A 115,343-nucleotide genomic window follows, 5' to 3' on the forward strand; every position below is an offset into this window, starting at 1 on the left:
TGGGGAGCTGGTTGGGAGTAGAAAGCTCATGGATTCAAGCCTATATGTTACCGATTAAGGCGATAGTAGCCGGAATTGTATTACATGTGTCCACTACCCTGATTCTTGAGGCCAGTGAAGCACACCAATTCAATTTGGCCAAAGTACTGGTTATGTTGCTGGGAGCCGCCCTTGCTTTTTTGATATAATCAGCCCAGGACCAACCAAACCATAGCCGCATGGCTCAGACTACCTCCCAAGACAAATAGATGCCAGATCACATGATTAAAATACATGCGGTTCCAAGCGTAAAAAACAATTCCTACCGTAAAAAAGAGTCCGCCGCTGATCAAAAGGTTCATTTGGAGATCGGTAAATGCGGCACTCAGGGTCGAAAGATCAAAAACGATCAACCAACCCATAACTAAATATAAAGCACTGGAAAAAGCTTCATATTTCCCAGTAAAAAAAAGCTTCCAGATCGTCCCAAACAAAGCGATGCCCCAAACCGCAGCCAAAATATACCATCCATTGCCTTGTTCCAGGGTTACCAAGCAAATGGGGGTGTAAGTTCCTGCTATAGACCCGTAAATTGAAATATGGTCCAGTTTACGTAACCTGAACTTTGTCAATCCAGGAGGTACACGGTGATAGGTAGTAGAAGCGGTATACAAAAAGAGTTGTGCAAATATGTATATAGTAACTGCAGGCCAGAAATAAGTTAAGTTGGTATTCCCTTTAAGGATCAGCCAAATTCCAATACCTATGAAGAGTAATAACCCGAAGGCATGGGTGATTACATTCCATCGCTCTTCCAGCGCAGTTTGGGTTCTAGACATCAATGGTCATATTAAGTAGCGCTTGTCGGGCTTGTTCATATTCTGACACCATATCTGCCACTACTTGTGCTGCGGGAACGATACTATCGATCAACCCTGAAATCTGGCCAATTTCGAGTTCGCCCTCATTCATATCTCCCTCAAACATTCCTTTTTTTGCCCTGGCTCTTCCCAATAAGCTCTTGAGATCATCGGTAGTCGGAGATTTGGTGTATAAATCCTGAACATCCTGCCAGAATTTATTGCGCAAAAGTCTCACCGGTGCCAGTTCTTTTAAGGTTAGGTGAGTCGCTCCCTCCCCTGCTTCTACAATAGCATTTTTAAAATTAATATGGCTACTTGCCTCTGGTGTGGCTACGAATCTGCTCCCGACTTGAACCCCATCTGCGCCCAATGCCATCGCAGCTAGCATACCTCTTCCCGTGGCTATTCCTCCAGCAGCCATAAGTGGTAGCTCGATAGCTTTGGCCACCTGAGGAATTAAGGTAAATGTGGTGGACTCCTCTCTTCCGTTATGTCCGCCTGCTTCAAACCCCTCAGCAACTACAGCATCTACTCCTGCCTCTTGCGCTTTTAAGGCAAATTTCACCGAACTCACCACATGAACCACCTTGATACCTGCTTCTTTCAGGGTCTGGGTATATGTTTTCGGATTTCCTGCACTGGTAAATACAATGGGGACTTGCTCGGCTATAATGATTTCCATTAATTCCTCCAGATCTGAGTAGAGCAAAGGAACGTTCACCCCATAAGGCTTGTCGGTTCCAGCTTTTGTTTGTTGAATGTGATGACGCAATACATCTGGATACATGGATCCCGCACCCAATAGGCCAAGACCACCGGCATTGCTGACTGCTGTTGCGAGCTTATGACCACTGGCCCAGATCATTCCTCCCTGGACAATGGGATATTTTATATTGAAAAGTTCGCTGATCCGATTATTGCTCATATACCTTAGTTTGAGAAAGGCCAAAAATAAGAAGAAGGCATGGATTTGCAGGGAATCGAAAATTTAATATCCCCATTGCTCAGCGCATAATTTCACCCATCATTGATTAGCAACCGTTAGCAGGTGAAATATTAATTGCGTTATTTCGCTATCGGAACAAAATTTTCCAGGTCTTTTGCAATTGAGGAATACGGCACAAATAAATCCCTGCGCTCAGAGCCGGCAGATCAATCTGGCCTTTGTTGTCTAGCTTTTTTTGAAGTATTTGTTGACCTTGAAGGTTATACAATAGAAGATCATAGGCATTTTCGCCTTGAGCGAAATCATAAAACAACCGGTTCTCCAGCACGTAAATATGATCAGATATACTCGTACTATTTTCTGAAAGAGTTATAAAAGCATTTCCAAAGTCTGGTATGCCATATCCTAATTGTTGATCTGGAGTGAGAAATTGATCCGCGCTTTCCCTTACGGCTTGTCTGATCTGATCTGGAATTAAAGATGGGTAGGCTTGCATGAGGCAAGCTATAGACCCACTGATGAGCGGAGCACTGAAAGAGGTACCACTTGAACTAACGAGGTTACCGCTTTCATCAATACTAGCTGTTCCACCGCCCTGAGCCATGACTTCAGGACGCAAACGGTTATCTGCCGTCGGGCCTATACTGGAAAAGGAAGACCTACTGCTATTGGAATTAACAGATCCGATGGCTATTGCTCCTAGAGCATCTGCTGGAGCCGCAACGTAAGGATGCGAACTGCTATTTCCAGAGTTTCCGGCACTTACCACCACCATCATACCTTTTTCAGAGGCTGTATTGGCTCCTAAGGAAATAAAGGCCGTTTGACCGTTCATATCTTGGTAATTCAGGCTTTCTGCGTTATTGTCAAAATTCAAATATCCCAAAGAAACATTGATAACATCTACTCCCAAGGAATCAGCTCGCTCGGCGGCTTGCACCCAATAAGACATTTCGGCTGGTGTCTCTTGAGCTGCTTCTTCGGTTCTGTATAAAAGATATTGCGCATCTGGGGCTGAACCTTCAAAGTTGCCAGGGTCATTTCCTGCCATCACACTCAGCACCCTGGACCCGTGAAAATGATCATCATAAATTTGATTGTTTTTATCCACAAAATCCCAGCCGCCAGCCAATCCATTGTTATTCCGTAATTGGGCAAAACCTGGATTCTGATCCACGTTAGGAAAGCCAGAGTCTGTAACGGCAATCAACATACCACTACCTGTATGACCGAGGTTGTGTAGATGATCCAGTCCGAGCATCTCGATTTGATTACGGGCGGTACCATAGGACAGTGGAGTAGTTACCGTTCTGTGTAATTTATCTACCTGTTGCATTTGGACAGCTTTTGTCGGGTCGAAATATTGAATACCCGACACAAAAGTCAACTGAGCCAGTGCATCAATATCCAGCGGATTCCCGCTTACATGTACACAGTTGAACCATTTGGACTGCGCTTTATAAGCTATTCCAGGCTGAATTTTCACCTGATTGACATAAGACTGATTCATCGGTACATCTCTAAAGTCAATAGGTATACCATGCCTGTTTTTACGGTCCAAAGCACGTTGTGTCATGATTTGCAGTGGCTGTGCGAGCAATGAGGCCACATTGGGTTTATCATTGAAATAAACCAAGGCATGAAAATCCTGAGCCATAAGGGAGTGACTTACACACAAGATCATAAACATTCCTAATAGTCTCATGAATTGCAATTTAAGCAATTACGCCAGATCCCAAACATTCCTCATGTAGATACCAAGCGACAAATTGACCTGGAGAAATAGCACTTTGCTCTTGTTCAAAAATGACATATAATCCAGTTTCAACCCTATGAATTACAGCTGATACGAGTTGCTGACGGTACCTAATCCTGGCCTGTACTTTCATTTCATTTCCCACCGCTAAGGCCAAATCTTCTCTGATCCAATGCACTTCGCTCTCATCCACAAACAAGCCCCTGCGATACAGTCCAGGGTGGCTTTTGCCCTGTCCTACATAAATAGTATTCGTGTCGACATCGGTCTCTATGACGAATAAAGGTTCAGGCGTACCTCCTACGGCCAAGCCTTTGCGTTGTCCTCTGGTAAAATAATGAGCACCTTGATGCGTACCTACTTTTTTTCCTTCAGAAGCTTGGTAAGTTCGCTTTCGCGAAAGCGAAGATAACTCGCCAGTCAAAGTCCTACCCTGAAGGCTAACCGGCTCCCGTAACTTTTCAAGGCTCACTTCCGGACTGATTTCTATAATGTCCCCGATTTTAGGCTTCAGTTGCTGCTGTAAAAAATCAGGTAGTCTTACTTTCCCGATAAAACATAAACCTTGTGAGTCTTTTTTTCCAGCAGTGATCAAACCTTGTTCAGCCGCGATTTCCCTTACCTCGGGTTTTTGAAGGTGGCCGATGGGAAAAAGTGTCTTGGCCAGTTGATCTTGAGAGACCTGACAAAGAAAGTAACTCTGGTCTTTATTGGGATCTGCGCCAGAAATTAAATGGTGAACCTCCTGTCCTTCAATAATACTTGTAGATTTCTGGCAATAGTGTCCAGTAGCCACAAAGTCAGCTCCCAGGTCTAAGGCGATGTCCATAAATACATCAAACTTAATTTCACGGTTACAGAGCACATCAGGGTTGGGTGTTCGTCCTTTGGCATATTCGTCAAACATATAATCGACGATTCGGTCCTTATATTGGGCACTAAGATCAACGGTTTGGAAGGGAATACCCAATTTGTCGGCCACCAACATAGCGTCATTGGAGTCCTCCAGCCACGGACATTCATCACTAATGGTCACCGAATCATCGTGCCAATTCTTCATAAAAAGACCGATCACTTCGTGTCCCTGCGTTTTGAGCAGGTATGCAGCTACGCTGGAATCAACGCCTCCAGAAAGCCCTACCACAACTTTTGCCATGGTGCAAAAATACGATTTCGCCAGTTGAATTATAATTTGGTGCAATTCGATTTTATCTATGGGACCACCTTTTCCGACTATCATGATTTGGACGAGATAAGCATACTAAGCCCGCGGATTTTTTCGTTTATTTGTAGGGCTATAAAGAAAAAGAAAGCTTATCCATGAAAAAATTCCTATTAATATTTTCCTGTCTTGTTGTTACGCTGTGTTTATTCTCTTGTGAAGATGCAGATGACAACGGCAATTTGCTGCCCAGCGACAACATGGCTTATGATATTATAGCCGAGGATCCCAACTTGAGTGTGCTGAAGGAAGTATTGGATTTGACGGGACTAGACGCTACCCTGGACAACCCGAATCAGTTAACGGTTTTTGCGCCTACCAATGCTGCTTTCAATCAATTCTTGACGGCAAATGGTTATGCCACAATACAGGAAGTCCCGATTGGAATGTTACGAGACATATTAAGGTATCACCAATTGAATGGTGTTTTTACCACTGAACTTCTCACTACTGGATTCGTTAAAACCTTGGGCACGGATGGACAGGGCGAACTCATGGATTTGTATTTTGCCTCTGACGCAGGTATAACTCTTAATGGCTATGCTACTGTAGATCCACAAAACAATGACATAACCGTAGATAACGGAGTGATTCACTTGTTAGATGCAGTGTTAGAACTTCCTACGCTGGATCAGTTTGTAGCAGCCAATGCTACAGAGTTTTCCAATTTGAATACGGCTTTAGTACAACAAGGGCTAGATAATAGCCTGGCCACCACGGATGGAAGCATGCAGGGGCCATTTACCCTCTTTGCTCCTACAAATGATGCTTTTCAGGCATTGATAGACGAGGATCCGATGGACGGATTAAACAGTATTCAAGATGTACTTGACCTCACCACACTTACCGATATATTACTATACCATGTCAAACCTAGTCCAAGACTGCGCTCTTCTGACATTACCGATGGAATTATTATTGATCCCATCGCTCCGGGTACGTTTCTAATAAATACTTCAACCGGGACTGTAATAACAGATGCCAGCGGTAGGGCCATTAATATCACCTCAACTGACGTGACTGCCAGTAATGGAATATTACACTATATTGATTTGGTGATGCTTCCCTAATCAAAGAATCATTTCTATACGCGACCTGGTTGACCATGATACATTTCACGCTCCAATTCACAGGCCGCTTTCAATCGAATCATTACGGGTTTTAAGTTCATCAAAAATCCAACAGACAGGATATGTTATTTATTTAACTCCCTCAGCGCCAGTTGCTAAATAAAGGTTAAATTTAACAGATGTTCATTTCATTTAACTTAAAGTTAGACAGGTAAAGCTTATTCATTTTGTTTATTTACATCAATAAAAAAAATAACCGTTATGAAAAAGTTAATCAAATTTCCCCTATTTATCCTGCTCCTCACTCTGAGCGGAAGTATTTTGTCATGTGACAGTGATGATGATTTTACATCTCCAGATCCAGGAAACTCTGCCTATGATCTAACCCAAACCAATGCCAATTTTTCAATACTAGGTCAAGCCATTGATGCAGCTGGATTGCGTACAACATTAGACGGTAGTGGAAACTTTACAGTTTTTGCTCCTACAAATGCAGCTTTTCAGGCGTTTTTAAGTGACAATAACTTTGCCAGTTTAAATGACGTTCCAGTAGATGTGTTGAGAAACACTCTATTAAATCATGTGTTGGATACTGAAGTTCGCAGCACGATGTTGACACAAGGATACGTAAAAACTTCTGCTACGGATGCTGACGGAAACAATCTTGATGCCTTTATCAACCTTCAAAATGGAGTCACCGTGAATTCATCTGAGGTAGATACCAATCAGGTTGATATTGATGTAGACAATGGTGTAGTCCATGTTGTAAATGATGTAATTGCCCTGCCTACAGTAGTTGATCTTGCTGTTGCAAATCCTAATTTTGGGAACTTGGTTACCGCAGTAACCCAAGAAAATTTAGCCGGTGCATTAGCAGAAACAAGTACAAGTGCTGCTATCCCAGCTCCTTTTACTGTTTTTGCGCCAACTAACGCTTCATTTCAAAATTTAATTGCTGCAGATCCTAACGATGGACTCAACAATATCAATGATGTATTGGCATTGCCTAACTTGTCTGATATTCTATTGTATCATGTCGTAAGTGGTGCTGCAGTTAGAGCAGAAGATATCATGGATGGACAAACTGTTGATCCTATTACTCAAGGAACCTTTACCATTTCAACCAGTAACGGAGTAGTCATTACTGATGGAACTGGAACTGAAACTACTGTTGTGGCTACTAATGTAACCGCCATCAATGGTGTAATTCACGCTATTGACTTTGTCCTTAGACCCTAACATTGGATAAATTTCATTTTAATTTTACAGTCCCGTCATTGACGGGACTGTTGTTTTTATGCCCTATCTTCATCCTTTACAATCAAACCTGTCAATGGATACCATGTCTGAGCTTAAAAACAAGATTCATTTACATTGCCTGCAGTTGCTCGATGAGCGGTTATCTCAGATCAAGAATAGCTTGAACGAATTAATGAAGGCCAAAACCAATGAGACAAAAAGTAGTGCAGGTGACAAGTACGAGACTGGGCGTGCAATGATCCATCAGGAAGAAGAAATGCTGTTGAGGCAACAAGCGTCGGCAAAAGCAGAATTGGCCAGGTTTCAGCAACTGAAGCCCTTGGCAAAGAACGATCGTGTCGTTGATGGCGCATTAGTCCATTTATCCAAGGGATATTTTTATATCAGCGCTGGATGGGGGAAATTACAAATTCCTGAGATGAATTGTTTTGCCATTTCTATTCAGTCCCCTTTGGGCCAACTCATTGCTCATAAATCAGCCCAAGAAACTTTCAATTGGAATGGGCAAGAAGAAAAAATACTTGAAATCTGCTAACCGATGATGATGTCCACACCCTTGCAACGAGAATTAAAAGATTTAAAAAATGAAGTACTGGAAGGAAACCTAAAGGTGGAGCAGGTATCCCAGCAGGACATTTACTGGCATATCCAACATAGCCTAAAAGTTTTGGAAGGAATTATTCAGATGATGACCGAATCTCAACCAATTGATTATGCACCGCGTCGCAGTATCTTAAAATGGATCATCATGACTACCGGTTGGATTCCTAGAGGAAAAGGTAGAGCCCCAAAACCAACTGTGCCTAAGAAATTAATGAGTAAAGAAGAACTTCTTAAGCTTTGGAATGCAGTAGATGATTCAGTGTCCAGTCTTTCTCATTTACCAGATGACGCCCATTTTAAGCATCCCTTGTTTGGCTCCATGAAAAAGCTAAAGGCCATTAAATTTATGGGTATTCACACCCATCATCATTTAAAAATCATAAGAGACATCCGAAAGGCTTCTCTATAATTGTTTCCTGCCAATCCAATCAAGAGTATTTCAAATGTCCTTTAATCAGCTAGGATCAATAATTTTGTCTGGGAGGTAATTGACCAAACTGCTCCTTGACATGTGGCTTGTTCAAGTCAATTAAAGTAAAAATCCCCAGCAAAATTCCTAAGATTCCGGTCAGGCAGCTAACAATCGCCATGGCAAATATGAAGGTATAATGGCTGCGTTCTTTGATATACTTGCGCACCATGAAATGTAGGATGGCTAGTGTGACACAAACAACAATTCCAACCACTCCGATGGTGACAAAAATCATCCCAAAGTCCGTAGGCATTCCTGAACCTTCAACATGAGGGAAACTTGTAACCATAGTTCCCATTGCTGCGTAAATCAAGAAAAAGAACGAAACTAACAAAGTCAAAATTCCCTTTACTAAAAAGAGCGTGCCTAACGTATCCAGATTATCGGTTGGCGGATAATAATAGGACTTTGGCGCTGAATCTGGAGTAGTTTCATTCATGGTAATACAATTTTATAAGTTGATTGATAACACTTGATGTGTAGCACAAAAATAGTTTTTGTTACAAGATTTGACTGTGAATTGGAGTTTGAAAACAAATTGGATCATCATTGACTTTTTCAAAAACTGGATAACTTCAAGATTCTAGGCAATCCTGCTACCTTTGCAACATGGAAAATCAGGGAATACGCATCAACAAATATCTAAGTGAACAAGGGTTTTGTTCAAGACGCGCTGCCGATAAGTTGATTGAACAAGAACGGGTAACCATCAACGGAAAAGTACCTGAAATGGGCACCAAGGTAATGCCTAATGATGAAGTGGCCGTCGATGGCGAAACCATCAGTAAAAAAAAGGAAAAGCCGGTCTATTTAGCCTTTAACAAACCTGTAGGTATCGTTTGTACTACTGATACCCGAGTAGAAAAAGACAATATCATTGACTACATTAATTATCCAACCCGAATTTTTCCTATTGGTAGATTAGATAAAATGAGTGAGGGCTTGATCTTTTTAACCAATGACGGTGATATCGTCAATAAAATCCTGCGGGCCAGAAACAACCATGAAAAAGAGTATATAGTAACGGTAGATCGCAGTATTACCGCACGCTTTATACAACGCATGTCTAGCGGAATACCTATTTTGGACACCGTCACCAGAGAATGCGAGGTAGAACAGATCGGTCGTAAAACTTTTAGGATAGTGTTGACGCAAGGATTAAATCGACAGATACGACGTATGTGTGAATACCTGGATTATAGAGTGACCAAACTCAAACGCATCAGAATTATGAATGTGAGTTTGGATATCCCCCATGGGACCTACAGGGAGCTAACCACTGAAGAATTAAATGAGTTGCGCAGACTTACCGACGACAGTGCCAAAACCTATGACTAAAACAAAGGAGTAGAATGCGCTAATGGCTAATCCAAATTCTCAGGGACTGTTGCCAGGCTGTTGAAAAGCGCCACTTTCGCTCCAAAGAGCTTCATCATGACCTCTAGTTGTTTTAAGCTGTTTTCGATCAGTTTAGATTCCCTGGAATTAATAAGAAACAGAGAGCTGTCCCCCAATTCAAATTTACGTTCTTCGGCGATGAGCATCAATTGAGAATCATCAACTATTTCGTCTGAAATCTCCAGCTGTACTTGATAAGAATCAATCTCATTGAAGACGGCTTTGATTTTGTTTTCAATCGCCAGGGAAGTAGCCAGAATATCGTATTCAGCGTCTCGCAATTTTATTTTGGCCAATTGAAGATCTCCTCTTTCCTTTCTCAAAAATAAGGGCATAGAAAAATTAAGTCCAGCCTTGTAATTGTCCAAATTAAAGGAATTGCTTTGGTCCCATTCAGGTGAAATAGCATCATATCTCGCTTCAATTTTAGGCAGTAATTTATTGGCCTTAAGTTGGCGATCCACCTCCAATTGGTCCATTTTTAATTGGAGTGCCAGAATTTTAGGATGGTTCTCCACATTAAAAAGATCCAGGGATTGTCCCATAATTTCTAAAGCCGCGTCTATTTCATCTGCAAGGTTTTCCTGCGGATAAACCTGACTGGCCAATTCCACAGGTACACCATCGAGCCATAAGTAATTGGCTAGTTCAAGTTTTTTCTTAACAAACATAATTCTCGCCTGCTCAGCACCCAATAACCTTGATTTAACCGCTATCCTCGCTTCTACACTATCTATGACAGCCTTGTCTCCAGTTTCTACTCCCAATTTCACTCCTCTCAATCGTTCCCTGGCATTTTCAAGAATATCTGTATACAACACCTGCTCCTGAGCCGCCCGCCACCATTCAAAATAGACCTGGGTGGCATCGGTGAGTATGGCATTGACCAATAGATCACGTTCAGATTGGGTTTGTTGACGGAAAAATTTTGCTTTACGCAAGGTCGCCATACGCTCGTTAATCCACAGTCCTTGCCCTAGTTGGACACCGACTCCAACACTGTAAAGTCCGTCTTCAGGAACGGTGAGTGATGGATCTAGAAATTCACCTTCATTGCGTTCTGCACCCGCTTTGAATTCGACACCGTACCAAGTCGGTATCTTAAAAGCCCCTCTAAGTTCGTCATAATATTCAGTTCCTTTAAAATCCTTTCGGTCATAATCCACCTCAATTTTTGGATCAAAACCTCCCCTTGCTTTTAGCAATTGCGCCTGACCTTCTTCTAGGATTAATCCAGCCTGTTTGACAATGGGATGGTGCTTTTTGACATACCCCAAATATTCTTTGAGACTTAAAATTGTGGTATCTATCGGTTGTTGAAGCGCAGAATTCTGAACATTTAGTTTTCGCTTAAAGCGAAATTCGACAGATACCGCACTCTTATCTACCACCGTATATGCAGAAACAGCTGTCCATGGACAAACACAAAGGAAAAGAAAACATAATATGTTATTTCTTGTTGGCATCTGAAGACTGATTTTGATTATCTGGCTGATAATAATTGGGAGGGAATCCATTTAGTTTACGCCATAATTCGTACCATACGGGCACATCCTCCAACAGTGCTATCGTACGTGCACCAGATCCAGGTCGAAGAGCATCAGGCCATGGTTCCAGTTGCTCATTAGGCGCCAGTAGAATTCGGTATTTCCCATTGTTACTGATGAAGGTTTCCACCGCTACAACCTTGGCTCCATAAGTACCGTAGGAAGCGTTAGGCCACCCGGAAAAAACAATAGCAGGCCATCCATCAAATCGTACCCGCACATCTTCTCCTACATGCATCAGAGGTAGATCTAGTGGCTCTACAAAGGTTTCTACGGCAAGGTCATAATTCACTGGCATAATATTGACCAATGGTTCTCCATCTTTAAAAGTTTCTCCAATCCCAGCCTTGATCGCTTTATTGATAAAACCATCTTGGGGAGCCGTAACAAAATACATGTCATTACGGATCTGATAATTGGTTCTATCTGATTGTAATTTGCTGACTGCTGCTTCTGTTTCCAATTGTCCTGACTCAGCGCTGAGCTGGTCGCTACGGGCTTTAGACATCTTTTCAGCATATTCCTGTCTGATTCGATTGAGCTCTATCTCGGCATTGATCACTTCATTTTTGGCTTGTAGCAACTTTTGCTCTTGAGAAATCACTTTGGCTTGCGCATTTCTGGCGTTTAGCTTTTTTTCTTCCACTTCGGTAGTCGATTTAAAACCTTCGGCTTCCAAGGTGCTAAAACGTGTCAATCTGGTTTGAGCAATGTCATAGTCTGTTCTTGCCGCTTCTAAATCTATACTGTCGCTTTTGACCTTGAGTCTGGATTGGATCAATTTATTTCTGGCCTGCTCCAACTTTAATTGTTGCTCCTGAGACAATGCAGCAATCTGGCTGCCCAAAGCTTGGACCTTTTGCTCATAAGACTGTACACTGCGGGATTTGGCCTCGATTTGCTGATCTGTCCTAGCCACCAGGTTGGGATCAAAATACTCACTCTTGACCTCGCTGATCCTGAGTACCGTATCTCCTCGCTTTACCTGATCACCTTCACGAACATACCATTGCTCAATTCTACCAGCAATAGGAGATTGAAGCGTTAGCGGTCGCTGCGCTGGGGTAAGGGTGGTTACATTTCCATTGGATATCACGGTTTGGGTCCATGGAAAAAACATCAATACGATACTAAAGATGGCAAAACCTCCTAAAAACCTATTGAAAAGCCTATAATGGCGTCTTTTCATGACGCGACGACCAGCATCAAAGTTCATGATGTCGAGCTGCTCAGAAAGTGTATTTTTAGAAATATTCAACATAATGTTACTGGTCTATAATTATTTTTCCATTTTCCAAGGTAACCAATCGGCCACATCTTTCTTTCCAGGCATCGTTCTGGCTCACTACCACTAGAGACCATCCGTTGACTGGATCGGTAAGAAAATCCATGATGCGCACAGATTCTGATTCATCAAACTGATCCAGCGGATCCTTTAGGATCAACATTTTGGGATACCTGACAATACTACGGGCCAAAACAATCTTTTTACCTACGGTATAGCTCAGCTGTTTACCTTCTGGGAAAATGATGGTTTCCAATCCATTGGGTAATCGCTTGAGGAAATTGTTTAGACCTACCTTTTCAAGTGCCCAGTAAATACGCTCATCATCCACTTCTGGATCGCCAAAGGTGATATTGTCTCTCAATGTTCCTTCAAAGGGTGATTCTTCTGTCAGGGATTGACCCAAATTGGCACGATAGTAATTGAGATCAAGTCCGCGTAGGTCCGAATTGTTGATATAGATATTCCCTCTTGTAGGCTCGATGATTCCCGCAATCAATCGCAGTAGCGTGGCCTTCCCACTACCGTTTGATCCATTGACTAAAATGCTACAGGTTTCTGATATACGTAGGGAAATATTGTCTAGAATGGGTTGGGTACGATTAGGGACTGAAAAGCTGACTTGATCCAATTCCACACTGAAGTTTTCATCACGTTGGAACGGATGCTCTCCAGATTGTGGTTCCAATTCCTTATCAACAACTTGCCCCAATTTTTCAAGCGAGGTCAACATATCATAAAATGCTTCCAAGCCTGAAATTACTTTCTCCACCGCGCCAATAATTATCAAAATGATCAATTCTGCCGCGACAAACTGTCCGATATTCATTTCCTGACTCAATACCAATAAACCACCGATTATTAACAGCCCCCCGGTGATCAATACCTTAAAACTAATCAATTGAATCGCCTGCCTGATCAGGACTTTGAAATGCTGTTCCCTGTAATCTAAATATTCCAGCGTCAGACGGTCATTCTTCTCTGTGGCATGATTGGTTATTCCCGATAACTTAAAGCTAACAAGTGATCTAGCTACTTCTTGTAGCCAGTGTGCCACTTTATACTTGCTCTTGGACTCCAATAAACTGGTCTTTAAACCTTTTTCTGCAGTGTACTTAAAAAATATATAAGCAATAATCAATAGTACGATACCATACACGATAAAAAATGGATGATAAAACGCGAGCAACATCAGGCCTAAGATGATTTGTAATAGAGCCGTTGGATAATCTACCAGCAGTTTGGAAAGACTCTTTTGAATCGTGAGCGTATCAAAGAATCTGTTGGCCAGCTCAGGCGGGTAGGTTGATCTTAACTCGCTCATCTTGATTTTGGGAAATCTAAAGGCAAAATCAAAGGAGGATCTGGTAAAAATCTTTTGCTGGATGTTTTCTGTGATACGTATCTGCATAATCTGAAGGACACCACCAAAAGCAACTCCCAGTGTAACCAATGCGACCAACAGAATCCATGAAGTGCTGATTTGTGCCCCCTGGATCAGATTGATAATGGCCTGGATACCCAACGGAAGAGAAAGCCCAACTACACCAGCAAATATCGCGTAGTAGAAAATCTGTCGGATATCTGATTTATCCAATTCCAACATGCGCATCAATCGTTGCCATGCGGTTAATATGTTTTGGTTCTTATCTTTCATAGGTAAGCAGTAGTTGGTCAATCAGGTTGAGAAAATAAGTCGTGGGTGTCGTGGTAAGATCACAATCCGTAATGGCCGTAAAATGTTCTTTTAAGAAATGCTGGTGCAAGGCTCCTTCAATGATCATACTACTTAAGGAGGCTGGATACAGGTAATCTTTGTTGACTTCGACAATCATATCTCTGATACGCAGCACCAATCGCTTATACACTGCAAAATAGCCTTGTTTATTCTCCAAATCCACCTCTTTGGTCAAGTAGGATTTAGAATATTCGGCTACAACAATTTTATTTAAAACAGATTCATTGATATGGTCAAAACTGGAGTCTTGGGATATCTCGTCTGTAACTATAATGATAGCCTTTTTTAATCTGGCTTCTGGATCCGACAAAGGCAGCGTTCCCAGAACAAGGTGATATTCCAACCAGCTCCAATACCAAGACGTGAGGTAAAGCAATAGTTTGTGTTTATTTTCAAAGTATCGGTAGATCGAACTCTCATTCGAATGAATGGCTTTACCCAACTTTTTAAAGGTAAATTGCTCAAAACCCATCTCATGGATCATCAAAATACTGTGACCTACGATCCGCTTTCCCAGCTCTGTCGTTTCAGGATCCTTAAGAAATAACTTATCGTTAATTTCTACTTTTAAATTCTTGAGTAATGTATCCATAGCGATGGGATGAAGATCAAATATAATAGTATTACTATCATTAAATAAATGTATTAGTATTATTTAACGCATATTTTAGTTTTAAGGGGATATTGTTAAGTTCTTTTAAATGAAAAGAGAAGAAAGTCAAGACAAAATGAGCCCTAGATTTAAGGCTTGTTATGAATAAAGCATTGTAATTTTGTTTTATGCAGGATCAATTAAAGGCCTTACTCTCGGCCGAAGAAAAGGCCGCTGAGCTTTTTAGGGTAATTCAGAGCCGTGGTCTTATTAGACCAGGTTTGACCGAAAAAGAGATCAACACCAGCGTGTTTGATCTCGCCAAAGAATTGTTTGGTATAGAGAAGTATTGGCATAAACGCATTGTCAGAGCTGGAAGCAATACTCTCCATCCTTATGATGTCAATCCGCCTAACCTCACCCTGAAGCAGGATGATATCGTTTTCTTGGATTTTGGACCCATTTTTGACCATTGGGAAGCTGACTTCGGCAGAACATATGTATTGGGAGATGATCCGATTAAAATTAAATTGGCTCATGACAGTGAGCGTTTATGGCATGAAGCCAATCAATATTTCTTGAAAAATCCTACTATTACTGGCGCTCAATTATATGCCTTCTGCACTGAACTTGCCCAAAACAATGGTTGGGAATTTGGCGGTCCGATTGCTGGACATTTGATCGGTTCATTTCCGCATGAGAAATTGGATAAAGAGGACAAGACCAACTATATCCATCCAGAAAATCATATTTCTATGAATCAGCTGGATACCTCGGGCAATCAGCGTTTTTGGATTATTGAAATTCATTTGGTCGATCGTGAGCTGAAGGTGGGCTCCTTTTTTGAGCAATTGGCAGTAAAACATTAGGCAAAAAAAATGCCCAGTTTAACGGGCATCTTAAGTTAATATTCCGAAGAATATAAGGGAAAGCAAAAGCGTTATTCGATCTCGGCCGTAAGTCCAGCTTCCAAAAGAGCGGTGCATCTTGGCTTAAGGTCGTCGTACTCCCCTGATTTCACATTGCATTTACCTTTGTAATGCACAATAAGCATGCATTGCTCTGCCTGAATGGGAGTGTGGTCGCAAGTGGCAACCAACATATCAATGACGTGGTCAAAAGTATTCACCTCATCATTATAGAGTACAATCTTATTTTCTTTTTTTTCCAGGGTTTCCAGATCAAGTTCTGGCAATACCTGTTCCTGTACGTTCATCTTCATGGCTCTAAAAGTAATTTAATTGAATAAAAAAACATAAATACAAGACGTTAAAATTATCCTTTCATCGCCTTGGGCGCCACCCAGTTATCTTTTGTCAGGTGCATCACGTATTCCATACCATGTGCTCTACAGCAATCCATAATTTGCTGTAAATCTTCCGTGTAAAAGCCGCTAAAAAGGATCAAACCGCCACTTTTCAAGCTATTGGCATAAGTTGGAATATCCTGCAACAAAATATTGCGATTGATATTAGCAATGATCATATCATAACTACGACCTTCTAACTGTTCTGCTCCACCGAGTATAACTTCAATCTGATCGACCTTATTGCGTTCAACATTTTCTAAGGCATTTTCATAACACCAAGTATCTATGTCAATGGCATCTACTCTGGTGGCACCACGCATCCTTGCCAATATGGCCAATACACCAGTTCCGCTACCCATGTCCAATACTTCTAAACCACTCAGGTCTTCCTTAAGTAGGTGTTGGATCATCATGTGTGTGGTCTGGTGATGACCGGTACCAAAGCTCATTTTAGGCTCAATAACGATATCATATTCTACCTCTTTCGCTTGATGGAAAGGTGCACGTACCTGACAGCGGTCGTCCACGGTGATAGGGTCAAAATTCTTTTCCCATTCGGCATTCCAATTGGTGGCTGGTACATCCGCTTTCGCGAAAGCGACATCACACCAACCATTGTGCATTAACTCCACCTGATCCAGCAAGTTCTTATGATCCTTAGATTGCAAAATGTAGGCTTTGCAACCTTGATCAGTTTCCATAAAGCTCTCAAATCCAACCTCTCCCAGTTGAGCCATAAGCACATCATTCCAGGGGTCTTTGGGTGTCAATTCAAACGTGTACTCAACGTATTTTAAATCCGTACTATGGGTTTGCATATCTGTAATGTCCGGTTATTTGGTAAGAAAATAAAACATCCTCCATCACCTGTCCAGCTCCAATATTATGGACCATGAGGTAGTTTTCTGACTGCGAAGAACGTGTGTGAGAAACGATACCTATATGAGTAAGACCGTTGGACAGCACCCAACTCACTACATCTCCAGGTTGATAATCAGACGCCGACTGACTTGGTGCCAACGAAGTTCCTTTCCGCTCAAAAAAACGTCTCAGGTTGGGAACTCTCCTGTGGTCAATATTGGTATCGGTTTGACGCAGGCCCCATAGCTGAGGATAAGCAGAAAAATGTTGTTTCATGTCTTGGTGCACTAGTTTTTGTAGATCAACGCCCATAGTTCTATAGGCGCGTATCACCACATCCGTACAAACGCCAAAAGGTTTTGGTACATCTCCGTTGGGATAGGGTATATTGAAATAAGCGCCGTTGTACACCACATGAACCTCGGTCAATGACTCGGCAGCACGGGCAAGTTTTGAACCAAAATCCGTTTGGCCAAACCCCAATGCCGGTAAAGCCAGGCATATTAGAACAAGAAACTGTTTAAAAGGCATCTGCAATTTGTAGAAAAGACTGGGCGTCCAATGAGGCTCCCCCTACTAAACCACCGTCCACATCGGGTTGAGTGAAAATCTCAGCCGCATTGGCAGGTTTAACACTTCCTCCATACAGAATGCTGGTATGTTGTGCGACCTCATCTCCAAATTGGGACCTTAAGGCTGCTCTGATTTCTGCGTGCATATCCTGTGCTTGTTCTGGACTTGCAGTTTCTCCAGTCCCAATAGCCCAAACGGGTTCATAGGCGATCACTACTTGCTCCATTTCATCTTTATTCAAGTTAAACAAAGCTTTTTTGATCTGTTCAGTTACTGTAGCCACGTGCTCGCCTGACTTCCGTTGTTCCAGGTGCTCACCACAACAAAAGATGACTCTCAATCCGTTATCCAGCGCCGCCTTGGTTTTGCTAGCCAGCAATTCATCGGTCTCTCCATAGGTATCCCGGCGTTCGGAATGGCCTATAATCACTGTTTTGATACCGACGCTTTGCAACATGGGGATCGAGACTTCGCCCGTATAAGCTCCTTTTTCAGCTTCACACACATTTTGGGCCACCACTTCGATGGGAGTTTCCAACGTGTCATTAAAAGCCTGATATAGGAAAGGAAAAGATGGCGCAATCATTAATTCGCAATTAAATTCTTTTACCAAACCGGTCTTGAGTTCGCTGATCAATTGTTGGGTTTGTGACAGGTCACAATTCATCTTCCAGTTTCCAGCGACGATATTTTTTCTCATCATTCAATTTTTTTAGGTTGATATCTTAGTAGGCGCTGCAAAGATAAATTTTAAAAATGACCTTTGTCCTTTCAACGGTGAAAGAGTTTAATGCCGGTTATCACACAGGATAGGAACATTGGGTTCTCTGCGGTCCAAGACTTTTACAGCGGGACATCCAAAACTATAACTTATCAAACCGAAGAGAATTGGTCCTTTTTCCTTAAATAATCGGCCTGTAAACTGATTAGAACTAATCTGTGATACTTTCTCTGTGTTCAAAGCGATCAGATAGGCGCTCTCTGACTCTCTTTGGTATTCTACATGTAGCAGTTTACCGTCTTGCTCAAATGCCAAAATCAACCGGCCAGCAAAGCTCTCCTTCAATTGGAACTCTTGGACATAACAAATATATTCCCCTGCCTCATGTTTCCATAAATTCGCTTGATCGAGCGACCTTAGACCTGGAAACCAATTATTTTCTGATAGCCAATTATTTATTTTTTGAATATCCGTGCTTGACGAAGTCATTTCCCAAACCATTGGTTGCAGTCCTTTTTCCACAAACGGATTTTTGGAAGCAATGGCTACCAGGTTTTCGCCTATCTGATAATGTTTACCCAGATCAAATCCGAATTGATAATCATACTCCTCAAATGGTCCGTCTCCACTGGTGTAAATACTTAGACAGGCAATCATAGGAAATTCGGTAAGTGGATGTTGGCTCACCTGACCTGTTTGAAGCTCGTAAATAAATATGTTGTGTTGATCGCTAAATCCGCTGCGTTGTAAAAATTCCTTACGCTGACTTTGATGAAGTATGATCGTGTCATTGCTCATTTGTTCTTCGGATAGCAAGGGGTCAAACAACTGATCATAGTTGTTTCGCGCTTCAAAGTAAGGTGCTTCAGAAATATTTAAGAAAGCGGTGCGATATTCACCTTGACTGGAAACATAGGGAGCGGACAGGTAATAAAGAGCAAGGTCTGAAGGCACAGGATTTTCTTGAAGAAAGGCGTCAAAAACATAGACGATTTCGGTTCCGATTTCAACACCTACCCAATTTCCTACCAAGAATTGATTCCCATCTTTAATGGTATCAGGCAAAACATTTTGGCGCACAATTTTAAGCTGCCTGTTCAGATCAAATTTGCCTAATATTTTACCCTGAGGAGCTACTCGATAGTTTAATCCAGATCTGGCAGAAACATAGCGGTAAGTGGTTTCTTGATCTGCGACTGATATTTCATTAGCCACTCCATCATCATATCGCTCTACAATAGATGTTTGATCAGTATCAGCAAGATACGAATCACACCTGATCACCTTAAAAGCGCTGATCAAGGTTAGCAAAAGCCCCATCGATAAGATCAAAAGCTTGTTCATACAACTCAGTATTTGTGCACTACCATTTAAGGTTGATAGCTATTGGTGATACCCTTAATTGACCAGCCTCACCCTGGGGTCCAACCAGGAATAGATCAAGTCAACCATAATATTGATCAAGATAAATAAGAATGCAATAACCAACACGGCTCCAGTAATAACAGGTAGATCCTGGGTGTTAAGTGCTTCAACAATTTCTTTGCCCATACCGTTCCAGTTAAAAATATATTCCACAAAAACAGCTCCAGCCAGCAGACTGGCAAACCAACCACTCACGGCCGTGATCACTGGATTAAGGGCGTTCTTAAAAGCATGACGCCTGATCACCTGCATGGTGGTTAAACCCTTGGCATAAGCGGTGGTGATATATTCTTGTCCCATGACTTCCAACAGACTATTTCTCATCAATTGACTAATTACTGCCAGTGGTCTGATGCCCAATACCAAAGCAGGTAAAATGAGGTTACGCCATTGAATGCGCATCTGTTCACCGTAGTCATCCAGCTCGTATAAACTACCACTCATGCGCAGTCCAGTCCAATCATGCCAAAGATACCCAAACAGATAAGCAAAAATAATAGCGCTAAAAAAACTGGGGACACTCATTCCAAGTGTACTGGTCACCTGGATCATTTTATCCAACCATCCATCCTTGTGTTGGGCTGAGACCACTCCCAATAAACACCCTAAAAGCAAAGCCAAACTGATGGCTGCCACCGCCAATAACATAGTATTAGGGAGTGTTTCCCTGATAATTTCGCTGACCGGTTTACCAGTTCGCTGAAAAGACTCTCTGAGGTAAGGGACTTTAAATAATAAATCTAGTTCATCACCCTCCCAAATCGTCCAGCCTTGATAACGACCATCATTATGGGTAAAATCGGCTGAATCAGTGCTATGAAAAGATAGCGGAGATAAATCGTTAAGAAAATAGACATATTGCTGCGAGATAGGTTGGTCCAAGCCATATTTTGCTTTAACCGCAGCAATTTGTTCTGGGCGTTCATTTTGTCCCAACATCATTTGGGCGGGATCACCAGGTAATAAATAGAAAAGAAAGAAGATCACTGTGACTACTCCGTAGAGTGTCAACACGGCATAACCTAATTTCTTCAATAGATAGGAAATCATAAGTTGAGATCCTCAAAATCGTTCCAATGTGCTTTGCCAGTAACCACTCCTCTTTTAAGCGTCATTACCGCTGGTGTTGACCTGACGGCCGTTTTGAGTTGTGTGCCATCGGTGGTATAAAACGGAATGTTGATACCATAGGTTTTCTTCATTGGTGCCAATTGTTCCTCACTATTGGCGCTCAAACCGATCACTTCATAGCCCACCTTTTTTGCTCTGGCGGTAAAGTCGGCTATTTTCTCTAGGCCATCATCCTCAGCTTTTGTCATGTCATAAATCAGGATCAGAGCCAACTTTTCCTTATCCAACATTTCCTGTGTGTAATCAGCGCCTTCTCTTTCGATAGCAAAATCGTGAATAGCTGGCAATTCCGCTTCTTGAATGATACGGGTTTGAACTTTATCGTATTTGGGATAGCCTTCTGGTTGCTGCCCATCGGTTGTAACGATTTCTTCTTCACCATCGATCGTGTAATACCAATCATAAGCATATACCTCTTGCTGATCCGGATCTTCTTTCATGGCCTCTTCAATATCTGTCCCAATATTATAAGCTCTGAAATCAAGAATAGGCAAATGCATTAGGACGTAATAGGCAATGGTAAAACAGATCAAGGTAGACACCAGGATTAAGATAGAAGATGTCGCTTTCGCGAAAGCGGGCTTGATGTATTGTTGGTTAAAGAAAACCAACAGGATCATGAGCGATAACAGAACATCCTTGGCAAAAGATTCATAGGGCGTAAGCGGGATAGCATCCCCAAAACAGCCACAGTCTGTGACTTTATTGAAATAGGCACTGTAGAAAGTAAGGAAGGTAAAGAAAACAATCATGAGGAGGAGCGACCAAAGTGTAAACTTCTTTTGGAAGCCAATCAGTAGCATGATCCCTAAAATCACCTCAAAAATGACCAAAAATATAGCCATAGGCAATGCTATGGGTTGAAGGAACTCCAGTCCCAATACCGCAGCACTAAAATATTCATCCAATTTATAAGAAAAACCGAGTGGGTCATTTAGCTTAACCAACCCACTGAATATAAATAAAATACCAACGAACCACCTGCAAATTGTTATGAGTACTTTCATGTCTTTTCTTTGATGCCCAAATATAGGGGAAACGCAAGAGAAGCAGAAAATGGGAATGAGAGATAAAAGCTATGCATCAAAAATCTTTAATTCAGAATTATGACCGCAGATTTTGTTTCAGCTATTTAAGTGGTTTTCTGAAATAAAAAAGCCCTGCTGAACAACAAGGCTTTTCCTTTAATTATGTGGACGTCCTTATTTAACGGCCATAAGCTCTACGTCAAAAATAAGTGTGGCATTAGGCGGAATCACACCACCGGCACCTGCAGAACCGTAAGCGATATGTGGAGGGATGACCAGGCGAGCCTTGTCTCCTACCTTCAACAATTGGATACCTTCATCCCAACCTGAGATGACTTGCCCAGCTCCCAACATAAAATCGATGGGTTGGTTACGGCTGTAACTGGAGTCAAAAACTTTACCGCTAGGCAACATTCCTTTATAGTGAACGCTGACCATTTTGCCTTTTTCTGCTGGCGTACCGCTTCCTTGATTGATGATTTTGTAGCGCAATCCACTGTCTGTTTTATCAAATCCCGCAGCGATTTCATCCAGGGCTTGTTCTGCCTGTTGCTTGGCTTTTGCCTCACGTTCTTTGGCAGCACCTTCAAATTGTCTGAACGATTCAACCGCGTTAAATTCTTTGGCAGCTGAACCCTCGCGGATGATTTCTACAGTATTGATCTGGTCACCTTGGGCGATGGCATCTACCACATCTTGTCCTTTGACGACTTTACCAAAAACTGTGTGCTTGTCATCCAACCAGGCAGTTTCTACATGCGTAATAAAGAATTGGGATCCATTGGTAGCTGGTCCGGCATTGGCCATACTCAATACACCAGGTCCATCATGACGCAACTCAGGATGAAATTCGTCGTCAAACTTATATCCTGGTCCGCCGGCACCTGTTCCTTGAGGATCACCCCCCTGAATCATAAAATCAGGAATTACCCGGTGAAATTTCAAACCGTCATAATAAGGAGTTCCTTGTGGTTTGGCATCGTTTTCCAAATTTCCTTCGGCCAGGGCAACAAAGTTCCCAACCGTTCCTGGGGTTTTATCGTGATGTAATTGCACCAGAATCTCCCCTTTACTCGTATCAAATTTTGCGTATAAACCGTCTTGCATCGTTGTAAATTTATAACTGCAAAGATAATTCATTAGCCACAGCCGTATGTGCCAAAAGCTGTCAAAAAGATTTCCTATTATTGTGGTTCAACCTTAATACCAACCCAATGACCAGAGCAGAACAACTCGCCTTTTGTAACCAATGCTGCAACAGAAAAATGGATCTCCAACAAGGGATGATTTGTAATCTAACGGATCAAAAAGCCACGTTTAACAACACATGTACAGATTTTATTCAAGATGAGGACAAAAGATTAAGTGCCTCGCATAGGGTTCAAACAGACATCACCATTGACGATTTGAGCCCAAAATTACTTGAAAAATTCCAACAGGAGCAAAACCTACCCGTTGCGGTTATTTTTGGATTTGTCGCTGGTATTCTTGGTGCCGTTCTATGGGCCATGATTACTGTTGCTACCGGATGGCAAATTGGATATATGGCCATAGCGATAGGATTTATGGTAGGTCATGCTGTGCGAATAGGCGGTAAAGGTATTGCACCTACCTTTGGTTTTATCGGTGCTGGCATAGCTGTATTGAGTTGCTTTATAGGAAACTTTTTCAGTGTCATTGCCCAAATTGCCGATTACTCCTCTCTGGGCTATTTTGAAACGCTCTACATGTTTGATTATGGCCAATTTTTTCCTGTCATGGCAGAGACTTTCGGAATTATAGACTTGCTGTTTTACGGTTTTGCGGCCTTTGAAGGATGGAAGTTTGCTTTCAGACAAGTTTCTCAGGAAGACCTTCAATAATCTTTTCCCTGCATTGTAGTATAAAAAAACCCTCCATTCAGCAAGGCTGAACGGAGGGTTAGAGTTTTGCTTACGCAACTATTTGATCTACTTTATTTTTCGTTTAAAGTATACGCCATTATCCCAATCTTGACGATCATCAAATTGCTGATCATTGTGGAAATGTCCAAAATCATGGTCATTACAATCGTGTCCGTGACCATAAAAATCACGTACCAACACATGTCCACGGGCAGCTGTAATCTGACCTCTTCTATTGTATAACACTTTGAGTCCGCCGACTCCAGACAATACACCTCGTCGATAATTAACTTTCAATCTTCCGATTTTAGCAACATTACCTCTACCATTATAAAAGATCCGAGTCGGTCCGATTTTAACAACCTGACCTATATGGTTATAACGCACCAGGCCGTTTTGTCGATTACGAATATTACTTCTGTTCACATGATATCGTCGATTGACACTACTGCGTTGATTGTTCCATCGATGATTGGGTAATTCAAAATCTACCCTACCATCTGGAAAAATAGCATAATCCACATTATTGTAGGTGAAAAGTACGGGTTGTACATTTCGATACCTGTGGTTTCTTGGTGGGAAATCATTTGTTTCATTCAGGTGATTTTCTGCGGCCTGAGCTGTAGTCATGGTCATCAATCCTACAGCGATAAATAGTAACATTTTTTTCATGATTCCGTTGTTTAAATAGCGCCTACTCGATTATAGGTTTTCGGCTTCCCCTTATTGAATGACTTTCAATAGCCGTGCCATTTACTACAACGTTTTCGTAAAATATAGGTAAGTCATTTAAAATGAGATAAATAAAATTTTTATTCTCGGATTCAACACTGATCAGAAGCCAAGAAAAGTAGCTTGTTATTGTTGACCAATTCAAGGTTCAATCATGATCGCTCTACAAGCGAACACTAGCTGGTTGTTTGAGAATGACAAAGATAAAGTTGCGTTAAAGTGATTTTTAAAATTTTAAACCAATCAGCATTAGGGTAATTTAGAATTCTTATTAAAAATCGTTCATTTTGAAAACAACTCACCTTTTACCCTTAGCGCTTCTCCTGGTTTTCAGTTTCAGTTGCAAAGATTCAAATCCATCATCGTCAACCGATTCATCAACAGCAGGATCTGATCAGAAAACTGTAGATTTTTCAAGAGAACAGCAATTGCTGCTTCAAGGGACCTGGAAACGACAAAGCTATCCGCATGGTACCATTGAGGTGATGAATGACCAAATAAAATTTAATGTTGGAGAGGGACTCGCAGAACCACCAGTCTTTCAAAAATATCAAATCAAAAAAAATTGTGGAACAAATACCTCAATAACTGAGGACCAATACGACTTTGTTCTCAACACCAGTGATGCTGATTGCAACTTTATTAAATGGACAGAAAAAGGTTTTGACATGTATTTGGATGGTGGTGCTTCTAAGGTAAGATACCACAAGCTAGAGGAAAATAATGCGAGTCAAAGCGATCCAATGGATGACTTATCTGACAATAATCCTGGTATTCAACAGATCAAAAGTGACTACCAAGCGATTAGACAAAAAATAGACAACAATGCATTAACTAAAAATAAGGAGTCTTTTACTTGTACTAAAAAAGATGGTAATGGCTACCTCACCACTTATCGTGATGGTGAGCAAATTGTTCTATTAGAATACCAGGAAGGCATAGGTCACACCTACACAACCAAAAGAATTTACCTCAAGGACCAACAGGCCTTTTTTGTGTTTGAAACAACAGAGACCTGGTCATCAAGCGGTCAAAAAGAGGATGGTACCATTATAACGAATTCCGAAATAACGGAGCAGCGCTACTATCTTGAGGATGGAAAAATATTGAAAAAACTGATCAAGTCTTACAATAAAGATTCAGCAGACAGCGACTTTTCTAGTGATCAGATACCCAATGAAGTTGTTGAAAACGCCGCCGATACCACTTATCCCGAAATGAAGGAGATTGAACAATTGCTAGAAGGGAATATTCCTTGTATCTAATCTAAAAAAAATCCCGTCGCAACATGGCCGACGGGATTTTTATTTTGCTGATCTATAGATTAGTCTCTTGTCAGTTTCTTGTATCTTATACGCTTAGGAGTAACATCTCCCAATCGCTTTTTCTTGTTTTCTTCATACTCCGTAAAACTTCCCTCGAAGGAATAGACTTGAGAATCACCTTCAAAGGCTATAATATGGGTACAAACCCTATCCAGGAACCATCGGTCGTGAGAAATGATTACGGCACATCCAGCAAAGTTTTCCAAACCTTCTTCCAAGGCTCTTAGGGTATTTACATCCAGATCATTTGTAGGTTCATCCAGCAATAATACGTTTCCTTCTTCCTTTAATGTCATGGCCAGGTGAAGTCGGTTGCGTTCACCACCAGAAAGGGTAGACACTTTCTTATTTTGTTCAGAACCAGAGAAATTAAAGCGGCTCAAATAAGCACGCGAATTCACCATTTTCCCACCCATCATGATCATGTCCTGACCATCAGCAAAGTTCTCCCAAATAGATTTCTCAGGATCGATATCGGAATGAGATTGATCTACATAGGCCAGTTTCACGGTATCTCCGACATGGAAGCTGCCTTTGTCTGGCTCAACCTCTCCCATGATCATTTTAAAAATAGTGGTTTTACCCGCGCCATTAGGACCAATAATACCTACAATACCGTTTTGTGGTAAAACAAAATTCAGATCTTCATAAAGCAGTTTGTCGCCAAATGCCTTACTCACACCTTGGGCTTCAATAACGTTAGTACCTAACCTCGGACCATTGGGAATATAGATTTCCAATTTTTCTTCCTTGGCTTTTTGGTCCTCGTTCAGTAGCTTGTCGTAATTATTCAAACGTGCCTTTTGTTTAGTTTGCCGGCCTTTGGCTCCCTGTCTTACCCAATCTAACTCTCGCTGAAGGGTCTTTTGGCGTTTGGATTCAGTTTTTTCTTCCTTTTTCAGTCGCTCACCTTTTTGTTCCAGCCAGCTCGAGTAATTCCCTTTCCAAGGAATCCCCTCACCGCGATCCAATTCTAAGATCCAGCCAGCCACATTATCCAAAAAGTAACGGTCGTGGGTCACCGCAATCACAGTTCCTTTATATTGGGCCAAGTGTTGCTCCAACCACAGAACAGATTCGGCATCCAGGTGGTTGGTAGGTTCATCCAACAGAAGTATCTCAGGTTGCTGCAATAGCAATCTACACAAGGCTACCCGACGTCGTTCTCCACCAGATAGATTTACAATCTGAGCGTCTCCAGGTGGCGTGCGCAGCGCGTCCATGGCGATTTCCAGTTTGGTGTCCAGTTCCCAAGCGTTGAGTGCGTCGATTTTATCCTGCAACTCGGCCTGGCGATTCATTAATTTCTCCATTTTATCGGCATCCTCATAGTTTTCAGGAAGCCCAAAAAGATCATTGATTTTGTTGTACTCATCAAGTACTTGAACGGTTTCTGCCACTCCTTCTCTCACGATTTCCATCACGGTTTTGGAATCGTCCAGTTCTGGTTCCTGTTCTAAGTAACCGACCTGATATCCAGGTAGAAAATGTATATCTCCCTGATAATTTTTTTCCTTACCGGCGATAATTCGCAAGAGGGTAGATTTACCAGAACCATTGAGTCCCAGGATACCAATTTTGGCACCGTAGAAAAAGCTCAGGTGAATATTTTTTAGCACTTGTTTTCCAGTGCTTTGATAGGTCTTTGATAGACCAGACATGGAAAAAATGACTTGTTTATCGTCGCTCATAGGATGCTTTTTTTTCTTTTAGAATCTTGTATAATTTTTCCAGGGATTGATCCGCATAACGCTTTCTCGAAAGCTTTACTTCCTCTTGTCCCTTTACTTTTAAATATAATCCCTTTTCAGATAAATCCAGTTGCTTTAGCTCGTTAAAGAGAAAGCCAAAAGTTTTTCTTCCCAAAAGGCTGATGGTAATGGATTTATGGCTGTAAGATACCGAGTTACGGGTGGTGAAACTGTCAAATCCGTTCTTGTAGAATAAGAATATGGATAGGAGTGCAGCAAGCGAGCTGTACAAAGTAAGGTCGAGAAAAAATAGGACTACAGCGGCAACTAGGCTGGTCAATGCCAGTCCCAACACCCACTGAAAAGAGGGTGAACCCATATCCTTAAAATGGATACTTTCTTTCATTTATACCCGTCCCTTCAAGGCGTTGAATACCCAAGCGATTGCAAAAAAACCAACACCTACTGAGGCAAACCCATAACCAGCAACTTCCTGATATTTAAATGCGCCCAAGGCAATCAATCCTACGCCAACAATAATCATGATCAAAGTCGCCCAACCCAATACTCCATTTTTATTCAATGCCATAGTTCAATATTTGATCTGCAAATATAAAACCTTATTTACACGAAATTTCTTTCAAGGCAAGGAATGCAAGTTACAGCTAACATAAATGTTGAATATCTTTTCCTGAGGCCACAAATCGATAATTTAGCCCACATCGAACGGTTGATCACCCGAAAAATGAAGTCGAATTGAACCTGAGCGTGCTTGTCGATCACCAGCTCCCGCCGGCTCCACCACCACCAAAGCTACCTCCACCAAAGCCACCTGAGAAACCTCCTCCTGAGAAACCACCCCCAGAGGAATTACTATATCCGCCACGCCCCATATTACTCAGAATAATTACATCCAACAGAGATCCACCACCAGTGCCTCCACCTTTACCTCTATTTTTAATATTGAGAAAAATAATGAATAAGAAGAAAGCAAAGGCAAACAATGTGATATAGGGAAAAGGTTGTTGACGACCAGAACCATCAAATTCTCCGTTTAAGGCTTGAAAAATGGCATCTGCAGTCTGGTCTAAACCTTGATAATATGCCTGCTTCTTAAAATTGGGAATCAAAATACGATTGACCATGCGTTCTGCATCGCGATCTGATATGATAGGTTCAATACCTCTTCCTAAATTGATGTCCACCTTACGGTCCTGCACCGCCATGATCAGAATAATACCATTGTCTTCTTTTTCCTGACCGATGCCCCACTGTTCTCCCCAGCGGGCACCTAATAAATCTAATTCCTCTCCATTGGAAGAATTGATGATGACATAAACAATCTGGGTCGAAGTGGAGTCAGCATAGCGCTGTAATTTATTGCTCAATACTTTGCGCTGAGTATCGGAGAATAAATTGGCGTAATCATACACTGCTTTCTGATTGTTGACCGAAGGCTTTTTTGGAATTTGGAATTGCGCCCAAGCCAATTGAGCACCCAGCAGTAGAAATAAAGAAAGAATCAGGGATTTATACATCAGCCGACAGAGATTTCGTTGGGCAATTCATTGATATCGTTCACGTCCCAGGGAAAATACTGCGCCAATTCTCGACCTACCAGATCAATTCCGTCAATGAGTCCCTGTTGAAATGCGCTTTCGCGAAAGCGAACCGCCATCACGTCCCTGACCGAATTCCAAAATTCAACCCCCACCTTTTTGTGGATACCTTTATCGCCGATGACGGCAAATTGATGATCAGCTACTGCAACATAGAAAAGAATACCGTTTTCTTCTTTGGTATTGTCCATTTTAATTAAATGGAAGAGCACTTGGGCCCTCTGCATTACGTCCTTACAATGGTGTTCCAGGTGCACGCGAACTTCACCACTGGTTTTCAGTTCAGCTCTTCTGCGGCGCTCAAAAATCCTCTACTTTGCTGGCCATCTTAGTTTTCGAAAAGGTCCCCTACATCCGGTGCTTGGTCTGCGCCTTCATCAGCTTCATAATAAGCTGCTTTTTCAAAACCAAAAGCTGGGGCGAGAAAGACACCAGGAAATTTTCCGATTTTAGCGTTGTAGACCTCTACAGTCTCATTGTATCTGTTGCGTTCAGTATTGATACGTTCCTCTGTGCGCTCCAGCTCATTGATCAACTCTTTGAGTTGCTCGTTGGACTTGAGCTCAGGATAGTTCTCATAGGTAGCCAATAACCTATCCAGCCCAAAGTTTACGGCGCTTTGTGCTTTTGAATAAGCGGCAATGTTTTCAGCCGTCAGATTGGAGGCATCCACGTTGATCGAAGTCGCTTTAGATCGTGCCTCAATCATGCCGATCAAGGTTTCTTGCTCAAACTCGGCATATTTTTTTGCGGTGGAAACAATGTTTGGAATCAAATTATTGCGAAGTTGATAGCTGTTTTCAACATTGGCCCATCGCCCTTGTACACCTTCGTTCAAACTGATGGTATTATTGTACCAGAGTACCCCCATCAATAATAGCACTAGAGAAATTCCACCCAGAATAATACCTATAATGCTTCCTTTAGATAAATTACTCATTCGTTACGAATTTAATATTAGATTGGTCTATATATCATTTCTAAAGCTACAAGAATTGATATGTTTACAATAACCCTTGTTGTAACCTTATAAAATAATCAGGAGCTTTAAGTAATCGACTGCCATACCAACTGAACATTTCGCCATCTACGATTTTAAATTCGGGTACTAGATTGGGTTGAACAGGATGTTGGGAAGGTGCTTTGAGGAAAGCTTCTCTGAGTTCGCCAGCATCAGATTCGGTAAATGGATAAGGCTCAGAAGACAGCAGCACTACTTCTGGCTGAAGAGCGATGATATCCTCAATTTGCAAGCTGGGATAACGGCTTAACTTTGAGGTTAGGTTTTCAAATCCTGCTTTTTGAAGCATATCGTTGATAAAAGTGCTTTGACCAATCGACATATAAGGATCTTTCCAAATCAAATAGACTGCTTTTTTGGGCCTATCAAATACGGGCATTCTATTAAACGCACTGCGTATTTTCCTAGCCACAGATTTGGCTTTGAAACTAGATCCTGTGAGTGTCCCCAAGTCCTTTATCATATCCAATGCCTGCTCCAGATCGTCAATATCGGATACATAGGTAGGGGCTATCTGATCACAAAATGAGACAGTTTCTGCCGTATTTTCCTCTTTGTTGGCTATAATAAGGTCTGGTTGTAGATCGAGTATACGTGAATTCACCGTTTTCTTTGTTCCCCCCACTACCGTTATTTCCTCCGTCAGGTTGTTGGGATGTACACAATATCTGGTAATTCCCACCAAACGGTCGCGGAGTCCTAGATCGATCAGCAATTCTGTTTGAGAAGGAACGAGAGAAATGATGCGCTGGGGCATCTTGTCAAGGGCTATGATACGGCCCATTTGGTCGGGAATCTTACAGAACATTAATCTAAAGCATTTTTTGTAACCCACAGTTTGTAACCGAAGATTGCCATTTGAAGCTTATTGGCTTTGGCCAAATCCAGTTGTTGTTTCGTAAAACTCGGCAACAAGGCTTTATTAATTTTGGACAAGGTTTTGAAAAAACTCTTTTTCATACCACAAAGGTATGTTTTTGCCTGCGGTTTGGGTATTAATAAAAAGCAAAACCCAAGTTCTTTCGAACCTGGGTTGTTGGGCAATTCAAATATGGAGCTTTTATTTGTTGGGCACCATAGTGATCAGTGGAGCCTCGCTATCTTTGGGATATATAATACGTATAGAAGCGATTCCTTTTTCAGTGACATAAGTATGTTCAACGCCGTCGATTTCAATTTTCAGTTTGCGCAATATGTCTCCGCTCATGCGATGGGTTTTGATTTCCATCTTGTGACCTTTGGCCTGCATTTTTTCGGCTAGGCGTTGAAGCCCTGCTTTGGTCATGTTATTGGTCATAAAGGATTTTTCCATATCCGAGACCGGGTAGCCGTTTTTAATTCGGTAAAAAGATTCTGCTAAAAATCGATGGCTATTTTTTATGCTATCAGCAGTCACTGCACTTAATTCGACATATGCTTTTTGTCTGGCACGATTGACTTCGTTGCGCTGATCCATTTGCTGGTGTTTTAGTCTTGTCAAAGAATCCTTACGCAAAACAAGTACTTCATGTCTTGCTTCCATCGCCTTACGGCGTTCCTTCATCATTCCTTCCCTTTCTTTCTGGCTGATCTTTCCTAAAATCTTGATCTCGGCATCCGGATGGGTTTCAATCAGGATAACGCCATTGGCTCCTTCAGGTCCATACATCTTGATTTCCTTAGCGTCTTTCAAAACCGACACACTTTTAATATGCTGGGGAGATACGGACTGTACGGATTCAGAATCCATGGGCTCACCATTCAGTATAAACAAAGGAGAATGGGTGGTAGAAAGAGTCCTTTGTTTAACAATTGGCAAGCTAAGTATTGTTAGGCTATCTTTTTCTGTATCCTTGAATCTGATCATCATTTGAGAGCGGCTTAAGGAGTCTAGAAGCTTGGTAGGAAATCTGGACACCAATGCTTGTAAGCTGTCACCCGCATATCTAGTTTCCATTTCTCTAGCCATAGCTATCACACTATCCAAATCCATGTTGATATCACCAGAGATATGAAATCCAGGAAACTTAGGTGCAGGTGTTGAAATCACATAGGCTTCATTACCTAGTCGTTCTCCACATTTTCCCATTGTCCAGCTTTTGGCGCTATCAGATATAATGCCCTTTACACAAATGTCAGGAATACCTTTTTCCCTACTATAGGATTGGGAACCTCTATAGCCACGATTATCATCAAGGGTCAATTTAATGCGTACAATACGGCCATCTACAATTTTGAGTCGGCCATAATTAAAGTCCACATCGTATTTATCTTTTAGAAACTCCTTTTTTTCCTTAAGATATTGCTCATTGTCTTCGGCGTCAATACTGAAGGTAATTGTTTGGGTAGTCGCTAAATTTAAAGTTCGCAGGTTATTTTGGTCATACGGCAGAGGTGATTGAGCCTGGGTAGGTTTTCTGCTGGTATGATCCGGCAAATTCTGAGACTGATCTGAATCCTGGACAAACTCTGGAACACTGGTTGGTGTTGGAGTTGGATAGGTGCTATTTGTTTTCGCGGCAGCGATATATTCGATCTCCTCCACGACATTAAAACTATAGAGAAAAATGACGATGACGGGTAGAATAAGCGCATACTTATAGGCATTCCATCGGGCAGAGGCCTCTTGTTGCAACATCATAATACGCTTTTTAATAAACGGCGTAAAAAAATTGTTGGCCAGAGCTGGCTGCATATGTCCGGCTGCTGCACTGAGCAAGGTGCGCTCATAGCTCATCCCTTGATTATTCTCTCGTTTTGCCTTGGCATCGGCAAGAAACTCCAGATTCTCCCCTATCTGTCGTTTTAATATCCATGCCAGCGGATTTACCCAAAACAAGGCTCGGTAGAGGTGGGCTAGCAAAAGATCAATAGAATGCCATTGTCTAGCATGTGCTTTCTCATGATCCAGAATGGCATCACTTCCTGGGGTTCCCAAATCTGACTCATGGAAACAGATAAAGTTGAAAAAACTGAAAGGAGCCAGCTTTCGCGAAAGCGAGACCAAAATAAATTGACCGTCTTTCTCCTTTTTTCCAGCCCGTAAAATCTTGATTAGCGAACTAAGTTCGACTACAATTTTGCCCAAAAAGAAAATGCTAACTGCCAGGTAAAAATATAGACCCAATTCCCAAAAGTCAATGCTTGGTTCTGGCATGGGCTGTTCCAACACTCCCGCCATAGGCGTGATCCATTGCCCTGGAATGTTAAGGGTCTCAGGTTGCTCTACATATACGGTCTGCGTGATCTCAATCAATGGAAAAAAGATCGAGGCCAATAAACCAAACAGAAGAAATAATCGGTTGGCTTTAAAGAAGGTCAGTTTGCGCAACAACAATTGGTAAACAAGTACAAAGATGCTGAGTACGCCGGCGCTTTTGAGTAAGTATTCCAATAGTTCCATCTTATTTTTCTTTTGATTCGATCATTTCCAATATTTCTCTGAGTTCAGAGGCACTAATTTTTTCTTCCTTGGCAAAAAATGATACCATGTTTTTATAGGAGTTATTGAAATAACTGGTCATGGCATTATTGACAAATTTGTTCCTGTAGGCTTCTTTGTCAATCAAAGGGAAGTATCGGTGAGTTTTTCCAAAAGCCTCATAACCAACATATTTTTTATCCTCCAGTTTACGTACAATGGTAGATACCGTATTATAGTGGTTTTTTCCTTCCAACTCTGGAACAATCTCTTTAACAAAGGCATTCTCGAGCTTCCAGAGTGCCATCATCACTTCTTCTTCTTTTTGGGTGAGTTTTTCCATAATATTTATAACAATTTATTTTACAATAGTTTAAAAAATCTGCCTTTGCATTTTTACCTGTTGGATATCCATCGTGCCGGCTTGTGGATTCAAACTTATAACTATTTTTTTAGTTTACCAACTATTATTATAGTTTTTAAACTAAAAAAATAGTTTAATCTGCCCTATTTCCTCTATTGATCGTATCTCCCAACTTCAGATTCAGTTAACGTGTACTAACATTCATATGTGAACAACAACAATTGCTTTATTTTTGTCAGCAAATCATCACCAGTGCGCATCGACATCATTACTTTATTACCTGAATTGATCAAAAGTCCTTTTGAAGCCTCCATTTTAAAGCGCGGCATTGAAAAAGGCCTGGTGGAGGTGCATATGCATGATTTGCGCAAATACGGCCTGAACAGATATAACCAAGTGGATGATTACCAATACGGCGGTGGAGCAGGCATGGTCATGATGATTGAACCGCTGGACAAATTGATTCATGAGCTCAAGGCGGAAAGGGAGTATGAAGAAGTCATTTATATGACACCAGATGGTGAAACCTTGCACCAAGGCATGGCCAATCACCTGTCCACCAAAAAAAATCTACTGATTATCTGCGGACATTATAAAGGTGTGGACCAAAGAGTGCGTGATTTATATGTCACCAAAGAAATTTCCATCGGCGATTATGTCTTGTCCGGCGGGGAATTGGGCGCTGCAGTACTCTGTGATGCTCTGATCCGATTAATTCCTGGCGTGATTTCTGATGAGACTAGTGCATTGACCGATAGTTTCCAGGACGGATTGCTGGCTCCACCAGTTTATACACGTCCAGCCGACTATAAAGGGCATAAGGTTCCTGAAATTCTGTTGAGTGGAAATCTACCAGCCATCGAGCAATGGCGGGAGGATCAAGCTTATGAGCGAACGAAAAACAGGCGTCCCGACCTTTTAAAAGAAGATTAACATGAACTATTGAGCAAAAAAATGTAACTTTGAATTAGAACGAGAAGATGAAAACAAAACTACTATTTCTTTTATTCGGATTTTTTATGCTGTCCAGTGGGGTCTTTGCAATGCAGGATCAACCTGATATCGTACAAAATCAGTGGTTGACCGACAAGGAAGAAATGAGCTTGTTGACCAATCCAGTCAAGGATGGATATCTAAAACTTAGATTCTCTTCGACCACCAGCACTTCTCTTAATGTCACCATCATTAATTCGCTGGGCAAACAAGTTTACAATGCCAAACGCGGTATGAGTGACGAGGTGCACGCCTTTGATGTATCTAAATTGCCCGCAGGTATCTACTTCCTGCGCGTGAACACTGATGACTCTAACTTTGTCAAAAAGTTGATTATCAAATAAACACTTACCGTACTCCCCCACCCGATGGCCATCTCGTTCAATCCTCTTTTGGGAACCCGGTTAAATTGTCTAATTCCATAAAGTGTACGCTCTATTCTGTTTATGTAATGAACACAGGTTGTTTTGCATAAGGTAATTTTTGTACAACAATTCTATAGAAAGCACTTGCGCGTTTAAAAGAAGTTTGTATTTTTGCAGCTCGTAAAAATGAACCTCTGACGATCACCGTGAATGTCCTTTTTTACGCCAACTTATATAAGACAATAGTTATGTCAGATTTAGTAAAATTCGTTCAAGACGAGTTTGTAACAAAAAACGAACTCCCAACATTTGCCGCTGGTGACACCATCACCGTGTACTATGAAATCAAGGAAGGTGAAAAAAGCCGTACCCAGTTTTTCCGCGGAGTCGTATTGCAATTAAGAGGTTCTGGAGCCACCAAAACTTTTACCATCAGAAAAATGAGTGGTGGAATTGGTGTTGAGCGTATCTTCCCATTGAATCTCCCAGCGATCCAAAAAATTGAAATCAACAAAAAAGGTAAAGTACGTAGAAAGCGTATCTTCTACTTTAGAGAACTTACTGGTAAAAAAGCGCGTATCAAAGAAGCGCTTAGAAAGTAATTTCTATATTTATTCTATCAAAGCTGTCCTCTACTGGACAGCTTTTTTTTTGGTCATTTTTTGAAAACAGCGGGCAACCATCCACCTTTTTATTCTTAGATCGGCTACTCAGAGGAAAGGTTTTTCACTGAAGAAGAGCGATTCTGGACTAAAATACCCTAGTAAACTGCTAAGCATAAGTAAAAATGGTTTTAAAAACCTGATCTACGCCTTATATTTGCTAGCCGATCAAAAGCATCGCCAATACCGTGCATTCCCATGGTATTTTATTTTATAATATAACTTTAACTCCTTATGTCAGATCAACCTAAGATCATATATACCAAAACGGATGAGGCGCCCGCGTTAGCTACGGCTTCCTTTTTACCTATCATTGAGAAATTTATTGCTCCAGCGGGAATAGACATTGAGACCAGTGATATTTCTTTGGCTGGGCGAATCCTTGCCATCTTTCCAGAACGATTGACCGATGAACAGCAACAACCCGATGCATTGAGTGAGTTGGGCGAATTGGTTAAGCAACCAGAGGCCAATGTGATCAAATTACCTAATATCAGTGCTTCTATTCCACAATTAGTGGCAGCTATCACTGAATTACAATCCCAAGGTTACGATGTTCCCAATTATCCAGAAGATCCAGAGACCGAGGAAGAAAAAGACATCAAATCCAGGTATGACAAAATCAAAGGTAGTGCGGTAAATCCGGTACTCAGGGAAGGAAATTCTGACCGACGCGCACCAAAACCTGTAAAGCAATACGCCAAAAACAATCCGCACAGTATGGGAGCATGGAGCAAAGACTCTAAGTCCCATGTATCTACCATGTCAGCTGGTGATTTTGCCCATAACGAAAAGAGTATCACTACAACTGGCGCAAAGACTGTCCATATCCAATTGGTGGATGGTTCAGGCGAGGTGCAAGTCTTGAAAAAAGAATTGGCGCTGCTGGAAGGAGAAATCCTTGATGCTACCTACATGAGTAAGGAGGCATTGTTAGAATTTTTGGAAGAGCAAATGGTAGATGCCAGGGAAAAAGACATTCTATTCTCCCTACACATGAAAGCCACCATGATGAAGGTGAGCGATCCTATTATTTTTGGACATGCGGTACGCACTTTCTTCAAGCCTGTATTTGATAAATATCAAAAGCAATTTGACCAGATCGGTGTAGATGTCAACAATGGATTCGGTGATTTATTGGGGAAACTACATGAACTACCAGCCGATAAGAAAGAAGAAATCCAAGAAGCCTTAAGACGCGTGATGGATTACCGTCCAGACCTGGCCATGGTAAATAGTGATAATGGTATTACCAACCTTCACGTTCCTAGTGACGTCATCATCGACGCATCCATGCCTGCAATGATTAGAAATTCTGGTCAGATGTGGAACAAGGATGGAAATTCCCAAGATACCAAGGCCGTTATTCCAGATAGTTCTTATGCGGGTATCTATGATGCCACCATCGAATTTTGTAAAGAAAATGGTGCCTTTGACCCAACTACTATGGGAACTGTTCCCAATGTAGGTTTGATGGCACAAAAGGCTGAAGAGTACGGCTCACACGATAAGACCTTTGAAATACCAAATGACGGAACCGTACAGGTGGTAGATGCTGACGGAAATGTATTGATAGAACACAAGGTAGCCGAAGGAGATATCTGGAGAGCTTGTCAGACCAAAGATGCACCGGTTCAGGATTGGGTAAAATTAGCTGTTTCCAGAGCCAGAGCCACAAATGACCCTGCTATTTTTTGGTTGGATGAAAATCGTGCCCATGATGCCGAATTGATCAAAAAAGTTAATACGTACCTCAAAGATCACGATACCGAGGGATTGGATATCAGTATTGCTGCACCTGTAGAGGCTACGCAACGCACACTCGCACGTATGAAAGAAGGGAAAAATACGATTTCTGTAACTGGAAACGTATTGAGAGACTATAACACTGACCTATTCCCTATCCTGGAAGTAGGAACCAGTGCAAAGATGTTATCCATCGTTCCTTTGATGAATGGCGGCGGACTCTTTGAAACGGGAGCCGGAGGAAGTGCACCAAAACACGTACAGCAATTCCAAAAAGAAAACCATTTGAGGTGGGATTCTCTGGGCGAGTTCCTGGCACTGGCGGTTTCTTTGGAACATTTGGCCGAGAAATATGACAACCAAAAGGCACAGATCATAGCCGATGGACTGGACAAAGCGACAGAGAAATTTCTCTTGAACAAAAAGTCTCCGTCCAGAAAGGTGAATGAATTGGACAATAGAGGTTCTCACTACTACCTCGCTCTGTATTGGGCGCAGGAGTTGGCCCAGCAAGACAAAGATGCTGAACTGGCTGATTATTTCAAGCCTTTGGCCCAACAGCTTTCTGAGAATGAAGATAAAATCACCCAGGAACTGATAGATGTACAAGGTCAATCCATGGACATAGGTGGTTATTACAAACCTGATGCAGATAAAGAAGTGGCTGCCATGAGGCCTAGCCCGACTTTAAATGCCATTATCGGATAATTAAAACTCCTTTTTAAGCATATGACTCCCAGGGAATATTCTCTGGGAGTTTTTTTAAGGTATTATACTGACGAACAAGTTTTTGACAAACGGAACGCTACGATAGATAGCTTCTCATTATACCAGTCTGGACCTGCATCACCTGCCTGGTACTAATTTTTACTGCTCATTATTCGGGTCTTCAGAGATGTTTTGGTGGATGACGCTTAAACATGCTTTATTGTTGCGCTCTCGGTTACATCATCAGTGTTGAAAATTCGCTTTCGCGAAAGCGAATCATTCATTCATCTTTCAGAAATATTGCCCGATCCCAAAAACGAAACCTCTGGTAGCACCTGGGGTCACCCCTACTCCGTAGTCAATTCTCAACACGGTATTAAATATACGTTTATGGATAAAGCGCATCCCAATACCCGGGTAAATTCGTAAGTTTTGTTGATCTCCAAAATCCGAAAGAGGACCACCTGGATTGCGCCAACTCCCTGCATCCACAAAAAAATTGCCCTGGAAAACAAACCAATCTTTGTCCACGAAAGTATGTCGGTATTCTGTGTTCAAAACAATGGCTGCTGTACCTCTGTCAATGGTATTCCCTACGCCTCTTATATTTAAGTTATTGTCCACAGCAAAGGGAGCAAAAGGAGAGTCGTCATTGGAACTAAAACCAATACGTAGCCTATTGGCCCAATTACCTCGTTTACCCACACGCTGAAAATAAAAGAAATCATTACGCCAAATGGTAAAACTGGGTAGACTCTGATCCTGACTTTCTACGTATTGCAGATTAAACAAGCTTCTGAAACCATTTAAGTATTGAAAATAATATTTAATGTTATTATAATCGTAAATCAATTTGACCAGAAATTTATCCACTTTCAATTGTTGTGGAACCTGATCTGCCACCGCACCAGAGATATAAGAGTAATCTTCAGAAAAAAGACTAAAACCTACCTCCGCGCGATGGGCCAGGTTATATTGATACATTATCCCAGCAGAAAAGGAAGTATTGTTATAACGATATTGGGCCACATTGTTGTCAAAAAATACAGGTTCTTGGGTGGTAAGGGAATGCGCACTTAGGGATACACCCCAGTGTTTATTGAATAGATATGGCGCTCTAAAATCCAAGCCATAGGAATCAAAAATGTCATTTTGGTAAAAGAGTCCGATGCCTATACCTCTTCCAAGGGCATTGAACTCGTTGATGCCTAACCGATAAGCCAGCTCGTCCTCATTGGTGGTATAAAAATTGAAAAATGGGATAATAGTCCAATTTTCTTGTACCCCAAAAACCACTTTACAGTAAGCTGGGTCTTCTAATTCATGCACTTGAAAATAAGCGTGACTTACCCCAGGCTCCCGCCTTAATCGTTGTACATCTCGCTCCAGTTGAAGACTGTCTAATGGTTGTCCAGTTCGGGTCTCCAGAAGTGACTTGATAAAGCTAGTTTTGGTCTTTTTGTTCTCTTGAACCTCTATCTCAATAATGGTTTGCGCATAGCAGAAAACACCTGCCCCTAGGAATAATCCAGTGACAAGTGCTTTCAAACAACCCTTAATTAATATTTTCTTATAGAACAATACGCAACCCCAGATTAAAAGTTTCACCTAGCCCAGTATTATTACCACGTACAAAATTGGTATACAAGGCTTCCAGGTTTAATTCGTCAGTGAGTTGATACTTCACACCTGTTCCCAAGGCTGTAAAGTCTTGTGCAAAATCATTTCCCAAATCCAGACGTTGGGCATGTTGGGCCAAAGCCAAAATGGTGAACTTTGAACTTGGAAAATAACTCAAAAACACGCCAGGTATAAGATTAAGACTATTATTGGCAAAACTATCTTCTTCATTGCCCAGACTGAATTCTGTGTTCAGCTCTGCAAAGATCTGCCAGGTCTTACTCGGAAAGGTATAATCGTAAAAGAAGCGGTTTTGTAAACGATAACTTTGTTGGGCAAAAAAGACACCATCTTGAACTTCCTCGCTCACTAATGGAATAAAGAGCGAACTCTGAACGGAGAAATTGTTGATTCCAGAAAAAGGGACGAATTTTACCGAAGGTGCAAAGGCTGTGATACCCGCTGCACTCCTGTTTTCTTGATTCTTAAATTGCAGGACGTCAAGCGCTGGAGCATCATTCACCACATTACTTCGGACTTCCAAAATCAAACCTAGGTTCCATCTTTTGTTGTTGCCCACTCCGGTATAAGCTTCCAGGGTTGAGGTGAAGAAGCTTTGACGAGGTTCTGTCCCTTCGGAAAAGGTGCTTTCAGTTTGGGTATACAAATTATTGAACCACTTGATATCAAATTGGCCTTTCCCAATGAGTTTAGAGGGTGTTAAGTTTTGAATAACAGAACCTTCATCCTGAGGATCAGCATCTTGAGCATTGACAAAAAAAACACAGAAGACAGTAAAGTATAAGGCCAAAAAGGCTTGAATAGGTTTCATAAAGATGGGGTTGGTTTATTGTTGATTAATTTTCCAGTTGTACGGATAAAATTTGATCTTGGTATTTTCTGGAAAACCTTTTTGATGATAAGTATTGATAAAAGCCAGAATTCCACCTTCTTTTTCAAAGTCGGTTGCATACCACTCGAATATTTGAGATACCATCAGTTTTTTTCCCGGGCGGATAAACTGCTCATCATTGATGGCCAACTCGGTTTGCTGGTCCAGTTGCTTTTCCAGCATACTTGGTGTATAAGCTCGATCAATCAACGGCGGACAACCTAATGCACCGCATACCAAAACAAAGTGATGTCTTGGATCGTTAAATTGGGCCCGTAACAGTTTGTTTTCAATATCATTGAGTGTTATTTGCTTACCTCCTACCTGATGTTTGGTTTGGTCAAAAAAACCTTTTTTATCCAATGGAGAAGCTATCGGATAAGCATCTACCAGAGATTTGATCACCAAAAGATTGTAGGCATTGATCCAAAACGCCTGATAATCGGCTGGCTGATCGATGGATACGTTCAATTCTTTCACATGATCTACAATCTCATTTAATACCTGCGGATTTTTTGCCACTGCTGCATAATCCACTAATCCATCATTAACGTGTTGTTGAAGAAATGCATCCCAAGCTTTATAGAAATCGGCTGTGCTTTGCGCATAACTCCAAGGAAGGCTGCTCAAAAAAAGAAGGATAAAAAGGTACTTTTTCATGGTAAGGCTTTTGCCAAAAGTAGGTCATACTATGCTGTTTTAGCGCTCCACATTTCTCAACAATTCATCACTTTTAATCACAGAGATGTCACGGAGAGACCGACTTTTGATATATACTACAAAGACGGGACCATAATATAATGGCAAGTTGGACAAATTATTCTCTTAAGCTTCTTGGGTATCCTTGGCTTGATGTTTATTTCACCCAACCTGTTTTTCGTCGTTAAAAAGATGGTCATATACATCAAGTATGAATGGTAGATTTTCGCTTCAAGCGAAAAAAAGCCTTCAAACACAATGAAGAATTTGCGTCTATCCTCTTTAAAAAGCGAGGTATCGTCAATTCTTAATGGTGCCTGAAGGCCGTAATAGAAATTTTACCGAGGTGTGGTTTAGGAATCTGATTTCTTTTCTGGATACCAATCCATCAATGTCACTTCGATATTTTGGTTAACACCATTGACCATTTCCTTGAATTTCTCAACGTCCTGGAATCCATCCTGCCCTCTGTAATGGTAAGGAATCACTTCATCTGGTGTAAAACTCAATACCGCATTGGTCGCCTGATCGATGTCCATAGTATACGGTAAATTCATACAAAGGAAGGCCTTATTTATGTTTTTCAGATCATTCATTTCTGGAATGTGCTCTGTATCCCCTGAAATATATATGCGGTAACCATCTTTTTCTAAGACATATCCATTGCCTCTACCCTTTTCATGAAATTGTAGGCGGCCTTCTGTGATATTATACATGGGAATGGCTGTAATCTTTAAACTTTCTCTTGTCGCGGTTTCTCCATTGGCGACAGTCACCGTGGGCTTCAACTCATCCGGCAGTTGGGAAGTAACCGCTTCTGGCGCAAAAAGAAAATTAGATTCATTTTTTAAGGCTTGAAGAGTTTCCTTATTCATGTGATCCCCATGAATATCAGTTACCAAAATTACTTCTGGCTCAGGCATACCTTCAAAAGCAGTTGCACCACCTACTGGATCTACATAGATGATCTGACCGTCCCAATCCATGACAAAAGTCGCGTGGGAAATAGGTGTGATAGTAATGTTTGGCATTTCAACCTCGGTGGTTTCTTCTTCTACCTCAACTTTGGTTTCCATGGTTTGATCAGATTCCTTGTCTTTACAGGAAAATAGGACCCCAGCCATGAGTACTAATAGGATAAATTGTTTTTTCATGATATTGGTTTATAATTTTAAAAGTAAGTCTGTGCATTTTATTTATTACCAAAATAAAATTAAAATGTTGTCGATCCATAATTGATTCCTGTGCCTCAAGTATTTAATATGCAATGCATAACATTAAGTTTAAACACATAACTTTTCACTAAACCAATATAGACCTTAAGCTAACCATTTGGTAAATAAGTGTTGTTATCTGCATAGCATGATTTGGGAAGTGCCATTCTAATTTTGGACCACTAAACAAATCAAACTATGAAAGTAAAATCTCTACTCTTGCCAGCGGTCATTTTGATGACACTGGTCTCGTGCAATGAGGATGAAGGTACGGTAAGCAACCCACAGTCCTCGAGCATCCAGCTCCGTACGTATTCTTCAACGCCTAACTTCCTGAAAACTACACCTGCATTTGCTGATGTTCAGGTAATGCCATTATTATCTAGTGAGGACAGACTTCAAGACACGCCTGAGTTTGTATATGGGTCCATGGCTGATGGTGCCGGGTTACTATACAACCCTGATCAGGATAATTATACCTTGATCAATAATATTGAGGCAGATTACTCGATTGCAAGAATAACGCTGGATAAAACATTTAAGCCGATCGCTGGCGAATACATCCTCAACGAACAAGCTACAGGCTCAACAGCCCAGTGCAGCGGTACGTTGATCACTCCTGAAGAACATGGTTTTGGACCACTCTATCTTTCTGGTGGTGAATGGGGAGGTGCTTCCAAAGGTGTATTTGCTACCGAAGTTACCAAACATAGTTCCGTACGCATGTTCCCAGAAATGCTACCCGCTATGGGGCAATGGAGTACTGAAAATGCTGTACCCATCGGTAAAGATGCGTACAGTAATAAGACCGTAGTTTTTATTGGGGATGACCATTCCAACAATGATGTGCCTAGCGGTCAATTAGGTATGTATGTAGGAGAAAGAGGAGACCTCTACAACGGTAGACTCTACGGACTAAAAGTCTCGAGTCCAGGTATCGATTTTGAAATGAATATGCAGGAAGGTCAGACTTATGATGCTGAATTTGTCCAATTGGATGAACGCAACATCGACCTTTTGGATGCCGAAGCTAAACAAAAAGGCGTGATGGGCTTTTCCAGGTTAGAAGACATCGACTGGAGAAGAGGTAGTGCTGCGCAGCAAAGAGAAATCTATCTCACTGTAACTGGTAGAGACACACCTGGTCTGATCGGCAAAGGCACAAGATATGGGCGTGTCTACAAAGTCGAACTCAATGAAAACGACCCGACAGGGCCAGCCAAAATCACTTGTATATTGGACGGTGACAATGAAAATGGAATGGCCTGGGGTTTCCATAGTCCAGATAACATTCTGGTCACCGAAAATTTTGCCTATATCCAAGAGGATCCCAATGGTTATTTTAATGACCCAGCCAGGGATCACTACGCTAGACTTTATCAATATAATCTCAATACAGGTGAGTTAAAAGTAGTATTGGAATGCGATCAATTAAGTGCGGCAGCAGCAGGAATTGGAACTGAAAACCGTATCTGGGAAATTACCGGTATGATCGACATCTCAGACGTGATCGGTGTTGATGAAAGCTTTTTAATACTGACCCAAAATCACGGTTGGGAACCAGCAGATGGCAGCGCATTCTCTGATCCCAATGCGGTAAATGATGTCGCCAGTAGTAGCAAGGAAGGTTCTATGATTTATGTCATCTCTGGATTGGATCGTTAAAATGGACAGGTTCAACAACTATCTACAGAAAACCTGCCTTGTCGCAGGTTTTCTTTGCTTGGTCTTGAGCTGCGAGAATCGGGCAGATTATAGCGAGATCAATGTGGTCGATCCTATAGGCCAACTGGAGTCTACCTACTTAAAAGATCTCGACGCTTGCCTAGCCATCATTGAACAGATGAAAGGCGAGGAAGACCTAGATACTCTTCAAACATTCTATCATCAGGCCAGGGCCAAATTCAAGGAAATGGAGCCTGTATTGTCATTCCATGATATCAATAATTATGCAAGCCTCAATGCACCCAATATACTTAAGGTCGAGGAAGAAGACCAGACAGATATTAAAATCAGAGAGGCCAAAAGCTTCCAGAGCTTGGAAGAAGAGATTTACGCTGATCAACCCGATCTGGAGCGCATTCATTCCGCAGCTGAATTTATTGCCTCAAGACTTGAATTGATCAAGATAACCACAGATTTATCCCACTATAAGCCCTACCATATACTTTGGTTGGTACGTAAGCAATTAGTGCGTACAGCAACGACTGGGGTAACTGGATTTGACAGTCCTGTTTTGGAAAACAGCTTGGAGGATGCGGTGCTCGCTTTCGCGAAAGCAGAATACTACCTTTTTTTATACGAAGATAAATTCCAGCATCCAGCCTTAAAAGATAGCTGGCGTCGCGCATTTACAGCCGCAGTCAATGATTTAAAAAGTACTGATTTTGACAGCTTTGACCGTTATGAATTTATACAGCAACATATAGACCCAATGTTGGCTATATGGAATGAGACAGCCGCAGATTGGGAGATCCAATTCCCTTTAGAATTGGCCATGTCCAATGAGGCTACCCATCTCTTCGGTAAAGAAAGCCTTTCACCGGATTATTTTGCTGACCATCAGGTGGGCCAACTAAAAAAAGAGCAAGTGAATTTGGGCAGAATGTTGTTTAACGACACTTCTCTGTCCGCTGACGGAAGTATGAGTTGTGCGAGTTGCCATGTGGCAGATCTGGCTTTTTCGGATGGAAAAAAAACACCCAAAGGACTTGACAGAAATAGTCCTGGTTTGACTTATGCGGCTTACCAACGCGGTTTTTTTTACGACAAGAGATCTGGAAGCCTTGAAGGACAGATTATAAGTGTTATTGAAAATGAAAAAGAATTCCACTCAGATCTGCGTCAGTTTGTAGGATCCATAGCCAATGAACAAAAGTACGTGCAGGCTTTTGCAAATTCCTACAAAAGCAAGATAGACGAGCGTAGTGTACGCAGAGCCATTGCCGATTATGTGAGAAGTCTGACCGACTGGGATTCTAGATTTGATTTGAGTATCAGAGGAGAGATCGACGATTTGACCCAGGCCGAAATCAACGGGTTTAATTTATTCATGGGAAAGGCCAAATGCGCCACCTGCCATTTTGCTCCAGTATTTAACGGGACCGTTCCACCAGATTATCTGGATACTGAAATCGAGCATTTAGGTGTTCCAGAAAAAGCCGATTGGGAAAATGCAATCATCGACTCTGATCCAGGACGTTATACTGTATTCAAAACTAGTTCGAGAAAACATTTTTTTAAGACCCCTAGCATTAGGAACATTGCCTTAACCGCCCCTTACATGCATAATGGCGTCTACCAAACCTTGGAAGAGGTAGTGAAGTTTTATAATCTTGGAGGAGGATACGGCATCGGTATTACAGATCAGGAATTTCAAACTTTACCACCTGATCCACTGGACTTGACCGAAAAGGAACAATCCGATCTTATCTCTTTTATGAAATCACTCACGGACGCCAGGTATAATTCTCATACATCTATAAATCCAAAAGCTTTATAAATAGAAGATGATTTCAAAAGTTTCAGGGAAGGTCTGATACCAGCATCGCCAGTGCCTTTCCCACCTGGCCAGGATAACCAAACTTTGGGGCTGCCTCACAGATGTGGATGTATTTGGGCAGCTCATCGGCTTCCTCTATGATTGTTTTGATGACCTGACGCAGTTGATTGATATCATAACCTACAGGAGATTGTGCACTGGAAGGGAAGTTAGCGACCACATCCATATCCACTTCGAGTCCAAAATAGGAGGAATCAACGTGTTCCAGAGCCTCTTTTACCATTTGTTCGGGATGATGATAATTGATTTGGTAAGCCGAGTAACCCAACCGATCCTCTTCCTCTATCAATTGAATCATGGGTTGGCTGAGATAGGCTTCTTGAATCCCCAGCATGTAGTAGGCACGCAAATAGCCTTCTTCCAATGCTTTTCTAAAACCATTCCCACTGTGCCGACCTGAACCAACTCGCAAATCTGTATGTGCATCTATATTGATTACATCAATGGGACGTTGATCACCTAATGCTCTGATAATTGGATATGCATTGTTATGTCCGCCGCCAATGATCACAGGAATTTTATCAGTTTTCCCAATTTGGCTTACCACCTCGCTTACCCGTTGGTCTAGCGTGGCTGTGAGGTGGCTGAGTTGTATGCGCTGGTTGTGAATTGCAGCATCTAGAGATTCGGCTTGCTTCATTAAATCGGCCGTTTCAACTTGACCCAGCATAGCAAACCTAGTAGCGTCGTTCAAGGGACTGTGCTGTAAGGAAAGGAATGTTTTTAAAAAGGCTTCCCAAGCTTGAGCTGCACCAGCTCTCCCCATATTGGCCCTGACTCCGATATCTTCAGGTATCCCCATCAACACATAGCTTGCGTCAATCGATTCTAGTTCCATTTGTTCCAGGACTTGGATCTTCTGGGCAAAACAGATGGCTTGATCTTCTGGCTGCTGCTCTTCCTGGGTCAAATCATATCGCCTGGAAATAGCATGCTGGAGATCATTTTGAGTAAAAGGCTTTAAATACTTCATCATGTCAATCGGTAAAGACTCCGTCCACCATCACCCGGTCAATAATGGATTGACCGAAATGGTAAGGTATCGCGGCCAGGCTTTCTCGCTGATTCAGCATAAGGAGGTTGGCTCGTTTTCCTTTACTGATACTCCCTAACTCTGCTCCCATTTCTAAAGCATGTGCAGCATTAATGGTTAATGCATTAAAAGCTTGCTGGGGCGTCAATCCCATTTTAATACAGGCTAGAGAGAAGACAAAGTTTAAGTTGCCCGAAGGTGTACTCCCTGGATTAAAATCACTGGCTAGGGCGACGGCAATATCCCTTTCCATCATCTGCTTGACCGGAGCATAATCCAAGCCTAAGAAAAAAGAGCAGCTAGGTAAAGCTGTAGCAATGGTATTGCTTCCTGCCAGGCTATGATAATCAGATTCAGACATGACCTCCAGATGATCTACACTCACCGCGCCTGCTTTTACGGCGGCCTCGATGGCTCCGATGGCGTTGAATTGGTTCACATGTACCTTGGCTTTCATACCGTAAGCACTTCCTGCTTCCAGTATCCTTAACATCTCCGTGACGCTGAAATAGTTTTTTTCGCAAAACACATCGATATAATCTGCCAGCTGATCTTTAGCAATCGCGGGAATCATTTCCTGGATGATTTGTTGTAGGTACGCCTCTCTGTCTGTTTCAAAAGCTTTTGGAATAGCGTGAGCCCCTAGAAAAGTAGTTTTAATGGGGATCCGATGTCCTTTGGTAGTTCCCTTTTCGCGTAAGCGCGAGGCAACCCTCAACATTTTGAGTTCGCTCTCCGTATCCAACCCATACCCGCTCTTGATTTCAAGCGCAGTGGTGCCCATGGCAATCAGCTGTTCTAATCGTTCTTGTGCCTGCTCGAATAATTCATCTTCATCCATCGCTCTTAAAGCAGTCGCACTATTGAGAATCCCACCACCGCGCGCTGCTATTTCTTCATAAGTCAGTCCGTGTATACGGTCTTCAAACTCTTTTTCACGGGTGGCGGCAAACACCAAGTGCGTATGGGAATCGACGTATCCCGGTAAAATGATTTGATGGCTACAATCATAGACCTCTTCGGCAGCATGGGGTTGAAAATCGGTCATCGGACCATAATCTTTGATCAATCCATCTTCCACCCACAAGTAGGCGTTTTTGATAGATGGCAACTCATCCATCGCTTTACCGCGCAGGGGCATTGGTGTTTCAGTTCTGGTCTGGTATAATTCCTTGATATGGGTAAAAAGTGTGCTCATGAGGTGAAGATAACCAAAGCTTCTTAATAATATGATGGCTGATACCCAGTATTGACTCCCTATCATCACTTTTTGGAGGAAGTTGGCATTTTTGAGCGCTATAGTGCTTAAATTCGATGCCATGAAAGAACCACGCCATCCTAATTATGTCTGTGTTCATGCGGGTCAGCTGGAAGACGACCTCTATGGAGGTGCCACTGCACCTATGTACACATCCACGGCCTATGATTATCGCAGGCCAGGTACCAACCTTTATCCCAGATACTTTAATACGCCCAACCAAGTGGCGTTGTCCAAAAAAATCGCAGCGCTAGAACACACAGAAGCTGGATTGATTTTCGGTAGCGGTATGGCCGCAATCAGTGCTGTTTTTATGGCCTATTTAAAATCTGGTGACCATATCATCATGCAACGGGCGATTTATGGAGGGACTTCACATTTTGCATCGGCCGAGTTTGAGCATCTGGGTATCGAATTCAGTATGTTGGAACATATTACAAAAGAAACACTTGAGGCCAGTCTCCAGGACAACACAAAAATGGTTTATATAGAAACCCCTAGTAATCCCCTGTTGGAGATCACAGATATGGAAGTAGTGGCCGCTTTCGCGAAAGCGAACTCACTCACCAGCGCCATTGATAATACCTTTGCCTCGCCCATTAACCAGAATCCCGCCCTTTTTGGTATAGATATCATCATTCACAGTGCAACAAAATATCTAGGCGGACACAGCGATATCTGTGCGGGAACTGTTTCTGCAGGACAAGATGCTATTGACCACATCTGGAAAACTGCCAAAAACTACGGTGGAAGTTTGAGCGACCAGACAGTTTGGTTATTAGAACGCAGTATCAAGACGTTGGGATTGCGGGTGAAAACACAATCTAAAAACGCCAAAAAACTCGCTAAATTTCTTGAAAAACATCCCAACGTGGAGCAGGTTAATTACCCAGGCTTAAAATCACATCCACAGCACCAGTTGGCCAAAAGCCAAATGCATGGCTATGGTGGAATGATGTCTTTTGTATTAAAGAATAACATTCAGCAGGATGATTTTCTGGAAGAATTAGAAGTGATCAAACCAGCGCTGAGTCTGGCTGGAGTAGAAAGTACTATTCTTGCTCCCAGCACTACTTCTCATAGTTTGCTTACTCCCGAGGAAAGAGAACAGCAAGGTATCTCTGATCGTCTATTGAGATTTTCTGTAGGTATTGAGGAAGTAGATGTATTAATTTCTGACCTGGAACAGGCCATGGAAAAAAGCCGAAAAAAGTAACAAATGAAATTGGATATTCTTGCCATAGGCGCCCATCCAGACGATGTAGAATTAAGTTGTGCGGGCACATTGATAAAGGAACAATCGCTGGGTAGAAAAACAGGGGTGCTGGATCTAACCCGGGGCGAACTAGGTTCCAGAGGAAGTGCAGAAATCAGGGATCAGGAAGCTGCCGATGCTGCCGAAATCATGCAACTTTCGGCTAGGGAAAACCTCGCCTTTAAGGACGGCTTTTTTGTAAATGATGAGGCGCATCAAATGGAAATCATCAAGGTGATCCGAAAATATCGCCCAGAAATCGTATTGTGCAATGCACCCCATGATCGACATCCTGATCACGGTAGAGGATCTGATCTGGCCAGTGTCAGTTGTTTTCTTTCGGGACTCAAACGTATTGAAACCGAAGTTGACGGACAGTTACAAGAACATTGGCGACCTAAACAAGTGTACCATTATATACAATGGTTGGATTTGGAACCTAATTTTGTAGTAGATATTTCAGGACATATTGAAGGGAAGATGGCGGCCGTTCAAGCCTACAAAACCCAATTTTATAATCCTGACGATGATAAGAGTCCGCATACCCCTATCAGCAGCAAGAATTTCTTGGACAGTATTAAATACCGCAGTGCGAATTTAGGTAGGATCATCGGCACAGATCATGCCGAGGGCTTTATCAGTCAGCGGTACCCAGCAGCAGCGAGTCTTTTTGATCTGATTTAACCTATATCATTATAGACCCAAAAGTTCAGATCCAGTGGGCTAAAATAATTGCTGATTTTATTTCAGATTTTCAGAAAAGGATTAACTTTGCGTCCGCTTTACGCGAGTGGTTGATGATCTTGGGATCCACTTAAAAAAACCCACATTGATATGGTGGTTGTAGCTCAGCTGGTTAGAGCGCCGGATTGTGGTTCCGGAGGTCGCCGGTTCGAAACCGGTCTTCCACCCCATTAAAGCCCTCTTTTTGAGGGCTTTTTTATTTTCAGTATCCACGTAAGTAGCTAGGGATTCAGTATGCGCTTTATGTTCCACCCAGCAAGCCCTATTCAATCAGGGCTTATTTATTGACCCCAACAAAGCAAAAGAAATTAACGCTGCTTGTAGAACCACCCAGACTTAAAAAACATTCTATACCGTCAAGGCTCTACTTTTTTAGTAAGGAAAAACCGAGTTTTTTTACCACAATCGTATAAATGTTAAAATATTGATAGATTAGGTCAGAAATTGGCAATTAACTTACCAGTAAACCGGCTAAAATTCCGCCATCAAGACATATTTGTCATTATCCTACTAAAAAAGTAGGGTAAGAAAGTGAAATTTCATAACCAATGGTTAAGGATTCAAACCAGTAATACTTGTTTTTCAACGAGTTTTTATTACTTTTTATCGATTTATTACCTTTAACCAAATGTTAAATACTCCTAAACAGTTCGCATTTGTTCTGAAAAAGCCTGCAAAATTTTGCTAATTATTTTAATTGTACCTACATCTTTCAGCTGATACAGCGCTTGATTTTCTTTTAGTTTTAGATCACCAAATAATTTATTAACCTAAACACCCTTAAACATGAAAAAGTCTTTTTTCAAATTGTCCTTACTTGGACTATCGATTGCAGCCATCACTTTTACCTCTTGTGAGGCTGATCAAGAAATCGCTCCTGTAGAAGAGCAAAGCAAAAAATTAGAGTTGGCTCAGGCTCATGCCGAAAAAATCGGTTACAAGCCTTCTGACGTTCAGATTCAAGAATTTTTCTATCCTGACGGTACTTCTTCAGAAAAATTGATCCTTCAAGATGATGTTGCATTATCAGAAGAAGATTTCTATGCACTACAAACGGTGGACCAATTAGCCAAGCAATACCGCACCAATAACTTGGTTACCGGAAGCAACAGAACCATTGATATTCTGGGCTACAATGCTAACAACCAGTATGGATTGTCCAGCAAAGCCCAAACAGGGTTGAGATGGGCTGTTGACAACTACAACAGACTAAGCGGTGTTTCTCTAACGTTCAATCTTAGCTTCGGTACCAACACAGGTGCTGCAGATATGGTAGTATATGATACTTCTTTCAGTACCAACCGCTCTGGTGGTGTTGCTGGATTTCCAAGCAGTGGTCGTCCTCATAAATGGGTACAGATCTACAATTTGGAAAACTTCACAACCAACGTCAACGAGCATGTCATCTGTCATGAGATTGGCCACTCCATAGGATTCCGTCACAGTGACTGGTTCTCTCGTCAGTCTTGTGGAGAAACTGGTGAGTCTGCAGGATTTGACGGTGCAGTTCACGTTGCTGGTACCCCAACCGGTTGGGATTCTACCAGTTTGATGAATGCCTGTTTTTCTGCCAGCACTGGTGGGGAGTTCAATGGGAATGATGTGACTGCATTGCAGAACATGTACTAGAAACTAGCTAACCCAATCAATGCTAAGAGTCCAATCCGAAAGGGTTGGACTTTTTTCTTGTTTAAGATTGAATCTTAGTAATGTAACACCGAATGGCAGTGCTCAGCGTTTAATTTCTTGCGCCCATTGAGGAAATCCAACTCCAAAACAAAATTAAGCCCCAGGACTTCTCCTCCTGCCTTTTCTACCAGTCGGCAAGCAGCAGCTGCGGTTCCTCCAGTAGCCAGGACATCATCGTGGATGAGTACCTTATCACCACTGACGATGGCATCTTCAATAATTTCCAGGCTATCCATCCCGTACTCCAGTTGATAAGGTTCGCAAATGGTCTCCCCAGGCAATTTACCCGGTTTACGCAGCATGACAAATCTCGCGTTAAGTTGATCTGCGAGCATCATTCCAAAAAGAAAACCTCTGGATTCAATCCCCACAACCACATCTATTGACTTGTCTTCAAAAGGTCGGGCCAGTTCTTGGAGCATTTTAGTTCTCGCTTTCGCGGAAGCCAGCAATGGAGACATATCCTTAAATAGAATTCCAGGTTGAGGGAAGTCTTTTACATCTCTGATATAGGGGGTAAAAAATGGATCATTCATACAGCTAAAGGTAGCTCACAAACGCCAGCTTATTGGAGATTAAGGTTAAATATTTAAGGTCACGGTCCAATTAATAGAGCCAGCCAAACTTCCCCAGCAATCAAACGATCAAAATAAAGGTTTTAATTTGCCTATGTTTAAAAAAGAGCTATATTTGCACCCGCAAAAAGGATATTTATCCTCTTTCAAAGGGCCTCGTGGCGCAACTGAATAGCGCATCTGATTACGGCTCAGAAGGTTACAGGTTTGAATCCTGTCGAGGTCACTTTAGTCATTACAAAATGACAACAAAGCCACGCAATCACTATGATTTGCGTGGTTTTCTGGTTTTTAGACCAACATTTTTAATGAAACGATTTGCTTTTATATGGTAGCTAATCGTTAGTTAATTTTCAAAGTGTCAGTTGAACTGACACTTTCACGAAAAGCTTTGAAACGCTTGCTATAGTTGATTTGACATTCGTCAAGACGATTTGTATAATCTATAGACGACAACTATGCGGTCAACAAACACATTCTCAATTCTCTTTTGGGCAGACCAAAAGAATGCCACAAATGGCGAAGCTCTGGTTTATGCCAGAATCACGGTAAACCAAAAACGAGCTAACATTAGTCTGAAAAGACGAGTGCCGGTAAAACTTTGGGACCCAAAGAAAAACCGAAGTAAAGGCACCTCTGCAGAAGCACGTCAACTCAATCAATACATCGACCAGACTTATACCACGCTCTTCCAGATATACCAAGACTTGAAGTTTCAAGAAAAGTTGATAACGGCTAAGCTCATAAAAGCACACTACACAGGCGAGAACGAGCAATCTAAATCACTTCGAAACCTTATCGCTTATCACAGTAAGAAAATTGAAAACACGTTAGCCAAGGGAACAATACGAAACTTTGGAGTGACAGAAAACTACCTCAACAAGTTTCTAAACAAAGTGAAGAAAACAACAGATATTTATTTAAAAGAGCTCGATTATAAATTCCTGTGTGACTTTGAAAATTACCTGGCCAATTACTTGCCAGTTGGACATCCTAAGGCATTAAGTCAAAATACCATAATGAAGCATATCCAGCGCTTGCGCAAAATGGTAACACTTGCCTATCATATGGAATGGATTCCACGTGACCCATTTGTAAGATGGAAACCAGTTTACGAGAAAAAGCAACGTGAGTTCCTTTCTGAAAATGAGCTTTCAAATATGGAAACCTTTGAGTTTTCTATTGAGCGCTTAGAAAGAGTACGTGACCTATTTGTATTCAGCTGTTACACCGGTATCAGCTATGTGGACATAATGAACTTGACTGAAGAAAATTTAGTGCTTGGTATGGATGGAGGAAACTGGATATATACCAAACGTCAAAAAACCAAATCTGCTGTAAAAGTCCCCTTACTTGGAAAAGCCGAAGAAATCATTTCAAAATATGAGAGACATCCTATGACAGAAATAACGGGAACACTTTTGCCGGTAATCACTAACGAGAAGCTCAATGTGTACCTAAAAGAAGTAGCGCATTTTGTTGGAATTAAAAAAAATCTCACCTTTCATATGGCGCGTCACACGTTTGCGACTACCATTACACTTTCCAACGGTGTGCCAATTGAGACAGTTTCCAAGCTCTTAGGTCACAGTAAAATTGCAACAACTCAGATTTATGCTCGAGTACTTGAACACAAGGTTAGTAATGATATGGATATCTTGAAAAACAAGTTGTTGAAGAATAAAAATGAACGCATTAAAAAAGCAGATTAATAACCAAATTTATACTTTCAAGAAGCATTCTAAATAAGAAAGTACAACAAATTATATCAAATTTTATTACTTTTGAACTTAATGAAGAAATTCCTCCACAAATCGATGGCTATCTTAATGGCAGTCGTGGTACTTTTTACCACGATGTCATTTACTGTTGATATGCATTATTGTGGGGATTCTCTTGTAGATTTTTCATTTTTCCAATCAGCAGAAACCTGTGGAATGGAAAAAGAGCAGTCAAGTATAGGTTGTGAAAATCCGATGCTTACCAAAAATTCCTGTTGCTCGGATGAGCAATTAATTATTGAAGGACAGGATAATTTAAAGCAAGACTTTACTAAGTTGACTTTCGAGCAGCAAACGTTCATCGCTGCATTTACATACTCTTATATAAATTTATTTGAAGGAACCGAATCTGAAGAAGTTCCTTTTGAAGATTACCCGCGACCCTTTGTCAAACGGGATGTGCAAGTGCTGCACCAGACTTTCTTAATTTGATGTATTAGATTTTTTGAATAATGCCCAACAGCTACGCTGTAGTGGGCTAAAACTCGTGTTTGCCATTTTCTGCCACACGTATTTCCAAAACTCTAATAATCAAATGGTATGCTGAATAAGAGCATTAAATTTCTCATAGAAAACAAACTTGTTGCCGTTCTACTACTCGCCCTATTTGTGGGTTGGGGCGTGGTCAATGCACCTTTTAATTGGGAAACTGGCTTTTTGCCCACAGACCCAGTTGCCGTAGATGCCATACCTGACATTGGCGAGAACCAGCAGATTGTTTTTACCAAGTGGCAAGGGCGTTCGCCACAGGATATTGAAGACCAAATCACATATCCGCTTACCACTTCCCTTCTTGGTATTCCAGGTGTGAAAACCATCCGTAGTTCGTCTATGTTTGGGTTTTCAAGTATCTACATCATTTTTGAAGAAGACATTGAGTTCTACTGGTCACGCAGTCGTATTCTTGAAAAATTGAACTCGCTTCCTACAAACCTTTTGCCTGATGGTGTCAATCCATCACTTGGGCCAGATGCCACAGGCCTCGGACAGATATTTTGGTACACGCTGGAAGGTCGCGATAAAGACGGCAACGTAACTGGCGGATGGGATTTACAGGAATTGCGTAGCATACAGGATTACTATGTGAAATATGGATTGTCATCGGCAAGTGGTGTTTCTGAAGTAGCTTCCATTGGTGGCTATGTTCAGGAATACCAAGTGGATATCGACCCAGAAAAAATGCGCCAGTACAACGTGAGTATGGGCGATGTAGTCAAAGCTGTAAAGCAGAGCAATCAAGATATAGGCGCACAAACACTCGAAATCAATCAAGCGGAATATCTCGTGCGCGGATTGGGTTACGTGAAGTCCATAGCAGATATTGAAAATGCAGTTGTAGATTCTGAAAATTTCACTTCCATCCGCATAAAAGATGTGGCTAACGTCCATTTGGGGCCTGCTACCAGACGTGGTATTCTCGATAAGGAAGGGGCCGAAGTCGTAGGTGGTGTCGTAGTCGCTCGCTACGGTGCAAATCCGCTGGAAGTCATCAATAATGTCAAGGCTCAAATCGCCGAAATAAGCTCTGGACTTCCCACAAAAACCTTGAAAGATGGGCGCACTTCGCAAGTAGCTATCGTGCCGTTTTACGACCGTACCGAACTCATTCAAGAAACGCTGGACACGCTAAACGAAGCCCTGACTTTGGAAATCTTGATTACCATTTTGGTCATTATCATAATGGTTTTCAACCTACGTGCATCCATCCTAATTTCTGGCTTATTGCCCGTAGCTGTTTTGATGGTTTTTATCACGATGAAGCTCTTTAATGTAGATGCAAACATCGTCGCCTTGTCAGGTATCGCCATTGCCATCGGTACAATGGTGGACGTGGGCGTGATACTCGCCGAAAATATGATTCGGCACTTGGAAGATGAAAAGCTGCGCCTTAATGAAAACGGTAAGGAATACACCACAAACGAAATCATCTACAACGCAACTGCCGAAGTTTCTGGTGCTATCCTAACAGCTGTCCTGACGACCATTATCAGTTTCCTGCCCGTATTTACGATGATAGGTGCCGAAGGAAAACTGTTCCGGCCACTTGCTTTTACCAAAACAATGGCACTCACGGCATCACTCATCATTGCGTTATTTCTCATTCCACCCATCGCGGCATTCCTGTTTCGCAAGACGAGTGTGCGAGAACGTACACAGTATGCCATTAATGGCTTGCTTGTTTTATTGGGAATTATCGCCATTGTTTACGGTTATTGGTTAGGACTAATTCTTATCGCCTTTGCTATCACATCATTTTTAAAGATGCGTGGTAAGCTTTCGCGAAAGCGTAAAAACCTTCTGGACATCATCATTTCATCGGTTGCCATCGTATTCTTGCTCGCTACCTACTGGCGACCGTTAGGCTTTGACCGAAGTATTGTGATGAACTTGTTATTTGTTTCCATTATCTGTTTTGGACTGCTTGGTGTGTTCTCGATTTTCAGGATATACTATGAGCGTATTTTGCGATGGGCACTTCAGAACCGATATCTATTCTTAATCGTTCCGGCTACGGTGCTCACTTTGGGTATCATTATTATGCGAAATACGGGCAAAGAGTTTATGCCAGCGCTGAATGAAGGCTCTTTCCTGCTGATGCCTACATCCTTACCACACGCTGGTGTGGAAGAAAACAAGCGTGTGTTGCAACAGCTCGATATGGCGGTGGCGAGCATCCCTGAAATTGAAACCGTAGTAGGAAAAGCAGGACGAACGGAAAGCGCACTCGACCCAGCACCACTCTCGATGTACGAAAACGTCATTCAATACAAGTCTGAATATATGCGGAATAGTTCTGGCGAGCGACAACGTTATAAAGTCAATGACGATGGATTATTTGTACTGAAAAACGATAAATTCATTATCAATCCGAACAATGAAATAGATGAAGATGTCAACTATGATGAAGCATCGCTCAAGACTAACGCTACACGCGAAGATTTGATTGAAGATGACGATGGCGAATACTACCGCAACTGGCGACCAGAAATCGAAAGTCCAGATGATATTTGGAACGAGATAGTTCGAGTAACCAAATTACCAGGCGTGACATCTGCACCCAAGTTGCAACCCATCGAAACACGATTGGTTATGCTACAAACGGGAATGCGAGCACCTATGGGCATCAAGGTAAAAGGTCCCGATTTAAAGTCCATAGAAAACTTCGGTCTGGAACTGGAAGACATTCTAAAACAAGCCGAAGGCGTTAAGGAACAAGCTGTTTTTGCAGACCGTATCGTGGGCAAACCCTACTTGCTCATCGATATTAAGCGAGACCAATTGGCTCGATATGGCATTTCCATTTTGGATGTTCAGGAAATCCTTCAAGTGGCCGTGGGCGGTATGCCATTAACTCAGACCGTGGAAGGTCGTGAGCGTTATGCCGTGCGGGTTCGCTATCCACGAGAGTTACGGGCAAACCCAGACGACCTTAAAAACATCTATGTTCCTGTTGAAAAAGGCAGCCCTGTACCGCTGGGCGAACTGGTCGAGATACGATACGAACAAGGTCCACAAGTCATTAAAAGTGAAGATACTTTTCTAATCGGCTACGTGCTGTTTGATAAACTCAATGGCTTTGCCGAAGTAGATGTGGTGGAAAATGCTCAAGCCTTAATCCAAGATAACATAGACAACGGTACGCTGGTCGTACCCCAAGGTGTGAGCTATCGCTTTACGGGAACTTATGAAAATCAGTTGCGAGCAGAAAAAACCTTATCGGTTGTCGTACCACTTTGTTTACTGGTTATTTTCTTGATTTTGTATTTCCAGTTTAGGTCGGTTTCTACATCGCTTATGGTGTTTACCGCCATTGCCGTAGCCTTTGCAGGTGGTTTCATTATGATTTGGTTGTATGGGCAAGATTGGTTTTTCAACTTCAGCTTTTTTGGCGAGAACCTACGGGATTTGTTCAATATGAAAACCATCAATTTAAGTGTGGCCGTTTGGGTAGGTTTTATTGCCCTTTTCGGTATCGCAACGGATGATGGCGTGGTAATGGCCACCTACTTAGACCAATCTTTCAAAAGCAACGAACCAAACAATAAAAAAGGCATTCGTCTCGCCACTTTGGAAGCGGCTGGAAAACGCATTCGTCCGTGTTTGATGACAACCGTAACAACAGTTTTGGCACTACTACCAGTACTCACATCTACAGGAAAGGGAAGCGATATAATGATACCGATGGCAATTCCCATTTTTGGCGGAATGATAATCGATGTTACGTCCTACTTCCTACTGCCAGTCTTATACAGCTGGAAAAAGGAATTCCAACTTAAAAGAGCAAACAAATGAAGAAATTAAAATATATTCTGGTGTTCTTGTTTGTTTCTGCTTTCGCGAAAGCGCAACAATTACAATCCTACATTCAGGAAGCTGAAGCTAATAATCCAGAAATTCAAGCCTTTGAATTGCGCTACGACATCGCCGAAGAAAAGGTAAACGAAGCCAACTGGATTCCCAATACCGAGGTAAGCGCCGGCTATTTTGTGAGCGAGCCAGAAACCAGAGTGGGCGCACAACGTGCACGAATAGGTGTCAAGCAAATGTTGCCGTGGTTTGGCACCATTACCGCTCGTGAGAATTACGCTACCGCAATGGCAGATGCGGAATATGTGGACATCACGATTGCAAAGCGCAAGCTCGCACTTTCGGTTGCACAATCCTATTACCGCTTGTATGCCATTAGAGCCAAGCAAGCTGTGCTGGATGAAAACATACAGCTACTGGAAACCTATGAGCGACTTGCACTCACATCTGTAGAAGTAGGCAAAGCGAGTGCCGTAGATGTGTTGCGACTTCAGATTAGACAAAATGAATTACAGCAACAAAAGGAAGTGCTGGAAGAAGAATTTACAGCAGAACAAATAGCTTTCAACAACTTGCTCAACCGTGATGCAATAATGACGGTTATCGTTGTTCCAGAAATGGAAATTCCGCAGGAAGACCCATTTTATAATAATGAAAAGCTATTAGTCAATCCTGAACTGCTCAAATATGACAAACTCTATGAATCGGTAGCACAATCTGAACTGCTCAACCAGCGTGAGAGTTTGCCTTTGATTGGTTTTGGTGTGGACTACTTGCCCGTTACAGAACGTAGCGATGTCAACTTCATCGATAATGGGAAAGATGTTTTGATGCCTATGGTTTCGGTTTCCATTCCCATTTTCAACAACCGTTATAAATCCATTTCAAAACAAAATGAACTGCGACAGCAAGAAATAGAAACCCAACGGGAACAGCGATTGAATGTGCTGGAATCCGCTTTCGCGAAAGCGCAATCACAACGCAACCAAGCTCGCATCGCTTACAACACACAAGTTCGTAACCTAAAACAAGCCCAAGATGCTGAAGAAATTCTGGTAAAAAATTATGAGACTGGCACTATCGATTTTAACGATGTGCTGGACATTCAGGAATTGCAGTTGAAGTTTCAAATGAACCAAATCGAGTCGGTAAAAGGGTACTATGTACAATCGGCCATTATTAACTATTTAATCAATAAATAATAAAAATATATATCCTATGAAAAACGTAATTAAAACAACAGTAGTAATCCTTGCCTTAGTAAGCTTTGTTTCTTGTAAGAATGAAACTAAAAACGATAAAAACATATCAAATTCTGATGCTGTTACGATGGCAGAATTGTCTTTTGAAAATGAAAATGTTGGTAAACAATTTCAGCATTATATCCACCTTAAAACCGCATTGGTAAATTCAGATATGGACGAAGCGAAATCTGGTGCAAAAATGCTTTTGGAAAATTCAGAAGATGCAGCTTTAAATGAGTTACTCTCAAAAATTTCAGAAGCAAGTGATATTGAAGAACAGCGTACATTGTTTTCTGACGTAACAGAAAAAATGACAGCGATTGTCAATGCATCAATTTCGTCTGGCGAAGTGTACCAGCAATATTGCCCAATGGCTTTTAACAATGAAGGTGGTTATTGGCTTTCAACCGAAGAAGAAATCCGCAATCCTTACTTCGGCGACAGAATGCTCAAATGTGGTAAAGTGACGGAAACTATTAAGTAAAATGAAACACACCTATCACATACACGGAATGACCTGCAACGGTTGCCGAAACCACGTCGAACAGACGCTTTCCAAAATAGAAGGTGTTACTAATGCCTCTGTCAATTTAGAAAAAGCCGAAGCGACCATAGAAATGGAATCCCATATTCCAATAGAGAAATTTCAAGAGGCGCTTAAAGCCGATGGTGGGCAATACAGTATCCATCAAAATGGCGAACATCAGCATACCCACGATAAGAAGAAAGTTGAGAAACCCAAAGGTCAAGGAAAGGGAACATTTTACTGTCCGATGCATTGCGAGGGCGACAAGACTTACGACAAACCAGGCGACTGTCCTGTTTGCGGAATGGATTTGGTTGAAGAAGTTAACCTAACGGCTACTTCCGACACCCAATATACCTGTCCGATGCATCCCGAAATTATTAAGGATGAACCGGGAAGCTGTCCAATTTGTGGGATGGATTTAGTGCCTATGGAACCCGATTTATCCGCAGAGGAAAAGACCTATAAAAAACTTCTTAAAAAGTTCTGGATAGCGGTCGCTTTCACATTGCCCATTTTTATCATTGCAATGTCCGAAATGCTGCCCAACAACCCCTTATATGATGTTTTAGAATTAAAATATTGGAACTGGATTCAATTTGCGCTTTCTATTCCTGTGGTATTCTACGCTACTTGGATGTTCTTTGAACGTGCCTACCGCAGTATAAAGACGTGGAACTTAAATATGTTTACGCTTATCGGTATCGGTGCTGGCGTTGCTTGGCTCTTCAGCGTGTTCGGGATGCTCGTACCCGATTTTTTCCCTGACCAATTCAAGACCGAAGCCGGTACGGTTCACGTCTATTTTGAGGCTGCTACGGTGATTCTAACTTTGGTTCTACTTGGTCAAGTCCTCGAAGCTCGTGCGCATAGCAAGACCAATTCCGCAGTCAAGGAACTTTTAAAATTGGCACCTAACAAGGCTATAAAGGTAGTTGATGGGGAAGAACAGGAAGTGGCCATCGATGAAATTGAATTGGGCGATATCCTACGTGTGAAGCCGGGCGATAAGATTCCTGTGGATGGCGTTATTACCGAAGGCGAAACTTCCATCGATGAATCGATGATTACAGGCGAACCCATTCCTGTAAACAAATCAGTAGATGATAAAGTAAGTAGCGGAACTATCAACGGCAATCAGTCCTTCTTGATGAAAGCTGAAAAGGTTGGGTCTGACACCCTGTTATCACAGATTATACAGATGGTCAATGATGCCAGTCGAAGCCGTGCACCCATCCAAAAGTTGGCCGATACCGTTTCGGGATATTTCGTGCCAATCGTGGTCATCATCGCTGCTGTGACATTCGGCGTTTGGGCGATTTGGGGCCCAGAGCCAGCCTATGTTTATGCCTTGGTCAATGCGATTGCCGTATTGATTATCGCCTGTCCGTGTGCTTTGGGACTTGCGACACCAATGTCCGTTATGGTCGGCGTTGGCAAAGGTGCGCAGAATGGTGTGCTTATTAAAAATGCCGAAGCCCTTGAAAAAATGGACAAGGTGGATACACTAATTGTTGATAAGACTGGAACGATAACCGAAGGAAAACCAACGGTCGAGAAAGTGGGTTCTTTTGACAAGGGGTCTACCGAAACCGAAGTACTACGATACATTGTTTCCTTGAACAGCCAAAGTGAACATCCGCTGGCGGAAGCCACCGTAAAATATGGAAAAGAACAAAACGCAGAGTTTTTAAAAGCAGATGGATTTAACGCAGTAACTGGAAAAGGCGTTGAAGGTGAAGTGAACAATAAAGAAGTGGCTTTAGGTAACGCCAAAATGATGGAACAGGCAAATGCTACACTTACCGAAGCTATGGAAAACGAGGCACAATCCTACCAAAAACAAGGGAAAACGGTTTCCTATCTCGCTGTAGAAGGTCAAGTTTTAGGCTACGTCGTTATCGGCGACAAAATCAAGGAAACGAGTGCAAAAGCTATCAAGGATTTGCAGAATAAGGGAATTGCGGTCATTATGCTTACTGGTGATAATCACGACACCGCCCAAGCTGTCGCAGATGAGCTTAACCTTGCCGATTTTCAAGCAAGTATGCTACCAGAAAACAAATTGCAGGAAGTCGAGAAATTACAAGAGCAAGGCAAGGTGGTTGCAATGGCAGGCGATGGTATCAATGATGCACCTGCACTCGCTAAAAGTGATGTAGGTATCGCAATGGGAACAGGTACGGATGTTGCCATTGAAAGTGCAGCCATTACCTTGGTGAAAGGCGATTTACACGGTATCGTAAAGGCAAGAAATCTAAGTGATGTAGTAATGCGCAATATCAAACAAAACCTCTTTTTTGCAATGATTTATAACACGCTGGGTATCCCTATTGCAGCAGGACTACTGTATCCGTTTTTTGGAATACTCTTATCGCCAATGATTGCGGCTTTGGCGATGAGCTTCAGTTCGGTATCGGTAATTGCCAACTCATTACGTCTAAAAAGTAAAAACATATAATCTAACTAATTAAATACTTATGAAATATAAAATTTTGATAATCCTATTGGTAGTTGCTGTCAGCGGATGTAAAAATGAAGAAAAGAATAATACCAAAATAGAGACAGAGCACAATCATACCCAGAGTGAACCTAAATCTGAGAACAAAAAAACCCTTAGTCCACACACATCGGCAATGGCTATGATAGGTGATGCTCATATCCATATAGATTATTCGTCGCCAGGCGTAAGGGATAGAATTATTTTCGGTGGATTGTTGGCTTACGACCAAGTCTGGCAGGCTGGTGCCCATATGGCTACTTGGCTTGAAACAAATAAGGATTTAGAAATCGACGGTAAAGAATTGAAAGCTGGAAAATACGGGTTTTTTGTAATTCCGAATCAGGAAGAATGGACTATCATTTTCAACAGGAATTGGAACCAACACGGTAAGGACGACTATACTGAAAATGATGATGTATTACGATTCAAAGTAACACCTAAAACTTCTGAAGATATCAAAGAACATTTAGAGTATAAAGTAAACAAAACAACAGAGACTTCAGGAACAATCTCAATGAGTTGGGAAAAAGTAACGATTGAATTTCCTTTTGAAATAAAGTAAAATGGTAAATAGAAAAACAGCGAAATGGATTAGAAAAGCGCACCGCTATTTGGGTATCTTTTTAGGGATTCAGTTTCTGATGTGGACGATTAGCGGAATGTATTTCAGCTGGACGGACATTGACGAGATTCACGGTGACCATTTTAAGAAATCGGCACCCTTGCAGACCTCATTTAATGATTTGCTCGGCACATCCCAACTTGCTACTAAAGAACCCATACAATCTTTGGAACTACTGGAAGTAGAAAATGAACCTTACTATTGGATTAATGAAGCACAGCTTTACAATGCAAGAACGGGACAAATGAAAAATGGAATTTCTAAAGAAGAGGCACAACAAGTTGCAAGTAGGTATATGTTGAACGATTTAGAAATAGTAAAAATTCAATTAGTCGATTCTGTTGGGCCACATCACGAATATCGCGATCGTCCACTTCCTGCTTACGAAATCTCATATGAGACACCACAAAATTTAAAAGCCTATGTGGCGGTTGAAAATGGCGCTTTTCAAACGGTGAGACACAGAGACTGGCGCTGGTTTGATTTTCTTTGGATGACCCATACAATGGATTATCAGGGAAGGGATAATTTCAACACGTTGTTGTTAAGGGCATTTTCACTTTTGGGATTGATAACCGTATTGAGTGGTTTCGTTTTGTGGTATATCAGTTCCCCATAAATCAGAAAACTAAAAAAAAATCAAATAATTAGTAACAAATAAAACCAAAAATTATGAATTCAAACGAACACGAAAACAAGAACAAAGGAATGAGCCAATACACTAAATTCTTCCTTATGCTAGGGTCATCATTTATAGCAATGTACATCACAATGTATTTAAATACCTACGAGTTTGACCACGTGTGGTTCAGTCTTACACGATTTTATATGGTGTGTCTAGGAATAGCTACTATGGCTGTTATTATGTTGTTATTTATGCTGAATATGTATAAAGACAAGAAAAAGAATATTGCAATTCTCGCAGGTAGTGTTATATTGTTTTTGGGAGCATTAGGACTAGTACGCGACCAAAAATCCACTGTGGGCGACGTACTGTGGATGAAAGCAATGATACCGCACCATTCTATAGCAATTTTAACAAGTGAGCGTGCAGATATTAAAGACCCAGAAGTAAAAAAACTAGCAGAAGACATTATTAAGGCACAACGTAAGGAAATTGCAGAGATGAAAGCAATGATTGAACGTCTAGAAAACGAAAAATAAGATTATGAATAAGAACATTTTATATATAGCAATAGCCGTTATCATAGGTTTGGGCGCTGGCTGGCTAATTTTTGGAAATAGCTCAGACAATGCAGCAAATAAGGATACGTCTGATATGTCCGATCAACATGACCATTCTGGCGAGAGTGCAGACCAGATGTGGACGTGCTCAATGCATCCACAGATTATGCAACCAGAAGCTGGCGATTGTCCTATATGTGGAATGGACTTAATCCCTGCTGAAGCTGGTGCTGAAGGTCTCGCAGCAAACGAGATAAAAATGGCCGAAAATGCTATGGCATTAGCAAATATTCAAACCACTATCGTGGGCAATGCAGAAGCCAGCGATGATGATGGGATGATATCCCTTTCTGGAAAAATAGCTGCTAATGAAGAAAACAATACTGTGCAAGCCAGCTATTTCAAAGGAAGAATAGAAAGACTCAACGTCAACTATGAAGGTCAACAAGTAAATCGTGGTCAGCTGCTCGCAACCATTTACGCACCAGACCTTGTAGCGGCACAACAGGAATTGATTACCGCAGCATCGTTGAAAGAATCGCAACCCGCTTTGTATAAAGCAGTTCGCAATAAACTCAAAAACTGGAAACTTTCAGATACACAAATCAATGCTATTGAAGAAAGTGGAACGGTACGAGAGAATTTCCCGATTTATGCAACGGTTTCCGGAACGGTTTCAGAAGTAATGGCAGCACAAGGCGATTATGTAAATCAAGGACAGCCTATTGTGAAGTTGAGCAACCTCAATTCGGTTTGGGCAGAATTTGATGCCTATGAAAATCAAATAGCGCTATTCAACATTAGGCAAAAAATCAACATCACGACCAATGCCTATCCAAATAAAGAATTTGAGGGCACAATTTCTTTTATTGACCCTATTTTAAATAATTCCACACGAACGGTAACGGTGCGTGCAACCCTTCAAAATCGAGAGGATTTATTTAAGCCAGGAATGTTTGTGACAGGAAAGGTAAAAGGTGCAACCCAAACTATGGAAAACATCCTTTCTGTTCCCGCAAGTGCTGTACTGTGGACGGGCGAGCGTTCATTGGTATATGTAAAAACTAATCCAAATGAGCCTGTTTTTGAAATGCGTGAAGTTACCTTGGGCAATCGCTCTGGTGAGAATTACCAAGTATCAGCTGGACTGAATAATGGCGATGAAATAGTAACTAATGGAACGTTTACAGTAGATGCAGCTGCGCAATTGCAGGGTAAGAAATCGATGATGAATCAACAGATGATGCAGGACGAATCAGCTATGATGGACGATATGGAAATGAGTTTCAGTAATGCGTTTAGCTCTGATTTCAACAAAGCGATACCATCATATCTTAAAATGAAAGATGCCTTTGTGGCAAGCGATGCTGGTCAGGTTTCCGCTTTCGCGAAAGCGACATCAAAAAAATTAAAGGAAATATCTATAACGGAATTAGGCAAAATGGAAAAGCAACATCTTACGAAAAGTATCGAGATGCTGGATGCTATTGCCACCAATGAAAATCTGGAAAACCAGCGAGCACATTTTGTGATACTTAATGAGAACGTTGTGCCTATTGCTATGAACATAGAAAACACAACAAATTACTATGTCCAAAAATGCCCAATGGCAAATAACAATAAAGGCGCGGTATGGTTAAGCACCGAAGAAAAAATAAAAAACCCATACTACGGCGATGCGATGTTGACCTGTGGTAGTGTAATTAATGAGATAAATTAAGTATGGGTAAAGAAGTAGAGCAAGAAAATAGAGACTTCGATTGGAGGAAAATAGTTGAACAAGCCTATATGAGTATCATAAAAGGTTCCTTAAATAGAATTGCTGTTTTTGGTCACGATACAATTTTAAACAATATCATTAGACTAGTTGTTAATGTAGATACAGGAGTAGAAAAGGAAAATCAAAATGCAGATGAAGTTTTGGTAGCACCAGATAAGTTTTTCATATTTAAGAATATGTGGAAGGCAACTCTGGAAATTCTTTATGAAAAATATCTACCAGCAATTGACTATAAGTTTAATTGGACAATAGAAGCAACACCATATACCCTTACAATCTGTAAACTTACAGAAGCTCATTTTGAGGATAATGAAGTAAAGCATCTTATGAAATTGGCTAAACTTGATGATCACGACATAGAGGACAATTTTTCTAAGCTTGTTAAAGATTTAGGACTAAAAAACATGAATCTTGACGGACACCTAGAAAAAAGATTGAGTGATGCAATGCTACCATTAAACAACAAAAAGAAGTTAGAGCTTCTTTTTCGATTAATGAATTTTCCACCATTGCAGGAACTGACTCTTTTTTATAGACGATATGTAGAAAAAGTAAATAGGGAGCATAAAGAATTAAGTGTAGGTTTTACAACTATTGCAGAAGTAGAAATGCCAAAAATTGGTATGAGCGAAGCTCTTCACTATTCATATTTCCAAATAGATCACGAAGTTTTCAAAAAACACGGTTTAAAAGGTTTTTCTGCACATCCTGAGCTTAAAACTTTTACTAAAGAACTAGAAGATATTCGAGCTAAAGCACATTCCAGAAAAGATGAGTTGAATGACGATATGATTTGTCCTTGTTGTGGCAAAAAACAAACTATTACTTTACCAGAAGAACTACTTCAGTATAAGTTATTATTAGAGAATACGACTTTAGCAGAAAAAATTGGGTTAGTGTATTTTGATGAGTTTATCGATGATTACAAAAAATCTATGGCTGATAGATTTGGAAACTTTATACCTAATCTCAATAGAGTTAATAATCCTAAAATTATTATTTTAGTTGAAGGCGAAAGTGAAGAAATTGCTATTCCAATTATAGCTTTCAGAAAACGATTCGTATTATCTCACAGCGATATACAAGTCTATAATTCTAAATCCAAGCAAAAACTGAAAGACGACTTCTTCAATTTTCGTAGTAAATATCCTAAGCGAAAAATAGTCTGCTTTTTAGATTCTGACGCTATTAAAGAGAGAGACGATATTAATAGAGTTATAAATGACCAACAGGATAAATACAGGATGTTATTCATTGAAAATGGAACGTTTGAAGACCTATTTGATTTAGCATATTCAGTTGATATTCTTAACTACTTATATCCTGAAGGCACTGATATTTTAGTTTCAGATTTTGATACTTCCAAGGATTTTCTATCAAACATTAAAAAGATTTTATTCAATAAAAAGAAGGCAACATTTGATAAAGTATTATTTGCTCAAACTATTGCATTGAGAATTGATATAAATAATGTTCCAGAACAAATTAATCAGGTTTTGGAAATTGTTCAAGACTTTGCTGAGCCAGCAAAATTCATTTCAAAATAAAGATTGAGGATGACCCTTTGCAACTCAATTGCATCATAATTCTTTTATCTTTGTATAATTAATGAAAGCATTTTATTCTATATCAATGTCAATTTTATTCCTTTTTCAAGGAATGACGGCCAATATGGAAATATGTGAACAAATAGAGAAATTCTCACATTTTATTTCACATTATCAAATGCATAAAGAGTATGGTGGAGATACCTTTTATGAATATGTAGTAGAGGTAATATTCAGTGATCAAGCAGATAATAAAGACCATCACGACGGCTCGCACGATGATAGTGCACCTGTACATTCACACCATCAATGCTGTCATCCTACAGTTTTCTTAACGCCTTCTAGCGCTTTGGCCTTAAAGCCACTTCTTTTTAAAGAAAGAGCGACATATTCACATTATTCTTTTCAATTTAATTCCAGATATCTGGAATCACTTTTCCAGCCACCACGGGCATAATTCAGTTTTCATAGGATAATTATATCCTTTTTTGAAGTTTTCCTAATGGGAATGCTCAACTATGTTTTTGCTTTCGCGAAAGCGTAAACTCTTTTTTTAACTGAATTAATACATTAATCTATGATTAACAGAATCATTGATTTTTCAATCAATAACAAATTTATCATTGGTCTTTTCACGTTGACTCTTATAGGAGTTGGTATTTGGTCAATGGCAACAGTAAACCTTGGGTCTGTACCAGATATTACAAATAATCAGGTGCAGGTCATCACGCAATCGCCTAATCTGGGAACGGAAGATATCGAACAGTTCGTAACCTATCCCGTAGAGCTATCTATGGGTAATTTACCTGGTGTTACCGAAATTAGATCCATTTCACGATTTGGGCTCTCTGTAGTAACCATCGTTTTTGAAGACGATATGGGAACCTATCTTCCTAGACAACTGGTAGGGGAAAAACTCAACGAACTGGGCGAATCTATACCTGAAAAATTTGGAAGTCCATCTATGGGTCCCATTTCCACAGGATTAGGCCAAATTTATGAATACACAATTCAACCAGAAGAAGGTTTCGAAACCAAGTATTCGCCTATGGAACTGCGCACCGTGCAAGATTGGGTTATCAAAAGACAACTCACATTATTGGAAGGCGTTGTAGAGGTCAACTCTTATGGTGGTAGCATAAAACAATATGAAGTTGCTGTCGATCCAGAGAAGTTAAACAGTATGGGTATCAGCATTTCACAAGTGTATGAGGCTCTCTCACAGAACAACGTAAATACTGGTGGCGCTTATATAGAGAAAAATAAAATGTCAAATTTTATAAGAGGTGAAGGTCTAATTCGCTCTTTGGAAGACATTAAGGATATTTCCATTATTAATGAGGGCAACATTCCTATTACTATTGGGGACGTGGCAACGCGCGTCCATTTTGGGAGTCAAGTACGCTATGGTGCTTTTACACAAGACGGTAAAGAAGCTGTGGGCGGTATGATAATGATGCTCAAGGGCTCTAATCCTAATGCAGTCATTCAAAATGTAAAGGATCGTATGGCAGAAATTGAAAAATCTCTACCAGATGGTCTGACTATCGCCCCAATAATTGATCGTAGTGAGCTTATTGCAAGAACCACCGATACAGTTAAAACCAATCTTCTGGAAGGTGCATTGATTGTGATTTTTGCACTTGTCCTATTGTTGGGTAGTTTAAGAGGTGGAATCATAACTGCTACTACGATACCATTGTCCTTACTTTTTGCCTTTATTCTTATGAAGCAGTTTAATGTATGGGCAAACTTGATGAGTCTGGGAGCAATAGATTTTGGAATCATCATAGATGGTGCTGTGATTATTATTGAAGGAACGGTGTATGAGATCCAAAAAAGAATAAGGTCTGGTAAGCTAAAATTCAATCAAGGAGTGATGGATAAAGTTGCCTATGATGCCGGAAGCACGATGATGGGTTCTGCGTTCTTTGGACAGATTATTATTCTCATTGTTTTTACACCTATACTTTTTCTTACTGGTGTAGAAGGTAAAATGTTTAAACCTATGGCATACACCTTTGGGTTTGCAATGATAGGTGCCATCATTCTATGTCTTACGTACGTTCCTATGATGGCAGCACTTTTTATGAAACCAGTACAAAACACCAAAAATTGGTTTGGCAAATTTGAGCGCAGGCTCGAAAAGATAAGTGATAAAATCATAGGTGCTATTCATAGTGCATATATGCCTTTATTAAAAGGTGCTCTTAAACTGAAGTTTATCGTTTTATCAGCTGCTACCGTACTACTTGTTATCGCTGGATTCATATTTTCTAATATGGGAGGAGAATTTGTACCACAGCTTGATGAAGGAGATTTAGCAATGCAGGCACTTATAAGACCAGGAAGTTCGCTAACAGAATCTATTGAAGTTTCCAAGAAAATAGAAACCATCCTATTAGAAAGTTTCCCTGAAATCAAGACGGTAACTGCTCGTATAGGTGTTGCAGATATTCCTACAGATCCTATGCCTATGGATATTGCAGATATGTACATTATCCTTAATAAGGATATGGACGAGTGGACAACAGTTTCTACTAAAGAAGGTTTAATAGATGCTATAAGAGATAAACTGGATGATGAACTGGTGGGTGTGAATTTAGTTTTTACCCAACCGGTTGAATTGAGATTTAACGAGCTGTTAGAAGGCGTAAGAGAGGATATTGCTGTAAAGCTGTATGGCGAGGATTTAGAGGTTTTATCAGAAAAAGTTCAGGAAATGGCGGCTATTATACAAACCGTTCCTGGCGCTGGCGATGTAAGTGCAGAACGTACTGCTGGATTACCACAGATGACCGTAAAATATAGGCGTGATAAAATGGCGCAATACGGACTGAATATTCAAAAAGTAAATGATTACGTAAGTACCGCTTTTGCTGGAGGAACCGCTGGAGTCATCTTTGAAGGCGAAAAGCGATTTGATCTTGTTGTACGATTTGATGAAAGTCATAGAAAAAGTATTGATGACCTGCGCAATATGTATATTGATCTTAAGGATGGTAGTCAGGTGCCCATTATCGAAATAGCCGAGATTGAATATGTCCCTGGACCTATGCAAATCTCACGTGACAATACGTATAGAAGAACGTATGTAGGTGTAAATGCCCGAGGCAGAGATGTAGAATCTGTCGTTAAGGATATTCAACAAAAACTGGATGAAGAATTGGACTTACCATCAGGATATTATATTACCTATGGTGGAGAGTTTGAAAACCTTCAAAGCGCAAAGGATCGTTTGATAATCGTTGTGCCCATCGCCCTGTTTTTAATCTTAATACTGCTATACTTTGCGTTAAAATCCTTTTCACAATCTTTAATGATTTACATCGCGATTCCTTTGGCAGCCATAGGTGGTGTATTTGCTTTATGGCTGCGCGGTATGCCATTTAGTATCTCGGCAGGTGTAGGATTTATTGTGCTATTTGGTGTCGCAGTTCTTAACGGTTTGGTACTTATTAATCGGTTTAATTCTCTTAAAGAAGAAGGCGTTATAAGCATAAAGGATAGAATATTTCAAGGGACTAAAGAACGTATTCGCCCTATTATGCTCACGGCCACTACAGATATTTTTGGCTTTTTACCAATGGCATTTTCCACATCGGCTGGTGCAGAGGTACAACAGCCACTTGCGACGGTGGTTATAGGTGGTATGCTCACGGCAACGCTGCTTACATTAATCGTTCTTCCCGTACTTTATACATTTATAGAAAAGAGACGTGAGCGCAAAGATCAGAACAAGATTGGTTCTTTTAATCCGCAAGCGTTAACTACGATTTTAATAGTTGGTTTTATGTTAGGTGGCACCGCTTTCGCGAAAGCGCAACAACCACAAGCACCTGTGCAAGACATTGTTGTCCAGGATAGTATCATACCCATCGCAATTTCACAAGCCATAGAAATTGCCAAAGAGAATTATCCTGTGCTGAAAGCGAGCCAACTCGAAATCGAAAGACAGAACGCACTTAAGGGCATTGCTTACGACTTCGGTAATACCCAAGTTTTTACTGGCGGAGAAGAGATTGCAGATGGTCAAGGCATTTATACCGTGATAGGCATCGGGCAACAGAATATTGATCTATTAGGCATAGGAGTCAAAAGACGTTTGCAACAAAAACGTATCGAGTTGGCACAAACTGGATTTAACCTTTCTGAAATTCAGATAGAACTGGAAGTCAAAAGAGCGTGGTCAGAAACATTTCAAGCAAAAAAGAAGTTCTTTTTGTACCGTGAATTGGATAGCATTTATGGTCAATTTTCAAAATCTGTAGAACTTAATTACGAAGTCGAAGCTATATCACGGTTGGAATATGCCGCCGCGCGTAATCAGGCCTTGCAAATCAACAACAAATTTCAGCAGGCAGAAATTGATTATTTCATCGCGTTACAAAAACTCAATCTTTGGTTAACACCAGATACGATGTACACCGTAACTGATGATTTGGAAGTTGCCGAAATTTCGATTTTGGATGCCGATGATACATTAGATGAACATCCCGATTTATTGCTTTCGCGAAAGCGTATAGATGAAGCACAAGCAAGCTACGACGCAGCTAGAGCAAACTTATTACCCAAGTTCAATCTGCAAGGTGGATTGCAACGTGTTAATGGCGATAGTGGTTTTTATACCTATCAAGCTGGAATTTCAATTCCGTTATTTTCTGGTCCAGACCGCAGTCGAGCAAAGACTGCAAAACTGGATACACAGATAGCAGAAACAAATGCCACTTTCAAACAACGAGAGTTGCAATCACAATTCATACAGGCACGGCAAAATTTTACAAAGTGGCGAGACACGTGGTTTTTCTATAAAACCGAAGCCCTGCCACTTGCCATAGACCAGCGCAAAGGCGCATTGCTCGCTTACAAGGAAGGAGCACTGACTTATGCCGCATTCACGCAAATCATACGCGATGCCATCCAAACAGAATTGGATGCGCTGGACGCACTCGGTAATTATTTAGATGCCTTGTTTGAACTACAATATTTTCAAAACTAAAAAGATGAAGACGATAAAATATATACCTATTACAGCGATGCTATTAGCATCATTATTGACCAGTTGTGGCGACTCAAAAACTGCCAAAGATGAAACTGAAGAAAGTACACAAACTGAAGAAAGCCATACAGAAGGCGAAGCTGAAGAAGTGATGCTCACGGCACAACAGTTTGAAGCCTTGCAGATGGAAATTGATACACTCTCTCAACGCAGTATGAGCGGTTATGTAGAAGCAAACGGTACGTTGGAAGTGCCACCGCAAAATGAAGCAAATATTACAGCGCTTACGGGAGCAAATATTGCATCCATAGAGGTAATAGAGGGCGACGAAGTCAAAAAGAATCAAGCAGTTGCCTATCTATCTCATCCCAGTATTATACAGATACAGAGTGACTATCTAAATGCGTACAGCAATAGTCGGTTTTTAAAACAAGAATATGAACGTCAAAAAAAGCTTTACGAAGCTGGCGTAGCATCTGGTATGAATTATCAAAAAGCCACGGCAGATTATCGAGCATCTACTGCAATGGTAAACGGTCTGGAAGCACAATTACGACAGTATAATATTAATGTGAGTGGCGTGCGCAATGGTACAATTTATCAGCGTGTTGCATTGCGCAGTCCTATTGCAGGTGTGGTAGAAAAAGTTTTTATAAAAACTGGTCAATATGTGGAGCCACAGACCAATCTAATGGAAATAGTAGATACAGACCACGTACACGCAGATTTGATGGTTTTTGAAAAGGATGTGGACAAAGTGAAGAAGGGACAAAAGGTACGATTCAGCATTCAATCCCGACTAGGAAAAGAACTGGAAGCAAAGATTTATTCAGTCAGCCAGACTTTTGAGCAGGACCCAAAAGCGGTTCACGTTCACGCTGAAATCGAAAATAAAGAAGGTGGTCTTATCCCTGGAATGTACATTAAAGGTAAGATTGAAATTGATAATGAGAAGACTACAGCATTTCCTGAAAGTGCTATAGTCACAGAAGCTGGCAAGAATTATGTGTTTGAAGCTCATAGGGAAGATGATGCGTGGAATTTTATACCAATTGAAATTACTACAGGCGAGAAAGATGGCGAGTGGATTGCCATACGCTTTTTTGAAACCCCAGATCCTAATGCTCGTTTTGCATACAATAATGCCTATTACCTAATGGGAGAAATGAAAAAGGGAGAAACTGAACACGAACATTAAAAGATACAAGATTAGAATGACTGAAATAGAAAAAACATTAAACGATCACGAAGTGCGTCCTACAGCTATGCGCATCTTGATTTACAAGCATCTAGCACAAAAAGATAATGCTCAAGCTTTACTGGATATAGAAACCGCTTTCGCGAAAGCGGAACGATCTACCATTTTTAGAACATTAAAGACTTTCGAAGAAAACGGTATTGTACACCAAATAGAAGACGGAACAGGAATCACAAAATACGCATTGTGTGAACCAGGTTGCAATTGCGAGATAGATCAAGACTTACACTTGCATTTTCATTGCAGTAATTGTGACGAAACTGTTTGCTTGACAGAACATAAAATACCACATATCAATATACCAGAAGGCTACGTGGCAGAAGATGTCAATCTTGTCGTAAAGGGTATTTGCGAAAAATGTAGTGGCTGACTTTGCATAGCAGTTGTACAAACAATTTGATAACTTGCAACAGTAAAAAATATCAAATTTCTCAAAATGATACAGATAATAAATTTAGATAAGGAAAATGTAATTGCAGCTCGCATCTCAGATAAGGTTTCAAAAAACGATGTAGAAAAAATTCATCCACTCATCCACGATATTATTGATAAAGTAATGAAAGTTAATTTCTACTTTGAATTGGTCGATTTTGAAAGCTATACGCTCAAGGGATTTTGGGATGATATTAAAGTGGACAGCGCACATATTTCAGACTATGGGAAAATGGCTTTCGTAGGCGAAAAGAATTGGCAAGAATGGGCTGCAAAAGCAACTGATTTCTTTACCAGTTCTGAAGTAAGATTTTTTGAACTAGAAAGTAAAGAAGATGCACAAAAATGGATTAATTTCTAAGTCGAATAAATGAAATTTAATATTGCCATTCCCACAGCATTAAAAGCGCACTATTATAAAGAGATAGAATCATATAGAATTGCTTTAAAGGAACAAAACTGGTCAACTGCGTGGCAGCACTTGGAACGCTCTCACATAATTGGTCAATCCTATCCGTTTGAGCACAGCTATTCGCATTGGTTAATGTTGATTTTTGGTTTTAAACAAAAGGACTTTAAAGAAGTTGCAGGACAATTGATACGGCTGCTTGTAGGTGGGTGGAAATCTTTTATTGACCACGTGCCAGTAGGAAATACGGGTGGTTCAAATGTGCCGCCATTAAAGAAAATGGAAATTCCAGCAGATTTGAAATTTATTTTAAATCAACACAATTAAATAAAATGAAAAAACAAAAACAAAATTTAAGGGATATAAATCCCAAAGAACATCAAGGCGAACACAGCCACGATGATGGACACGATCACGATCACGGAGATGGTAGTTCATTTAAAACATACATTCCTGCGATAATTAGTTTTGTAATGCTAATTGTAGGTATTGCCGTAGACTATTTTAATGCTATTCCAGCATTTGAAGGTTGGGTACGTATTGTCTGGTATACTATTGCTTATTTACCTGTAGGTTTTCCAGTTATTAAAGAAGGTTGGAAAAGTATTATGCGTGGCGATGTCTTCACAGAATTTTTCTTAATGTCTATTGCCACCTTGGGTGCATTTGCGATTGGAGAATATCCAGAAGGGGTAGCCGTAATGCTGTTTTATGCTGTGGGCGAACTCTTCCAGAATGCGGCTGTTAACCGTGCAAAAGGAAATATAAAAGCCCTACTCGATGTAAGACCAAATGAGGCATTAGTTTATCGTGATGGCGATTATGTTTCAGTAAATCCCGAGACAGTTGAAATTGGCGAAAAGATACAAGTGCGTGTGGGCGAAAAAGTCCCACTAGATGGTATTCTGCTTTCTGAAAAGGGATCTTTTAATACTGCGGCCTTGACAGGTGAAAGCAAGCCTGATACAATTGCTAAAGGCGATAGTGTTTTTGCTGGAAGTATTAATCTCGAAGGAGTTATTGAAGTTGAAACAACAAAAGAATTTAAGGACAGTTCCATTGCACGTATTCTCGATATGGTGCAAAACGCAACGGCTAGAAAATCAAAAACGGAATTGTTCATTAGAAAATTTGCGCGGATTTATACGCCTATCGTTGTATTCCTTGCCATCGGCCTGACGTTTCTTCCTTACTTTGTTGTAGATGATTATGTGTTTAGAGATTGGTTATATCGTGCATTGATATTCCTCGTGATTTCGTGTCCTTGTGCTTTGGTTATCTCGATACCGCTAGGTTATTTCGGTGGTTTGGGAGCTGCTTCACGTAATGGTATTCTTTTTAAGGGTGCGTCCTTTCTCGATGCAATGACTCAAGTTAATACCGTAGTGATGGATAAGACGGGAACGGTCACTAAAGCGGTATTTAAGATTAAAGAAATTGTTACTGGTTCCGCTTTCGCGAAAGCAGAATTTATGAAATACCTAATGGCAATGGAAGAGCAATCCACGCATCCAATAGCAATAGCCATTATGGAATATAAAGCTGAAGGAGCAGATTATAATGCTACAGACGTTTCTGAAATTGCAGGTAAAGGTTTGAAAGGTAGTGTAAATGGAAAAACAGTCTTAGTTGGGAACAAAGCATTGATGACAGCACATCAGATAGAAGTTCCAGCAGAAACAGACAACATTGTTGAGTCTATAGTGATGGTAGGCATAGATGGCGCATTTGCAGGTTATGTAACAATCGCCGATGAATTGAAAGACGATGCGCATCAAGCGATCAAAGAAATAAGGGCGGCAGGAATCGATAAGATTATTATGCTTTCTGGAGATAAGGATTCTATCACTCAAGAAGTAGCAAAAGAATTAGGCATCGACTGGGCAAAAGGTGGAATGCTTCCAGAAGACAAACTCAATGAGGTGGAAAAATTAAAACAGCAACCAGATACTAAGGTGGCTTTTATAGGTGATGGTATTAATGATGCGCCTGTACTTGCGGCTAGTGATGTAGGAATCGCGATGGGCGGTCTTGGTAGCGATGTGGCTATTGAAACCGCAGATGTTATTATACAAACAGATCAACCCAGTAAAATCTCAAGAGCGATAAAAATAGGCCGTTCTACACGTCGGGTTGTTTGGCAAAATATCATACTTGCCTTTGGCGTGAAAGTTATTGTATTAATATTAGGCGCTGGTGGTCTCGCCACAATGTGGGAAGCAGTCTTTGCAGATGTAGGTGTAGCATTGCTGGCTATTCTCAATGCTGTTCGATTGCAGAAAATGAAGTGGGAATAGAATTGTAGAATTCAATAAGTCAACTGGATGATTCACTTACTCAAAAGTTACATTTACGGTTTTCTGTTATGAAAGGAATTGTTTTTAAATTAATTTTCTTGGCAAACATCAACCAATGGAAAAAAATTTACTCGCTACACTTTCAAATTACAAAACAGAAATTGAACCCATCATTACATCTGACCTATCAGATATAGCAATCGTAAGCAATGGAATTGCAAAGTCAAGAATGTGTATTCATAGTTTCAGAACTACTCTTAGATCATCAAAATTTAGAAGTAGAAAAGCTGAGGTACATTTCTTCAAATACACAAAACCTTATGTATATGGACGACTAAAGTTTTTTGTAAAACTTCATAAATATTTACTTCTCAAACCTCAAGGAAGTATAGCAAAACAACGGGCGCACATTGATGAAGCCGTATTGAAGTTGGAGGCACATAATTTTAAAAACATTGATTTTGTAGGTTACTATCGAAGGGATGAAAAAAATTTAGACAAATACTATTTCGTACGTGGCAAAGACGAGATAGGCTTAGCGTCTGACTCTTCACACTTTTATACAGATCCAGAATTTAGCACCAGTCACGATAATTTGGCAGCTCAGATAATAGCCTATGATTTGTTGATTGAACATTATAATGAAGAATTGGATAGACTACGTAAAAAAGAACTCAACTTATCAATTGAGCCAGACAGCCCAGCAATTCTTAATAATTTATCCTGGACCGCTTCCAAGACTGATTTAGTTGAGATTATATATGCACTGCAAGCGTCTGGTGCGATTAGAAATGGTCAGGCAGAAATCAATAAGATGGCATTGGTCTGTGAAAAATTATTTGATTTAGAATTAGGAAATTTCTATCGCACCTATTTTGAAATTAAAGAGCGTAAAAATGATAGAACAAGATTTTTGACTAAGCTCAAAACAGATCTTGAACAAAAAATGAAAAATGATGATGAAAGATATTAGACATAAGGAATGAGTAACTTAACCACTTTGAAATGTTAAAACTCTTACCAACCCATTCCCAACTTGGGAATAAAATTCATCAAACAACCACACATTTGTAAAACGAATGTCAAATCAAAGCAAAGCAACCGCTTTGAACTGCAAGCAGTTCGGCGGTTGTTTTAATTTTAAACCGTTTTACTATGCCCACATCGATTATCACATCAGATGACCTAAGAGAATTCAAAATGGAATTACTCGAGGACCTAAAAGAACTTATTCAGACACCTGTTCAACCTAAAAAGAAGAAATATCTCAAGTCAGCTGAGGTTATGGAATTGCTACAGGTAAGCCCAGGAACACTTCAAAATTTGAGAATAAACGGCACCCTGCCCTATTCTAAAATTGGTGGCATCATTTTCTACGATGCCGATGAGATTACAAAAGTAATTCTCGAAAACCGTATTGATAATTCTCAATAGATGGAATGGAAGTCAACTACATCCAGCACCTCAACGCAGTTTTCAAAGCATTTCAAGAAGACAGCCGGTTAAACCCAACACACATCAGCTTATATCTCGCGTTGTTCCAATTGTGGAATCACCATCGCTTTCGCGAAAGCTTTCACGTAAACCGTGAGGATGTGATGAAGATATCAAAGATTGGATCCAAATCAACATATCATCGATGTGTCAAGGAATTGAATCACTATAATTATTTGGTTTACAATCCGTCGCACAATCCGTTCAAAGGGTCTAAAATTAAGATGCTCAAATTTGGGACAACCTCTGGACAAGTATTGGAACAAGCTGTGTACCAAGGTGTCCCAAATCAAGGACAAGAAGTGGTACGTTCTAATAAACATATACAAACTAATCAAAACAGTTATAAACTACCCAAGCCTAAAAATGAAATTGAAGTTCTACAATTTTTTAAAAAAGAAGAGTGGCCAGAAGTCGAAGCGCAAAAATTCTTCAATCACTACCAATCCATCGGCTGGAAAATTGGCGGGAAAATTAAAATTGAGAATTGGCACGCTTCCGCGAAAAATTGGATGCTAAAAGCCGAAGAACTCAAACAAGAAAAACATAAAAACGAGCTGTCCCAAAACGCTGCCCTGAGCTTGTCGAAGGGTCAGGACAACCTGCATACCACTCGGAACAAGAATTATAATAAACCGTTATGAAAACACCGGAAACCATATTCGACCCAAAGAAACCTCATATCATTATTGAAGGCGCTGTAGAGTATAAACTCGGTACTTTTGACGGAAGCTTTATCCAATACGATTTCGCCAGCATCGCTCGCTACATTGATGCAAAAGGAAAGCTGCTTTTCGGAAAGAACTTCAAACTCTACGATGAAGACAAGCAACTTCTGTACAAGCTCTGCAGTTACTTCGTAGCTGACGCGACCGAATGTAAAAAGTATGATATCGACATCGATAAAGGCCTGCTTTTGACTGGTCCAGTAGGATGTGGTAAAACCACATTGATGCGGTTGTTGCCGCATATCGTACCGCACAAGCGTGGCTACAACTTCATTCCGTGCCGGAATATCGTTTTTGGTTTTAACGGTGTAGGCTTTAAAATGATCCAAGACTACGAAGACCACAAATCCTATTGTTTTGATGATTTAGGTGTAGAGCACGTAGGCCGTTATTACGGCAAGGACTGCAACGTGATGGGCGAAATTCTCATTTCACGGTACGACATATTCAAACAGAAAGGCATCAAAACACACATCACCACAAACCTCAATGCAGACGAGCTGCAAGAGAAATACGGCGAGCGAGTTAGGTCACGTATGCGAGAAATGTTTAACCTTATTTCGTTTGATGAGAATAGTGTGGATAAAAGAAAATAAATTATCAATTGGATTTTAGAATGAGTAATTTTGTAGTATGTTTTATAGAAGAAAAATAGTATTTGCGTTGTTAGAGCAGTTTGATGGTGGATTAGAGAGAACAAGGCTACAAAAGCTTATTTTTCTGTTGTCACAACGCCAATCAAAACCCAATTACGAGTTTATCCCCCACCGTTTTGGTTGTTACTCATTTTCCTTGAAGGCAGATTTGGATGTTATGGCACAGCGCGAATGGTTAGCCTTTGATAACAAAACCTACAGTCCGGCAATAGAGAAAAAATACTATGCTGAACTCAATGCTATGGATAAGCAAATCGTTCTTGAAACAATTTCCAACTATGGTCAAATGAGTACTCGCGCTGTAACTACTCATACTTATATAAACTTTCCATATTTCGCATCACGGAGCACCATAGCAGATGAAATTTTACCATCTAAATACCTTGAAAAAGTTCATAATGCTCGTAATATGGACTTTACAAAAATGTTGTTTACAATAGGTTACGAAGGTATTTCTCTTGAAGAATACTTGAATAGATTAGTAAAGAACAACATCAAGGCCTTAATTGATGTACGTAAAAATCCTTTAAGTCAGAAGTTTGGGTTTAGTAAAAAATTATTACAACGTTTTTGTCGCAGGTTAGATATCGATTACATCCATATTCCAGACGTTGGCATCGATTCAAGTAAGCGTAGAGAATTGAATACCCAAGATGACTACAACATTCTTTTTGATGATTACAAAAAGACCACTTTAGAAACGTCGATAGCTGCACAAAAAGAAATCTTGGCACTATTAGAACAATATCAGCGTATTGCATTAACGTGTTTTGAGGCTGAAACTTGCCAATGCCATAGAACACCATTAGCAGAAAAGCTGGTAACAAATAATTCATCAAAAATACCATTGAAACATATTTAACAATGGCGACTACTCGAGTACTAATAACTGTTAAAACTTATCCAAACCTATCTTCGAAGTATGAGGAGTTAGTTTGTACAGCTGGTTTACTGGAAGACGGTACTTGGATAAGGATTTATCCACTTGCTTTTCGTAAAAAGGACTACGAACAGCAGTATAAAAAATACGATTGGATAGAGCTAAATTTAGTTCCGAATAACAGCGATTTCCGTCCAGAAAGTTATCGACCTTACTCTATTGATACACAAATTGCTATTGTCGGCAATATTGATACTTCAAATAATTGGCGCAATCGCAAAGATATAGTTCTTAAAAATGTCCGCACAAGTATAACTGACTTAATTTCGGAAGCCTATGATGAGCAGAAACGAACATCATTAGCAACTTATAAACCAAGGGAAATTATCGATTTTGTAGTTGAACCTGCGGACAGGCATTGGGATAAGCACAAAATAGCAAAACTAAAAGCAAATCGTCAGCAGGGCAATATGTTTGAATACCCTGAAGACCCTTTTGAAGTTGTAGACAAATTGCCGTATACATTTCGGTATGTTTTTCTTGATGAAGATGGGACAAAGAGACGTATGATGATTGAAGATTGGGAAACGGGAGCACTTTATTGGCGGATGCTCGCTAAATTCGAAGGTAATGAATCCTTGGCGGTAGAGGCAGTAAAAAAGAAATATTTGGATGATTTTGCACGTACCAAAGATTTATACTTTTATTTAGGCACAACCCTAAAGTATCATATCCGCAAAGCCAGAAACCCCTTTGTAATTGTAGGTACTTTTACACCTAAGATTGAATTGCAAACAAGTTTATTTTAAAGAAAATAGGTACTGCCATCATTACTTGATTATCAAATTTCCCCATCTTCAGCACTTACCAGCTCATCGATCATTACCTCATTTCGCAAGCTGCATTCGTCCATTCACTCTTCACTAACAAGAGCCTATGGTTCCGCGCGGTACCAGCAATGATTACCACAAACATTCAAAATAATAAACTAACTGCTTGGTTGATTTATAATGCATATTTTTTTTAAATCTTCATATAGATAATCATTGCTCGTACTCTTTGCCTTTGCGCGCACAATCGTCGAAAGATTTGTCTTTCAATTGAACAACAGTAATAGCATTAACATTCGGGAAGGCAGGTAATAAGGTGTGCGCCAGTTGTTCCATTTTGTTCCATAAAACAACCCGACAAGGGTATATAAACAGGCATCAATATTTAGTATAAAAAATTGACCATTCGTTAAGCCTGCCCTTGTCGGGACCGCCACCACGTCCATCACGTCATCCAAGTGTACTGGCTTGTTTTATTCCACACATTCCACGCCTTCTGCACTCGCGGCTACTCTTGTCCCTTAGAATCCCAAATAGGACGGCTATCGCCGGCATAATTAGTAAGGGACAACCGCCGCTTCACGTTTTGCGAGCCTGCGTGTCGCTGCGGGCTTATACGGTGTCACATTTTTTGATACCGTTTTAATAAACACTTGGGAATGGCATAACGTCCTACAGCCGTAACACAGATAAGTGTTACCGCTTCCGTCCTGACAAGTAAGAGCTGTACCTTCCTTCCGCGACTTCCTATCGTCAGACACTACACTCACGCACAGCACTTACCCATATCAAGAAACCTCATCCTTCCATTAAAAAGAATCAAAAAACTGCGCCACCTAGTGTACAACATAGCCGTGACCGCCTTCCGTGCCTACAGGCGCCCACTCACGGCACCCTTGCTCATCTCGCAGGCGGCTCGCGCCTTTTGGATTACCTGCTTGATAAAAATTCGTAGATTGCTGTATAAAACATTTACTATTATGAGTTTAGATAATTACGATATGTACAAGGATGGCGACAACTGGGCTATAAAAAAGCGTGGTAATGATAAAAATACTAAAGTGTTTAAAGACTTGAATAAAACCGAAGCCACGCAACAAGCCGCAGCTCTTTTGAAAGAAAAAGGCAATGCATCCTTAAAAATTAGAAAAGAGAACGGCCAGATTCAAGAAGAAAGAACTTATCCGCGTTCTGCTGACCCAAAAAATTCACCTGGTTAGAATCGATTAGAATAAAAAAAGGCCACAAATATAGTTGGCTTCCTACGGCCAACGCTATGATGCAGTAAAGTTCAGGCCTGTCGGTTTTGAAAAAAATAATGCGCCGAAGAAACGCATCATTTTTTTCAACCCTTTATCGGTCGGTCGCAAGATTTTTACCAAAAAACTTGACAGCATCGCCACGCCACCAGAGAGATTGCTTTCTTTTTTTGTTTTTCTTTTAAAATAATATTGGTGGGCTTTGGTAGTAAGTAGAAACATCCTGCTAAAAGAAAAACCCTAGAACTAATTCCAGGGTTTACTCAATTACCGATGTCATTTTCGTTTACGCTTTTTTACCTGCCGATTGGTACTTCGCGAAAGTATCTTTTTAATACGGTTCTTAACCAAAATCTTGAGAAGTAAAGACACTATGAAACTGATAGTCGCACCGAATACTGCCATAATTGCTGAGGTCAAGAAGCTCTCACTGTCAATACTCGGAACAGTAGCAGCGATAGTACCACCAAAAGTGCCCATTATCGTTGGAAGATATCGGTGTGGCATAGCGATTACTTTTCATTCCTACTTAGACGGGAATCAGTTTTGCCTATATCCTCAGACTTTTCTTTTTTCGCTTTCGCGGAAGCGGAATCATCTGAAACTACTGCTTGACTTACAGCTGTGGCAACCGTGCCAGCGACGGTCATATAGGTTGCGACGGTTACAACAGCTGCAGGAAGTGCGATGGGAGCTGCGATAATGGCACCGCCAGCGGTGGCCAATGCGATACCTATATTTCTCAAAGTCTTGAAAAACTTCGGTGTTGGTTTTTTATAACGTTGTACAAGGTTCATTGTATTAAGATTTTATAGTTAATGTTACTTTTTCTTTTCGGTCATAGGCTTGATAGCAGAGCGATAACAGCTTCTGCAATGCAGCGCGGGATAACCAGCCCGTTCCAATGCCTGAGAGTTGCGAAACTGGCGATAGACAGCCGCGCAGTTCCTTTGCGGCATCATTTGCAGGGTGTATGAGAATCAAACTACGACCAGGAACGTTCAAAATGTGAAGATGATTTCTAAACCGCTTCGAAATTCTCGGTACAACCTCATAAGCGCCTTCCGGAACACAAGAAACATTCCGCCGATTGTCCTGCCAAGGCAGCTCAATCGTAAAGCAGATGAATCTGCCATTAATGAAAAGGGCACCGTTGGTACCCTTTTCAAAATAGCTTCGCTTCAGGATGAGGTCCATCTTAAACCTTATCTACATTTGCAACTGAAAGCGCATTAAATGCACCATTTTTCAACGAATACATCTGCCCGTTCACTTGCTGATAGAATTCGATTCCAACCACCTGCACAATCGGCAACGCCGATCCAGCTGGAAGAGCGATCGCAAGGTTGATGGCTGCGGTGTTTGCACCGTCATACGGCAAAATTGCCGTCTCAGCACTCTCGAAGCTCGAGGTCTCATTTGCAAAGTCAAGCTCTGCAGCACCAGTTACAACTTTGAAGTGTGTAGTTCCACCAGGAGCAGCAATTCGCACCGCTGGTGCAAATGGTGCCAAGTTCAATTCCACATCGCCAGTTGCACGGTCGAGAGTGGTGGAATAAGGAGCAAACAAGGTTGCACCAAGTTTCCCATTGAGGTTGAACTCAAAGCCTTGTAGCGTTGCCATATCACCATCTTCGATAGTTCTGGCGCCACGCTCGTTGACCGTGTCCGTTTTGGTTACCGCAACAAGTGCTTTGGTCAATCGACTTACCACACGTTTATCTTTTGCATTTTGCAAAAGCACACGGATTGCATTGCGGATGACTTTGCCGCCTTTGCCGGCACGTCCAAATTCAGACCCATTCTCACGCGTTCTTTGAAACGCTGGATCATTGGCGATACGATTGGCATCCACACCACCTTTGGTGCGCGCCAAGTGCCCGTCAGAGCTTTTGTAAAAGGAAATGTCGCCGAGTGTTCCCTTTAGTTTGATAATACCAGTTTGTCTTGCCATTTTTAAAAATTTTATGATTACTCAACAAATCAAAGTAGATTTGTAAGGAAAGAGAAATAACCCATACCACCTCAGCCGATTAGCACAATTTTTGCCGAGAATTACCTATACTTCAAGCAAGGATTCGCTATGGATGAAGTATAGATAGTGTATCACTATGAAGATTTTAAGAGCCTGCATATTCCCAAAAGACGTGCATTGCCTAACTGGCAGAAGCGAACGCTATGGCAGGAAGCTTTTAAATGATATTAGAAGGCACTTTGATAAGCAATCCCATCAGTTTGTAACCGTCAAAGAATTCGCCGAATATAGCGGCATAGAAGAGGAAATTATCACAGAATATTTACAGCAAGTTTCATAGTATTTAGTGCTGTTTATGTAGGTTTGAATACTGGAAATTGTTATCTTTATATAGTCTTGAAAGTATCAAAACAATTCAAGCAAGTTCATTAAAAATGGTAGTTAATCGGTCAGTTGTATATCTTGACTAACTGTTTAAGCCCTAAAAATACTGCATAATGCGTGGTTTTACGGCAATCCTGTCGAGGTCACGAATGAATAGTTCAATAAGAAAAAACGCCAAGCTTGCTTGAGCGTTTTTTTGTTTGAAGTATTCTCAAAGCGGAGCTTTGCAGGATGCGCGAAGCGAATCCTGTTTGTGAAATTCTATAATCAATAAAACATCCTCCTCAAATGGTTTGAACTTCGCCCCTTCCAGGTCAAGAACAAACCGTTCAATAAGAAAAAACGCCAAGCTTGCTTGAGCGTTTTTTTGTTTGAAGTATTCTGAAAGCGGAGCTTTGCAGGATCTATCATTTTGGCAAAGTCATCAATAAATAGAAAAAGGTCATAAGGTTTTATCAGGTAAGTAAATGGTTAACGGGAATCTTTTACCTATAAATAGTAAGGATAATTTAGGGGCTGGGTGCTATACATTTTTAATAACTGATGATAATACCTTTAGATCTATTAAATTCGTAAATTAAGTTGAAGGTCAGTCGTTCTTAAAATTACACTTATGAAAAATAAACGTAACCGAGTTTTTTTGCTATTGATAGCTGCCGTATCTGCTTTGGGCGGATTGCTTTTTGGTTATGATACCGGAGTCATCAATGGTGCTCAGTTTTATCTTACAGAGTATTTTCAATTAAGTGATGCTATGAAAGGCTGGGTAGTAGGTAGCGCGCTATTAGGATGTTTAATAGGAGCAATTATTGCAGCTCCTTTAAGTATCAAAATAGGTAGAAAATGGTCTCTAATCATTTCTGCCCTACTTTTTACCTTATCAGCTTTTGGGTCTGGATTACCCGAAATGTTTCCGCAAACCGTAACAGTTTTAGTGATTTTTAGAATTATAGGTGGACTAGGAATAGGAATAGCTTCCATGAATGCACCCATGTATATCGCAGAGATTGCTCCTTCTCATATTAGAGGTCGCATGGTCACCTATTACCAACTTGCGATAGTCATTGGTTTTTTTGTTGTATTTCTAGCTACTTATTTCATAGGCAATAGCCTTAATGAGGTTCAAAACATAGAATATGGATGGAGGCAGATGTTTTGGTCAGAGCTTATACCTAGTGTATTATTTTTGTTGTTATTGTTCTTTGTACCCAAAAGTCCTAGATGGCTTGCACTTAGAGGAAATGATGATGAAGCTCTTATGATTCTTAATAAGATCAATGATAAAGAGACCGCAGCTGTAGAAATGAAGCATATTAAAAGCTCTTTACGTGATAAATCTAGTCATGTAAAACTCAGCTATTTTTCTAAAGGTATTTTCACCATTATTTTAATAGGAACTGTTCTTTCCATGTTACAGCAGTTTACAGGAATCAATGCAGTACTATACTACGGTGCGGATATTTTTGAAAAGGCTTTAGGTTTTGGTAAAGAAGATGTTTTATTACAGCAAATATTACTTGCATTTGTTAATCTCGTATTCACTTTTGTAGCCATGTTTACGGTTGATAATTTTGGGCGTAAGCCACTGCTATACATAGGTTCTGCGGGAATGATTTTAGGATTCACGTTGTTGGGAGTATCCTTGCAGCAGGAAAGTGTGGGAATGATTTCTTTGATCGGTGTTTTAATTTTTATCGCCTCTTTTGCGCTGTCTATGGGACCAGTTGTTTGGGTCATATTATCTGAAATGTTTCCAAATAAAATAAGAAGTGTCGCGATGTCGATAGCTGTAGCTGCGCAATGGGCTGCAAACTATGTGGTTTCTCAATCATTTCCTGTAGTAATGGGGAGTGAAACAAACAATTCACAACCATGGAATGGTTCTATGCCTTACTTCATATTTATAGGATTCATCCTGATTATTGTTTTTGTTACCTATAAATTCATTCCAGAAACAAAAGGGAAAACCCTGGAAGAGATTGAAGGGTTTTGGGAATAATTAGGAATTGATCGACCTAAGCCACGTCAGCTGAACCTCTTACCACAATTGATTCCGATGATCGCCCTTTTCCTTTGTCATGAAGAGAAAGAAACGAAGTTCATCCTCATACATTGAGCGCAAACTCCCTGAATACCTGCTTGTGCTTTTCCATGTCTAGGTCAGGTGAAAAAGAAGCCCGGACGATATAGTCCTTATCTTTTTCTTGAGTTGTTCCTTGGGTAGACGTGGCCGGTACGGTCCAATACACGCCTTTCAATTGTCCGTAGCTCACACAAAATTTACTTTCTTCCGGAATTTCTTCAATCATTGCGTGAATCAGCTGGAGATTAAGTTGGCGTTTTCTGGCCTCTCGTTCCTCTGGTGTCGCTCCTGAAGTCGGGAGATCCAACGAAAATACCGATGGTGTGAATCCGCGGGCAGCCAGTTCTTCTGAAACAAAGTTAATTTTAGCTTCTGGTAGGGTGTTCTTGATAAATTCCACAAACTCTCGTGTATGGAGATAAGCCTCTTTAATACGGTTCTTCATAGAAGGTAATTGCTCTGCCAGCAAATGATATTGTAAAGCTGTTGCCTCGTTATCGCATAGGATGAGATGCTGCTGGATCAATGGACCCAAGTCATCTGCTACCCGATTGACCATCGCATAACCTGCCGTGCATTTTCCGCCACTGGGGAATTTTGATCCACTGGCATAAGAAATGGCTTTGACGGCGGAAAGCAGCTCTCCCTCTTTCATGAATGCCACATTGGGACAAAATGTCTGGTCAAGTATGAACACCGGCTGCACAGCAGACTGTCCGCTTGCAGTGGTCCGCTTCTGGCGCAGCACAGATTCTAGTTCGCCTAGATCTGGTACCTCTACCCTTGGGTTTGTGGGTATCTCGGCGATGATAAAAGGCACCGCGTCATCCTGGGCCAACTGTTCTAAAATACGACGCAAACCGCTGACCATATCGTTTTGTCCATCGACATGAAGATCTACGATCTCTACATGAGGTAAACAGGCAGCCACCCTCCTGGCCTGGTCATTGGTACCGCCATAACAGTTCGTCGGAACTATAAATTTTACGGGCTTGCCTTGGTGGGCGAGTTGAGCATGTTCAATCAGTCCCATCATGATCGCATACTGGATGGATAGCCCGCTGGAACCTACCATGGGCTGGGTATCCACCTGCATTAAATCTTTCAGGTAGGTAAAAACCTCTTGCTTATCTGCTTCAAGTTGGTCGTGATCTTGTGCTGAAATTTGGGCACCGTTGATCATGGCATCCAGCAAATAAAAGGTGTCCTGAGGGGTCATCGCAATGGTTTCCCGTCTACGCACATGCTGAATGGCCGAAACATAGGCATCGGCATCTTTGTGGTATATACTGAGCACACTTCCTAAATCCCCACAAAAATCTATATAAAAATCCGCGGTGGGCTGCTCGATGATGGTCATTGGATCACGCTTTCGCGAAAGCGAAACACTTATTCCATCAAAGCGGTCGTTTACTTCATCAGCGTCACCCACCAAGGTCTCAAAATCGTAACCATAAATGGACTTGATTCTTTCCTGGTCAAAAAAAGCTGGAACTTCTGCATCAAAAATTAACCTGGTTTTCTTTCCGTTCAGGTGATTGAAGCGTAGAATCGCCAAAATTGGTGCTGTTTGTGAAGCAAAAGAAATAACCTGCTCGGATGGAATACCTTTGATCTTGCCCAACGTCCATTCCAATACACTGGACAATTGATGCCCTAACCTGATATAGTCATAAGCCGTCGGTAATTGACACAAAGACTCGGCTCCGGATTGACCCGCAGCAAATAAATCTTCAAATTGTTCCAAAAACTCAGTCTTGGCCTTTGATTCATTATAAATGTCTAACCTATGTGTCGTGATGTCCAACCATCCTTGAGGTAGATTCTCTAATACTTCCTTTACAAATTTCAGTACACGTCTATCTTGCATAAGCTCTTATTTCTCACGCAAAAGTAGGCTTTTCACAACAGCTGTTCAATGGGTTTGAATTGTCATGAAACATGCATTAATAGATGACTATTATACATTCTGAATCAGAAGGAATTAGCATTTAAAATGAACGAAAAGAAATCACCAGTTCATTTATCGCCTTCTGCAGGGCCTGCGCAAACGTTTATAATATTGACGCTGTCGGTAAGCCAGATAAACATGACGAAGAATAAATACAAAACATAAAATTAGTAAACTCAACACACTAATATCAAGTGAATTCATAAGGGGGAAATTTTAAGATCTATAACGATATAGTACCATGAGGTACCTGCCTATGAAAATATTAATAAAACTTAAATTTATCACAAAATTTAAGGTTGAAAACTCAGATTTTCGACCAACGACCACTTGAGATGATAATCTCCATGGATCAGTTATGATGATGGGAATCTTCAGGAATAGCCCTGAAATAGCTATTCAAAACCAGTGCCATCCGCTATAGACTGTTCTATAACGGCAGCAATAAGGAAAGCATAAGTGCTGATTAGGTATTATCAAGGAGTAAAACCGCCTGATGAATTAAAATGCTTCCGCTATACCTAAGTATATATTGTTTGTCCCTTGACCAAAGCCCCAGTCCAAACGTATATTCAAATTTTCCTTTTTGTCAAGCATCCACCTTAGACCAAGACCGTAATTGGGTTTTAAATTAGCAAATTGAAACTCGTCTACATTGCGGTACACATTACCTGCTCCCAAAAAAGCAACTGCTCCCCAGCGACTTTCACCAAAACGTTTGCGATATTCAACTTGGGATGCAAGGAGATCCCGATCTACAAATCGCCCTTCCTGGTATCCCCTCATAATCTCTGGGCTACCAAAAAAGGAATATTCCGAAAAGGGCAAATCCTCTCGAGTTGTGCGCCCTACGAATTGAAAAGCCAGTACGTCTCGATTTTTTTCAGAGATACCTAAAAAGTAACGTAAATCAAGGCGGGTCAAATTAAAGGAATTGGTTCCTCCCAGCGCTTCAAAATACTTACCGTGGGTAAACTCGAGGTACCAACCTTTTTGCGCATTCAAAATAACATCACGGCTGTCATAAAGAGCGGCAACCTCAGCGCCAAACGAAGTTGAACCATCATAACCGTCCGGTCGGGTTTGATCAATAATTTTCCCTTCTTCAATATTGGTATCAAAAATATGGTTGTACCTCAAACCACCGCCTATAAACAGATACCTGGTCAACATTTGTTTGAGAAATATGGGTTCAAAGAGAAATTGGGTATAGTCGTATTGCTCTTCGTTTTCTTCGACGGCCTCATTTCCTATACCGTAAAAAATACGGGGGTAATTCTGGAAGAGTATATTTCCTTCAATTACCCATTTCTCCTGATTGGTAAATATTTCAAACCCAGAGAAAAGAAAAAACTGATTGTTCAGGGTGTATTGAGCAGTTATTGGCATATTAGACACCCTGGTTTCCTCGCCGCTGCCATTAAACTTAAACAGATATTTGGCTCCCATTCCCAGGCCAAAATTCGTTTCGGGCGTATAGCTTACTACTGGAGCGACAATAAACTTCTGTAGATAAAGGGTCGAATCCCTTTCCGCTGCTTTGTAGTTGGGATAAAAGGTAAAAAACTCCTTAATATCCTCTATATCCTGGGCTTGGAGCAAACTCCCTCCAAATATAAGCGTGGTGAATAAAAACAGATTACGTATAATATTTTTCAAATGAATAGGCCTTTACTTGGCAATTTAGGTGCTGAAAAAGAATTCCAGCTTCTGATTAACCTATATTTAATATCCCGATGCTGCTTTTATGATTTCCCAAACATCTTCGCTGGTATATTTAGTGAGGTGGCGTATTTCGCTTGAAGCGAAAAAACAGGTTACTGCCTATCCCACAACTCCCAGTGTTTTTGAAAATCAGAAGACTGGGGAAGATTGGTTTTTGCCTTGTCCACTACTTTAAGCCATTTTAATTGTTGCGGACTCAAATACTGCTTGGCAGATTTACCTTGTCCCAAGGCTGTATTCATTTTGGTACGTTGTACTACAGACAGTGGCAAACGGGCGTAGTCGGTGCGTCGCAAATAATAATCTTCATCTTGTTGCGCAGCTTTAAAAGAACCTTCAGGCACCGCTTTCATACTTTTTTGTTGAGCAAACTTATCCAAAGTCAATTTGTTGGTCATTTGGGTGTCATAGGTAACCCGTACTACCTCGCTACCACCTGAGAAACCAGCTTCTGTTTGAAGAACGCCTTTTTGGCTGCCCAGCTCCTTCTCTCCTGTCCAAAAACAATACATCTGATAGGTGGCTTGTTCGGTGTTTCCCAAGGCGCCAATTTCCTGACCTAGCAGCTCAAAATACAGGGGAATATTGCGCTTTTGTTGTTCCAATACCTGGCGCATTGCCTGATAAAGACCTCGGGCGGTATAATTTCCTGCTACACGCTGAATCAATGGCTTACCCTGTGGATCTACAATTTGTACGACAGGGTTGTTCCATGCGCTTTCGCGAAAGCGTTCCAACACCTCCCGATCAGCACCACCTCTGTTATTATAAATCGCCAAGGGTATGAATTCATTTTCAATCGCCTCAGTCATTAACGGATGACTCAACACATCTTTTCCATAATTTTTACAGGTGGAACATCCGGGAACTTCCTGAAACAATATCAGTATGGGTTTACCGGTGGCAGCTGATTCTTGCAGCGCTACCTCATAATTTCTCCACCAGGATACCCTACCCAATTCTTCAGGTTGTTTATACGGCTCCGTTCGGGTCTGTCCTACAGCGGAAGTAACAGTGATCAAGCCTACTAGCAGTACCAAATAATATCTCATAGCCTTTGATTTGAATACTAAAATATGGCATGAATATCCCATAAAGTTCACAGCGAAATATCTATTGGTTGATATTTAGAGCCCGGTTGGAATTTGCAATGGTCCATTTAACCATTTGCTCGCCGCTATGATCTTGTCGGTGATTGGTTTTTCTCCTCATGGAATCTATCCTGCACCCAATATGGCAATTCTCCATTTTTTGTATCAGCCGTACTGTGCCTGATGTTCTTTGAAGAAATGCCTACGATAAAATGAACAAGGCCTGCAACATGTGCTGTGGAAGCATAATTTTATCTCGACTGAGCTTTCTAATTAGCAGGACGAGCAGATTTTTTCAGAATTTTATCCATACAGTTCATGCCGTCAATTGCTGCACTGATAATACCTCCCGCATAGCCAGCTCCCTCTGCACAAGGATATAAACCTTGAATTTCAACATGTTCCAAACTATCGGCATTTCTGGGAATAGCAACTGGCGAACTTGTTCTGCTCTCTGGTGCATGCAAGACAGCTTCATTGGTGTAATAGCCTTTCATTTTTTTGCCAAAAGCAACAAAAGCTTTGGCAAGTCGGCTGGCAATCATCTCAGGTAAGACTTGATTCAGGTCTGCAGCTACTAGACCCGGGTGATAAGAAGTCTTGGGAAGGTCTTTGGACAAACGGCCCTCGACAAAATCAATCATACGTTGTGCTGGAACCTGTTGGGTCATTCCACCGGCTTTCCAGCAATCGTATTCAACTTGCTTTTGAAAATTAAGACAGACAAACGGATCATCTGGATGGTAGCCTGGCAAATCCTCGGGATGTAAGCTCACAACAATACCTGAATTGGAATATGGATTATTGCGTTTACTTGGGCTCCAGCCATTGGTGACCACTTCTTCCTTATCAGTAGCGCAGGGTGCAATTATTCCACCCGGACACATACAAAAGGAATACACACCCATTCCATCTACCTGCTCTACCAGACTATAACTGGCTGGAGGTAAATATGGGTTTTGGTCATCGCCATGGTATTGGATCCTATCGATCAAGGATTGTTGATGCTCGATCCGCACACCTAAAGCAAATGGTTTGGCTTCAATACGGATACCTCTTTTGTGCAGCAGGTAGAAAATATCTCTGGCGCTATGTCCTGTCGCCAACACTAGATGCTCTACCTCATGCCATTCTGTGTCATTTATTTGTATGCCCTGAATTTGCCCATCCTCATGTTTGATATCTGTGAGTTTGGATTCAAAATGCACACTGCCACCACAGGCAATAATGCGCTCCCTCATACGGGTAATGATCTGAGGCAATTTATTCGTTCCTATATGTGGGTGGGCATCTACCAGAATATCTGGTGTTGCGCCAAAGTCGACCAACCATTGCATCGACTTAAGTACATTCCCGCGCTTTTTGGAACGCGTATAAAGCTTACCGTCGCTATACGTACCTGCTCCTCCCTCTCCAAAACAGTAATTGGATTCTGGATTTACACGTTGCTCTTTTGTGATGGCAGCGAGATCTCGACGTCTAGACCTTACGTCCTTCCCTCTTTCAAAAATGATGGGACGTAATCCGCCTTCAATCGCTCTCAAAGCCGCATATAGACCGGCTGGACCTGCTCCGATAATATAAACAGGGCGAGCTGAACAAACATCCTGCCCTTGGAAACGCACTGGATCTGGTAAGGATTCGTCTGACATCCACAATTCGATCTGCAGATTATACTTAACCTGGCGCTGCCTGGCATCAATGGAGCGTTTTCTAATTCTCCATCGCTGAAAATTTGAGCGATCCACCCCAGATTTTTTACATACTTTATCCAGAATCAGTCGCTCGTCCTGCAATTGATGAGGTAAAACTGTGATTTGTACGAGCTGGCTCATAAAAAGAACATGGATGGGGTTACATCACCAATTGGCGTCCTAGGTGTATTTTTTCAACTGCTCTAGTTGCTTTTCAATGGCAGATTTAAATTCTCCCTTCATACGTTGGATGAGTTGGCCCGCAGGCATACTGTCCTTTACGGTAGCACTACCTTGACCTGCGCTCCAAATCGTTTTCCAGGCTTTGGCCTCGGTATCCATTTCTTTCCCGAAATCTATTTTTCCGGTGGCTTTGAGTTGTTCTTCTGTGATCCCAGCTGCTTGAAGACTGGCTCCTAAGAAGTTGGCATCCACCCCAGAAATAGCCGCGGTATAAACGATATCGCTACAACCAGCTTCTATAATCATATTCCGGTATTCTTCCGTTGCCTTGGACTCTGTAGTATTGATAAAACGGGTTCCCATATAAGCAAGGTCAGCTCCCATTTGTAGGGCACTGGCCACGTCCTGTCCAGAACTCATTGCTCCGGAAAGGATGATCATTCCGTTGAAAAATTCTTTGGTTTCTCGGATAAACGGCATGGGATTTAACGTACCTGCATGACCACCGGCTCCAGCACAGACTAAAATTAAACCGTCCACACCAGCCTGCTGGGCTTTCTGCGCATGTCGTTTTTTAATGACATCATGAAATACGAGTCCGCCGTAGCTATGTACAGCATTTACTACGTCACTTACAGCTCCCAAAGAAGTAATTATCAGGGGAACCTGATGCTTTATACATAGCTTAAGATCAGCTTCTAAACGAGGGTTGCTACCATGTACAATCAAGTTGACACCAAAAGGTGCTGCTTTATTTCCCGTTTCCTTTTCCCATGAAGACAAGGTAGTTTTGATCTCAATCAGCCATTCTTCAAATCCTTCACTACTGCGTTGATTCAAGGCAGGAAATGTGCCCACGATTCCGTTTTTACAACATTCAATCACCAATTGCGGTCCTGAAATCAAAAACATCGGTGCGGCAATAACGGGTAGAGATAGACGATCTGTGAGCTCTTGGGTTGTCATGGGTCTAATTTTCTTCAAATTTAAGAAAGACTTGCAGCCCGTTGGTAGCAATTTCCATAAAAGATAGAAGTTTGGGCTAACGTTATAATTTACATAAATGATGTAATGCAACTTGGTGCTTTGTCTTTGGCTGCTATTTTTGTGAGAGGGTACGGCATTTTTGCAGTAGCCTATGTCTAACCCGCTGCCTTTGAAAAGCCTACTGATTTACGGATTGTTACTTCTTCACGCCATTGGTTTCAATTGCCTGGCCCAAACTCCTGCCGCAAAGGTAGATCGGATGACTCCCAATAAAGCTACGTTGTCGGGCACTGTCACCGAAGAAGGTACTGGAGAAACCATGCTGAATGTAAACGTAGTTATTAAGGAGCTGAACACCGGAACCGTAACCAATGCTTATGGCTTTTACTCCATCACCCTGCCCATAGGAAGTTATAGCGTCCAATATTCCAGTATAGGTTATGAAACCATAGAAAAAATCGTTGATTTACAAGAGAACGTAAAACTGAACCTAAGTTTACGCCAGCAGGGAGAAGAATTGGATGCCATCGTGATCGAGTCCGATGTGGAACGATTGAGCACCAAATCTCCCCAGATGAGCGTCAATGCGCTCTCCATAGAAACCATAAAAAAAATTCCCGTGGTGTTGGGAGAAACCGATCTGGTCAAAGCACTAACCCTGTTGCCTGGAGTAACCAATGCTGGAGAGGGTGCCAGCGGATTCAACGTCAGAGGTGGAGCTGCTGACCAGAACCTCGTGTTGCTGGATGAGGCTACCTTGTACGGAAGCGATCATCTATTCGGTTTTTTCTCCGTTTTTAATCCTGATGCTATCAAAGATTTAAAACTCTATAAAGGCGGGATTCCTGCGCGCTATGGTGGTCGTGTTTCTAGTGTTCTGGATATTTACCAACGTGACGGGAACAAGAAAAGATTCAGTGGGACAGGTGGTATAGGTCTTGTGGCCAGTAGATTGCTTTTTGAGGGACCGATCATCAAGGACAAAGCCTCTTTCTTGGTCGGTGGTCGCAGCAGTTATGCCCATTTATTTTTGCCCTTATTTGACATTGATAATACGGCCTATTTTTATGACCTCAATGCAAAAGTGAGTTTTACGCTCGACGAAAACAACCGCTTGTATATGTCCAGCTATTTTGGTCGGGACGTATTTGAGGTAAACAACCTTTTTGGCAATGTTTTCGGCAATAGTTTTGTCAACTTACGCTGGAACCATTTATTTAACGACAAATGGTTTTCCAACGCTTCCATCATCTATAGCGATTATAATTACGGATTGGAATTGGATTTTGTGGAATTTGTCTTTGACAGCGGAATCACCAACCTCAATGCCAAATACGATCTGACCCATTATATCAGTGATAAAGCAAAAATTAGATATGGTCTGAATTCGATCTATTACGAATTTGATCCTGGAAAAATCACCCCAACTACCCCTTCCAGTGCGGTAAATCGCAGGCAATTGATCAAAAAATACGCTTGGGAAAACGGAATTTATGCCGACGGATCTTTAAGTCTTTCGGACCGTATAAATATAGACGCAGGACTACGGATCAGTACGTTCAATCGTTTGGGACAGGAAAGCTTAAATATTTATGCAGATGATCAGCCTTTGCTGTACAATCAGCAGTTGGGGATTTACGAAAAAGCCGAACCCATAGGTACTTTTGCTAGCGATCGCAGCACTACCCTAGAATCATTTGTCAATTTAGAACCGCGATTCTCCATCGCCTACTCCCTGGATGATCAAACCAGTATAAAGGCCAGTTACCAGCGTATTAATCAATACATCCATTTGATTTCCAATACCAACGCACCTACACCTTTTGATTTATATGCCCCCAGCGGAACTTTCATTGATCCACAACAAGGTGATCAGGTTGCTGCAGGTTTTTTTAAAAACATCAATGATTATTCACTGGAAGCCGAAGTCTTTTATAAAGAAGTCGACAACCGATTGGATTATATTGACGGTGCTGATCTGATCGCCAATGATGCGGTAGAGCAAATTCTACTGAGTGGTAAGGCACGTGCTTATGGTTTGGAATTGCTGCTGCGAAAAAATGAAGGAAACTTACAAGGTTGGATAGCTTATACCCTATCTAAAAGCGAGCAACGCACACCCGGACGGACGGCCGATGAGCCAGGAATTAACAACGGAGAATGGTATAATGCTGCCTGGGACAAAACCCATGATCTGACCATTACTTCCAGTTATGATTGGAACAAGAAGTGGGATTTTGGTGCCAATTTTACCTTGCAAACCGGTCCACCAGTTACATTCCCCAATGGACAATACAATTTTGACGGTCAATTTGTACCAACTTTTGAGTCGAGAAACAGCAGCAGGCTACCGGCTATTCACCGGTTGGATTTAAGTGCTACCTATACCCCACATCCCGAACGTACTAAAGGCTGGCAATCCAGTTGGGTTTTTAGTCTTTACAATGTGTATAACCGACGCAATGCGGCCAGTATCAGTTTCGGAGAAAATGAAGATACCAACAGAAATGAAGCGACCAGACTGTCTATATTTGGTATAGTACCCGCAGTCACTTATAATTTTAAATTCTGATCCATGAGAAGCTTATTGATTGTTTTGTGCTGTTGTGTTTGTTTTTCTAGTTGCGAAGATGTGATCGATGTAGATTTAAACACGGCCGCTCCTAGATTGGTGATCGATGCAACTATGGAATTGAACAGCGATGGAACTACGAGCACAAGAGTGAAACTAACCCGTTCTACTGGATTTTATGTAGAAGAACCAGTGATAGTGACGGATGCTGAAGTTGTCATCATTGACGAGCTTGGAACCAGATTCCCCATCCCTCACAACGCCAATGGTATTTATACCAGCGATAACAGCTTTCTCTCCGACCGTAACGACACAAGCCAATTTTCGCTAGAAATCACCGATAATTCTTTTGTTTATACTGCTACTGAATCCCTGGAGCAAACCGTACCTATTACTCAAGTATCTCAAGAAAGTATAGATGGATTTGGCGATGATATTTTTCAGATCGAAGCCTTTTTTTCAGATCCACAGGGATTGGGGAACTTTTATTTATTTGAATACAATGATGATGAAAACGCCCAAATTGACATCGGGAACGATGAATTCATCGACGGTAACGAGGCCAAAACCATATTTTTCCTGGAAGACTTAGAAGCGGGTGAAATGGCCCAATTGCGCATCGTAGGTATTGATGAGGCCTGCTTTTCTTTTTACGAAACTTTGTTGCAACAAACAGATGGTGCTGGTGGCCCCTTCTCTACTCAACCAGCGACAGTACGAGGGAACATCATCAACAGTACCAACCCAGATCGGTTCCCTTTTGGATACTTCAGAGTATCAGAGGTATTTGAAGTCGAATATACCATTCAGGAATAAGAGAGATATTTGTTGGCTATAGACCAGTGCAAAATTTGGCTTAAAGCCGAAAAATAGCCTTGTTTTCCTTCATGAAATTCCAGTGGTAACGTGGATCATCTCCGCTGAAACGCTCTACCCTGTTACGCTCCTTACCTGTATGGTCTAAGGCTATAATGGTAGGAAAGGTCACATCGTATTGGTCCGCTAATTTTTTATTGGCTTTTTTATCCTTCATGGGAATGATATCGTCCCTGTACGGGCTGTCTAAATATACCAGATGATAGTTTTGTGATTGCTCTAAAAACTCATCCGTATGTAAAAAATATTGTTCGAGTTTTTTACAAGGGGTACACCAATCACTACCTGTAAAATAGACCAAGATCGGCTTCTTGGTGGAACGCGCTTTCTTTTTAGCATCCTCCAGGCTGGTGAACCAATTCAAATGTGGTTCTTCTTGAAGTTCTTGCGTTGGGGTTGCCGAGGTGGCCACAGCCATTTCCTGGGCGGTAGATAGAAAGCTTACAAACAGAAAGAAAATAAAAAGTATTCTCATGGATATAAATTTCGCAACAAAAATAAAATTTTTAGAAATGGGTCAATAATCCTGCCAATTGCTAAACGTAGGAGATCATTTCTTGTTGTTGACGACGTACTTTTTTCATTTGGGACATCAAATCTTCTTCAGATCTATAGCCGACGGGTAAAAGTAAAGTGCTTTCTAAGCCCAATTTCTCCAATCCCAACAGCTGGTTGATTTTTTTTGGCTCAAAGCCTTCCATCGGACAAGAATCAATTTTTTCCATGGCGCAAACCGTGAGTAGATTCCCCATGATTAGATATGCCTGGTTCCGCGCCCATTGGCGCACATCTTCTTTGGCCTTATTGGCAAATTCACTTTCCAAAAATTCGCGAAAAGGTTGAAGCACCTCTTCTGGTGTCCCACGTTGTTGCTGAACCATATTGAAATACTCAGTCACATAGGCATCATCCACATGGACGGTGCATAAAACCAAAACTGCACTGGCATCTTTTACCTGTAGTTGACCAAAGGAATGAGCAACCATTTGGTCTTTGATGTCCTGATCAGTTACTAGGATTAGCCGGCAAGGCTGTAACCCATAGGAAGTGGCGGTAAGGTTAAAAGCTTTGGCCAACAGGTCCAACTGGTTTTCTTCCAAATGACGTTCCGAATCAAATTTTTTGGTGGCGTATCGCCATTCAAGACTATTTATGCTGTTCATATTTGCTAATCCTTATATTTGTGATAGCCGGCAGAAGTTAGCCTTCCTTTTTAAAAGCAAGCATCTGCCATATACAAAATTAAGCAACTGTCTACAGCTGATTGAGCTTTACCATAGGATAAATCAATGAAGGATATCGACAAACGTATCGCTGACGCGGAAACCAGGATCTTTAAAGCTGTTTTTCCCAACACCACTAATCACTACGATACTTTATTTGGTGGGACGGCGTTACATTTAATGGATGAAGTGTCCTTTATTTGTGCTACCAGGTTTTCACGGAAAAAAGTGGTCACCATCAGTACGGATAAGATTGACTTTAAAAAACCAATTCCGCAAGGAAGCATTATCGAGCTCGTAGGCAGGATCAGTAAAGTAGGCCGAACCAGCTGCGAAGTAGAAACCACCATTTATATGGAAGACATGTACAGTTATACACGGGAGAAAGTCGTTGGTGGCACTTTTACTTTTGTCGCTATCGACGATGACAAAAAACCAACGTCTATTATTTAATGCGTAGATTTCTCAACATCCTGGTATTTGTAGTCGTTGCTATTGTGGTTGGTATTCTCGTATTACAACTCCATGTAAAAAAAGTATCCAGACCGCATATCTACACGAACATAAAGGAGGTACCGGCTGCCCACACCGGGATCGTTTTGGGTGCCAGTGTAAGACCAGACAAAAGTCTGTCGCTTATTTTACAGGACCGGGTGGATGCTGCCTTACTGGCTTATAAAGAAAACAAGATCAAAAAATTCCTATTGAGTGGTGATCATGGTGATAAGCATTATGACGAGGTCAACGCCATGAAGGATTATCTCAATGAAAAAGGCGTACCGAATGAGGATATTTTTCTAGACCACGCCGGTTTTGATACCTATGACAGTATGTTTAGAGCCAGGGATGTCTTTGAGGTAGAGGAAGCAATTGTTTTCACCCAAGAATTCCATTTACCCAGGGCCATCTATCTCGGTCAAAAATTAGGTTTAAACATTGATGGATATGTGGTAGATCAGCATAATTACGAAGGAAACAGCCACTTTAAACGCAGAGAATGGCTCGCCAATATCAAAGCGTGGATGGAATTGAATATTGAGAAGCAGCCCACTTTCACCGGTACTGTGATTCCGATTACAGGTGATAGTTCGCCTTCACACGACCCTTAGGATTGTCAACTCTTTAACAAGGACTAGTTAAAAGCTGTTAAGTGCAGCTGGCGGACTCTATAAAATGACTATTTTAAAGAAAAATAATTTATGAGTACGACAAAAGATTCACCGAATCCAGAAAAAACCAGTAAAAAAGAGCAAGCCATTAATTTGGAAGCCACCCACGGAAAAGACATCAATCACCAGGTCAAGGACAAGAAGGAACACCATCAGCCCAGGGATACCATCAAGCAAGATGGAGGGTAAAAACAAAGAATATTTGTCTGCCGACAGATATTTTTTTTATCTACTGTCTTTAAATCTTGAAAAGTTGTATATTTGCAACCGCTTTGAGAAAAGCGCAATTGACCTGGAGAAATGGCAGAGTGGTCGAATGCACCGGTCTTGAAAACCGGCGAGGGTCACACCTCCGGGGGTTCGAATCCCTCTTTCTCCGCAAAAGGAACCCGCAACGGAAGTTGCGGGTTTTCTTTTTTACACCACGAGCCAAGCCCAGCTTGAGCGAAGTGGGGTGAAAAAGAAAACCCACTGGGCGCAAGCACAGTGAAGGGTTTTATGTTTGCAAAGGATTACCTCATTTGGGATCAACACAGTTAATCCTTCTCTATAAAAATGGACAATTCAAAACCACAAGCCAAGCCCAGCTTGAGCGAAGTGGGGTCAAAAAGAAAACCCACTGGGCGCAAGCACAGTGAAGGGTTCTATGTTTGCAAAGGATTCCTCATTTGGGATCAACACAGTTAATCCTTTTCCATAAAAATTTACAACGCAAAACAACAACCCAACCCCAGCTTGAGCGAAGTGGGGTAAAAAAGAAAACCCACTGGGCGCAAGCACAGTGAAGGGTTCTATGGTTGCAAAGGATTCCTCATTTGGGATCAACACAGTTAATCCTTTTCCATAAAAATTTACAACGCAAAACAACAACCCAACCCCAGCTTGAGCGAAGTGGGGTAAAAAAGAAAACCCACTGGGCGCAAGCACAGTGAAGGGTTCTATGGTTGCAAAGGATTCCTCATTTGGGATCAACACAGTTAATCCTTTTCCATAAAAATTTACAACGCAAAACAACAACCCAACCCCAGCTTGAGCGAAGTGGGGTCAAAAAGAAAACCCACTGGGCGCAAGCACAGTGAAGGGTTTTATGTTTGCAAAGGATTACCTCATTTGGGATCAACACAGTTAATCCTTTTCCATAAAAATGGACAATTCAAAACCACGAGCCAAGCCCAGCTTAAGCGAACTGGCGTTAAAAAGAAAACCCACTGGGCGCAAGCACAGTGAAGGGTTCTATGGTTGCAAAGTAAACCCTATCTGGGATCAACACAAGTAATCCTTTTCCATAAAAATGGACAATTCAAAACCACGAGCCAAGCCCAGATTAAGCGAACTGGCGTTAAAAAGAAAACCCACTGGGCCCAAGCACAGTGAAGAGTTCTATGGTTGCAAAGGATTACCTATCTGGGATCAACACAGTTAATCCTTTTCCATAAGAATGGACAATTCAAAACCACGAGCCAAGCCCAGCTAGCGTGAAAAGAAGAAAAAGAATATCCTCTGGATCTGTCTTCAGATCAGCGTGGATAAAAAACCAAAGGAGTTACCAAATACACCTAAATAATCTTGACAAGTCGTCAACCATGTAGCTCATGCGTCATACCCACAGTCGTACAGGCTATGACACTAACTAAAACAGCGGGAATAAAATAAGCCCAATTCAATAAATTGAATTGGGCTTATGCACTTAAATGTTTTGAATTTCTATTTTTTGATAAAACGTTCAGTTAGCGTGTTACCATCTGCCGTTGTCACCTGCAAGATGTAAACTCCATCCTTTAGTTCAGAGACTTCGATTTGTTGAGAGAAATCTCTTTTGATCACGACTTGTCCTAATGTGTTATAGATGGCCAGATGTGAACCTTCTCCGTTTAGGACTTCAAGGTTGAGCAGTTCTTGACCTACAGGATTAGGGTATAATTTAAGGTCAGATCCCGATAGGGTCAACTCGTCAGCACCGTATCCTGAAGAATAGAAGGAAAACGGGTCATCACCAAGTAGAGTGATTGTATAATCTTCAACCTCCCCATAATTAACCGTTTGACAGGGCCCAGAAATCACTCCAAAGTATTGAATGACTCGCATACGTGTCCTACCATAGCCTATATTCTGAGGGACTGTAATATCCTCAATAAGATTTCTTTCACTAGTTTCTGCAGCAAAAAATACTAACTCATTGCTGTCGTCAAAATCTCCGTCACGGTTGTAATCGATATATACAGCATAATCCTCTGGATAGGGCTGATTATCCGGCCATCCTCCTTGAATGTAGAATCTCGTTACTTGATTAGGTGCAAAGGTCATATCTAGTTCACGGACTTCAGTAAAATCACTATACCCGTTTTCTGAAGGACCAGTTCTGTTATCGATCTCATTTACCACATCAGGGTTATCTAGAGACTGAACCCATACCCGTTGAATCCATTCAAATTCATTATCAGGTGCTGCATTCCCATTCTGACAATAATTGGTACTTGGCGGGATTGCTCGGGCACCCACGTCTATTCTGATATCATCAATGGCCCAATCTGCTGTTTGGGAAGAGGACAGTATTCTTCTAAATCTCAATTTGAAAGAGGAATTTACGATTGGTATGTATGGACTCAAGTCCACATAATGTCTTTCCCATTGATCGCTCACTGGGATTGGACTCCCATGCCATACATCTATGTAGGCTCCAGGAGCAATTTCCATTTCGAGCGTTAATTGACCGAGAATGCCTTCCCCAGCTTTATGTTCTAAAAAACTTACACTGACATACTGCTCACTCCCCACGATTATATTCGGACTCACCAAACTCGCAGTGTTGAAAGGAGGCTGATTATAGGAACCACCATTGTTCACCGTACTTTCAACAAAGGCATAATATTCTCCATGTCCAGCTGCATCAGGACCAGTTCCAACAGTGGGGGTTGACCCTGAAGTTATCGTCCAATCGATATCATCTTGGAGGCTTTGTGTCCAAAGACCAGGATTATTGGATTCAAAGCTTTCGTCGTATGGGAAAAAGGAAACAATTCCTTCAGAAAGCACGCCTGGAGAAACTACTTGATCAACACCTGTCAAAATCAATGTAAAATTTTGAAGATCATTAGTTTGCCTAGGTTTACGACTGACCGTTATCGTATATTCTCCCGAGGCGTTGGGTATGTCTATACGCTCAAACGGATCCACAACATTATCTCCACGTTCATGAGTTCCCAAACTGGATAGTTTGTAAGGAAAAAATTCCTGCCCATTTTGAGAGATTCTAACGTCTAGGTCATTGACCAGTACAGGTGTAGGATCATTAATTCTATCTACTACAGATCCAGGTTGATCTGTCCAAGAGATCGACGCCATAAGATCTTCAATATTGCTTGCTCTAACAGTAATAGAATAGGTTTGAGATTCATGAATTGAAAGCTCTTCAATCAGGGTAGAGTTTCCATTGTTATTCATCGTCTCGATTAGTTTTTTCATGTCCAACATACCCCAACCCGTATACGTATCCGGACCAGCTGGGGCTATATCTCGAGCAGTGTGTAAAGCCAGACCTTTCAGAGTTGCCGCCGGCATAAAACTACCAGTCAAATTATGATGATGCTCTTGAGCCAATAACAGAGAACCTGAAACGTTTGGAGCTGCCATTGAGGTTCCTGTCGAATAACCATAATCAGCTGGATTATCACGCTCAGAAGAATAGACTCTGTCACCTTGCCCAGCAATATCCGGCTTGATCCTAAGATCGTCAGTTGGTCCTTGACTACTAAATGATAGATAAGTTGGTGTGTCTCCGAAAATTGACTGAAACGCAGCAGCTACCGTTAAACCGTTTTTGCTTACAGTGAGGTTTGATAGATGGTCTTTATCAGTCAGACCATTCACTGGATTTGAATTGACACCTTCCAGAGCATCATTTCCCGCAGCAAAGACCGGAAGGTAATAGGGGGCATTATAAGTAATCTCATCAAAAGCCCGTGCTCTTATATTGTATCGACCTAAATCTGTAGGGTCGCCACCCTGTAAGTGATAAGCACCGTAGCTGTGATTAGAAAGAAGCATACCCTCAAGGGCAGCTTCTGCTGCTTCACGATCATCAAGAAAAGCATCATAAGCCTTCAGAGAAGCCTTTGGGGACATACCCTCAACTCTTGGTTGTACTCCCTGCGCTACAAGAGTTCCTGCTACGTGAGTAGCATGATCATCTGATTTAAACAAAGCAAAAGCCAAAGTATAATCATCACCTATTGTAATTTTTGAGTCCCCATTTGAATCCAAAAACTCCTGGTGGATGAACCACGGATGGTTGGGATCCCACATGTACATGACCATATTTTCGCCTTCAAGATTAAGGCCTAAAGCGCCTCCAGGCTTGACGTCGTCAGTATTGGTAGCAATCTCAGAAGATGTGTTATAGCTAACAATATATTGGGGATTTCCTTTTGCGTCAAACGAGTTCAAAAAGGCTGTTCTACCATCTTTTGTGGTTATCGTTTCAGCAACATTTTTGGCCTTGGCCTGTTTCATCAGGTCAGCATGAGCGTTTTCAGACTTGACCATCATCGATTTCAGCTTGGTCTTATTGTAGTCTTTAGTGTATCGAGCTCTTTGTTCTCTGGTTTGGGCTAAACCAAGAGCGGTACAAAAAAGAAACACAATTCCAGGGAGAAACTGTTTCATAATAAAATTGTTTTAAGGGTTAATAGTTTTAAATATTTGTTAAATAAAATGGGTTTTTCCTTTTCAACCAAATAAAAATTCTTAAAAATTTCACCCTTTAATCCTAGATGTTTAGTAGGTTATAACTGCGCTCAGCCTATTTTCCCTAGGAAAATTCATACTTCTTCTGAGTCAATTTTTTTTTTAAATGATCACATTAGTTTCAACAATCACCTTCCCTACTTTTGTGATTGTTAATGGTTTTTTTAGTTTATGATATCTGCTTCTGTTTGATCTTTATTCTGGCATATCTAAGTTTCTTATTTCATTAGGTCGTCGTATATACAGCTTCCAACAACACCTTGTACTGCTCGTTTGGTTTGGTTTCACAGTTCAATCAAGAGCTGATCTTTTCGCTAACTAGAAAACTCTGATTCAAAAAACGAAAAGGTTCAATTCATTTTTTCTGAATAACTTTATCGTCCCTTCAAAATCACAATGCTTTGATACGTTCCCTTATATTATTCTTAATTTGTTCTTCCTGGATCTATGCCCAGGATATGGTATCGCCTACACCACTTCAACAAGCGATTAAAACAGAGAGTTCGCTGATCAAAGACCAACTGATCAGTTTGCGCCGCGACCTTCACCAGCATCCCGAAATAGCCGGAAATGAAAAACGAACCTCTGCGGTGATCAGCAAATTATTGAATGACTTGGGTTTAGAAGTTCATGAGGCTGTAGGTGGATATGGTGTAGTGGGCATCCTAAAAACTGATAAACCAGGAAAACATATTGCATGGCGAGCTGATATAGATGCATTAAGCACCAACTTAGAAGAGGATCCGGCGGACTTTAAATCGGTGAATAAAGGAGTGCGCCATATTTGTGGTCATGACGTACATACGACCATTGCCCTAGGTATTGCTCATAGTCTGACCCAGCTCAAAGCGCAACTTTCTGGAACGTATTATTTTGTTTTTCAACCCGCCGAGGAGAATATCACTGGCGCCAAAGCGATGTTGGACGACGGACTCTTGGACTTGATCCAACCGGACGAATTCTTTGCCTTGCATATGACTCCTTTCCCCACTGGAATAGTAGCTACAAAACCAGGCGAACTGTACGCTCATTACAAAAAAGTTGTCGTACGCCTTGATACCCAAGATCCAAAGATTATTGACGCCGTTAAGGAGCAAATGCGCACGCTGACTACAGTAAAAGATACCATGTTTGGCAAGGATAGTTCTTTCGAGGATCCGATCAAAGGTATCGTGGGTACTGAAAGTATTTACCAGAAGTATAGCTTTCGCGAAAGCGATATTTGGGCACAACAAGAGGGAGAACAAACTATTTTACACACCTATTATAGTTTTAGTGACGATGCGGCACTATCCGACGCTGGTCTACAGCTCCAAAACCTATTTGACCATGAGGAACTGAGTACTTATATCAAGAGCTGCGATTTTGAGCCTGTTTCCTATGTATTAAAAAATCATCCCGAAACCACGAGAGCGGCCCTAGAGACCCTCCAACAACAATTTCCGCAACAAACTCTCGAGCTTAGCGGTGTCTTTCCAGGTGGCCGCAGTGATGATTTTGCTCTTTTTTTAGACAAAGTACCTGGCACTTACTTTTTTGTGGGAGCTACGGATGTTGAAAAAAACATTATTGCCATGCCTCATGCACCATTTTTTCAAGTTGATGAAAAAGTGATCGGGCAAAGTGTGGAAATTTTTGGCTGGCTGATGGCCAAACGTGCCAGATCTCCACGCTAAAATCACGGTGGAAATTCCTCAACTCGGGTGCTGAGCAAAAAACTTCTTAGGAAAGTAAGTGAGCGTATTTTACGTTTAGCCTATTGCACCTATATTTGTCCAATGGCCTCGTAGTTCAACGGATAGAATAGAAGTTTCCTAAACTTTAGATCCAGGTTCGATTCCTGGCGAGGCTACAACTATTTTCACAATCTCTACCATAAAAAACACCGCTTGGTGCATTGACCAAACGGTGCTTTCTATATCTGGACAGCGATCTTTTATCAGATCACATCTTCCATTGTTTTGATGTTATTCAAGGTATTTTTGATTCCAGACAGCTGATATTCCAATACAGGTTGAGCACCACCTAAGTAATCACTTTTTTCCAGTACCTCTTCATAATCTGCAACAGCAGCTTCATCACCACGTATACATTCTTCCAAGATTGCTTCATCATCATTGCCAGTAAAAGCAGTTTTGATATCCATCCACATGCGGTGGGCGGCTGCGGTAGTACTTCCTTTTTCTGCTGGTTGGCCGTTTAAATCTCGGATGGCTTTATCCAGTTCAGTAGCATTTTGGCTACGTGCTGCGGCCTGACCTACAAAATAATTTTTTAGACGTGAATCATCAGCATCTTTAATGGCCGTACGGTATCCGTTTTCAGCATCATAGTTTTTTTCCAGTAATTTATTGAGCGCATCAATTGTCTCTTCCTGGCTCATGCGTCTGGCTTTTTCTCTAGTTGTTTCCATAGTAATTTTAGTTTTTTGAGTTAAGTAATAATTATTGTGTTATTGACTGGCTTCAATCTTTTTTTCAATTCGTTTCACACGTTTACCGCGTTTGTGTTCCATATAATAGTTATAGGCTTGAAAAGCCAATTGTGCCACGGTCAATACCTTAAAGAATCGCTTCATTTTCATGGGTTGTTTTTCTTTTAAAGATATGCACTGTACACGCTGAACCCCAGAAGATTAATATTCTTTAACAGCAGGTCGCCAATATTTTGCCAAAGAAAACTCCCACAAATTTGCAGTCGGCCATCACTGTATCAAATCATCGTTTTCTACTGACCACTGTCCTGAAACTTTACCATTGCCTTAAGAGTTACAAGGCCATTTAAATCCTTAATTTAATACTGCAATAACCACAGTATGGACCTCAATATCATTTTGGTGTTTTCGATCATATTGATCGCTGTAGTGCTGTTTATAACAGAACTATTTCCTATCGATAAGGTGGCTTTTGTGATTATCGCTTTCCTGGTACTTTTCAACCTCACTACTCCAGAAGAAGCCATCAGTGGATTCTCTAATCCGGCTACTATCACTATACTGTGCCTGATGATTTTGGCAGTAGGACTGGAGGATAATGGTGTGATACAGTGGCTTACCGATGGAATTAAAAAACTGACTTTGTTACCGCTGATCCTGATCGCTCCAGCATTTATGTTGATCAGTGCGACTGTTTCTGCCTTTATCAGTACGACGGCGGTAGTCATTATATTTATCAAGATCGTTTCCCAATTAGCAGATAGATACGGCTTCTCCCGGGCCAAAATATTAATGCCTATCTCCTTTGCCGGAATCCTTGGCGGTAGTTGTACCTTGATGGGAACTTCCACGAACCTGTTGGTCAACAGCATCTCACAAAATTTAGGCGCAGAACGTTTGGGTTTTTTCGAATTCACTCTTTATGGATTGTGCTTTTTAGCCATAGGTGTCGTGTTTATGGGTATTGCTCAATACTGGTTGCCCAAGGAACGTGAGGATCTCCTTAAAGAGGATTACGAAGTAGAGGACTACATTTTCACTTTGCAAGTAACCGCGGATGCTAAGGTCATCGGTAAAAAAATAGCAGATGTAGATTTTCTGATAGACGACTCCACTACCCTACTTAAACTGTTACGCGAGGGCAAAGTCATTCATTCCCCCGGTAAATACATTAGTTTGCAGGCCAATGACAATTTGGTCTTGATGGGTGATTTGCAAGATATCCAGGAGTTGATCGTCACCGAGGGTTTTATTTTTAATGAAGAACGCTCCAAGAGTCACCTGCAGGCTTTCAGTAGGAAGGAAGGTGAGGCAGAGATGACTTACGTCGAAATTCTCGTGCTGCCAGGTTCCCACCTGATCGGGAAAACCTTACGTAAGGTAAGACGTATGAGTATCAAAGGTGCCTATCCCATCGCTTTGCGAAAAAGAAAAAATGTGCGCAATACCAAGGCACGTCTCCTGCGTAAGAACGTGGATGATATCAATATCAAGCCTGGGGATAGATTACTGCTGGAAATGCAGGAACAACGGATTGCCCAATTACACGATATAGAAAATATTGCCATCCTGAACCAACACGAGTATGAGACCAAAACAAGCAACCTTAAAAAGTTTCTAGCGCTGTATGTACTTTTGGGAACCATTGCTGCAGCAGCTTCGGGTGTATTGACTATACTCAGCGCATCATTGGCGGGTGTAGCGGTAATGTTGTTGCTCAACCTGATTAGTTTACAGCAAATCTATCACCGTGTCAACTGGCAAATTATCTTTTTGCTGGCTGGAATGATACCCCTGGGAATGGCCATGAATAATAGCGGTGCTGACCAGTGGTTGTCTGCGCAACTGCTGGAATTGTTTAGTCATCAATCACCCATCATTATTTTGGGACTCACCTTTGGTTGTACGATGTTATTGTCGGGTATTATTTCTAATAATGCCACGGCCATTATCATGACGCCAATTGCCATCGCTATTGCCTCGGGTTCGCAGTTGGATTTAAAACCTTTTATACTGGCGGTGATGTTTGCGGCCAACTTTAGTTTTTTCACACCAGTAGGTTACCAAACCAACACTTTGATCTATGGAACTGGGATTTATAAATTCAAACACTTTATCACTATCGGCGGACTCCTCTCACTGCTGCTTTGGGTAGCGGGAACCTTGATATTGTCTACCATGCTTTAAAACACCTGCGTATGGACGTTCAACAAAACAATGGGGCCTGGGACAGCCTCAGTAATAAATTGGAACATTGGTGGGATGCGATTATCCTCAGGTTACCCAACCTGGCTGTCGCTATTATAGTAATCGTCATCAGTTATTTCTTTGCCAGACTTTTTAGTAAGCTGCTTTTAAATCTGTTGCGAAAGAAAATGAAAAACAGATCGGTGCGCCGCATCCTGTCCAAAATGCTTTTCCTACTCATACTCTGTGCCGGCGGATTCATAGCGCTGGGTGTGCTGGACCTGGACAAAGCACTTACCTCTTTACTGGCTGGAGCTGGTGTGGTGGCTCTAGCAATAGGTCTTGCCCTTCAAGGTACATTATCCAACACCTTCTCTGGCGTCATGCTCTCCTTTATGCCACGTATCAAAATAGGAGATTATATTGAAACCGAAGATCATGCTGGTTTTGTTCACGAGATCAGTTTGCGCAACCTGGTCCTGCGCCGACCCGACAACCATTATGTCATCATGCCCAATTCAAAATTTATCGAAGAACCATTTATCAACTACTCCCTGCAAACCAGAGGAAGGGTGGCTGTTACTTGTGGTGTGGCATATGGAACAGACCTACGTCTGGTCAAAAAATTGGTGACCGACGCGATTACGGCAGACTTTCCGCCGCAACCTGGTGAACAAGTCCAATTCTATTTTACTACATTTAATGACAGTTCCATAGATTTTATGGTCAGGTTTTGGATCGATTTTGTCAAAAAGAGCCAGATGTATGAAGCACAGGATCACGCTATCCTGCTCATCAATGATCTGTTTTCAGAACACAATATTACTATCCCGTTCCCTATCAGAACCTTGGATCTGCCTCCTAACCCCTCAATAGAGATCAAAAATACGGATGATGGAAAATGAAAGATCACTTATCAAAAAACACTTCCAGGACTTGTTGACCCAACTGACGGACGCCTATTATTTTTACTCCCGGAGTTCGGCATGGACAGATCTTGAAGAAGTCACCTTTGCCTTTTTAGGTTGTGCAAATGTTTGTCGTAAGATTTCTATCGAGATCGTTGCCAGCCTCAAACAAATCGACCCGGATGCTAAATTTGATACGGATGGTAGTCTAGTCAATGGCTTGCAAATGGGCTGGACCGACATCAAGATTTCCCTGGGCATTGAAACTCGAGGAGACCTCATACGTATGGGACACCAACGCCTGGAAAAACTTCAACATCAACTGACCATGCTGGAGGAACTTCATTCCAATGAAAATGAACGCCAGTATATTGCCGGACTCAACCAGTTGTTGTCGCAACAGGAAAGGAATCTCCGTAATTTATAAGCCTTAGTCAAGACGCTACAATCAATGCTTGAGCGCTTTTTAACCCAATGAAATGAAGTCTCTTAGGTCTTCTGTTTCTTTTTGCGTGCAGCTGGAAAGAGTACGTTGTTCAATATCAATCGGTACCCTGGTGAGTTAGGATGCAGGCTCAGTTCTGTAGGCGGGTCACCTACACGGTGTTGATAATCCTCTGGGTCGTGGCCGCCATAAAAAGTAAAGAAGCCTTTACCGCGTATCCCGTGAATGTATTTGGCCTCACGATTGGTTTTGTTTTCTCCCAGTACCAACACATTCTTCTTGACTTCGTTGCGATCATAACTTGTGGTCTGCCCCATAAAACCCTTGACCAGGCTGGTGTGATTCTGATTGAGCATGGTAGGAATTGGGTCCCATTTGGCACTAAAGTCCATCAGCGAGAAATAATCAAGTTCCCTTTTGATCTTACGCTTTTGCGTCATATCAATAGAGCTAAACTCATATACCATTGGCGATCGCTCCAAGGTGAAATCAGTAAAAGCAAAGGTCCGATTGTAATCTATCTTGTTTTGATACCCTGGATCACTGGCATCACCGTCAAACATGGGTTCACAGATATCCACTCCCTCTGCACTAAGGGCAATATCAAAACTATCGGTAGCACTGCACATCGCAAACATGAATCCGCCGCCCACGACATAATCGCGGATTTTCAAGGCTACATCTCTTTTGGCCTCACTGACTTTATCGTAGCCCAATCGGGCGGCCAGTTCTTCGGCCTCCTTTTTTTCCTGGATATACCAAGGTGCTGTTCTAAAACTACGGTAAAACTTACCGTATTGACCGGTAAAATCCTCGTGATGCAGGTGCAACCAATCATAGAGTAACAACTCATCGTTCAGCACTTCTTCATCATATACCTTTTCATAGGGAATTTCGGCGTAAGTCAGGACCATGGTCACCGCATCATCCCAAGGCAACTTACCGGTTGGTGTATATACCGCAATTTTTGGTGCTTTTTCCAGCAATACCTCCTGCATATTTTGAGAAGGACTGGCAACCAATTCCAGGATAGAGCTTACTTCAGACTCATTCAATGATTCATAACTCACACCTCTGATGGTGAGTTCGCGTTGAATTTCTTCAACATCTGGCATCAGGAATGAACCTCCACGGTAATTCAGCAGCCATTTCACTTTGGTTCCTTTGGACAATACCCAATAGGAAATACCGTAAGCCTTCAAATGGTCTGCCTGACTTTCTGCATCCATAGGAACCAGTAGGTATTGTGCCGCCGCGCCAGTGTACATAAAGCATAAGGCACAACAAAAAAGAAGTAATTTCTTCATATTTGATCTCATTCTAAGGCTTTCTATTGTTCAATCATGGCAGGTGGTATATCGCTTTCGCGAAAGCGGAAAAACCACGGGTCATTTTTTCAACCGGCCATCAATATAAGCATTCAACAGCAGAAGCTTATCAAATCACGTTCCAAATATAAGCCCAGATTAGAAAGGCATGTCATCGTCAGGAATGCCAAAAGCATCGTCAGGGTTACCCGCCTTGGGGGTATCAAAGGCATCTGGCTTGAAGGTATCATCATTGGCCGCGTTCATCTTTGAACCAAATTCTTCAGGCGCACCAAAAAATTGATCAAGGTTGTCAAATTTACCGAATTGACCTAAGAATTTGAGTCGGATGGAATCTGTGGCTCCATTACGGTGTTTGGCAACTATAAATTCTCCCTGATCTTTAGTCGGACTGCGGTCATCATCATCCCATTCTTCGAGTCCGTAATATTCAGGACGGTAGATAAAGGAAACGATATCGGCATCCTGCTCGATCGCTCCAGATTCCCTCAGGTCAGATAGTAAAGGTCGCTTGGAGCCTCCACGGGATTCCACCGCACGAGACAACTGTGAAAGCGCAATGACCGGGACATTTAATTCCTTGGCCAAGGCTTTTAGGTTTCTTGAAATCGTAGATATCTCCTGCTCACGATTCCCGCCTTTATTGTTGGTTTGTGCAGTCATCAACTGCAAGTAATCAATCATGATCAGTTTGATACCGTATTGGGAAGCGAGGCGTCTACACTTGGCCCGCAGGTCAAAAATGGAAAGGGACGGTGTATCATCAATAAAAATTGGCGCACGCTCCAGGTCCTTAACCTTAACGTTCAATTGCTCCCATTCAAAAGGTTCCAGTTTACCAGTACGCAGCTTTTCAGAACTCAATCCGGTCTCTGAGGAGATCAATCGGGTAATGAGCTGAACCGAACTCATCTCCAGAGAAAAGAAGGCCACTGGGATATTGCTTCCCACAGCGATGTTACGCGCCATAGACAAGGTAAAGGCGGTTTTACCCATACCTGGTCGGGCTGCGATAATAATCAAATCAGAAGGTTGCCAACCACTGGTCAATCGATCCAAATCCGTAAAGCCGGTGGGGATTCCACTCAGTCCATCCCTATTGGCGATTTCCTCAATACGTTCCTTGGCCTGACGTACCAGATCCATCGCTGTCTCGGTACTCTTTCTAATATTTCCCTGGGTTACTTCATAAAGCTTGGATTCAGCTTTGTCCAACAGGTCAAAAACATCGGTGGATTCGTCATAGGAATCGTTGATGATTTCGGTAGAAATTTTAATGAGGCTGCGCTGTATAAATTTCTGAAGAATGATCCGTGCATGGAATTCAATGTGCGCCGTCGAACTTACCAATTGTGATAATTGGACCAAATAATGATCTCCACCAGCAGCTTCCAATTTCTCCATCTTGCGCAATTGGGCGCTGACGGTTAATAAGTCAATGGGATTCCCTTCTTTAAATAAAATATCGATGGCCTCAAAAATGAGCTGATGATTTTTTTGGTAGAAGACTTCGTTGGACAGCAGATCAATAACCTCATCTACACCTTTTCCATCTATCATCAAGGCTCCCAACACAACCTTCTCAAGATCAACCGCTTGAGGCGGGATCTTCCCCTTTTCTAGGGAGATAACTGGACTGTTGCCAGTGACTTGGGAAGGACGGGTCTGAATTTTTTCCATAGGAAGCAAAAGTAGGACTTTAAATAGGTTTGATTAAGAATAGCTTATGATAAGGTCATCAACAATCATGCATTTTTTTGTGTTGACAACCTGTGTAAAAGCCCAGATTTTTTGTGAAGCTCTCTATTGCCCCTGATC

105 protein-coding genes and 4 tRNA genes (1 of these 109 cut by a window edge) are annotated in these 115,343 nt (G+C 41.3%); 57 read left to right on the top strand and 52 right to left on the bottom strand.

Features of this window, described 5'->3' with window-relative positions; genetic code table 11:
* Positions 1 to 188, top strand: the 3' end of a protein-coding gene (locus tag EGM47_RS05515) for a ZIP family metal transporter (RefSeq protein ID WP_124979801.1). Its footprint begins 481 nt before the window's first position; only the last 188 of its 669 coding nucleotides appear in the window; the start codon falls outside the window, past its left edge; its stop codon occupies positions 186 to 188.
* Here the strand turns inward: EGM47_RS05515 and trhA are convergent, their stop codons facing one another.
* The 4 genes from trhA to mnmA form a co-directional block, all read right to left on the bottom strand.
* Positions 189 to 818, bottom strand: a complete 630-nt coding sequence (gene trhA, locus EGM47_RS05520; RefSeq protein WP_124979802.1) for a PAQR family membrane homeostasis protein TrhA — start codon at positions 816 to 818, stop codon at positions 189 to 191.
* On the bottom strand, positions 811 to 1,767 hold the full coding sequence (locus EGM47_RS05525) for an NAD(P)H-dependent flavin oxidoreductase (RefSeq protein WP_124979803.1): 957 nt from the start codon (positions 1,765 to 1,767) through the stop codon (positions 811 to 813). Before EGM47_RS05525 ends, trhA begins: the two co-directional genes overlap by 8 nt.
* Before the next feature lie 148 nt (positions 1,768 to 1,915).
* A complete protein-coding gene (locus EGM47_RS05530; RefSeq protein WP_206052124.1) occupies positions 1,916 to 3,493 on the bottom strand; it encodes a S8 family peptidase in 1,578 nt (525 codons plus the stop codon).
* A 10-nt stretch (positions 3,494 to 3,503) separates the two neighbouring features.
* On the bottom strand, positions 3,504 to 4,700 hold the full coding sequence (gene mnmA / locus EGM47_RS05535; RefSeq protein ID WP_124980336.1) for a tRNA 2-thiouridine(34) synthase MnmA: 1,197 nt from the start codon (positions 4,698 to 4,700) through the stop codon (positions 3,504 to 3,506).
* Between the two features lie 164 nt (positions 4,701 to 4,864).
* Here mnmA and EGM47_RS05540 point away from each other — a divergent pair, with 164 nt between their 5' ends.
* From EGM47_RS05540 to EGM47_RS05555, 4 genes are all read left to right on the top strand, one after another.
* On the top strand, positions 4,865 to 5,836 hold the full coding sequence (locus tag EGM47_RS05540) for a fasciclin domain-containing protein (protein ID WP_124979804.1): 972 nt from the start codon (positions 4,865 to 4,867) through the stop codon (positions 5,834 to 5,836).
* 261 nt (positions 5,837 to 6,097) lie between these two features.
* The gene (locus EGM47_RS05545) at positions 6,098 to 7,075 is read left to right on the top strand and encodes a fasciclin domain-containing protein (RefSeq protein WP_124979805.1); all 978 of its coding nucleotides are present in this window, start codon (positions 6,098 to 6,100) and stop codon (positions 7,073 to 7,075) included.
* A gap of 103 nt (positions 7,076 to 7,178) precedes the next feature.
* Positions 7,179 to 7,631, top strand: coding sequence for a transcription elongation factor (locus EGM47_RS05550; protein ID WP_124979806.1), 453 nt, complete (start codon positions 7,179 to 7,181; stop codon positions 7,629 to 7,631).
* Positions 7,632 to 7,640: 9 nt separating this feature from the next.
* Entirely contained in the window at positions 7,641 to 8,108 is a 468-nt protein-coding gene (locus tag EGM47_RS05555; protein WP_164510826.1) for a DinB family protein, read from the top strand.
* Between the two features lie 55 nt (positions 8,109 to 8,163).
* Here EGM47_RS05555 and EGM47_RS05560 read toward each other — a convergent pair whose 3' ends face one another.
* On the bottom strand, positions 8,164 to 8,610 hold the full coding sequence (locus EGM47_RS05560) for a hypothetical protein (protein WP_124979808.1): 447 nt from the start codon (positions 8,608 to 8,610) through the stop codon (positions 8,164 to 8,166).
* A 170-nt stretch (positions 8,611 to 8,780) separates the two neighbouring features.
* Here EGM47_RS05560 and rluF point away from each other — a divergent pair, with 170 nt between their 5' ends.
* Positions 8,781 to 9,509 carry a 23S rRNA pseudouridine(2604) synthase RluF gene (gene rluF / locus EGM47_RS05565; RefSeq protein WP_124979809.1) on the top strand — a complete coding sequence of 243 codons (729 nt, stop codon included), beginning with the start codon at positions 8,781 to 8,783 and terminating at the stop codon, positions 9,507 to 9,509.
* Positions 9,510 to 9,535: 26 nt separating this feature from the next.
* Here rluF and EGM47_RS05570 read toward each other — a convergent pair whose 3' ends face one another.
* Genes EGM47_RS05570 through EGM47_RS05585 form a run of 4 tightly spaced genes read right to left on the bottom strand, consistent with a single transcriptional unit; the run spans position 9,536 to position 14,731 of the window.
* Positions 9,536 to 11,035, bottom strand: coding sequence for a TolC family protein (locus tag EGM47_RS05570; RefSeq protein WP_124979810.1), 1,500 nt, complete (start codon positions 11,033 to 11,035; stop codon positions 9,536 to 9,538).
* On the bottom strand, positions 11,019 to 12,377 hold the full coding sequence (locus EGM47_RS05575) for an HlyD family secretion protein (RefSeq protein WP_124979811.1): 1,359 nt from the start codon (positions 12,375 to 12,377) through the stop codon (positions 11,019 to 11,021). The genes EGM47_RS05570 and EGM47_RS05575 overlap by 17 nt, the downstream gene beginning before the upstream one ends.
* A gap of 4 nt (positions 12,378 to 12,381) precedes the next feature.
* Positions 12,382 to 14,058 (bottom strand): peptidase domain-containing ABC transporter, encoded by a 1,677-nt coding sequence (locus EGM47_RS05580; protein ID WP_124979812.1) that lies wholly within the window; start codon positions 14,056 to 14,058, stop codon positions 12,382 to 12,384.
* A complete protein-coding gene (locus tag EGM47_RS05585) occupies positions 14,048 to 14,731 on the bottom strand; it encodes a TetR/AcrR family transcriptional regulator (protein WP_124979813.1) in 684 nt (227 codons plus the stop codon). Before EGM47_RS05585 ends, EGM47_RS05580 begins: the two co-directional genes overlap by 11 nt.
* A 188-nt stretch (positions 14,732 to 14,919) precedes the next feature.
* Between EGM47_RS05585 and EGM47_RS05590 the strand changes: the two genes are divergently transcribed.
* Positions 14,920 to 15,600, top strand: a complete 681-nt coding sequence (locus EGM47_RS05590) for a M24 family metallopeptidase (protein ID WP_124979814.1) — start codon at positions 14,920 to 14,922, stop codon at positions 15,598 to 15,600.
* A gap of 71 nt (positions 15,601 to 15,671) precedes the next feature.
* Here the strand turns inward: EGM47_RS05590 and EGM47_RS05595 are convergent, their stop codons facing one another.
* The 8 genes from EGM47_RS05595 to EGM47_RS05630 all read right to left on the bottom strand — a co-directional run bounded on the left by EGM47_RS05595 (position 15,672) and on the right by EGM47_RS05630 (position 22,886).
* Positions 15,672 to 15,947: an ATP-dependent Clp protease adaptor ClpS gene (locus EGM47_RS05595; RefSeq protein ID WP_124980337.1), complete on the bottom strand. Its 276-nt coding sequence runs from the start codon at positions 15,945 to 15,947 to the stop codon at positions 15,672 to 15,674.
* A 59-nt stretch (positions 15,948 to 16,006) separates the two neighbouring features.
* Positions 16,007 to 16,858, bottom strand: a complete 852-nt coding sequence (prmA, locus tag EGM47_RS05600) for a 50S ribosomal protein L11 methyltransferase (RefSeq protein ID WP_124979815.1) — start codon at positions 16,856 to 16,858, stop codon at positions 16,007 to 16,009.
* Entirely contained in the window at positions 16,845 to 17,432 is a 588-nt protein-coding gene (locus EGM47_RS05605; protein ID WP_124979816.1) for a DUF1287 domain-containing protein, read from the bottom strand. The genes prmA and EGM47_RS05605 overlap by 14 nt, the downstream gene beginning before the upstream one ends.
* Positions 17,422 to 18,174 (bottom strand): triose-phosphate isomerase, encoded by a 753-nt coding sequence (tpiA, locus tag EGM47_RS05610; protein WP_124979817.1) that lies wholly within the window; start codon positions 18,172 to 18,174, stop codon positions 17,422 to 17,424. Before tpiA ends, EGM47_RS05605 begins: the two co-directional genes overlap by 11 nt.
* Before the next feature lie 87 nt (positions 18,175 to 18,261).
* Entirely contained in the window at positions 18,262 to 19,539 is a 1,278-nt protein-coding gene (locus EGM47_RS05615) for a hypothetical protein (protein ID WP_124979818.1), read from the bottom strand.
* A 54-nt stretch (positions 19,540 to 19,593) separates the two neighbouring features.
* Positions 19,594 to 20,670, bottom strand: a complete 1,077-nt coding sequence (locus EGM47_RS05620; protein WP_124979819.1) for an ABC transporter permease — start codon at positions 20,668 to 20,670, stop codon at positions 19,594 to 19,596.
* Entirely contained in the window at positions 20,667 to 21,758 is a 1,092-nt protein-coding gene (locus EGM47_RS05625; protein WP_124979820.1) for a BT_3928 family protein, read from the bottom strand. The genes EGM47_RS05620 and EGM47_RS05625 overlap by 4 nt, the downstream gene beginning before the upstream one ends.
* Before the next feature lie 195 nt (positions 21,759 to 21,953).
* Positions 21,954 to 22,886, bottom strand: coding sequence for a peptidylprolyl isomerase (locus tag EGM47_RS05630; RefSeq protein ID WP_124979821.1), 933 nt, complete (start codon positions 22,884 to 22,886; stop codon positions 21,954 to 21,956).
* A 107-nt stretch (positions 22,887 to 22,993) separates the two neighbouring features.
* Between EGM47_RS05630 and EGM47_RS05635 the strand changes: the two genes are divergently transcribed.
* Positions 22,994 to 23,641, top strand: coding sequence for a hypothetical protein (locus EGM47_RS05635; protein ID WP_124979822.1), 648 nt, complete (start codon positions 22,994 to 22,996; stop codon positions 23,639 to 23,641).
* A gap of 87 nt (positions 23,642 to 23,728) precedes the next feature.
* On the opposite strand, the gene EGM47_RS05640 is transcribed toward EGM47_RS05635, so the two are convergent.
* Positions 23,729 to 24,334: a hypothetical protein gene (locus EGM47_RS05640; RefSeq protein WP_124979823.1), complete on the bottom strand. Its 606-nt coding sequence runs from the start codon at positions 24,332 to 24,334 to the stop codon at positions 23,729 to 23,731.
* Positions 24,335 to 24,681: 347 nt separating this feature from the next.
* On the opposite strand from EGM47_RS05640, the gene EGM47_RS05645 reads away from it, so the two are divergent.
* Complete coding sequence (locus tag EGM47_RS05645) at positions 24,682 to 25,659, top strand: hypothetical protein (RefSeq protein WP_124979824.1); 978 nt, start codon at positions 24,682 to 24,684, stop codon at positions 25,657 to 25,659.
* 59 nt (positions 25,660 to 25,718) lie between these two features.
* On the opposite strand, the gene ettA is transcribed toward EGM47_RS05645, so the two are convergent.
* The 10 genes from ettA to EGM47_RS05695 form a co-directional block, all read right to left on the bottom strand.
* Positions 25,719 to 27,410 (bottom strand): energy-dependent translational throttle protein EttA, encoded by a 1,692-nt coding sequence (gene ettA / locus EGM47_RS05650; protein ID WP_124979825.1) that lies wholly within the window; start codon positions 27,408 to 27,410, stop codon positions 25,719 to 25,721.
* On the bottom strand, positions 27,397 to 27,816 hold the full coding sequence (locus EGM47_RS05655) for a hypothetical protein (RefSeq protein ID WP_124979826.1): 420 nt from the start codon (positions 27,814 to 27,816) through the stop codon (positions 27,397 to 27,399). Before EGM47_RS05655 ends, ettA begins: the two co-directional genes overlap by 14 nt.
* Complete coding sequence (locus EGM47_RS05660) at positions 27,817 to 27,999, bottom strand: CAL67264 family membrane protein (RefSeq protein WP_124979827.1); 183 nt, start codon at positions 27,997 to 27,999, stop codon at positions 27,817 to 27,819.
* Positions 28,000 to 28,189: 190 nt separating this feature from the next.
* Entirely contained in the window at positions 28,190 to 28,948 is a 759-nt protein-coding gene (locus EGM47_RS05665) for a TPM domain-containing protein (protein ID WP_124979828.1), read from the bottom strand.
* Complete coding sequence (locus EGM47_RS05670) at positions 28,948 to 29,337, bottom strand: TPM domain-containing protein (protein ID WP_124979829.1); 390 nt, start codon at positions 29,335 to 29,337, stop codon at positions 28,948 to 28,950. The genes EGM47_RS05665 and EGM47_RS05670 overlap by 1 nt, the downstream gene beginning before the upstream one ends.
* Positions 29,338 to 29,357: 20 nt before the next feature.
* A complete protein-coding gene (locus tag EGM47_RS05675) occupies positions 29,358 to 29,969 on the bottom strand; it encodes a LemA family protein (protein ID WP_124979830.1) in 612 nt (203 codons plus the stop codon).
* Between the two features lie 64 nt (positions 29,970 to 30,033).
* Positions 30,034 to 30,858, bottom strand: a complete 825-nt coding sequence (locus tag EGM47_RS05680) for an ABC transporter substrate-binding protein (RefSeq protein ID WP_124979831.1) — start codon at positions 30,856 to 30,858, stop codon at positions 30,034 to 30,036.
* Positions 30,858 to 31,010 carry an SsrA-binding protein gene (locus EGM47_RS05685; RefSeq protein ID WP_124979832.1) on the bottom strand — a complete coding sequence of 51 codons (153 nt, stop codon included), beginning with the start codon at positions 31,008 to 31,010 and terminating at the stop codon, positions 30,858 to 30,860. The genes EGM47_RS05680 and EGM47_RS05685 overlap by 1 nt, the downstream gene beginning before the upstream one ends.
* A 100-nt stretch (positions 31,011 to 31,110) precedes the next feature.
* Positions 31,111 to 33,432 carry a M56 family metallopeptidase gene (locus EGM47_RS05690; protein WP_124979833.1) on the bottom strand — a complete coding sequence of 774 codons (2,322 nt, stop codon included), beginning with the start codon at positions 33,430 to 33,432 and terminating at the stop codon, positions 31,111 to 31,113.
* Between the two features lies 1 nt (position 33,433).
* Entirely contained in the window at positions 33,434 to 33,793 is a 360-nt protein-coding gene (locus tag EGM47_RS05695; RefSeq protein ID WP_124979834.1) for a BlaI/MecI/CopY family transcriptional regulator, read from the bottom strand.
* Between the two features lie 273 nt (positions 33,794 to 34,066).
* On the opposite strand from EGM47_RS05695, the gene trmD reads away from it, so the two are divergent.
* The 4 genes from trmD to EGM47_RS05715 all read left to right on the top strand — a co-directional run bounded on the left by trmD (position 34,067) and on the right by EGM47_RS05715 (position 38,288).
* Positions 34,067 to 34,747, top strand: a complete 681-nt coding sequence (gene trmD, locus EGM47_RS05700) for a tRNA (guanosine(37)-N1)-methyltransferase TrmD (RefSeq protein WP_124980338.1) — start codon at positions 34,067 to 34,069, stop codon at positions 34,745 to 34,747.
* Positions 34,748 to 34,794: 47 nt separating this feature from the next.
* Positions 34,795 to 35,151, top strand: a complete 357-nt coding sequence (locus EGM47_RS05705; protein ID WP_124979835.1) for a T9SS type A sorting domain-containing protein — start codon at positions 34,795 to 34,797, stop codon at positions 35,149 to 35,151.
* Positions 35,152 to 35,420: 269 nt separating this feature from the next.
* Positions 35,421 to 35,774 (top strand): 50S ribosomal protein L19, encoded by a 354-nt coding sequence (rplS, locus tag EGM47_RS05710; RefSeq protein ID WP_124979836.1) that lies wholly within the window; start codon positions 35,421 to 35,423, stop codon positions 35,772 to 35,774.
* Between the two features lie 294 nt (positions 35,775 to 36,068).
* On the top strand, positions 36,069 to 38,288 hold the full coding sequence (locus EGM47_RS05715; RefSeq protein WP_124979837.1) for an NADP-dependent isocitrate dehydrogenase: 2,220 nt from the start codon (positions 36,069 to 36,071) through the stop codon (positions 38,286 to 38,288).
* Between the two features lie 291 nt (positions 38,289 to 38,579).
* Here EGM47_RS05715 and EGM47_RS05720 read toward each other — a convergent pair whose 3' ends face one another.
* From EGM47_RS05720 to EGM47_RS05735, 4 genes are all read right to left on the bottom strand, one after another.
* Positions 38,580 to 39,896 carry a POTRA domain-containing protein gene (locus EGM47_RS05720; protein WP_240642302.1) on the bottom strand — a complete coding sequence of 439 codons (1,317 nt, stop codon included), beginning with the start codon at positions 39,894 to 39,896 and terminating at the stop codon, positions 38,580 to 38,582.
* Positions 39,859 to 40,740, bottom strand: a complete 882-nt coding sequence (locus EGM47_RS05725; RefSeq protein ID WP_124979839.1) for a hypothetical protein — start codon at positions 40,738 to 40,740, stop codon at positions 39,859 to 39,861. Before EGM47_RS05725 ends, EGM47_RS05720 begins: the two co-directional genes overlap by 38 nt.
* Before the next feature lie 15 nt (positions 40,741 to 40,755).
* The gene (locus EGM47_RS05730; protein ID WP_124979840.1) at positions 40,756 to 41,460 is read right to left on the bottom strand and encodes a DUF547 domain-containing protein; all 705 of its coding nucleotides are present in this window, start codon (positions 41,458 to 41,460) and stop codon (positions 40,756 to 40,758) included.
* A gap of 392 nt (positions 41,461 to 41,852) precedes the next feature.
* Positions 41,853 to 42,653 carry an MBL fold metallo-hydrolase gene (locus EGM47_RS05735; protein WP_124979841.1) on the bottom strand — a complete coding sequence of 267 codons (801 nt, stop codon included), beginning with the start codon at positions 42,651 to 42,653 and terminating at the stop codon, positions 41,853 to 41,855.
* Positions 42,654 to 42,911: 258 nt separating this feature from the next.
* Between EGM47_RS05735 and EGM47_RS05740 the strand changes: the two genes are divergently transcribed.
* Together EGM47_RS05740 and EGM47_RS05745 are read left to right on the top strand one after the other, a co-directional pair.
* Entirely contained in the window at positions 42,912 to 44,378 is a 1,467-nt protein-coding gene (locus EGM47_RS05740; protein ID WP_124979842.1) for a PhoX family protein, read from the top strand.
* Positions 44,353 to 46,215: a cytochrome-c peroxidase gene (locus tag EGM47_RS05745; protein WP_206052125.1), complete on the top strand. Its 1,863-nt coding sequence runs from the start codon at positions 44,353 to 44,355 to the stop codon at positions 46,213 to 46,215. The genes EGM47_RS05740 and EGM47_RS05745 overlap by 26 nt, the downstream gene beginning before the upstream one ends.
* Before the next feature lie 22 nt (positions 46,216 to 46,237).
* Here the strand turns inward: EGM47_RS05745 and EGM47_RS05750 are convergent, their stop codons facing one another.
* Together EGM47_RS05750 and hutI are read right to left on the bottom strand one after the other, a co-directional pair.
* On the bottom strand, positions 46,238 to 47,251 hold the full coding sequence (locus EGM47_RS05750) for a formimidoylglutamase (RefSeq protein WP_124979843.1): 1,014 nt from the start codon (positions 47,249 to 47,251) through the stop codon (positions 46,238 to 46,240).
* Between the two features lies 1 nt (position 47,252).
* Entirely contained in the window at positions 47,253 to 48,506 is a 1,254-nt protein-coding gene (gene hutI / locus EGM47_RS05755) for an imidazolonepropionase (protein ID WP_124979844.1), read from the bottom strand.
* Positions 48,507 to 48,627: 121 nt separating this feature from the next.
* Between hutI and EGM47_RS05760 the strand changes: the two genes are divergently transcribed.
* From EGM47_RS05760 to EGM47_RS05775, 4 genes are all read left to right on the top strand, one after another.
* Complete coding sequence (locus EGM47_RS05760) at positions 48,628 to 49,782, top strand: trans-sulfuration enzyme family protein (protein WP_124979845.1); 1,155 nt, start codon at positions 48,628 to 48,630, stop codon at positions 49,780 to 49,782.
* Between the two features lie 3 nt (positions 49,783 to 49,785).
* Positions 49,786 to 50,505 (top strand): bacillithiol biosynthesis deacetylase BshB1, encoded by a 720-nt coding sequence (bshB1, locus tag EGM47_RS05765; RefSeq protein ID WP_124979846.1) that lies wholly within the window; start codon positions 49,786 to 49,788, stop codon positions 50,503 to 50,505.
* A 153-nt stretch (positions 50,506 to 50,658) separates the two neighbouring features.
* A tRNA-His gene (locus EGM47_RS05770) sits at positions 50,659 to 50,735 on the top strand.
* A 616-nt stretch (positions 50,736 to 51,351) separates the two neighbouring features.
* Positions 51,352 to 52,194 carry a M57 family metalloprotease gene (locus EGM47_RS05775; RefSeq protein WP_124979847.1) on the top strand — a complete coding sequence of 281 codons (843 nt, stop codon included), beginning with the start codon at positions 51,352 to 51,354 and terminating at the stop codon, positions 52,192 to 52,194.
* Between the two features lie 74 nt (positions 52,195 to 52,268).
* On the opposite strand, the gene EGM47_RS05780 is transcribed toward EGM47_RS05775, so the two are convergent.
* Positions 52,269 to 52,790: an adenine phosphoribosyltransferase gene (locus tag EGM47_RS05780; RefSeq protein ID WP_124979848.1), complete on the bottom strand. Its 522-nt coding sequence runs from the start codon at positions 52,788 to 52,790 to the stop codon at positions 52,269 to 52,271.
* A 191-nt stretch (positions 52,791 to 52,981) separates the two neighbouring features.
* Between EGM47_RS05780 and EGM47_RS05785 the strand changes: the two genes are divergently transcribed.
* The 26 genes from EGM47_RS05785 (at position 52,982) to EGM47_RS05910 (ending at position 83,528) form a co-directional block, all read left to right on the top strand.
* Positions 52,982 to 53,055, top strand: a tRNA-Arg gene (locus EGM47_RS05785).
* A gap of 232 nt (positions 53,056 to 53,287) precedes the next feature.
* On the top strand, positions 53,288 to 54,541 hold the full coding sequence (locus EGM47_RS05790) for a site-specific integrase (RefSeq protein WP_124979849.1): 1,254 nt from the start codon (positions 53,288 to 53,290) through the stop codon (positions 54,539 to 54,541).
* 81 nt (positions 54,542 to 54,622) lie between these two features.
* Positions 54,623 to 55,042 carry an HYC_CC_PP family protein gene (locus tag EGM47_RS05795; RefSeq protein WP_124979850.1) on the top strand — a complete coding sequence of 140 codons (420 nt, stop codon included), beginning with the start codon at positions 54,623 to 54,625 and terminating at the stop codon, positions 55,040 to 55,042.
* 108 nt (positions 55,043 to 55,150) lie between these two features.
* Complete coding sequence (locus EGM47_RS05800; RefSeq protein ID WP_124979851.1) at positions 55,151 to 58,903, top strand: efflux RND transporter permease subunit; 3,753 nt, start codon at positions 55,151 to 55,153, stop codon at positions 58,901 to 58,903.
* Positions 58,900 to 60,120 (top strand): TolC family protein, encoded by a 1,221-nt coding sequence (locus EGM47_RS05805; RefSeq protein WP_042247717.1) that lies wholly within the window; start codon positions 58,900 to 58,902, stop codon positions 60,118 to 60,120. Before EGM47_RS05800 ends, EGM47_RS05805 begins: the two co-directional genes overlap by 4 nt.
* Positions 60,121 to 60,136: 16 nt before the next feature.
* Positions 60,137 to 60,646 carry a DUF3347 domain-containing protein gene (locus EGM47_RS05810; protein WP_042247720.1) on the top strand — a complete coding sequence of 170 codons (510 nt, stop codon included), beginning with the start codon at positions 60,137 to 60,139 and terminating at the stop codon, positions 60,644 to 60,646.
* 1 nt (position 60,647) lies between these two features.
* On the top strand, positions 60,648 to 63,149 hold the full coding sequence (locus EGM47_RS05815; RefSeq protein WP_124979852.1) for a heavy metal translocating P-type ATPase: 2,502 nt from the start codon (positions 60,648 to 60,650) through the stop codon (positions 63,147 to 63,149).
* A 19-nt stretch (positions 63,150 to 63,168) separates the two neighbouring features.
* The gene (locus tag EGM47_RS05820; RefSeq protein WP_124979853.1) at positions 63,169 to 63,753 is read left to right on the top strand and encodes a DUF2911 domain-containing protein; all 585 of its coding nucleotides are present in this window, start codon (positions 63,169 to 63,171) and stop codon (positions 63,751 to 63,753) included.
* Between the two features lies 1 nt (position 63,754).
* Positions 63,755 to 64,432, top strand: coding sequence for a PepSY domain-containing protein (locus EGM47_RS05825; RefSeq protein WP_124979854.1), 678 nt, complete (start codon positions 63,755 to 63,757; stop codon positions 64,430 to 64,432).
* Positions 64,433 to 64,485: 53 nt separating this feature from the next.
* On the top strand, positions 64,486 to 64,977 hold the full coding sequence (locus EGM47_RS05830; protein WP_174270037.1) for a DUF305 domain-containing protein: 492 nt from the start codon (positions 64,486 to 64,488) through the stop codon (positions 64,975 to 64,977).
* A 4-nt stretch (positions 64,978 to 64,981) separates the two neighbouring features.
* On the top strand, positions 64,982 to 66,718 hold the full coding sequence (locus EGM47_RS05835) for an efflux RND transporter periplasmic adaptor subunit (protein ID WP_124979855.1): 1,737 nt from the start codon (positions 64,982 to 64,984) through the stop codon (positions 66,716 to 66,718).
* A gap of 2 nt (positions 66,719 to 66,720) precedes the next feature.
* Positions 66,721 to 68,325, top strand: coding sequence for an OLD family protein (locus EGM47_RS05840; protein WP_124979856.1), 1,605 nt, complete (start codon positions 66,721 to 66,723; stop codon positions 68,323 to 68,325).
* Positions 68,326 to 68,410: 85 nt separating this feature from the next.
* Positions 68,411 to 68,782, top strand: a complete 372-nt coding sequence (locus EGM47_RS05845) for a hypothetical protein (RefSeq protein WP_124979857.1) — start codon at positions 68,411 to 68,413, stop codon at positions 68,780 to 68,782.
* A 120-nt stretch (positions 68,783 to 68,902) separates the two neighbouring features.
* The gene (locus EGM47_RS05850) at positions 68,903 to 73,324 is read left to right on the top strand and encodes a CusA/CzcA family heavy metal efflux RND transporter (protein WP_124979858.1); all 4,422 of its coding nucleotides are present in this window, start codon (positions 68,903 to 68,905) and stop codon (positions 73,322 to 73,324) included.
* Positions 73,325 to 73,328: 4 nt separating this feature from the next.
* Positions 73,329 to 74,522 (top strand): efflux RND transporter periplasmic adaptor subunit, encoded by a 1,194-nt coding sequence (locus EGM47_RS05855; RefSeq protein WP_124979859.1) that lies wholly within the window; start codon positions 73,329 to 73,331, stop codon positions 74,520 to 74,522.
* A gap of 16 nt (positions 74,523 to 74,538) precedes the next feature.
* Positions 74,539 to 74,952 carry a Fur family transcriptional regulator gene (locus EGM47_RS05860; RefSeq protein ID WP_124979860.1) on the top strand — a complete coding sequence of 138 codons (414 nt, stop codon included), beginning with the start codon at positions 74,539 to 74,541 and terminating at the stop codon, positions 74,950 to 74,952.
* 66 nt (positions 74,953 to 75,018) lie between these two features.
* Complete coding sequence (locus EGM47_RS05865) at positions 75,019 to 75,375, top strand: SpoIIAA family protein (RefSeq protein ID WP_124979861.1); 357 nt, start codon at positions 75,019 to 75,021, stop codon at positions 75,373 to 75,375.
* Positions 75,376 to 75,384: 9 nt separating this feature from the next.
* The gene (locus EGM47_RS05870) at positions 75,385 to 75,750 is read left to right on the top strand and encodes a DUF3703 domain-containing protein (RefSeq protein ID WP_124979862.1); all 366 of its coding nucleotides are present in this window, start codon (positions 75,385 to 75,387) and stop codon (positions 75,748 to 75,750) included.
* Between the two features lie 5 nt (positions 75,751 to 75,755).
* Positions 75,756 to 77,720, top strand: a complete 1,965-nt coding sequence (locus EGM47_RS05875) for a heavy metal translocating P-type ATPase (protein ID WP_124979863.1) — start codon at positions 75,756 to 75,758, stop codon at positions 77,718 to 77,720.
* Between the two features lie 115 nt (positions 77,721 to 77,835).
* A complete protein-coding gene (locus EGM47_RS05880) occupies positions 77,836 to 78,693 on the top strand; it encodes an RteC domain-containing protein (protein WP_124979864.1) in 858 nt (285 codons plus the stop codon).
* 182 nt (positions 78,694 to 78,875) lie between these two features.
* A complete protein-coding gene (locus tag EGM47_RS05885) occupies positions 78,876 to 79,154 on the top strand; it encodes a helix-turn-helix domain-containing protein (RefSeq protein ID WP_121916951.1) in 279 nt (92 codons plus the stop codon).
* Positions 79,155 to 79,159: 5 nt separating this feature from the next.
* A complete protein-coding gene (locus EGM47_RS05890; protein ID WP_124979865.1) occupies positions 79,160 to 79,858 on the top strand; it encodes a hypothetical protein in 699 nt (232 codons plus the stop codon).
* A complete protein-coding gene (locus EGM47_RS05895; RefSeq protein ID WP_124979866.1) occupies positions 79,855 to 80,538 on the top strand; it encodes a P-loop NTPase family protein in 684 nt (227 codons plus the stop codon). Before EGM47_RS05890 ends, EGM47_RS05895 begins: the two co-directional genes overlap by 4 nt.
* A gap of 37 nt (positions 80,539 to 80,575) precedes the next feature.
* Entirely contained in the window at positions 80,576 to 81,460 is an 885-nt protein-coding gene (locus EGM47_RS05900; protein ID WP_124979867.1) for a DUF488 domain-containing protein, read from the top strand.
* A 2-nt stretch (positions 81,461 to 81,462) separates the two neighbouring features.
* Entirely contained in the window at positions 81,463 to 82,287 is an 825-nt protein-coding gene (locus EGM47_RS05905) for a hypothetical protein (RefSeq protein WP_124979868.1), read from the top strand.
* Positions 82,288 to 83,288: 1,001 nt separating this feature from the next.
* Positions 83,289 to 83,528, top strand: a complete 240-nt coding sequence (locus EGM47_RS05910; RefSeq protein ID WP_206052127.1) for a DUF2188 domain-containing protein — start codon at positions 83,289 to 83,291, stop codon at positions 83,526 to 83,528.
* Between the two features lie 54 nt (positions 83,529 to 83,582).
* Here EGM47_RS05910 and EGM47_RS05915 read toward each other — a convergent pair whose 3' ends face one another.
* Genes EGM47_RS05915 through EGM47_RS05935 form a run of 5 tightly spaced genes read right to left on the bottom strand, consistent with a single transcriptional unit; the run spans position 83,583 to position 85,521 of the window.
* Complete coding sequence (locus EGM47_RS05915; protein ID WP_124979869.1) at positions 83,583 to 83,789, bottom strand: hypothetical protein; 207 nt, start codon at positions 83,787 to 83,789, stop codon at positions 83,583 to 83,585.
* A 54-nt stretch (positions 83,790 to 83,843) separates the two neighbouring features.
* Entirely contained in the window at positions 83,844 to 84,074 is a 231-nt protein-coding gene (locus tag EGM47_RS05920) for a hypothetical protein (protein ID WP_121916943.1), read from the bottom strand.
* Positions 84,075 to 84,079: 5 nt separating this feature from the next.
* Complete coding sequence (locus EGM47_RS05925; RefSeq protein WP_121916942.1) at positions 84,080 to 84,364, bottom strand: hypothetical protein; 285 nt, start codon at positions 84,362 to 84,364, stop codon at positions 84,080 to 84,082.
* 4 nt (positions 84,365 to 84,368) lie between these two features.
* Entirely contained in the window at positions 84,369 to 84,764 is a 396-nt protein-coding gene (locus tag EGM47_RS05930; protein WP_121916941.1) for a DUF5675 family protein, read from the bottom strand.
* 1 nt (position 84,765) lies between these two features.
* The gene (locus tag EGM47_RS05935; RefSeq protein WP_124979870.1) at positions 84,766 to 85,521 is read right to left on the bottom strand and encodes a hypothetical protein; all 756 of its coding nucleotides are present in this window, start codon (positions 85,519 to 85,521) and stop codon (positions 84,766 to 84,768) included.
* A 1,018-nt stretch (positions 85,522 to 86,539) separates the two neighbouring features.
* Between EGM47_RS05935 and EGM47_RS05945 the strand changes: the two genes are divergently transcribed.
* Positions 86,540 to 87,925: a sugar porter family MFS transporter gene (locus EGM47_RS05945; RefSeq protein ID WP_124979871.1), complete on the top strand. Its 1,386-nt coding sequence runs from the start codon at positions 86,540 to 86,542 to the stop codon at positions 87,923 to 87,925.
* A 106-nt stretch (positions 87,926 to 88,031) separates the two neighbouring features.
* Here EGM47_RS05945 and EGM47_RS05950 read toward each other — a convergent pair whose 3' ends face one another.
* From EGM47_RS05950 to EGM47_RS05970, 5 genes are all read right to left on the bottom strand, one after another.
* A complete protein-coding gene (locus EGM47_RS05950) occupies positions 88,032 to 89,879 on the bottom strand; it encodes a PLP-dependent aminotransferase family protein (protein WP_124979872.1) in 1,848 nt (615 codons plus the stop codon).
* A 582-nt stretch (positions 89,880 to 90,461) separates the two neighbouring features.
* Positions 90,462 to 91,619: a BamA/TamA family outer membrane protein gene (locus tag EGM47_RS05955; protein WP_317126868.1), complete on the bottom strand. Its 1,158-nt coding sequence runs from the start codon at positions 91,617 to 91,619 to the stop codon at positions 90,462 to 90,464.
* A 158-nt stretch (positions 91,620 to 91,777) separates the two neighbouring features.
* Positions 91,778 to 92,737, bottom strand: a complete 960-nt coding sequence (locus tag EGM47_RS05960; RefSeq protein ID WP_164510827.1) for a VPGUxxT family thioredoxin-like (seleno)protein, type 2 — start codon at positions 92,735 to 92,737, stop codon at positions 91,778 to 91,780.
* A 308-nt stretch (positions 92,738 to 93,045) separates the two neighbouring features.
* Entirely contained in the window at positions 93,046 to 94,611 is a 1,566-nt protein-coding gene (locus EGM47_RS05965; protein WP_124979875.1) for an NAD(P)/FAD-dependent oxidoreductase, read from the bottom strand.
* Between the two features lie 39 nt (positions 94,612 to 94,650).
* Positions 94,651 to 95,619, bottom strand: a complete 969-nt coding sequence (locus EGM47_RS05970; protein ID WP_124979876.1) for an NAD(P)H-dependent flavin oxidoreductase — start codon at positions 95,617 to 95,619, stop codon at positions 94,651 to 94,653.
* A 280-nt stretch (positions 95,620 to 95,899) separates the two neighbouring features.
* Here EGM47_RS05970 and EGM47_RS05975 point away from each other — a divergent pair, with 280 nt between their 5' ends.
* Both EGM47_RS05975 and EGM47_RS05980 read left to right on the top strand, forming a co-directional pair.
* Complete coding sequence (locus EGM47_RS05975) at positions 95,900 to 98,212, top strand: TonB-dependent receptor (RefSeq protein WP_124980341.1); 2,313 nt, start codon at positions 95,900 to 95,902, stop codon at positions 98,210 to 98,212.
* Positions 98,213 to 98,215: 3 nt separating this feature from the next.
* Positions 98,216 to 99,028 (top strand): DUF4249 family protein, encoded by an 813-nt coding sequence (locus EGM47_RS05980; RefSeq protein WP_124979877.1) that lies wholly within the window; start codon positions 98,216 to 98,218, stop codon positions 99,026 to 99,028.
* Positions 99,029 to 99,068: 40 nt separating this feature from the next.
* Here EGM47_RS05980 and EGM47_RS05985 read toward each other — a convergent pair whose 3' ends face one another.
* The gene (locus EGM47_RS05985; protein WP_124979878.1) at positions 99,069 to 99,563 is read right to left on the bottom strand and encodes a thioredoxin family protein; all 495 of its coding nucleotides are present in this window, start codon (positions 99,561 to 99,563) and stop codon (positions 99,069 to 99,071) included.
* 61 nt (positions 99,564 to 99,624) lie between these two features.
* The gene (locus EGM47_RS05990; RefSeq protein ID WP_124979879.1) at positions 99,625 to 100,251 is read right to left on the bottom strand and encodes a nitroreductase family protein; all 627 of its coding nucleotides are present in this window, start codon (positions 100,249 to 100,251) and stop codon (positions 99,625 to 99,627) included.
* A gap of 126 nt (positions 100,252 to 100,377) precedes the next feature.
* On the opposite strand from EGM47_RS05990, the gene EGM47_RS05995 reads away from it, so the two are divergent.
* The 4 genes from EGM47_RS05995 (at position 100,378) to EGM47_RS06005 (ending at position 101,859) form a co-directional block, all read left to right on the top strand.
* Positions 100,378 to 100,764, top strand: coding sequence for an acyl-CoA thioesterase (locus EGM47_RS05995; protein ID WP_124979880.1), 387 nt, complete (start codon positions 100,378 to 100,380; stop codon positions 100,762 to 100,764).
* Positions 100,764 to 101,420, top strand: coding sequence for a SanA/YdcF family protein (locus tag EGM47_RS06000; protein ID WP_124979881.1), 657 nt, complete (start codon positions 100,764 to 100,766; stop codon positions 101,418 to 101,420). Before EGM47_RS05995 ends, EGM47_RS06000 begins: the two co-directional genes overlap by 1 nt.
* A 90-nt stretch (positions 101,421 to 101,510) precedes the next feature.
* The gene (locus tag EGM47_RS16285) at positions 101,511 to 101,669 is read left to right on the top strand and encodes a hypothetical protein (protein ID WP_164510828.1); all 159 of its coding nucleotides are present in this window, start codon (positions 101,511 to 101,513) and stop codon (positions 101,667 to 101,669) included.
* A gap of 105 nt (positions 101,670 to 101,774) precedes the next feature.
* A tRNA-Ser gene (locus EGM47_RS06005) sits at positions 101,775 to 101,859 on the top strand.
* A gap of 1,325 nt (positions 101,860 to 103,184) precedes the next feature.
* Here the strand turns inward: EGM47_RS06005 and EGM47_RS06010 are convergent.
* Positions 103,185 to 106,142 (bottom strand): S8 family serine peptidase, encoded by a 2,958-nt coding sequence (locus EGM47_RS06010; protein WP_124979882.1) that lies wholly within the window; start codon positions 106,140 to 106,142, stop codon positions 103,185 to 103,187.
* A 482-nt stretch (positions 106,143 to 106,624) separates the two neighbouring features.
* Between EGM47_RS06010 and EGM47_RS06015 the strand changes: the two genes are divergently transcribed.
* Both EGM47_RS06015 and EGM47_RS06020 read left to right on the top strand, forming a co-directional pair.
* Positions 106,625 to 107,899, top strand: a complete 1,275-nt coding sequence (locus EGM47_RS06015) for a M20 metallopeptidase family protein (RefSeq protein WP_124979883.1) — start codon at positions 106,625 to 106,627, stop codon at positions 107,897 to 107,899.
* A gap of 104 nt (positions 107,900 to 108,003) precedes the next feature.
* A tRNA-Arg gene (locus tag EGM47_RS06020) sits at positions 108,004 to 108,075 on the top strand.
* A gap of 87 nt (positions 108,076 to 108,162) precedes the next feature.
* Here the strand turns inward: EGM47_RS06020 and EGM47_RS06025 are convergent.
* Positions 108,163 to 108,636 (bottom strand): ferritin-like domain-containing protein, encoded by a 474-nt coding sequence (locus EGM47_RS06025; protein ID WP_124979884.1) that lies wholly within the window; start codon positions 108,634 to 108,636, stop codon positions 108,163 to 108,165.
* 39 nt (positions 108,637 to 108,675) lie between these two features.
* On the bottom strand, positions 108,676 to 108,801 hold the full coding sequence (locus EGM47_RS16580; protein WP_262707057.1) for a hypothetical protein: 126 nt from the start codon (positions 108,799 to 108,801) through the stop codon (positions 108,676 to 108,678).
* Positions 108,802 to 109,038: 237 nt separating this feature from the next.
* Here EGM47_RS16580 and EGM47_RS06030 point away from each other — a divergent pair, with 237 nt between their 5' ends.
* Genes EGM47_RS06030 through EGM47_RS06040 form a run of 3 tightly spaced genes read left to right on the top strand, consistent with a single transcriptional unit; the run spans position 109,039 to position 112,179 of the window.
* Positions 109,039 to 110,844 (top strand): SLC13 family permease, encoded by a 1,806-nt coding sequence (locus EGM47_RS06030; RefSeq protein ID WP_124979885.1) that lies wholly within the window; start codon positions 109,039 to 109,041, stop codon positions 110,842 to 110,844.
* Positions 110,845 to 110,855: 11 nt separating this feature from the next.
* On the top strand, positions 110,856 to 111,749 hold the full coding sequence (locus tag EGM47_RS06035) for a mechanosensitive ion channel family protein (protein ID WP_124979886.1): 894 nt from the start codon (positions 110,856 to 110,858) through the stop codon (positions 111,747 to 111,749).
* Entirely contained in the window at positions 111,739 to 112,179 is a 441-nt protein-coding gene (locus EGM47_RS06040) for a hypothetical protein (protein WP_124979887.1), read from the top strand. Before EGM47_RS06035 ends, EGM47_RS06040 begins: the two co-directional genes overlap by 11 nt.
* Before the next feature lie 62 nt (positions 112,180 to 112,241).
* Here EGM47_RS06040 and EGM47_RS06045 read toward each other — a convergent pair whose 3' ends face one another.
* Complete coding sequence (locus EGM47_RS06045) at positions 112,242 to 113,426, bottom strand: asparagine synthetase B (RefSeq protein ID WP_124980342.1); 1,185 nt, start codon at positions 113,424 to 113,426, stop codon at positions 112,242 to 112,244.
* Between the two features lie 237 nt (positions 113,427 to 113,663).
* Positions 113,664 to 115,205 carry a replicative DNA helicase gene (gene dnaB / locus EGM47_RS06050; RefSeq protein ID WP_124979888.1) on the bottom strand — a complete coding sequence of 514 codons (1,542 nt, stop codon included), beginning with the start codon at positions 115,203 to 115,205 and terminating at the stop codon, positions 113,664 to 113,666.
* Positions 115,206 to 115,343: the final 138 nt, after the last annotated feature.

The sequence above is a fragment of the Nonlabens xiamenensis genome, from assembly GCF_003865345.1.
Taxonomy (GTDB): domain Bacteria; phylum Bacteroidota; class Bacteroidia; order Flavobacteriales; family Flavobacteriaceae; genus Nonlabens; species Nonlabens xiamenensis.

Bases quoted from the DNA above. Each gene is read 5' to 3' on its own strand.
- EGM47_RS05895 (WP_124979866.1), top strand. From the start codon at position 79,855: ATGAAAACACCGGAAACCATATTCGACCCAAAGAAACCTCATATCATT.
- EGM47_RS05555 (WP_164510826.1), top strand. From the start codon at position 7,641: ATGTCCACACCCTTGCAACGAGAATTAAAAGATTTAAAAAATGAAGTA.
- EGM47_RS05550 (WP_124979806.1), top strand. From the start codon at position 7,179: ATGTCTGAGCTTAAAAACAAGATTCATTTACATTGCCTGCAGTTGCTC.
- EGM47_RS05920 (WP_121916943.1), bottom strand. From the start codon at position 84,074: ATGCCACACCGATATCTTCCAACGATAATGGGCACTTTTGGTGGTACT.
- EGM47_RS05585 (WP_124979813.1), bottom strand. From the start codon at position 14,731: ATGGATACATTACTCAAGAATTTAAAAGTAGAAATTAACGATAAGTTA.
- EGM47_RS05795 (WP_124979850.1), top strand. From the start codon at position 54,623: ATGAAGAAATTCCTCCACAAATCGATGGCTATCTTAATGGCAGTCGTG.
- EGM47_RS05840 (WP_124979856.1), top strand. From the start codon at position 66,721: ATGGGTAAAGAAGTAGAGCAAGAAAATAGAGACTTCGATTGGAGGAAA.
- mnmA (WP_124980336.1), bottom strand. From the start codon at position 4,700: ATGGCAAAAGTTGTGGTAGGGCTTTCTGGAGGCGTTGATTCCAGCGTA.
- EGM47_RS05980 (WP_124979877.1), top strand. From the start codon at position 98,216: ATGAGAAGCTTATTGATTGTTTTGTGCTGTTGTGTTTGTTTTTCTAGT.
- EGM47_RS05905 (WP_124979868.1), top strand. From the start codon at position 81,463: ATGGCGACTACTCGAGTACTAATAACTGTTAAAACTTATCCAAACCTA.
- EGM47_RS05890 (WP_124979865.1), top strand. From the start codon at position 79,160: ATGGAAGTCAACTACATCCAGCACCTCAACGCAGTTTTCAAAGCATTT.
- EGM47_RS06025 (WP_124979884.1), bottom strand. From the start codon at position 108,636: ATGGAAACAACTAGAGAAAAAGCCAGACGCATGAGCCAGGAAGAGACA.
- EGM47_RS05605 (WP_124979816.1), bottom strand. From the start codon at position 17,432: ATGCCTTTTAAACAGTTTCTTGTTCTAATATGCCTGGCTTTACCGGCA.
- dnaB (WP_124979888.1), bottom strand. From the start codon at position 115,205: ATGGAAAAAATTCAGACCCGTCCTTCCCAAGTCACTGGCAACAGTCCA.
- EGM47_RS05915 (WP_124979869.1), bottom strand. From the start codon at position 83,789: ATGTTTCTACTTACTACCAAAGCCCACCAATATTATTTTAAAAGAAAA.
- EGM47_RS05825 (WP_124979854.1), top strand. From the start codon at position 63,755: ATGGTAAATAGAAAAACAGCGAAATGGATTAGAAAAGCGCACCGCTAT.
- EGM47_RS05835 (WP_124979855.1), top strand. From the start codon at position 64,982: ATGAATAAGAACATTTTATATATAGCAATAGCCGTTATCATAGGTTTG.
- EGM47_RS05990 (WP_124979879.1), bottom strand. From the start codon at position 100,251: ATGAACAGCATAAATAGTCTTGAATGGCGATACGCCACCAAAAAATTT.
- prmA (WP_124979815.1), bottom strand. From the start codon at position 16,858: ATGCAAACCCATAGTACGGATTTAAAATACGTTGAGTACACGTTTGAA.
- EGM47_RS05675 (WP_124979830.1), bottom strand. From the start codon at position 29,969: ATGAGTAATTTATCTAAAGGAAGCATTATAGGTATTATTCTGGGTGGA.
- EGM47_RS05865 (WP_124979861.1), top strand. From the start codon at position 75,019: ATGATACAGATAATAAATTTAGATAAGGAAAATGTAATTGCAGCTCGC.
- EGM47_RS05930 (WP_121916941.1), bottom strand. From the start codon at position 84,764: ATGGACCTCATCCTGAAGCGAAGCTATTTTGAAAAGGGTACCAACGGT.
- EGM47_RS05950 (WP_124979872.1), bottom strand. From the start codon at position 89,879: ATGCAAGATAGACGTGTACTGAAATTTGTAAAGGAAGTATTAGAGAAT.
- EGM47_RS05540 (WP_124979804.1), top strand. From the start codon at position 4,865: ATGAAAAAATTCCTATTAATATTTTCCTGTCTTGTTGTTACGCTGTGT.
- EGM47_RS05685 (WP_124979832.1), bottom strand. From the start codon at position 31,010: ATGAAAAAGAGTTTTTTCAAAACCTTGTCCAAAATTAATAAAGCCTTG.
- EGM47_RS05695 (WP_124979834.1), bottom strand. From the start codon at position 33,793: ATGGAAAAACTCACCCAAAAAGAAGAAGAAGTGATGATGGCACTCTGG.
- EGM47_RS06000 (WP_124979881.1), top strand. From the start codon at position 100,764: ATGCGTAGATTTCTCAACATCCTGGTATTTGTAGTCGTTGCTATTGTG.
- EGM47_RS05530 (WP_206052124.1), bottom strand. From the start codon at position 3,493: ATGAGACTATTAGGAATGTTTATGATCTTGTGTGTAAGTCACTCCCTT.
- EGM47_RS06030 (WP_124979885.1), top strand. From the start codon at position 109,039: ATGGACCTCAATATCATTTTGGTGTTTTCGATCATATTGATCGCTGTA.
- ettA (WP_124979825.1), bottom strand. From the start codon at position 27,410: ATGAGCGACGATAAACAAGTCATTTTTTCCATGTCTGGTCTATCAAAG.
- EGM47_RS05975 (WP_124980341.1), top strand. From the start codon at position 95,900: ATGACTCCCAATAAAGCTACGTTGTCGGGCACTGTCACCGAAGAAGGT.
- EGM47_RS05935 (WP_124979870.1), bottom strand. From the start codon at position 85,521: ATGGCAAGACAAACTGGTATTATCAAACTAAAGGGAACACTCGGCGAC.
- EGM47_RS05680 (WP_124979831.1), bottom strand. From the start codon at position 30,858: ATGTTCTGTAAGATTCCCGACCAAATGGGCCGTATCATAGCCCTTGAC.
- EGM47_RS05750 (WP_124979843.1), bottom strand. From the start codon at position 47,251: ATGATGAAGTATTTAAAGCCTTTTACTCAAAATGATCTCCAGCATGCT.
- EGM47_RS05560 (WP_124979808.1), bottom strand. From the start codon at position 8,610: ATGAATGAAACTACTCCAGATTCAGCGCCAAAGTCCTATTATTATCCG.
- EGM47_RS05760 (WP_124979845.1), top strand. From the start codon at position 48,628: ATGAAAGAACCACGCCATCCTAATTATGTCTGTGTTCATGCGGGTCAG.
- EGM47_RS05745 (WP_206052125.1), top strand. From the start codon at position 44,353: ATGTCATCTCTGGATTGGATCGTTAAAATGGACAGGTTCAACAACTAT.
- EGM47_RS05875 (WP_124979863.1), top strand. From the start codon at position 75,756: ATGAAAAAACAAAAACAAAATTTAAGGGATATAAATCCCAAAGAACAT.
- bshB1 (WP_124979846.1), top strand. From the start codon at position 49,786: ATGAAATTGGATATTCTTGCCATAGGCGCCCATCCAGACGATGTAGAA.
- rplS (WP_124979836.1), top strand. From the start codon at position 35,421: ATGTCAGATTTAGTAAAATTCGTTCAAGACGAGTTTGTAACAAAAAAC.
- tpiA (WP_124979817.1), bottom strand. From the start codon at position 18,174: ATGAGAAAAAATATCGTCGCTGGAAACTGGAAGATGAATTGTGACCTG.
- EGM47_RS05640 (WP_124979823.1), bottom strand. From the start codon at position 24,334: ATGAAAAAAATGTTACTATTTATCGCTGTAGGATTGATGACCATGACT.
- EGM47_RS05740 (WP_124979842.1), top strand. From the start codon at position 42,912: ATGAAAGTAAAATCTCTACTCTTGCCAGCGGTCATTTTGATGACACTG.
- EGM47_RS05715 (WP_124979837.1), top strand. From the start codon at position 36,069: ATGTCAGATCAACCTAAGATCATATATACCAAAACGGATGAGGCGCCC.
- rluF (WP_124979809.1), top strand. From the start codon at position 8,781: ATGGAAAATCAGGGAATACGCATCAACAAATATCTAAGTGAACAAGGG.
- EGM47_RS05780 (WP_124979848.1), bottom strand. From the start codon at position 52,790: ATGAATGATCCATTTTTTACCCCCTATATCAGAGATGTAAAAGACTTC.
- EGM47_RS05635 (WP_124979822.1), top strand. From the start codon at position 22,994: ATGACCAGAGCAGAACAACTCGCCTTTTGTAACCAATGCTGCAACAGA.
- EGM47_RS05885 (WP_121916951.1), top strand. From the start codon at position 78,876: ATGCCCACATCGATTATCACATCAGATGACCTAAGAGAATTCAAAATG.
- EGM47_RS05830 (WP_174270037.1), top strand. From the start codon at position 64,486: ATGAATTCAAACGAACACGAAAACAAGAACAAAGGAATGAGCCAATAC.
- EGM47_RS06010 (WP_124979882.1), bottom strand. From the start codon at position 106,142: ATGAAACAGTTTCTCCCTGGAATTGTGTTTCTTTTTTGTACCGCTCTT.
- EGM47_RS05860 (WP_124979860.1), top strand. From the start codon at position 74,539: ATGACTGAAATAGAAAAAACATTAAACGATCACGAAGTGCGTCCTACA.
- EGM47_RS06045 (WP_124980342.1), bottom strand. From the start codon at position 113,426: ATGGATGCAGAAAGTCAGGCAGACCATTTGAAGGCTTACGGTATTTCC.
- EGM47_RS05590 (WP_124979814.1), top strand. From the start codon at position 14,920: ATGCAGGATCAATTAAAGGCCTTACTCTCGGCCGAAGAAAAGGCCGCT.
- EGM47_RS05665 (WP_124979828.1), bottom strand. From the start codon at position 28,948: ATGTATAAATCCCTGATTCTTTCTTTATTTCTACTGCTGGGTGCTCAA.
- EGM47_RS05730 (WP_124979840.1), bottom strand. From the start codon at position 41,460: ATGAAAAAGTACCTTTTTATCCTTCTTTTTTTGAGCAGCCTTCCTTGG.
- EGM47_RS06035 (WP_124979886.1), top strand. From the start codon at position 110,856: ATGGACGTTCAACAAAACAATGGGGCCTGGGACAGCCTCAGTAATAAA.
- EGM47_RS05845 (WP_124979857.1), top strand. From the start codon at position 68,411: ATGTCAATTTTATTCCTTTTTCAAGGAATGACGGCCAATATGGAAATA.
- EGM47_RS05815 (WP_124979852.1), top strand. From the start codon at position 60,648: ATGAAACACACCTATCACATACACGGAATGACCTGCAACGGTTGCCGA.
- EGM47_RS05690 (WP_124979833.1), bottom strand. From the start codon at position 33,432: ATGGAACTATTGGAATACTTACTCAAAAGCGCCGGCGTACTCAGCATC.
- EGM47_RS05880 (WP_124979864.1), top strand. From the start codon at position 77,836: ATGGAAAAAAATTTACTCGCTACACTTTCAAATTACAAAACAGAAATT.
- EGM47_RS05985 (WP_124979878.1), bottom strand. From the start codon at position 99,563: ATGAGAATACTTTTTATTTTCTTTCTGTTTGTAAGCTTTCTATCTACC.
- EGM47_RS05775 (WP_124979847.1), top strand. From the start codon at position 51,352: ATGAAAAAGTCTTTTTTCAAATTGTCCTTACTTGGACTATCGATTGCA.
- EGM47_RS05925 (WP_121916942.1), bottom strand. From the start codon at position 84,364: ATGAACCTTGTACAACGTTATAAAAAACCAACACCGAAGTTTTTCAAG.
- EGM47_RS05995 (WP_124979880.1), top strand. From the start codon at position 100,378: ATGAAGGATATCGACAAACGTATCGCTGACGCGGAAACCAGGATCTTT.
- EGM47_RS05580 (WP_124979812.1), bottom strand. From the start codon at position 14,058: ATGAAAGATAAGAACCAAAACATATTAACCGCATGGCAACGATTGATG.
- EGM47_RS05570 (WP_124979810.1), bottom strand. From the start codon at position 11,035: ATGCCAACAAGAAATAACATATTATGTTTTCTTTTCCTTTGTGTTTGT.
- EGM47_RS05790 (WP_124979849.1), top strand. From the start codon at position 53,288: ATGCGGTCAACAAACACATTCTCAATTCTCTTTTGGGCAGACCAAAAG.
- EGM47_RS05705 (WP_124979835.1), top strand. From the start codon at position 34,795: ATGAAAACAAAACTACTATTTCTTTTATTCGGATTTTTTATGCTGTCC.
- EGM47_RS05725 (WP_124979839.1), bottom strand. From the start codon at position 40,740: ATGAAACCTATTCAAGCCTTTTTGGCCTTATACTTTACTGTCTTCTGT.
- EGM47_RS16580 (WP_262707057.1), bottom strand. From the start codon at position 108,801: ATGAAGCGATTCTTTAAGGTATTGACCGTGGCACAATTGGCTTTTCAA.
- EGM47_RS05625 (WP_124979820.1), bottom strand. From the start codon at position 21,758: ATGAAAGTACTCATAACAATTTGCAGGTGGTTCGTTGGTATTTTATTT.
- EGM47_RS16285 (WP_164510828.1), top strand. From the start codon at position 101,511: ATGAGTACGACAAAAGATTCACCGAATCCAGAAAAAACCAGTAAAAAA.
- EGM47_RS05855 (WP_124979859.1), top strand. From the start codon at position 73,329: ATGAAGACGATAAAATATATACCTATTACAGCGATGCTATTAGCATCA.
- EGM47_RS05850 (WP_124979858.1), top strand. From the start codon at position 68,903: ATGATTAACAGAATCATTGATTTTTCAATCAATAACAAATTTATCATT.
- EGM47_RS05620 (WP_124979819.1), bottom strand. From the start codon at position 20,670: ATGATTTCCTATCTATTGAAGAAATTAGGTTATGCCGTGTTGACACTC.
- trhA (WP_124979802.1), bottom strand. From the start codon at position 818: ATGTCTAGAACCCAAACTGCGCTGGAAGAGCGATGGAATGTAATCACC.
- EGM47_RS05900 (WP_124979867.1), top strand. From the start codon at position 80,576: ATGTTTTATAGAAGAAAAATAGTATTTGCGTTGTTAGAGCAGTTTGAT.
- EGM47_RS05805 (WP_042247717.1), top strand. From the start codon at position 58,900: ATGAAGAAATTAAAATATATTCTGGTGTTCTTGTTTGTTTCTGCTTTC.
- EGM47_RS05575 (WP_124979811.1), bottom strand. From the start codon at position 12,377: ATGTTGAATATTTCTAAAAATACACTTTCTGAGCAGCTCGACATCATG.
- EGM47_RS05870 (WP_124979862.1), top strand. From the start codon at position 75,385: ATGAAATTTAATATTGCCATTCCCACAGCATTAAAAGCGCACTATTAT.
- EGM47_RS05595 (WP_124980337.1), bottom strand. From the start codon at position 15,947: ATGAACGTACAGGAACAGGTATTGCCAGAACTTGATCTGGAAACCCTG.
- EGM47_RS05545 (WP_124979805.1), top strand. From the start codon at position 6,098: ATGAAAAAGTTAATCAAATTTCCCCTATTTATCCTGCTCCTCACTCTG.
- EGM47_RS05630 (WP_124979821.1), bottom strand. From the start codon at position 22,886: ATGCAAGACGGTTTATACGCAAAATTTGATACGAGTAAAGGGGAGATT.
- EGM47_RS05965 (WP_124979875.1), bottom strand. From the start codon at position 94,611: ATGAGCCAGCTCGTACAAATCACAGTTTTACCTCATCAATTGCAGGAC.
- EGM47_RS05970 (WP_124979876.1), bottom strand. From the start codon at position 95,619: ATGACAACCCAAGAGCTCACAGATCGTCTATCTCTACCCGTTATTGCC.
- EGM47_RS05655 (WP_124979826.1), bottom strand. From the start codon at position 27,816: ATGAAAGAAAGTATCCATTTTAAGGATATGGGTTCACCCTCTTTTCAG.
- EGM47_RS05960 (WP_164510827.1), bottom strand. From the start codon at position 92,737: ATGAGATATTATTTGGTACTGCTAGTAGGCTTGATCACTGTTACTTCC.
- EGM47_RS06040 (WP_124979887.1), top strand. From the start codon at position 111,739: ATGGAAAATGAAAGATCACTTATCAAAAAACACTTCCAGGACTTGTTG.
- EGM47_RS05910 (WP_206052127.1), top strand. From the start codon at position 83,289: ATGAGTTTAGATAATTACGATATGTACAAGGATGGCGACAACTGGGCT.
- EGM47_RS05735 (WP_124979841.1), bottom strand. From the start codon at position 42,653: ATGAAAAAACAATTTATCCTATTAGTACTCATGGCTGGGGTCCTATTT.
- EGM47_RS05615 (WP_124979818.1), bottom strand. From the start codon at position 19,539: ATGAACAAGCTTTTGATCTTATCGATGGGGCTTTTGCTAACCTTGATC.
- EGM47_RS05660 (WP_124979827.1), bottom strand. From the start codon at position 27,999: ATGGCATTGAATAAAAATGGAGTATTGGGTTGGGCGACTTTGATCATG.
- hutI (WP_124979844.1), bottom strand. From the start codon at position 48,506: ATGAGCACACTTTTTACCCATATCAAGGAATTATACCAGACCAGAACT.
- EGM47_RS05820 (WP_124979853.1), top strand. From the start codon at position 63,169: ATGAAATATAAAATTTTGATAATCCTATTGGTAGTTGCTGTCAGCGGA.
- EGM47_RS05810 (WP_042247720.1), top strand. From the start codon at position 60,137: ATGAAAAACGTAATTAAAACAACAGTAGTAATCCTTGCCTTAGTAAGC.
- EGM47_RS05800 (WP_124979851.1), top strand. From the start codon at position 55,151: ATGCTGAATAAGAGCATTAAATTTCTCATAGAAAACAAACTTGTTGCC.
- EGM47_RS05525 (WP_124979803.1), bottom strand. From the start codon at position 1,767: ATGAGCAATAATCGGATCAGCGAACTTTTCAATATAAAATATCCCATT.
- EGM47_RS05945 (WP_124979871.1), top strand. From the start codon at position 86,540: ATGAAAAATAAACGTAACCGAGTTTTTTTGCTATTGATAGCTGCCGTA.